General features: G+C 67.8%; 105 protein-coding genes, 1 tRNA gene and 1 riboswitch (1 of these 107 only partly in view). Of the genes, 36 read left to right on the top strand and 70 right to left on the bottom strand.

All coding sequences use genetic code 11. The features are described from left to right. Positions 1 to 89: 89 nt before the first annotated feature. A complete protein-coding gene (locus ACNQR1_RS15375; RefSeq protein WP_418047066.1) occupies positions 90 to 2012 on the top strand; it encodes an acyl-CoA dehydrogenase in 1923 nt (640 codons plus the stop codon). Positions 2013 to 2018: 6 nt separating this feature from the next. Here the strand turns inward: ACNQR1_RS15375 and ACNQR1_RS15370 are convergent, their stop codons facing one another. Beyond that, entirely contained in the window at positions 2019 to 2510 is a 492-nt protein-coding gene (locus ACNQR1_RS15370) for an LppP/LprE family lipoprotein (RefSeq protein WP_418047065.1), read from the bottom strand. A gap of 148 nt (positions 2511 to 2658) precedes the next feature. Here ACNQR1_RS15370 and ACNQR1_RS15365 point away from each other — a divergent pair, with 148 nt between their 5' ends. Continuing rightward, entirely contained in the window at positions 2659 to 2973 is a 315-nt protein-coding gene (locus ACNQR1_RS15365) for a hypothetical protein (RefSeq protein WP_418047064.1), read from the top strand. 21 nt (positions 2974 to 2994) lie between these two features. Here the strand turns inward: ACNQR1_RS15365 and ACNQR1_RS15360 are convergent. Next, positions 2995 to 3067: transfer RNA gene (locus ACNQR1_RS15360), tRNA-Asn, on the bottom strand. A 143-nt stretch (positions 3068 to 3210) separates the two neighbouring features. Between ACNQR1_RS15360 and ACNQR1_RS15355 the strand changes: the two genes are divergently transcribed. After that, positions 3211 to 3474: a hypothetical protein gene (locus tag ACNQR1_RS15355; RefSeq protein ID WP_418047063.1), complete on the top strand. Its 264-nt coding sequence runs from the start codon at positions 3211 to 3213 to the stop codon at positions 3472 to 3474. Positions 3475 to 3477: 3 nt separating this feature from the next. Here ACNQR1_RS15355 and ACNQR1_RS15350 read toward each other — a convergent pair whose 3' ends face one another. The 3 genes from ACNQR1_RS15350 to ACNQR1_RS15340 all read right to left on the bottom strand — a co-directional run bounded on the left by ACNQR1_RS15350 (position 3478) and on the right by ACNQR1_RS15340 (position 7014). After that, entirely contained in the window at positions 3478 to 3774 is a 297-nt protein-coding gene (locus ACNQR1_RS15350) for a hypothetical protein (RefSeq protein WP_418047062.1), read from the bottom strand. A 62-nt stretch (positions 3775 to 3836) separates the two neighbouring features. Further along, positions 3837 to 5735, bottom strand: coding sequence for a DNA primase (gene dnaG / locus ACNQR1_RS15345; protein ID WP_418047061.1), 1899 nt, complete (start codon positions 5733 to 5735; stop codon positions 3837 to 3839). Positions 5736 to 5739: 4 nt separating this feature from the next. Continuing rightward, entirely contained in the window at positions 5740 to 7014 is a 1275-nt protein-coding gene (locus ACNQR1_RS15340; RefSeq protein WP_418047060.1) for a deoxyguanosinetriphosphate triphosphohydrolase, read from the bottom strand. Positions 7015 to 7073: 59 nt separating this feature from the next. Here ACNQR1_RS15340 and ACNQR1_RS15335 point away from each other — a divergent pair, with 59 nt between their 5' ends. After that, on the top strand, positions 7074 to 9089 hold the full coding sequence (locus ACNQR1_RS15335) for a TPM domain-containing protein (RefSeq protein ID WP_418047059.1): 2016 nt from the start codon (positions 7074 to 7076) through the stop codon (positions 9087 to 9089). On the opposite strand, the gene ACNQR1_RS15330 is transcribed toward ACNQR1_RS15335, so the two are convergent. Continuing rightward, complete coding sequence (locus ACNQR1_RS15330) at positions 9086 to 9535, bottom strand: winged helix-turn-helix transcriptional regulator (protein WP_418047058.1); 450 nt, start codon at positions 9533 to 9535, stop codon at positions 9086 to 9088. The two genes, ACNQR1_RS15335 and ACNQR1_RS15330, sit on opposite strands and share 4 nt — an antisense overlap. A gap of 91 nt (positions 9536 to 9626) precedes the next feature. On the opposite strand from ACNQR1_RS15330, the gene ACNQR1_RS15325 reads away from it, so the two are divergent. The 3 genes from ACNQR1_RS15325 to ACNQR1_RS15315 are packed head-to-tail and all read left to right on the top strand — an operon-like array spanning position 9627 to position 11854. Next, complete coding sequence (locus tag ACNQR1_RS15325; protein ID WP_418047057.1) at positions 9627 to 10295, top strand: SDR family oxidoreductase; 669 nt, start codon at positions 9627 to 9629, stop codon at positions 10293 to 10295. Positions 10296 to 10307: 12 nt separating this feature from the next. Beyond that, positions 10308 to 11330, top strand: a complete 1023-nt coding sequence (locus ACNQR1_RS15320) for an alcohol dehydrogenase catalytic domain-containing protein (RefSeq protein WP_418047056.1) — start codon at positions 10308 to 10310, stop codon at positions 11328 to 11330. Then, positions 11327 to 11854, top strand: coding sequence for a hypothetical protein (locus ACNQR1_RS15315; RefSeq protein ID WP_418047055.1), 528 nt, complete (start codon positions 11327 to 11329; stop codon positions 11852 to 11854). The genes ACNQR1_RS15320 and ACNQR1_RS15315 overlap by 4 nt, the downstream gene beginning before the upstream one ends. Here ACNQR1_RS15315 and ACNQR1_RS15310 read toward each other — a convergent pair. Beyond that, entirely contained in the window at positions 11841 to 13226 is a 1386-nt protein-coding gene (locus ACNQR1_RS15310) for a glycine--tRNA ligase (RefSeq protein ID WP_418047054.1), read from the bottom strand. The genes ACNQR1_RS15315 and ACNQR1_RS15310 overlap by 14 nt on opposite strands. Before the next feature lie 172 nt (positions 13227 to 13398). Between ACNQR1_RS15310 and ACNQR1_RS15305 the strand changes: the two genes are divergently transcribed. Together ACNQR1_RS15305 and ACNQR1_RS15300 are read left to right on the top strand one after the other, a co-directional pair. Further along, the gene (locus ACNQR1_RS15305; RefSeq protein ID WP_105367160.1) at positions 13399 to 13692 is read left to right on the top strand and encodes an ArsR/SmtB family transcription factor; all 294 of its coding nucleotides are present in this window, start codon (positions 13399 to 13401) and stop codon (positions 13690 to 13692) included. Continuing rightward, positions 13689 to 14096, top strand: a complete 408-nt coding sequence (locus ACNQR1_RS15300; protein WP_418047053.1) for a Fur family transcriptional regulator — start codon at positions 13689 to 13691, stop codon at positions 14094 to 14096. Before ACNQR1_RS15305 ends, ACNQR1_RS15300 begins: the two co-directional genes overlap by 4 nt. Before the next feature lie 153 nt (positions 14097 to 14249). Here the strand turns inward: ACNQR1_RS15300 and ACNQR1_RS15295 are convergent, their stop codons facing one another. Genes ACNQR1_RS15295 through recO form a run of 4 tightly spaced genes read right to left on the bottom strand, consistent with a single transcriptional unit; the run spans position 14250 to position 16773 of the window. Continuing rightward, the gene (locus ACNQR1_RS15295) at positions 14250 to 14645 is read right to left on the bottom strand and encodes an NUDIX hydrolase (RefSeq protein ID WP_418047052.1); all 396 of its coding nucleotides are present in this window, start codon (positions 14643 to 14645) and stop codon (positions 14250 to 14252) included. Continuing rightward, positions 14642 to 15088 (bottom strand): hypothetical protein, encoded by a 447-nt coding sequence (locus ACNQR1_RS15290; RefSeq protein WP_211155006.1) that lies wholly within the window; start codon positions 15086 to 15088, stop codon positions 14642 to 14644. The genes ACNQR1_RS15295 and ACNQR1_RS15290 overlap by 4 nt, the downstream gene beginning before the upstream one ends. A 1-nt stretch (position 15089) precedes the next feature. Then, positions 15090 to 15983, bottom strand: coding sequence for a decaprenyl diphosphate synthase (locus tag ACNQR1_RS15285; RefSeq protein WP_418047051.1), 894 nt, complete (start codon positions 15981 to 15983; stop codon positions 15090 to 15092). Next, the gene (gene recO, locus ACNQR1_RS15280) at positions 15919 to 16773 is read right to left on the bottom strand and encodes a DNA repair protein RecO (protein ID WP_418047050.1); all 855 of its coding nucleotides are present in this window, start codon (positions 16771 to 16773) and stop codon (positions 15919 to 15921) included. Before recO ends, ACNQR1_RS15285 begins: the two co-directional genes overlap by 65 nt. A gap of 63 nt (positions 16774 to 16836) precedes the next feature. On the opposite strand from recO, the gene ACNQR1_RS15275 reads away from it, so the two are divergent. Both ACNQR1_RS15275 and ACNQR1_RS15270 read left to right on the top strand, forming a co-directional pair. Then, a complete protein-coding gene (locus tag ACNQR1_RS15275; RefSeq protein WP_418047049.1) occupies positions 16837 to 18348 on the top strand; it encodes an amidase in 1512 nt (503 codons plus the stop codon). Positions 18349 to 18415: 67 nt separating this feature from the next. Continuing rightward, complete coding sequence (locus tag ACNQR1_RS15270; protein WP_418047048.1) at positions 18416 to 18811, top strand: hypothetical protein; 396 nt, start codon at positions 18416 to 18418, stop codon at positions 18809 to 18811. A 20-nt stretch (positions 18812 to 18831) separates the two neighbouring features. Here the strand turns inward: ACNQR1_RS15270 and era are convergent, their stop codons facing one another. The 6 genes from era to ACNQR1_RS15240 all read right to left on the bottom strand — a co-directional run bounded on the left by era (position 18832) and on the right by ACNQR1_RS15240 (position 23942). Further along, a complete protein-coding gene (gene era, locus ACNQR1_RS15265) occupies positions 18832 to 19734 on the bottom strand; it encodes a GTPase Era (protein WP_418047047.1) in 903 nt (300 codons plus the stop codon). Beyond that, complete coding sequence (locus tag ACNQR1_RS15260; protein ID WP_418047046.1) at positions 19731 to 20048, bottom strand: cytidine deaminase; 318 nt, start codon at positions 20046 to 20048, stop codon at positions 19731 to 19733. Before ACNQR1_RS15260 ends, era begins: the two co-directional genes overlap by 4 nt. Beyond that, positions 20041 to 21342 (bottom strand): hemolysin family protein, encoded by a 1302-nt coding sequence (locus tag ACNQR1_RS15255; protein ID WP_418047045.1) that lies wholly within the window; start codon positions 21340 to 21342, stop codon positions 20041 to 20043. The genes ACNQR1_RS15260 and ACNQR1_RS15255 overlap by 8 nt, the downstream gene beginning before the upstream one ends. After that, the gene (gene ybeY, locus ACNQR1_RS15250; RefSeq protein WP_418047044.1) at positions 21339 to 21893 is read right to left on the bottom strand and encodes an rRNA maturation RNase YbeY; all 555 of its coding nucleotides are present in this window, start codon (positions 21891 to 21893) and stop codon (positions 21339 to 21341) included. The genes ACNQR1_RS15255 and ybeY overlap by 4 nt, the downstream gene beginning before the upstream one ends. Continuing rightward, a complete protein-coding gene (locus tag ACNQR1_RS15245) occupies positions 21890 to 22936 on the bottom strand; it encodes a PhoH family protein (RefSeq protein WP_418047043.1) in 1047 nt (348 codons plus the stop codon). The genes ybeY and ACNQR1_RS15245 overlap by 4 nt, the downstream gene beginning before the upstream one ends. Before the next feature lie 256 nt (positions 22937 to 23192). Further along, positions 23193 to 23942 (bottom strand): hypothetical protein, encoded by a 750-nt coding sequence (locus ACNQR1_RS15240; protein ID WP_418047042.1) that lies wholly within the window; start codon positions 23940 to 23942, stop codon positions 23193 to 23195. Positions 23943 to 24148: 206 nt separating this feature from the next. Between ACNQR1_RS15240 and ACNQR1_RS15235 the strand changes: the two genes are divergently transcribed. From ACNQR1_RS15235 to ACNQR1_RS15225, 3 genes are read left to right on the top strand one after another with little or no spacing between them, the layout of a single operon-like run. Further along, positions 24149 to 25651: an EspA/EspE family type VII secretion system effector gene (locus ACNQR1_RS15235; protein ID WP_418047041.1), complete on the top strand. Its 1503-nt coding sequence runs from the start codon at positions 24149 to 24151 to the stop codon at positions 25649 to 25651. 19 nt (positions 25652 to 25670) lie between these two features. Next, complete coding sequence (locus ACNQR1_RS15230; RefSeq protein WP_418047040.1) at positions 25671 to 25994, top strand: ESX-1 secretion-associated protein; 324 nt, start codon at positions 25671 to 25673, stop codon at positions 25992 to 25994. Then, positions 25994 to 26584, top strand: coding sequence for a hypothetical protein (locus ACNQR1_RS15225; RefSeq protein WP_418047039.1), 591 nt, complete (start codon positions 25994 to 25996; stop codon positions 26582 to 26584). The genes ACNQR1_RS15230 and ACNQR1_RS15225 overlap by 1 nt, the downstream gene beginning before the upstream one ends. A gap of 19 nt (positions 26585 to 26603) precedes the next feature. Here the strand turns inward: ACNQR1_RS15225 and ACNQR1_RS15220 are convergent, their stop codons facing one another. From ACNQR1_RS15220 to hrcA, 3 genes are read right to left on the bottom strand one after another with little or no spacing between them, the layout of a single operon-like run. Then, a complete protein-coding gene (locus tag ACNQR1_RS15220; RefSeq protein ID WP_418047038.1) occupies positions 26604 to 27353 on the bottom strand; it encodes a 16S rRNA (uracil(1498)-N(3))-methyltransferase in 750 nt (249 codons plus the stop codon). A gap of 4 nt (positions 27354 to 27357) precedes the next feature. Further along, positions 27358 to 28500 carry a molecular chaperone DnaJ gene (gene dnaJ, locus ACNQR1_RS15215; protein ID WP_418047037.1) on the bottom strand — a complete coding sequence of 381 codons (1143 nt, stop codon included), beginning with the start codon at positions 28498 to 28500 and terminating at the stop codon, positions 27358 to 27360. Between the two features lie 43 nt (positions 28501 to 28543). Continuing rightward, positions 28544 to 29575 (bottom strand): heat-inducible transcriptional repressor HrcA, encoded by a 1032-nt coding sequence (gene hrcA / locus ACNQR1_RS15210; protein WP_418047036.1) that lies wholly within the window; start codon positions 29573 to 29575, stop codon positions 28544 to 28546. Between the two features lie 205 nt (positions 29576 to 29780). Here hrcA and ACNQR1_RS15205 point away from each other — a divergent pair, with 205 nt between their 5' ends. Continuing rightward, complete coding sequence (locus tag ACNQR1_RS15205; protein ID WP_039322059.1) at positions 29781 to 30095, top strand: type II toxin-antitoxin system VapB family antitoxin; 315 nt, start codon at positions 29781 to 29783, stop codon at positions 30093 to 30095. A 21-nt stretch (positions 30096 to 30116) separates the two neighbouring features. Here ACNQR1_RS15205 and ACNQR1_RS15200 read toward each other — a convergent pair whose 3' ends face one another. From ACNQR1_RS15200 to ACNQR1_RS15160, 9 genes are read right to left on the bottom strand one after another with little or no spacing between them, the layout of a single operon-like run. After that, positions 30117 to 30329 (bottom strand): MbtH family protein, encoded by a 213-nt coding sequence (locus tag ACNQR1_RS15200; RefSeq protein ID WP_418047035.1) that lies wholly within the window; start codon positions 30327 to 30329, stop codon positions 30117 to 30119. After that, positions 30307 to 31623 (bottom strand): NADPH-dependent L-lysine N(6)-monooxygenase MbtG, encoded by a 1317-nt coding sequence (gene mbtG / locus ACNQR1_RS15195; protein WP_418047034.1) that lies wholly within the window; start codon positions 31621 to 31623, stop codon positions 30307 to 30309. The genes ACNQR1_RS15200 and mbtG overlap by 23 nt, the downstream gene beginning before the upstream one ends. Continuing rightward, entirely contained in the window at positions 31620 to 36050 is a 4431-nt protein-coding gene (locus ACNQR1_RS15190) for an amino acid adenylation domain-containing protein (protein WP_418047033.1), read from the bottom strand. The genes mbtG and ACNQR1_RS15190 overlap by 4 nt, the downstream gene beginning before the upstream one ends. After that, complete coding sequence (locus ACNQR1_RS15185; protein WP_418050376.1) at positions 36047 to 41497, bottom strand: amino acid adenylation domain-containing protein; 5451 nt, start codon at positions 41495 to 41497, stop codon at positions 36047 to 36049. The genes ACNQR1_RS15190 and ACNQR1_RS15185 overlap by 4 nt, the downstream gene beginning before the upstream one ends. Before the next feature lie 26 nt (positions 41498 to 41523). Beyond that, positions 41524 to 44532: a mycobactin polyketide synthase MbtD gene (gene mbtD, locus ACNQR1_RS15180; RefSeq protein ID WP_418047032.1), complete on the bottom strand. Its 3009-nt coding sequence runs from the start codon at positions 44530 to 44532 to the stop codon at positions 41524 to 41526. Further along, entirely contained in the window at positions 44529 to 45866 is a 1338-nt protein-coding gene (locus ACNQR1_RS15175; RefSeq protein WP_418047031.1) for a polyketide synthase, read from the bottom strand. Before ACNQR1_RS15175 ends, mbtD begins: the two co-directional genes overlap by 4 nt. Further along, a complete protein-coding gene (locus tag ACNQR1_RS15170; protein ID WP_418047030.1) occupies positions 45856 to 46602 on the bottom strand; it encodes a thioesterase II family protein in 747 nt (248 codons plus the stop codon). Before ACNQR1_RS15170 ends, ACNQR1_RS15175 begins: the two co-directional genes overlap by 11 nt. Continuing rightward, a complete protein-coding gene (locus ACNQR1_RS15165) occupies positions 46599 to 47366 on the bottom strand; it encodes an AMP-binding protein (protein WP_418047029.1) in 768 nt (255 codons plus the stop codon). The genes ACNQR1_RS15170 and ACNQR1_RS15165 overlap by 4 nt, the downstream gene beginning before the upstream one ends. A gap of 52 nt (positions 47367 to 47418) precedes the next feature. Further along, entirely contained in the window at positions 47419 to 50931 is a 3513-nt protein-coding gene (locus tag ACNQR1_RS15160) for an amino acid adenylation domain-containing protein (RefSeq protein WP_418047028.1), read from the bottom strand. A gap of 102 nt (positions 50932 to 51033) precedes the next feature. Between ACNQR1_RS15160 and ACNQR1_RS15155 the strand changes: the two genes are divergently transcribed. Then, positions 51034 to 52680: a (2,3-dihydroxybenzoyl)adenylate synthase gene (locus tag ACNQR1_RS15155; protein ID WP_418047027.1), complete on the top strand. Its 1647-nt coding sequence runs from the start codon at positions 51034 to 51036 to the stop codon at positions 52678 to 52680. On the opposite strand, the gene ACNQR1_RS15150 is transcribed toward ACNQR1_RS15155, so the two are convergent. The 3 genes from ACNQR1_RS15150 to hemW form a co-directional block, all read right to left on the bottom strand. Continuing rightward, positions 52670 to 57844: a beta-ketoacyl synthase N-terminal-like domain-containing protein gene (locus ACNQR1_RS15150; RefSeq protein ID WP_418047026.1), complete on the bottom strand. Its 5175-nt coding sequence runs from the start codon at positions 57842 to 57844 to the stop codon at positions 52670 to 52672. The genes ACNQR1_RS15155 and ACNQR1_RS15150 overlap by 11 nt on opposite strands. A gap of 233 nt (positions 57845 to 58077) precedes the next feature. Beyond that, the gene (locus ACNQR1_RS15145) at positions 58078 to 59460 is read right to left on the bottom strand and encodes a salicylate synthase (protein WP_418047025.1); all 1383 of its coding nucleotides are present in this window, start codon (positions 59458 to 59460) and stop codon (positions 58078 to 58080) included. 150 nt (positions 59461 to 59610) lie between these two features. Then, on the bottom strand, positions 59611 to 60783 hold the full coding sequence (hemW, locus tag ACNQR1_RS15140) for a radical SAM family heme chaperone HemW (protein WP_418047024.1): 1173 nt from the start codon (positions 60781 to 60783) through the stop codon (positions 59611 to 59613). A 93-nt stretch (positions 60784 to 60876) separates the two neighbouring features. Between hemW and ACNQR1_RS15135 the strand changes: the two genes are divergently transcribed. From ACNQR1_RS15135 to ACNQR1_RS15095, 9 genes are all read left to right on the top strand, one after another. Continuing rightward, entirely contained in the window at positions 60877 to 60981 is a 105-nt protein-coding gene (locus tag ACNQR1_RS15135) for an Ms4527A family Cys-rich leader peptide (protein WP_418047023.1), read from the top strand. A 124-nt stretch (positions 60982 to 61105) separates the two neighbouring features. Then, positions 61106 to 62782, top strand: coding sequence for a nitrite/sulfite reductase (locus ACNQR1_RS15130; RefSeq protein WP_418047022.1), 1677 nt, complete (start codon positions 61106 to 61108; stop codon positions 62780 to 62782). 8 nt (positions 62783 to 62790) lie between these two features. Next, positions 62791 to 63516 (top strand): phosphoadenylyl-sulfate reductase, encoded by a 726-nt coding sequence (locus ACNQR1_RS15125; protein WP_418047021.1) that lies wholly within the window; start codon positions 62791 to 62793, stop codon positions 63514 to 63516. Positions 63517 to 63523: 7 nt separating this feature from the next. Further along, entirely contained in the window at positions 63524 to 64243 is a 720-nt protein-coding gene (locus ACNQR1_RS15120; protein ID WP_418047020.1) for a sirohydrochlorin chelatase, read from the top strand. Between the two features lie 144 nt (positions 64244 to 64387). Continuing rightward, entirely contained in the window at positions 64388 to 65767 is a 1380-nt protein-coding gene (locus ACNQR1_RS15115) for an MBL fold metallo-hydrolase (protein ID WP_418047019.1), read from the top strand. 81 nt (positions 65768 to 65848) lie between these two features. After that, positions 65849 to 67060 carry an NAD(P)/FAD-dependent oxidoreductase gene (locus ACNQR1_RS15110; protein ID WP_418047018.1) on the top strand — a complete coding sequence of 404 codons (1212 nt, stop codon included), beginning with the start codon at positions 65849 to 65851 and terminating at the stop codon, positions 67058 to 67060. Then, a complete protein-coding gene (locus ACNQR1_RS15105; RefSeq protein WP_418047017.1) occupies positions 67060 to 67656 on the top strand; it encodes a rhodanese-like domain-containing protein in 597 nt (198 codons plus the stop codon). Before ACNQR1_RS15110 ends, ACNQR1_RS15105 begins: the two co-directional genes overlap by 1 nt. Further along, a complete protein-coding gene (locus tag ACNQR1_RS15100; RefSeq protein ID WP_418047016.1) occupies positions 67653 to 68513 on the top strand; it encodes a sulfite exporter TauE/SafE family protein in 861 nt (286 codons plus the stop codon). The genes ACNQR1_RS15105 and ACNQR1_RS15100 overlap by 4 nt, the downstream gene beginning before the upstream one ends. Before the next feature lie 63 nt (positions 68514 to 68576). Further along, positions 68577 to 68837 (top strand): metal-sensitive transcriptional regulator, encoded by a 261-nt coding sequence (locus ACNQR1_RS15095; protein ID WP_064930836.1) that lies wholly within the window; start codon positions 68577 to 68579, stop codon positions 68835 to 68837. Between the two features lie 18 nt (positions 68838 to 68855). Here ACNQR1_RS15095 and ACNQR1_RS15090 read toward each other — a convergent pair whose 3' ends face one another. The 6 genes from ACNQR1_RS15090 to ACNQR1_RS15065 form a co-directional block, all read right to left on the bottom strand. Next, on the bottom strand, positions 68856 to 69941 hold the full coding sequence (locus ACNQR1_RS15090; protein ID WP_418047015.1) for a sulfate/molybdate ABC transporter ATP-binding protein: 1086 nt from the start codon (positions 69939 to 69941) through the stop codon (positions 68856 to 68858). A gap of 22 nt (positions 69942 to 69963) precedes the next feature. Continuing rightward, positions 69964 to 70785, bottom strand: coding sequence for a sulfate ABC transporter permease subunit CysW (cysW, locus tag ACNQR1_RS15085; RefSeq protein ID WP_273735866.1), 822 nt, complete (start codon positions 70783 to 70785; stop codon positions 69964 to 69966). Continuing rightward, a complete protein-coding gene (gene cysT / locus ACNQR1_RS15080) occupies positions 70782 to 71660 on the bottom strand; it encodes a sulfate ABC transporter permease subunit CysT (RefSeq protein WP_418047014.1) in 879 nt (292 codons plus the stop codon). Before cysT ends, cysW begins: the two co-directional genes overlap by 4 nt. Further along, on the bottom strand, positions 71657 to 72700 hold the full coding sequence (locus ACNQR1_RS15075) for a sulfate ABC transporter substrate-binding protein (RefSeq protein WP_418047013.1): 1044 nt from the start codon (positions 72698 to 72700) through the stop codon (positions 71657 to 71659). Before ACNQR1_RS15075 ends, cysT begins: the two co-directional genes overlap by 4 nt. 135 nt (positions 72701 to 72835) lie before the next feature. Beyond that, complete coding sequence (locus ACNQR1_RS15070; RefSeq protein ID WP_350222992.1) at positions 72836 to 72928, bottom strand: Ms4533A family Cys-rich leader peptide; 93 nt, start codon at positions 72926 to 72928, stop codon at positions 72836 to 72838. A gap of 139 nt (positions 72929 to 73067) precedes the next feature. Continuing rightward, complete coding sequence (locus ACNQR1_RS15065) at positions 73068 to 73271, bottom strand: hypothetical protein (protein ID WP_090431635.1); 204 nt, start codon at positions 73269 to 73271, stop codon at positions 73068 to 73070. A gap of 115 nt (positions 73272 to 73386) precedes the next feature. Between ACNQR1_RS15065 and ACNQR1_RS15060 the strand changes: the two genes are divergently transcribed. Then, the gene (locus ACNQR1_RS15060) at positions 73387 to 75417 is read left to right on the top strand and encodes a glycoside hydrolase family 15 protein (RefSeq protein WP_044523013.1); all 2031 of its coding nucleotides are present in this window, start codon (positions 73387 to 73389) and stop codon (positions 75415 to 75417) included. 31 nt (positions 75418 to 75448) lie between these two features. Here the strand turns inward: ACNQR1_RS15060 and ACNQR1_RS15055 are convergent, their stop codons facing one another. Continuing rightward, positions 75449 to 76768 carry a thioester domain-containing protein gene (locus ACNQR1_RS15055; protein ID WP_418047012.1) on the bottom strand — a complete coding sequence of 440 codons (1320 nt, stop codon included), beginning with the start codon at positions 76766 to 76768 and terminating at the stop codon, positions 75449 to 75451. 305 nt (positions 76769 to 77073) lie between these two features. Here ACNQR1_RS15055 and ACNQR1_RS15050 point away from each other — a divergent pair, with 305 nt between their 5' ends. The 3 genes from ACNQR1_RS15050 (at position 77074) to ACNQR1_RS15040 (ending at position 80248) form a co-directional block, all read left to right on the top strand. After that, positions 77074 to 77997 carry a family 2A encapsulin nanocompartment shell protein gene (locus ACNQR1_RS15050; protein ID WP_418047011.1) on the top strand — a complete coding sequence of 308 codons (924 nt, stop codon included), beginning with the start codon at positions 77074 to 77076 and terminating at the stop codon, positions 77995 to 77997. After that, the gene (locus ACNQR1_RS15045) at positions 77984 to 79840 is read left to right on the top strand and encodes a family 2A encapsulin nanocompartment cargo protein cysteine desulfurase (RefSeq protein ID WP_418047010.1); all 1857 of its coding nucleotides are present in this window, start codon (positions 77984 to 77986) and stop codon (positions 79838 to 79840) included. Before ACNQR1_RS15050 ends, ACNQR1_RS15045 begins: the two co-directional genes overlap by 14 nt. Before the next feature lie 126 nt (positions 79841 to 79966). Beyond that, the gene (locus ACNQR1_RS15040; RefSeq protein WP_418047009.1) at positions 79967 to 80248 is read left to right on the top strand and encodes an ANTAR domain-containing protein; all 282 of its coding nucleotides are present in this window, start codon (positions 79967 to 79969) and stop codon (positions 80246 to 80248) included. On the opposite strand, the gene ACNQR1_RS15035 is transcribed toward ACNQR1_RS15040, so the two are convergent. Continuing rightward, the gene (locus ACNQR1_RS15035; RefSeq protein ID WP_418047008.1) at positions 80232 to 80789 is read right to left on the bottom strand and encodes a class I SAM-dependent methyltransferase; all 558 of its coding nucleotides are present in this window, start codon (positions 80787 to 80789) and stop codon (positions 80232 to 80234) included. The genes ACNQR1_RS15040 and ACNQR1_RS15035 overlap by 17 nt on opposite strands. Positions 80790 to 80843: 54 nt before the next feature. On the opposite strand from ACNQR1_RS15035, the gene ACNQR1_RS15030 reads away from it, so the two are divergent. Continuing rightward, a complete protein-coding gene (locus tag ACNQR1_RS15030; protein ID WP_418047007.1) occupies positions 80844 to 81758 on the top strand; it encodes a zinc-binding dehydrogenase in 915 nt (304 codons plus the stop codon). A 6-nt stretch (positions 81759 to 81764) separates the two neighbouring features. On the opposite strand, the gene ACNQR1_RS15025 is transcribed toward ACNQR1_RS15030, so the two are convergent. The 6 genes from ACNQR1_RS15025 to lepA all read right to left on the bottom strand — a co-directional run bounded on the left by ACNQR1_RS15025 (position 81765) and on the right by lepA (position 90274). Then, positions 81765 to 83000 (bottom strand): acyl-CoA dehydrogenase family protein, encoded by a 1236-nt coding sequence (locus tag ACNQR1_RS15025; RefSeq protein ID WP_418047006.1) that lies wholly within the window; start codon positions 82998 to 83000, stop codon positions 81765 to 81767. Beyond that, on the bottom strand, positions 83001 to 84002 hold the full coding sequence (locus ACNQR1_RS15020; RefSeq protein WP_418047005.1) for a GNAT family N-acetyltransferase: 1002 nt from the start codon (positions 84000 to 84002) through the stop codon (positions 83001 to 83003). Further along, entirely contained in the window at positions 83999 to 85486 is a 1488-nt protein-coding gene (locus tag ACNQR1_RS15015; RefSeq protein ID WP_418047004.1) for an APC family permease, read from the bottom strand. The genes ACNQR1_RS15020 and ACNQR1_RS15015 overlap by 4 nt, the downstream gene beginning before the upstream one ends. Before the next feature lie 125 nt (positions 85487 to 85611). Next, positions 85612 to 86994, bottom strand: coding sequence for an LLM class flavin-dependent oxidoreductase (locus ACNQR1_RS15010; protein ID WP_418047003.1), 1383 nt, complete (start codon positions 86992 to 86994; stop codon positions 85612 to 85614). Further along, on the bottom strand, positions 86991 to 88295 hold the full coding sequence (locus ACNQR1_RS15005) for an NtaA/DmoA family FMN-dependent monooxygenase (protein WP_418047002.1): 1305 nt from the start codon (positions 88293 to 88295) through the stop codon (positions 86991 to 86993). Before ACNQR1_RS15005 ends, ACNQR1_RS15010 begins: the two co-directional genes overlap by 4 nt. 89 nt (positions 88296 to 88384) lie before the next feature. Beyond that, complete coding sequence (gene lepA, locus ACNQR1_RS15000; protein ID WP_418047001.1) at positions 88385 to 90274, bottom strand: translation elongation factor 4; 1890 nt, start codon at positions 90272 to 90274, stop codon at positions 88385 to 88387. Between the two features lie 79 nt (positions 90275 to 90353). On the opposite strand from lepA, the gene ACNQR1_RS14995 reads away from it, so the two are divergent. After that, positions 90354 to 90989 carry a type II toxin-antitoxin system PemK/MazF family toxin gene (locus ACNQR1_RS14995; RefSeq protein ID WP_418047000.1) on the top strand — a complete coding sequence of 212 codons (636 nt, stop codon included), beginning with the start codon at positions 90354 to 90356 and terminating at the stop codon, positions 90987 to 90989. Here ACNQR1_RS14995 and ACNQR1_RS14990 read toward each other — a convergent pair. The 4 genes from ACNQR1_RS14990 to ACNQR1_RS14975 are packed head-to-tail and all read right to left on the bottom strand — an operon-like array spanning position 90971 to position 94825. Further along, positions 90971 to 91753, bottom strand: a complete 783-nt coding sequence (locus ACNQR1_RS14990; RefSeq protein WP_418046999.1) for an ABC transporter ATP-binding protein — start codon at positions 91751 to 91753, stop codon at positions 90971 to 90973. The two genes, ACNQR1_RS14995 and ACNQR1_RS14990, sit on opposite strands and share 19 nt — an antisense overlap. Further along, positions 91750 to 92769 (bottom strand): FecCD family ABC transporter permease, encoded by a 1020-nt coding sequence (locus ACNQR1_RS14985; protein WP_418050375.1) that lies wholly within the window; start codon positions 92767 to 92769, stop codon positions 91750 to 91752. The genes ACNQR1_RS14990 and ACNQR1_RS14985 overlap by 4 nt, the downstream gene beginning before the upstream one ends. A gap of 2 nt (positions 92770 to 92771) precedes the next feature. Further along, positions 92772 to 93791: an ABC transporter substrate-binding protein gene (locus ACNQR1_RS14980; protein WP_418046998.1), complete on the bottom strand. Its 1020-nt coding sequence runs from the start codon at positions 93789 to 93791 to the stop codon at positions 92772 to 92774. Next, positions 93788 to 94825: an ABC transporter substrate-binding protein gene (locus ACNQR1_RS14975; protein ID WP_418046997.1), complete on the bottom strand. Its 1038-nt coding sequence runs from the start codon at positions 94823 to 94825 to the stop codon at positions 93788 to 93790. Before ACNQR1_RS14975 ends, ACNQR1_RS14980 begins: the two co-directional genes overlap by 4 nt. Before the next feature lie 41 nt (positions 94826 to 94866). After that, a riboswitch (cobalamin riboswitch) is annotated at positions 94867 to 94999 on the bottom strand. On the opposite strand from ACNQR1_RS14975, the gene ACNQR1_RS14970 reads away from it, so the two are divergent. Continuing rightward, positions 94995 to 95171, top strand: a complete 177-nt coding sequence (locus ACNQR1_RS14970; RefSeq protein ID WP_418046996.1) for a hypothetical protein — start codon at positions 94995 to 94997, stop codon at positions 95169 to 95171. It overlaps the preceding riboswitch by 5 nt. Before the next feature lie 13 nt (positions 95172 to 95184). On the opposite strand, the gene ACNQR1_RS14965 is transcribed toward ACNQR1_RS14970, so the two are convergent. Beyond that, positions 95185 to 95793 carry a GNAT family N-acetyltransferase gene (locus tag ACNQR1_RS14965; RefSeq protein WP_418046995.1) on the bottom strand — a complete coding sequence of 203 codons (609 nt, stop codon included), beginning with the start codon at positions 95791 to 95793 and terminating at the stop codon, positions 95185 to 95187. A gap of 59 nt (positions 95794 to 95852) precedes the next feature. Beyond that, positions 95853 to 96284 carry a CBS domain-containing protein gene (locus ACNQR1_RS14960; protein WP_029109692.1) on the bottom strand — a complete coding sequence of 144 codons (432 nt, stop codon included), beginning with the start codon at positions 96282 to 96284 and terminating at the stop codon, positions 95853 to 95855. Positions 96285 to 96387: 103 nt separating this feature from the next. Between ACNQR1_RS14960 and ACNQR1_RS14955 the strand changes: the two genes are divergently transcribed. Next, on the top strand, positions 96388 to 97248 hold the full coding sequence (locus ACNQR1_RS14955; protein WP_418046994.1) for a ribonuclease Z: 861 nt from the start codon (positions 96388 to 96390) through the stop codon (positions 97246 to 97248). A 43-nt stretch (positions 97249 to 97291) separates the two neighbouring features. Here the strand turns inward: ACNQR1_RS14955 and ACNQR1_RS14950 are convergent, their stop codons facing one another. The 3 genes from ACNQR1_RS14950 to ACNQR1_RS14940 are packed head-to-tail and all read right to left on the bottom strand — an operon-like array spanning position 97292 to position 100622. Then, positions 97292 to 98131, bottom strand: coding sequence for a transglutaminase family protein (locus tag ACNQR1_RS14950; RefSeq protein ID WP_418046993.1), 840 nt, complete (start codon positions 98129 to 98131; stop codon positions 97292 to 97294). Continuing rightward, the gene (locus ACNQR1_RS14945) at positions 98132 to 99106 is read right to left on the bottom strand and encodes an alpha-E domain-containing protein (RefSeq protein ID WP_418046992.1); all 975 of its coding nucleotides are present in this window, start codon (positions 99104 to 99106) and stop codon (positions 98132 to 98134) included. A 13-nt stretch (positions 99107 to 99119) separates the two neighbouring features. Continuing rightward, complete coding sequence (locus tag ACNQR1_RS14940; protein WP_418050374.1) at positions 99120 to 100622, bottom strand: circularly permuted type 2 ATP-grasp protein; 1503 nt, start codon at positions 100620 to 100622, stop codon at positions 99120 to 99122. Positions 100623 to 101018: 396 nt separating this feature from the next. On the opposite strand from ACNQR1_RS14940, the gene rpsT reads away from it, so the two are divergent. Further along, positions 101019 to 101279, top strand: coding sequence for a 30S ribosomal protein S20 (gene rpsT, locus ACNQR1_RS14935; protein ID WP_044522939.1), 261 nt, complete (start codon positions 101019 to 101021; stop codon positions 101277 to 101279). A gap of 33 nt (positions 101280 to 101312) precedes the next feature. Here rpsT and holA read toward each other — a convergent pair whose 3' ends face one another. From holA to ACNQR1_RS14915, 4 genes are all read right to left on the bottom strand, one after another. After that, the gene (gene holA, locus ACNQR1_RS14930) at positions 101313 to 102263 is read right to left on the bottom strand and encodes a DNA polymerase III subunit delta (protein ID WP_418050373.1); all 951 of its coding nucleotides are present in this window, start codon (positions 102261 to 102263) and stop codon (positions 101313 to 101315) included. 25 nt (positions 102264 to 102288) lie between these two features. Next, the gene (locus ACNQR1_RS14925) at positions 102289 to 103875 is read right to left on the bottom strand and encodes a ComEC/Rec2 family competence protein (protein WP_418046991.1); all 1587 of its coding nucleotides are present in this window, start codon (positions 103873 to 103875) and stop codon (positions 102289 to 102291) included. Beyond that, complete coding sequence (locus tag ACNQR1_RS14920) at positions 103856 to 104695, bottom strand: helix-hairpin-helix domain-containing protein (RefSeq protein WP_418046990.1); 840 nt, start codon at positions 104693 to 104695, stop codon at positions 103856 to 103858. The genes ACNQR1_RS14925 and ACNQR1_RS14920 overlap by 20 nt, the downstream gene beginning before the upstream one ends. 87 nt (positions 104696 to 104782) lie before the next feature. Further along, entirely contained in the window at positions 104783 to 105577 is a 795-nt protein-coding gene (locus ACNQR1_RS14915; RefSeq protein WP_418046989.1) for an SPFH domain-containing protein, read from the bottom strand. Between the two features lie 171 nt (positions 105578 to 105748). Here ACNQR1_RS14915 and ACNQR1_RS14910 point away from each other — a divergent pair, with 171 nt between their 5' ends. Continuing rightward, positions 105749 to 106801, top strand: coding sequence for a dihydrodipicolinate reductase (locus tag ACNQR1_RS14910; RefSeq protein ID WP_418046988.1), 1053 nt, complete (start codon positions 105749 to 105751; stop codon positions 106799 to 106801). Here ACNQR1_RS14910 and ACNQR1_RS14905 read toward each other — a convergent pair. The 3 genes from ACNQR1_RS14905 to ACNQR1_RS14895 all read right to left on the bottom strand — a co-directional run bounded on the left by ACNQR1_RS14905 (position 106779) and on the right by ACNQR1_RS14895 (position 108292). Beyond that, on the bottom strand, positions 106779 to 107156 hold the full coding sequence (locus ACNQR1_RS14905; protein WP_418046987.1) for a transcriptional regulator: 378 nt from the start codon (positions 107154 to 107156) through the stop codon (positions 106779 to 106781). The genes ACNQR1_RS14910 and ACNQR1_RS14905 overlap by 23 nt on opposite strands. Next, a complete protein-coding gene (locus tag ACNQR1_RS14900) occupies positions 107153 to 107617 on the bottom strand; it encodes a hypothetical protein (RefSeq protein WP_418046986.1) in 465 nt (154 codons plus the stop codon). Before ACNQR1_RS14900 ends, ACNQR1_RS14905 begins: the two co-directional genes overlap by 4 nt. A gap of 87 nt (positions 107618 to 107704) precedes the next feature. Continuing rightward, positions 107705 to 108292 carry a TetR/AcrR family transcriptional regulator gene (locus ACNQR1_RS14895; protein ID WP_418046985.1) on the bottom strand — a complete coding sequence of 196 codons (588 nt, stop codon included), beginning with the start codon at positions 108290 to 108292 and terminating at the stop codon, positions 107705 to 107707. A gap of 197 nt (positions 108293 to 108489) precedes the next feature. Here ACNQR1_RS14895 and ACNQR1_RS14890 point away from each other — a divergent pair, with 197 nt between their 5' ends. Next, complete coding sequence (locus ACNQR1_RS14890) at positions 108490 to 109200, top strand: emopamil-binding protein (RefSeq protein WP_418046984.1); 711 nt, start codon at positions 108490 to 108492, stop codon at positions 109198 to 109200. A 107-nt stretch (positions 109201 to 109307) separates the two neighbouring features. Here the strand turns inward: ACNQR1_RS14890 and ACNQR1_RS14885 are convergent, their stop codons facing one another. From ACNQR1_RS14885 to ACNQR1_RS14850, 8 genes are all read right to left on the bottom strand, one after another. Next, positions 109308 to 110153: a DegV family protein gene (locus tag ACNQR1_RS14885; RefSeq protein ID WP_418046983.1), complete on the bottom strand. Its 846-nt coding sequence runs from the start codon at positions 110151 to 110153 to the stop codon at positions 109308 to 109310. 2 nt (positions 110154 to 110155) lie between these two features. Further along, positions 110156 to 110893 (bottom strand): diglucosylglycerate octanoyltransferase, encoded by a 738-nt coding sequence (gene octT, locus ACNQR1_RS14880; protein ID WP_418046982.1) that lies wholly within the window; start codon positions 110891 to 110893, stop codon positions 110156 to 110158. Then, entirely contained in the window at positions 110883 to 111560 is a 678-nt protein-coding gene (gpgP, locus tag ACNQR1_RS14875) for a glucosyl-3-phosphoglycerate phosphatase (protein ID WP_418046981.1), read from the bottom strand. Before gpgP ends, octT begins: the two co-directional genes overlap by 11 nt. A gap of 7 nt (positions 111561 to 111567) precedes the next feature. After that, positions 111568 to 111954 carry a ribosome silencing factor gene (gene rsfS, locus ACNQR1_RS14870; protein ID WP_418046980.1) on the bottom strand — a complete coding sequence of 129 codons (387 nt, stop codon included), beginning with the start codon at positions 111952 to 111954 and terminating at the stop codon, positions 111568 to 111570. Then, positions 111951 to 112598 carry a nicotinate-nucleotide adenylyltransferase gene (gene nadD, locus ACNQR1_RS14865; RefSeq protein WP_418046979.1) on the bottom strand — a complete coding sequence of 216 codons (648 nt, stop codon included), beginning with the start codon at positions 112596 to 112598 and terminating at the stop codon, positions 111951 to 111953. The genes rsfS and nadD overlap by 4 nt, the downstream gene beginning before the upstream one ends. A gap of 81 nt (positions 112599 to 112679) precedes the next feature. Further along, positions 112680 to 114134, bottom strand: coding sequence for a vWA domain-containing protein (locus tag ACNQR1_RS14860; protein WP_418046978.1), 1455 nt, complete (start codon positions 114132 to 114134; stop codon positions 112680 to 112682). Then, positions 114134 to 115021, bottom strand: a complete 888-nt coding sequence (locus ACNQR1_RS14855) for an AAA family ATPase (RefSeq protein WP_044522897.1) — start codon at positions 115019 to 115021, stop codon at positions 114134 to 114136. Before ACNQR1_RS14855 ends, ACNQR1_RS14860 begins: the two co-directional genes overlap by 1 nt. 30 nt (positions 115022 to 115051) lie before the next feature. Further along, positions 115052 to 115343 carry the final stretch of a glutamate-5-semialdehyde dehydrogenase gene (locus ACNQR1_RS14850; protein ID WP_418046977.1) on the bottom strand. Its footprint extends 974 nt past the window's final position, so the window shows 292 of its 1266 coding nt (coding positions 975-1266); the start codon falls outside the window, past its right edge; the stop codon is at positions 115052 to 115054.

Here is a 115343-nt window from a genome sequence, read left to right as displayed (position 1 = left end):
AAGATCACGATTGTCCAGGAAGGGTTGCCTTCCCCACCGATACCGGGGCAACCGTCGTAGAACCACCGCCACACGCGTTACCGTCGGATATGACCTCTACTGCCGAACATCTGCGAAATGCGCTGGACGGCCGCTGGCGCGACGTCAAGAACGCCATGCGGGCCAGGTTGTCGGACGAGATCTTCCGACCGCACTACACCCCCAATACGGTGATCGCCCGCGCCAAGGTGGGCGAGCAGCTCAAGATCATGGCCGCGGCCGGTGCTGCCGAGGACGGCTTCCGCAAGGAGCACGGCGGCAACGGCGACGTCGGCGCGGCCATCACCCAGATCGAGATGCTGGCCATGAGCGACCTGTCCCTGATGGTCAAGGCCGGGGTGCAGTGGGGCCTGTTCGGCGGCGCCATCGAGAACCTGGGCACCGAGCGCCACCACAAGGCCTATGTCCGGCCACTGATCGACCTGGACCTGTTGGGCTGTTTCGCGATGACCGAGACCGGTCACGGCAGCGACGTGCAGTCACTGGAAACCACCGCCACCTACGATCCGGCGACCCAGGAATTCGTCATCCACTCCCCCACCCCGACCGCGCGCAAGGACTACATCGGCGGTGCCGCCGAAACCGCCCGGGTGGCAGCCGTATTCGCACAATTGATCACCCCGGACGGAGAAGGCCACGGCGTGCACTGCTTCGTGGTGCCGATCCGGGACGACGAGGGCAACGATCGGCCCGGCGTGACGACGTCGGACTGTCATTACAAGGGTGGCCTGCCCGGCGTCGACAACGGGCGCATCGTGTTCGACCACGTGCGGATCCCGCGGGAGAACCTGCTCAACCGCTATGCCGACGTGGCCCCCGACGGCACCTACAGCTCACCGATCGAGAACGCCGGGCGCCGGTTCTTCACCATGCTGGGCACCCTGATCCGCGGCCGGGTCACCGTCGGCGGCAGCGCCGCGGCAGCAGCGCGGGTGGCACTGGACATCGCCACCCGGTATGCGTTGGAACGCACGCAGTTCGAGGCGCCGAAGAGCACCGAGGAAGTCCTCATCATGGATTACCTGGTGCACCAGCGCCGGCTGCTGCCGCTGATCGCCAAGTCCTACGCACTGCAGTTCGCCCAGAACGAGCTGGTGGCCAAATGCCATGAGTTGCAGACCTCTGACGATCCCGATGCTGAGGAACAGCGCGAACTGGAGGCCAGAGCGGCCGGCCTGAAGGCCGCCAACACCTGGCATGCCAGCCGCGCCATCCAGGAAGCGCGCGAAGCGTGCGGCGGCGCAGGCTATCTCGCCGAGAACCGGTTGATCGCGCTGCGCGCGGACACCGATGTGTTCACCACGTTCGAGGGCGACAACCACGTGCTCACCCAGCTGGTGGCCAAAGAACTGCTCACCGCCTACGCCGACGACATCAAGGGCATGAGCCCGGTCGAATGGGTTCGGTTCGCAGCCAACTACGCCGGTGAGCGGGTGCTGAAACGCACTGCCGCGGAGACCATCATCCAGACCGTCCTGGACACCCGCCAGGACAACGAGGAGGAAGGCAGCCTGTTCAACCGCGGCACCCAGGTCAAGATGTTCGAGGACCGCGAGGAGTACATGCTGGCCTCGGTGGCGCGGCGGCTGCAGGGCAAGTCCAAGGAGATGTCGGCGTTCGACGCCTTCAACGCCGTGCAGGACCACGTGCTGCATGCGGCGCGGGCACACATCGACCGGGTCATCCTGGAAGCGTTCGTCGCCGGCATCGACGCCTGCGAGGACGAAACCGCGCGCGAACTCCTCGGCGACGTCTGCGATCTGTACGCGCTGTCGGTGATCGAGGACGACAAGGCGTGGTTCATCGAGCACCGCTACCTGTCCACCGAGCGCGCCAAGGCCGTGACGCGCGGCATCAACGAACGTTGCCGTTCATTGCGCCCGCACGTCGAAACCCTCGTCGACGGGTTCGGCATCCCCGAGCAGTTGCGCTACGCGGCGATGCTCGACCCCGCCGAGCTGGTCAACGGCTGAGTCGCCTCAGGGCTTCGGAATCGGGTCGACGGCAACGAGTTTGCCGTCGTCCCCGATCCGGAACCGCACGGTGGCGATACCGGTCGGCGACTTGGGCGAATCATGGCCCTGCTGCCACTGGTAGTTCACCACCACACTGTCATCGGCGTTGGTGACCACATTGATGTAGGGGCGCGGCTCCGGGGTCGCCGGGCCGATGGGGGTCTGCCGGTCGAAGAACAGCAGCTGCCCGACGCTGTTGGGCTCGGGGTTGGTCTGGCCCACCTGCACCCAGTACAGGCGGCAGTTGGTGGTGTGCCCGGCGCCGATCTGGGTCCATTCCTTACCCGCGGCAGGTGCCGGCAGCTTCGCGATCTGATCCGCGATCGTGTCAGCGCTGGGACCGTCGGTCGGTGCGCAGGTATCGGGTTTCGGCGGTGGCGCGGACGACGGTTTCCAGCCGCAACCAACCGCGAGGAGACCGATGAGGGCGACGATGGCGATCAGCCGTGGATACACGCCTCGAGGGTAGCGAATAAGACCGGCTCAGCGAGTGGGCTGACGGCGGCGCGCCGATAGGTGACACTGTTTGCGATCTGACCCACGATCCGGCTCGCGACCCGTCAAAGGACCACCGCGTGCGACCACTGACCCCAAGGAGACACTGATGGCTTGGTTCCTCGCCATGGAAGGCCCCGCCAACAAGGCTGTGCTGTACCAACTGCAGGAATCGGTCAACGTCCAACAGATCGCCGAGGAGATGGCCAGCGCGGCCACCCTCGATCGCGCCGTACCCGTCCCCGCCGTGCTGGCCAACAACCGCCAACAGGTGACGGTGTACGTGCGGCCCGCGGCCTGGGGCGTGTGGACGTTCTACCAACTGTCCGAAGAGGAGCGGAAAGCTCTCGCCACTGCGTCCAATCCACTGATGGAGGCACTTACCCAGGCGGCCCGTCAGGCCCAGACCCGGCCCCAGTCGTAACACTGGGCTTTGGAGAACTTGCTCCCCCGGATGGACTCGAACCATCAACCGCCCGATTAACAGTCGGGAGCTCTGCCAATTGAGCTACAGGGGACTACCTTCCGCGGAAGCTCCGCGGCCGAGCGTTGACTCTAGCGCACGGACCGCCGCTGCCGCCAACTCGCTCCCAGACGGGCGCGCCGGGGCGCCGGTGAGGCAGGATGGAGCACACAAACGCTGCCGTGTGGGAGGAACACTGTGATCCGCTATGCCGCCGTGATCGCCGTCGGCTACGTGCTGGGTGCCAAGGCCGGGCGACGCCGCTACGAGCAGATCGCCAGTACCTACCGCGCGGTGGCCGCCAATCCGGCCACCAAGGCGGTGATCGACGCCGGACGACGCAAGATCGCCAAGCAGGTCTCACCTGACCCGCAGTTCCTCACACTGACACCCATAGACGCAGAAACGTCGGTGTTCTCCACAAAGGAGAGCACCGACGGTTCGGCGAAAACTCGCTGGTAGGGGCTAACCGATCCCCTGATTGATCGACGTACCCGGCAGCAGCGGCCCGGTGACGAATCCGCCGTTGCCGCCGGTGCCGACCCACGGCGTTCCGATGTTGGCGGGCATCCCGTTGGAGTAGGACAGGCACTTGCCGTCCTCCTTGTTCCCGAACCAGGCCAGGCAGGCCGGCTGTGCCGAGACCTCGGGGCCGGACGCGGACGTCGCGAGGAACGCCGGGACCGCCGCAGCAGCCCCCGTGGCCAGCGCGAATGCGCCGACTGCGACGTAGCGCCGTGTCTTCGTGCTGAACAGTGTCACCGGGTTTGCCTCTTTCGCGTGTAGGGGCCCGACTGCGCCTCACCCTATCGCGATGTGGCTGATCACGCAGTCAGGTCGTCGCCGCTGGCCTGTTCGAGCAGGCTGCGCCGGTAGGACTCCATGGCCACCAGGTCACCGAACAGGGCGTGATATTCGTCTCCCTGTTCCACCGGCGACATGCGTTGCAGCTTGGACTTCACCTCGGCGATCTGGCGGCCCACCCACACTTCCTGCAGCCGGGCCAGCACGCTGCTGATGTAGCGCGGCAGGTGCTCGTCGTCCTCGACGTTGATGGCCTCCACACCCAGTTCGTTGACCAGGCTGGCCGCCGCCGGGGACGTGGTCTGCTCGCGGACGGCCTCGATCCACTGGGCCCCGGATCTACCCGACGCCACGCCGCCCGCCGCCTCCATCGCCGAACGCACCGCCGCGTACCCGGGATGGGTGAAGCTCTCGACGGTCAGCGAGTCGAACACCGGCCCGGCGATCGCCGGATACTGCAGAGCGGCCTTGAGCGCCTCGCGCTGCGGCCACAGCGTCGGATCTGTCGGGTCGGGCCGCTGCACGGGGACAGCCGCAGGACGGGCCTGTTGGCGGGCGGGCTGACGCCGCGAGTCCTTGCGGCCGCCGCTGGCTTCCTCCCGCACCCGGCCGAGCACCTGTGCGACGTTGTCCCAGCCGACCCACCCCGCCAGCTGCCTGGCGTACTCGTCGCGCAGCGTCTGGTCCTTGATCCGCGCCGCCATCGGCACGCAGCGCCGCAGCGCCGCCACCCGGCCCTCGGCACTGTCGAGGTCGTGTTCGGTCAGTGCGCTGCGAATCACGAACTCGAACAACGGAGTTCGCCGTGCCACCAGGTCGCGCACCGCGCTGTCACCGGAACGCAGCCGAAGATCGCACGGGTCCATGCCGTCGGGGGCCACTGCCACGAAAGACTGCCCGGACAGGTTCTGCTCGCCCTCGAACGCTTTCACCGCGGCGGCCTGGCCGGCGGCGTCACCGTCGAACACGTAGATCAGCTCGCCGCGGAAGAAGTTGTCGTCCATCATCAGCCGGCGCAGCATCGACAGGTGCTGCTCGCCGAACGCGGTGCCGCACGACGCCACAGCGGTGGTCACCCCGGCCATGTGCATGGCCATCACATCGGTATAGCCCTCGACGACGACGGCCTGATGCCCCTTGGCGATGTCACGTTTGGCACGGTCCAGCCCGAACAGCACCTGAGACTTCTTATAGAGCACGGTCTCGGGGGTGTTGACGTACTTGGCCTGGTTCTGGTCGTCGTCGAACAACCGGCGTGCGCCGAAGCCGATGGTCTCACCCGAGGACACCCGGATCGGCCACAGCAGCCGACGATGGAACCGGTCCATGGGCCCGCGCTTACCCTCGCGGCTGAGCCCGGCCGCCTCCAGCTCCTTGAACTCGAAACCCAAGCGCCGCAGGTGCTTTGTCAACGTGTCCCAGCCCGAGGGTGCGAAGCCACAGCCGAACTGGGCGGCCGCGGCGGCGTCGAAGTTGCGCTCGGTCAGGTACTTGCGCGCCTCGGCCGCTTCGTCTGAGGTCAGCGCCTGGGCGTAGAACTCCTGGGCCGCGGCGTTGGCGGCCAGCAACCGGCTGCGGCTGCCCCGGTCGCGCTGGACGTTGGTGGTCGACGCCCCGGTGTAGGTGACGGTGTAGCCGACCTTGTCGGCCAGCAATTCGACCGCCTCGACGAAGCTGACGTGCTCGATCTTCTGGATGAAGGCGTACACGTCGCCGCCCTCGCCACAGCCGAAGCAATGGAAGTGACCATGGTTCGGTCGCACGTGGAACGACGGGGACTTCTCGTCGTGGAACGGGCACAGGCCCTTCATCGAGTCTGCCCCGGCCCGCCTCAGCTGGACGTAGTCGCCGACGACATCTTCGATCCGAACTTTTTCACGGATGGCCGCGATATCGCGATCTGAAATCCGGCCGGCCACCGGCTCATTCTAGAGGTCTGGGCGAGCGCGCCTCGTGCACTCTCTCCAACCGGCTCTCGGTGTAGGACGCGATCTGATCGACCACCACCCGCAGCCGGGCTCCGTCGTCGGCTGCGAGGTCGAACTCGGGCGCGAACTGCGGGTCCAGGCTGCCCGGAGCCTGCGCCCACAACGCGAGGGCGACCTCGTGGATGAGCGTGCGCTGGTCGGCCTGGATCTGCAGATGCCGGTGATCGGACATGATGAACTGCAGCGCCAGCATCTTGAGCAACACCACCTCGGCGCGCACCAGCGGCGGCACCGATAGCTCGGCGTCGAACCTCCTCAGCGGCTTGTCCCCGGCGACTGCCCGGGTCCGCGTGATCGCCGCGTTGGCAAAACGGCCCACGAGTTCACTGGTCAGGGTCTTCAGCGCGACCGAGGACGCCAAGGTTCCGTCGTACTTGCCGACCGCGGCCACCACCGGAACCTGCGACAGCCGCTCGGCGGCGGCCAACAGGTCGTCGTGACTGACAGTGGGAAAGGACCGGGCGCCCAGATCCGCCAGTGAGGCGGCGGCACCGGGATCGCCGAGCACCCGCAGGTCGATGCGTCCGGAGATGACTCCGTCCTCGACGTCGTGCACCGAATAGGCGACGTCGTCGGCCCAGTCCATCACCTGGGCCTCCAGGCACGGCCGTTCGGCGGGAGCGCCGGCACGCACCCAGGCGGCGGCATCCGCGTCGTCGTCGTAGAAGCCGTATTTCTTGCGGGTGCCGAAGCTGGGCCACGGATACTTGGCCACCGCGTCCAGGGCGGCCCGGGACAGGTTGAGTCCGGCCGAACGCCCTTCGGCATCAAGGACTTTGGGTTCCAGCCGGGTGAGGATCCGGAAATTCTGCGCATTGCCCTCGAACCCGCCGAACGGTTTGGCGATCTCGTCGAGAGCGCGCTCACCGTTGTGTCCGTAGGGCGGATGCCCGATGTCATGGGCCAGGCCGGCCAGGTCCACCAGGTCGGGATCGCAGCCGAGTCCGATCGCCATACCGCGGCCGATCTGGGCAACCTCGAGCGAATGGGTGAGGCGGGTGCGCGGGGTGTCGCCGTGCCGCGGGCCGACCACCTGCGTCTTGTCGGCCAGCCGCCGCAGCGCCGCGCTGTGCAGCACGCGGGCCCGGTCGCGGGCGAAGGCGGTTCTGTGCTCGGTGTCGGTTCCGGGCAGCGCAGCACCCTTGGGCGCCTCGACCACCAGACGTTGCCGGTCGAAGTCGCTGTAGCAGGCCTGCGTATCCGCGTTCACCGACGCACAGTCTGCCAGGAAGCGACGCTGAGACCCCGCAGCGCACTAGATTGACGGTCATGCGCATCGCCCGTCTGCTGTCCATGCTGCTCGCGATCCTGATGACCGGACTGCTGGTCGCCCCCGGCGCTGCCGCCGAACCGCCGTTGCGGTTGCCCACCCAGCTCACCGACAACGCCGGGGTGCTCTCGGCGGCCCAGCGCGGCAACGTGCAGCGCGCCATCGACAAGCTCTACGACGAACGTCACGTGAAGCTCTGGGTGATCTTCACCGAGGATTTCTCCGGTCAGAACCAGTCCGACTGGGCACGGAACACCATTCGGCTGAGCGATTTCGGTGACGACGACGCGCTGCTCGCGGTCGCCACGGTGGACCGGGCGTTCTCCTTCCAGGTCCCCTCCACCGTCACCGACTCGGCCCGCGCCGACGACATCCGGCGCGACAGCGTCACCCCTGCCCTGCGTCGTGACGACTGGGCCGGCGCGGCCATCGCGGCGGCCAACGGATTGAACTCTGAACCGGAATCTCCTGCGGCAACGAGTATTTCGTGGCCCGGCATGCTGATCGCCCTCGGCGTGGTACTGGTGCTGGCCGGCCTGTTGTGGTGGTGGTCGCGCCGGCGCCAGGCCAAGCGCCGCCACGCCGAGTTCGAGGCCGCCAAGCGGGTCGATCCGACCGACGCCGCCGCATTGGCCGCTGTGCCGCTGGAGGCGCTCGACGAGCTGTCCCGCTCGATCGTCGTCGACGTCGACAATGCCGTGCGCACCAGTGAGGCCGAGCTCGAACTGGCCGTCGAGGAGTTCGGGGCCAAACGCACCGAACCGTTCAGCGCGGCCCTGGCGAACGCGAAAACCGCCCTGGCCCAAGCCTTCAACGTGCGCCAGACCCTCGATGACGATGCACCCGAGACGCCACTGCAACAGCGCGAGATGCTGACCCGGGTGGTGGTGTCGGCGGCCAGGGCCGACCGTGAGCTCGATGCCCAGAGCCAGGCGTTCGAGCAACTGCGCGATCTGGTGATCAACGCCCCGACCCGGCTGGATGCCATGACCCAGCAGATGGTCGACCTGACCGCCCGCATCGACCCGTCCCGACAGGCCCTGGACAACCTGCGCACCCAGTTCGACGCGACCGCGCTGACTTCGGTGGCGACCAACGTGGACACGGCCAAAGAGCGGTTGGCGTTCGCCGATCGCAGCATCACCTCGGCCCGCGGCCTGGTGTCCCGGCCCGCGTCCGACCAGACCGCGCTGGTGGACGCGGTGCGCTCAGCCGAGTCGGCCCTCGATCAGACCCGCACCCTGCTCGACGCAGTGGACAGCGCGGCCTCCGATATCAACCGGGCACTGGCCGGTCTGCCCGCGGCCATCACCGACATCCAAGCCGGTATCGACCAGGCGAATTCACTGTTGGCGCAACCCGGCACGCCGCAGGCCGACAAGCTCGGAGCAGCCCGTGACGCCGCGATGAGGGCTGCCGACGATGCGACGGCCGACGGGAAGGCCGATCCGCTGGGCACATTCACCCGGCTGACCAAGGCCGACGCCGAACTCGACCAGCTGCTGGCCGGCGTGCACGAACAGCAGGAGGCCGCCGAGCGGCTCGCCCGGGCTCTGGAGCAGGCCCTGTTCACCGCCCAGTCACGGATCAAGGCCGTGTCGGACTTCATCGAAACCCGGCGCGGCAGCATCGGCCCGGAGGCCCGCACCCGGCTGGCCGAGGCGCAACGGCAGCTGCAGGCCGCCGAAGCCAAGCGCGCCGAGAATCCCACCGAGGCGGTGGCGCACGCCAACGGGGCGTCGACGCTAGCCGCGCAGGCGCAGGGCCTGGCCAACGATGACGTGCGAGCCGCACAGCGGTCCTACACCTCGCAGTACGGCGGTGGCGGCGGGTCCGATATCGGTGCGGTGCTCGGCGGCATCCTCATTGGAAACGTCCTGCGCGGCGGTGGCGGCTTCGGCGGCGGGTACGGGGGCAGCTGGGGCGGTGGCCGCAGCATGGGCCGCCCGACCTCCTACGGCGGCGCGTCGCATTCGTCGGGCCGCAGCTACGGCGGCGGTGGCGGTCGCTTCTAGCCGGTCCGGTCCTGAAGGCTGACCTGCCCGCGCGGCACCGCCGTGCCGTCCTTGCGCTGGAAACCGATTCGGACAGGTTCTCCGGTGTCGGTGTCGATGAACCGGTACTGACTGCTGTGCGGACGCGGCCGATGAACGTGACCCCATTGGCCGATTGCAGCGAGCACCGAGACCAGTTCATGGCCGGCGTCGGTGAGCACGTAGCGGCTGCGGGTGCGGTCGCCAGGCTCCTGGTAGTCGACGACCTGCATGATGCCGGCCTCGACCAGTTCGGACAACCGCGCGCTCAGCACGTCTGAGGCGATGCCCAGCCGCTGCCGGAACTCCGAGAATCGCGAGCGGCCGAGTAGTGCTTCGCGAATGATCAGGATCGCCCAACGCTGGCCGAGCACCGACATGGTGCGGGCGATCGGGCAGACGTCGTCGGACCACGGATCAGTGCGCATACAAGAATTCTATCTGGGTTGGGAATACCTACCCAGCTGTTCTACCTTGAAGGTGACGTTGGCGCAGTCAACGAGCTCGAAGGAGAATCCAATGTCCCGACAGATCCAAGGTGCAACGGCAGTGGTAACCGGTGGCCAGAAAGGGCTGGGCAAGGCGATCGTGGACGAACTCCTCGTTCGCGGTGCCGCCAAGGTCTATGCCACCAGCCGACGTCCCGAGCCCAGCACCGACCCCAGGGTGGTCGTCGTCGAAGCCGAGGTCACCGACGGTGATTCCGTCGCGCGGCTGGCCGCACTCGCCGGCGACGCCACCATCGTGGTCAACAATGCCGGCGTGACCGGCGGAAAGTCACTGCTGCACAGCGACCTCGACGAAATCCGCTCTGTACTGGAAACCAACCTGTTCGGCCCCTTGCATGTGACGAGAGCCTTCGCCCCCCAGCTGGCCGGCGGCACGCTCGTCAACATCGCTTCGGTGCTGTCCTGGCTGCCCGGCTACGGCGCCTACGGCGTCTCGAAAGCGGCGCTGTGGTCGGCGACCAACTCTCTGCGCGCGGAACTGAGTGGGCAGGACACCGATGTGATCGGCGTGTATCTCGGGTACACCGACACATCGATGATCGCCGATCTCGACGTCCCCAAGAACGACCCGGCCGACGTCGCTCGCCAGATCGTCGACGGGATCGTCTCCGGCGCACCGGAAGTCCTCGCCGACGAATTGACCCGGCAGGTGCACGCGCCCCTGTTCCAGGCCTCGTAGGCAGGCGCCGCCATGTCGACATATCGCGCCTATCAGGTGACGGGCCAACAACAGTTCGAACTCGTCGAACGCGAGGTGGTTCCTCCCGGATACGGCCAGGTCCGGATCCGGGTACACGCCTGCGGGGTGTGCCACAGTGATTTCCTCGCCGTCGAGGGCCAGCGACCCGATCCGCAACAGCCAGTGGTCCCCGGTCACGAGATCGTCGGGATCGTGGACGCGGTGGGCGACGGGGTCACCGCGTGGAGCGTCGGTGACCGGGTCGGTGTGGGATTCCTCGGCGGGCAGTGCAACGAATGCGAGTACTGCCGCCGAGGCGATTTCGTCAATTGCACCGATCAGCCGCTCCCCGGCACCAACGCGGACGGCGGCTATGCCGAGATGGTCTACGCCCGGTCCACCGGCCTGGTGCGGGTGCCCGACGAGCTCGATGCGATCACCGCCGCTCCCCTGTTGTGCGCGGGTGTCACGGTGTTCAACGCGCTTCGCACGACGTCGGCTCCGCATGGTGCGCTGATCGGTGTCCAGGGCCTGGGCGGGCTGGGACATCTGGGCGTGCAGTACGCCAAGAAACTCGGCTATCGAGTCGCCGCGATCGCCCGCGGTTCCGAGAAGGCCGACCTGGCAACGACTCTGGGGGCTGATCACTACATCGACAGCGCTGCTGAGGATCCCGGTGCGGCGCTGACCTCCCTGGGCGGTGCGGCGGCCATCGTTGCCACCGCGGCCAGCGGTGCCTCGATGAGTCCGCTCGTGGCCGGGTTGCGCCCCCGCGGTCAACTGGTCGTCGTCGGTGCCGCACCGGACCCCATCGAGGTCAACACCGCCGACCTGATCTTCGGAGGCCGCAGCATCGTCGGCAGCCTCACCGGGTCGGCCGTCGAGAACGAGGACAATCTGGCGTTCAGCCTCTCGGCCGGCATCGCCCCCATGATCGAGGTGATGCCTTTCGAGGACGCCCCGAAGGCCTACGCGCACATGATGTCCGGCCGGGCCCGCTTCCGCGTGGTTCTCGAGATCGCGACGCCGCGATGACGCGGCACAGCAGTGCCGTCGAGCACCTCAGCCGCCGGCTACTGGTGGCCCTGCCCGACAGCTATGAGCGGGCCCTGCAGCGTTACGAAACCCTGGTGCCCGCATACGATCCCGCGGCCTTCGCCGCGGCATCGAACTGGGACGAGGTACTGGCCATTGCCAAAGAGCAGGCTCCGCACGGGTTCCTGCGCTACTTTCAGATCGATGTCGCGCCGGCAATGGTGGGCTCCGGTACCACCTGGCAATCCACCGAGTACCTGATGGGCAACCACACCATCGCTGAACGCATGTACCGCCACGATCCGTCGGTCATGCTGCATGCGCCGTTGCGAACGCTGCTGTACGAAGGTCCCCACGGAACCGTGCTTGCAATCGATCAGCCCAGCCTGTTGTTCGCCAGCTATGGCAACGCGGCGATCACCGCGGTCGGCCACCACCTCGACGGGTTGTTGGCGAGGCTGATCGAACTGCTCGACGGCGACGTCCCGGCGCAGCTGCTCGACGAAAGGGTCAGGCGCCCTTGAGCCGCACCGCCAGGTAGTCCGACACCTTGTCCAGTGCGATGCGCTCCTGGGTCATGGCGTCACGCTCGCGGATGGTGACGGCGTTGTCCTCCAGGGTGTCGAAATCGACCGTCACGCAGTACGGCGTGCCGATCTCGTCCTGGCGGCGGTAGCGCCGGCCGATCGCGCCCGCGTCGTCGAACTCGACGTTCCAGTTCCTGCGCAGCTCGGCGGCCAGGTCGCGGGCCTTGGGTGACAGGTCGGCGTTACGCGACAACGGCAGCACCGCGGCCTTGACCGGGGCCAGACGCGGGTCGAGCTTGAGCACGGTGCGCTTGTCCACCCCGCCCTTGGCGTTGGGGGCCTCGTCCTCGGTGTAGGAGTCGACCAGGAATGCCATCAGCGAGCGGGTCAGGCCGGCTGCCGGCTCGATCACGTACGGCACGTAGCGGGTGTCGGTGCCCTGGTCGTAGAACGACAGGTCCACACCGGAATGCTTTGCGTGCGTGGACAAGTCGAAGTTGGTGCGGTTGGCGATGCCTTCCAGCTCACCCCACGGGTTGCCGCCGAAACCGAACTTGTACTCGATGTCGACGGTGCCGTCGGAGTAGTGCGACAGCTTCTCCTTGGGGTGGTCGTACAGGCGCAGATTGTCCCGGTTGATACCGAGGTCGACGTACCACTGCAGCCGGGTCTCGATCCAGTACTTGTGCCACTCGCCTGCGGTCGAGGGTTCGACGAAGAACTCCATCTCCATCTGCTCGAACTCGCGGGTGCGGAAGATGAAGTTGCCGGGCGTGATCTCGTTGCGGAAGCTCTTGCCGATCTGGCCGATGCCGAACGGCGGCTTCTTGCGCGCGGTGGTGACCACGTTCGCGAAGTTGACGAAGATGCCCTGGGCCGTCTCCGGACGCAGGTAGTGCAGACCCTCCTCGGACTCGATCGGGCCGAGGTAGGTCTTGAGCATCATGTTGAAGTCACGCGGCTCGGTCCACTGACCCTTGGTGCCGCAGTCGGGGCAGACAATCTCGTCCATCGGCACCGAGTCGGGGTCATCGAGACCCTTCTTGGCCGCGTACGCCTCCTGCATGTGGTCCTGCCGGTGGCGCTTGTGGCAGTTCAGGCACTCCACCAGCGGGTCGTTGAAGACGTCGACGTGGCCGGAGGCCACCCACACCTGGCGCGGCAGGATGATCGCGCTTTCCAGGCCGACGACATCGTCGCGCCCGGTGACCATGGACTTCCACCACTGGCGCTTGATGTTCTCCTTGAGCTCGACACCGAGCGGGCCGTAATCCCACGCGGACTTGGTGCCGCCGTAGATCTCACCGGACTGGAAGACCAAGCCACGGCGTTTAGCCAGGTTCGCAACGGTATCGATGATGGATGCCACGGTGCATCAGAGTAGCGACCAGCCCGCCGCCAGCGATAATCCGCCGGGGCCGCGGGTGCAGTTGACATGCGATAACGTGCATGTATTCTGACCCGTAATCGAAACGATTTCCAATACCACGGTGAATCAACACGACGACGCACGCGAGCACAGCGCTGGCCCGGCGTTGGAAATGCCGTCGCGCGAGGTGCTCGACTCCGCAGGCGAGTTGCTGCGTGCGCTGGCCGCTCCGCTGCGCATCGCCATCGTCCTGCAGCTGCAGCAGTCTCAACGCTGCGTCCACGAATTGGTCGACGCACTGGCCGTACCGCAGCCCCTGGTGAGCCAGCACCTGCGGATTCTCAAGCAGGCCGGGGTGGTGGCCAGCGAGCGCGCGGGACGTGAGGTGCTCTACCACCTCGTCGACCACCACCTGGCCCACATCGTCGCCGACGCTGTCGCCCACGCCAGCGAGGAACCGCGGTGACGGGCGCGGTCCGGTCCACCCGGCAGCGCGCGGCCATCGCCGACCTGCTCAACGAGACCGACGGATTCCGATCAGCCCAGGAGTTGCACGACGAGCTGCGCCGTCGCGGCCAGGCCATCGGCCTGACCACGGTGTACCGCACCCTGCAGACCATGGCGACCACCGGCAACGTCGACACGTTGCGCACAGATACCGGTGAGTCGGTCTACCGGCGCTGCTCGGAGGACCATCATCACCATCTGGTGTGTCGGGCCTGCGGGGCGACTGTCGAGATTTCCGGAGGCCAGGTCGAGACCTGGGCCGCCGACGTGGCCCGCGAACACGGTTTCTCCGACGTCAGCCACACCATCGAGATCTTCGGGACGTGTGGCGAGTGCGTCGGCGAGACCGCGGCCAGGTCGTGAGTGGCCGATCCTCGGTTCTGACGACTGCGCCATGTCGAAGGTCTCCCATGGGCCCGCAACACCATTCACATTGATTAGACATGCTCTAGGTGGAAGTTCGCAGCTACCTGGTGGCTGCAATCCTCGGCATAAGCGCATCGAAGTCCAGGGGCCCTAAGGATCGCGCACCAATGTGAGCACCGCGCGCTCGGTCAGCGGCGCCAACTCGATGTCGCCCGGCGTCTGCGGGTCGATCCACGTCATCTCGGCGATCTCGGCCTGCGGCCGCGGCTCGCCGTCCAGGCGGACAAGAAACAGGTCCGCGGCCACCTGATGACCTGGTTCGTTGGCGGCCGGCGCAGTGTGGTGGCCGAGTGCACGCGACTCGGACAATCCGACCCCGAGTTCCTCACGGATCTCCCGGGCCAGCGCGTCGATCGGCTGCTCCCCGGGCTCGATCTTTCCGCCCGGCTGCATGAATGCCGTCGTGCCGCGCTTGCGGACCACCAGCAACCGGTCGTGCTCATCGAGCACCACGGCCGCGACGATGCGGATGACCGGTGCGGTCACGACATCAGGTCCCGGCGCACATCGGCACCGGTGGCCAGAACCATCAGGATCAGCGTGCGCAGCGCGTCGTCGGTGAGCCCGGCCGCCGGGAAGTTGTAGCGCAGCATCACGTCGGCAACCTTCTTGGCCGGCCGCTTGCGGGCAGCGCCCTTCGGTGTCGCGCCGTTGGTCGGTGTCTCGACCAGTTTCTCCACCAACACGACCGTGCCCAGCATGGTCTTGCTGGCATGGTCGGATACCCGTTCGCGAATCTTGTTGTTCAGCGGCAGATCCCAGGCCAACGGCTGGGTCAGCGAGACCATCTCCAGGTCCTCGGCGATCGCCACCACCCGCACCGAGGCCACCGAACCGTCGACCGTCACCGTCAGCGCGCTGTCCTCTTCCTCGACGACGGACATCACCTCGCCGAGCGCCGAGGACAGCCGCTGCAGTAGGCCGGGCATCTCAGGCCCTGCCGAAGCGACGGTTGCGGTTCACATACTCCTCGCACGCGGCCCACAGATCGCGCCGATCGTAATCCGGCCACAGCTTGTCCTGGAACACGAATTCGGCGTAGGCCGACTGCCACAGCAGGAAGTTGCTGGCGCGCTGCTCCCCCGACGTCCGGATGAACAGGTCCACGTCCGGGATGTCAGGGCGGTGCAGATGCTTGGCGAAAGATGCCTCACTGATCCGGCTCGGGTTGATCTTCCCCTCGGCGGCTTCGGCGGCCAGTGCCTGTGCGGCCTCGACGAGTTCGGTGCGCCCGCCGTAGTTCACGCAGTAGTTGACGGTGATGACGTCGTTGCCGACCGTCATCTCCTCGGCGATGTCGAACTCCTTGATGACACTGCGCCACATCCTGGGCCGTGACCCGACCCAGCGCATGTTCACGCCCATGGCGTTCAGGTTCTCCCGGCGGCGGCGCACCACCTCGCGGTTGAAGCCCATCAGGAACCGAACCTCTTCGGTGCTGCGCTTCCAGTTCTCCGTGGAGAACGCGTAGACGCTGAGGTGTTTGATGCCCAGTTCGATGGCGCCGCAGGTGATGTCGATCAGCACCGCCTCGCCCATCTTGTGCCCTTCGGTGCGGCCCAGGCCGCGCTGGGTGGCCCACCGGCCATTGCCGTCCATCACCACGGCGACGTGATTGGGCACCTGGTCGGCAGGAATCCGTGGCGCGACGGCCTTGGAGGTGTGCTGAGGCGGGCGAGCGAAGCGGCCATTGGTGCCGGCCGGGATCTCCGGGAAGACGACGGGCCAGGTCGAGGTGTCCGGGAAGACCGGATAGTCCTCAGGCGCCGGGGGCAGCTGTGGGTAGGTCGACTTGCCCCGCTTCCCGTCCTTCGTCAATGCCATGGCCCATATCCTGCCCGACCAGCGTCGCGCGCTGCTCGGCGACTGTCCGATCGATGCGGTACACCCGCTCGACCAGAGGCAATGTCCGCAGCTGGCGCTCCAGGTGCCATTGCAGATGCGCCGCGATCAGGCCACTGGCCTGACTGCGATGCCCCGACGAGGAGGCCTCGGCATACTCCCAGTCGCCCTCGTGCAGCGCCGACATCAGCTCCAATACCTGCTGCGGCGGGGTGCTGGATCCACTGGGCCGACAGTGCACGCACACACTGCCTCCGGCGGCGACGTGGAATGCCCGGTGCGGCCCCGGCGCGGCGCAGCGCGCGCACTCGGTCAGCGCCGGCGCCCACCCCGCGATCGTCATCGCCCGCAGCAGGTAGGAGTCCAGGACCAGTTCGCGGGCCCGACGCCCGTCGGCGATGGCCCGCAGCGCGGCCACCGTGAGCCGGTGCAGGTCGGGCATCGGTGCCCGCTCCTCCCCGGCCAGCCGCTCGGCGGTCTCCAACATCGCGCACGCACTGGTGTAGCGGCCGTAGTCACTGACGATGTCGGCGGCGAACGCGTCGATGGCCTGCACCTGGGTGACGATGTCGAGGTTGCGTCCCGGATGCAGCTGCACGTCGATGTGGGCAAACGGCTCAAGCCGCGCACCGAACTTGCTGCGGGTACGCCGGACCCCCTTGGCCACCGCGCGCACCAAACCATGGTCGCGGGTGAGCAGGGTGACAATCCGGTCGGCCTCGCCGAGCTTGTGCTGGCGCAGTACCACCGCCCGGTCCCGGTACAGCCGCATCGTGACAGTGTCGCACCATGGCCGGACAGGTTCCGTTATGCACCGCCGATATTCTCGAAAGTGATGGCCAAATCCGCGACTTCCGACCCTGGTTCTGTCATACCGTCGACCCCCTTTCCGACCCTGACCAATCAGCTCTATCAACTTGCCAGCGGCGCAGTCACATCTGAAGAACTGGTACGTCAGTCCTTACACGCCATCACCGCGAGCCAGTCCACCCTCAACGCGTTCCGTGTCGTACTGACCGAGCAGGCGCTGGCCGACGCCGCCAAGGCCGACACGGCTCGCGCGGCCGGCAAACAACTCCCACTGCTGGGAATCCCGATCGCGGTCAAAGATGATGTCGACGTCGCCGGGGTGCCCACCCGGTTCGGCACCGACGGCTCCACCCGCGTCGCCGCAGACGACGCTGAAGTGGTGCGCCGACTGAAGGCCGCCGGCGCGGTGATCGTCGGCAAGACCAACACCTGCGAACTCGGCCAGTGGCCGTTCACCGGCGGTCCGGGCTTCGGGCACACCCGCAACCCCTGGTCGCGCAGGCACAGCCCGGGCGGGTCCTCGGGCGGCAGTGCTGCCGCCGTCGCCGCGGGCCTGGTGACCGCGGCCATCGGATCCGACGGTGCAGGCAGTGTCCGCATCCCCGCGGCGTGGACGCACCTGGTCGGTATCAAACCGCAGCGTGGACGCATCTCCACCTGGCCGCTGCCCGAGGCGTTCAACGGCATCACGGTCAACGGGGTGCTGGCCCGCACGGTCACCGATGCGGCACTGGTGCTCGACGCCGCGTCGGGTAACGCCGAGGGCGACCTCCACAAGCCGGCGCCGATCCAAGCCGCCGAGCATGTCGCCCGCGCCCCCGGACCATTGCGCGTGGCCATGTCGACGAAGTTCCCGTTCACCGGTTTCCCCGCCACGCTGCACCCTCAGATCCGCGATGCATTGCAGACCGTCGCCGATCAGCTCGGGCAGCTGGGCCACACCGTGGTGACCAAAGACCCCAACTACAGCCTGCGGATGTCATGGGATTTCCTGGCCCGCTCCACCGCGGGGCTACTCGACTGGACCGAGCGGCTCGGAGAGGTGTCCTACGACGAGCGCACCCTGGTCAACATGAGGATCGGTCGGCTGTTGTCACAGCACGTGCTGCGCAAGGCCCGGGCACACGAAGCCGCTGTGCAGCGGCGGATGTCCTGGATCTTCAACCTCGTCGACGTCATCATCGCGCCGACCACGGCCCAACCTCCCCCGCTCACACACGAATTCGACCGGCGGGGATGGTCTGCCACCGAACGCAGCTCCATCGCCGCCTGCCCGGTGACCTGGCCGTGGAACCTGCTGGGCTGGCCGTCGATCAATGTGCCCGCGGGCTTCACCTCCGACGGGCTGCCGATCGGCGTCCAGTTGATGGGACCGGCCGACAGTGAGCCGCTGCTGATTTCACTGGCCGCCGAGCTGGAGGCGATCACCGGTTGGGCGGCCAAACAACCCGAGATCTGGTGGAGTGCCCCGGCGCAGACGGATGCGTCCCAGGCCGCGGCAGCGATCAACTCCCTTGACGGGCAGCCGAACTGCTGATCGGACCCCCGTTGTCGGTCGTGTAGCGTTTGGTCGACGTTCAAATTTGGGCAAGGGGAGTGCCGCAGTGAGCTATCCGGATCCGTACCAGCCTCAGCAACCTCCGCCGGGGTCGTATCCACCGGCGCCGCCGGTTCAGCCCGGACCGTATGGCTATGGAAACCCACCGTACGTCCCACCCAACGGTGGCTACCCGCCCGCTCAGCCCTACCAGCAGTACGGTGCCCAGCCATACCAGCCGTATTACCCTCCGCCGGGCGTCCCGCAGCCCTCTGCCGAACGGGACAACGGCAACTCGGGGGTCTGGCGGGTTCTGGAGGGGGTCATGCTTCTCGCCGTGGGCCGCTCAGCACGTAGTTTCGGCGACACCCCGAGAGCCCGCGTCCTCGCCTTGTTGGCAATAGTGGGCGTCACACTCGCCATGGTCGTGATCGTGGCCATGGTCGTCGTGTTGATGAAGTAGACGCCGAGCCGTCAGGCTCGTCAGAAGCCCAGTCGGCCCAGCTGTTTGGGATCGCGCTGCCAGTTCTTGGCGATCTTGACCCGTAGGTCGAGATAAACCTTTGTGCCGAGCAGCTTTTCGATCTGAGTCCGCGCGGCGGTGCCGACTTCGCGCAAGCGGGCGCCGCCCTTGCCGATCACGATGCCCTTCTGGCTGTCACGCTCGACGTAGAGGATCGCGTGCACGTCGATCAGATCGTCACGCCCTTCACGTTCTTCAACCTCCTCGATGACCACCGCCAACGAGTGCGGAAGCTCGTCGCGCACGCCTTCCAGCGCTGCCTCGCGGATGAGCTCGGCCATCAGTACTTCCTCGGGCTCGTCGGTGAGTTCGCCGTCGGGGTAGTAAGCAGGCCCCGGCGGAAGTTTGGAGACGAGGACGTCGGTGAGCACATCGAGTTGTTCGTTGGCGGTAGCCGACACCGGCACGATGTCGGCGTCGGGCCCGAGGAGTTCGCTGACGGCCATCAGCTGTTCGGCTACCCGCTCTTTAGGCACCTTGTCGATCTTGGTGACGACGGCGATCAGCGTGGTCTTGGGCGCCACCGCGCGGATCTGCTGATATATCCAGCGATCACCGGGACCGATGCGCTCATCGGCGGGGATGCACAGACCGATGACGTCCACCTCGGAATAGGTGTCCTTGACCAGGTCGTTGAGCCGCTGCCCGAGCAGGGTGCGCGGCCGGTGCAGCCCTGGGGTGTCGACCAGGATGATCTGGAAGTCCTCGCGGTGCACGATGCCACGGATGGTGTGCCGGGTGGTCTGCGGCCGGTTCGAGGTGATTGCGACCTTCTGGCCCACCAGCGCGTTGGTCAGCGTCGACTTGCCGGTGTTGGGCCGGCCGACGAAACAGACGAAGCCCGAACGGAACTCCGGTGTCACAGCGGTTGTCCCGCCCGGTCGGTGACGATCACGGCGGCGTCGGCGGACAGTTCCCGCACCGCGGCGACGCCTGCGTCGTCAACGGCACCGCCGACCAGCACCGCGGCCTCGAGCCCCGTGGCACCGCTGGACACCGCGGCCGCCACCGCTGCTTGCAGCGCGGTCAGTTGCAGCGCGGCCAGGGTCACCGGGGCGCCGGCGTAGGTGCGGCCGTCCTGATCGCGCACCGCCGCACCCGTGGACGCCTCGGCGCGGCCCATCGCCCCGCGGGCCAGCACCACGAGCTTGTTGTCTTCCGCGTCGAGCTCAGTCATCGGTACCTCGGGTCTCCTGTTTCTCAGATTCAGTCGGGCTGACCAGGACCGTGCCGATCCGCACCCGTCCACGATGGTCGGAACCACCCTCAGCCCGCAGCCGCAGGCCGTCCCATGTCACTTCGGCGCCGGGAAGCGGCACCCGGCCCAATTCGAATGCCACCAGGCCGCCGACGGTGTCCACGTCGAGGTCCTCGTCCGCCTCCATTTCGTAGAGTTCGCAGAGGTCTTCGATCGGCAGCCGCGCCGACACCCGGTAGTGCCGGTCACCGAGGTCTTCGACCGGGGCCACCTCGTCGGTGTCGTACTCGTCGGCGATCTCGCCGACGATCTCCTCCAGCACGTCCTCGATGGTGACCAGGCCGGCGATCGCACCGTATTCGTCCACGAGCAGGGCCATGTGGTTGCGGTCGCGCTGCATCTCGTTGAGCAGTTCGTCGAGTGGTTTGGAGTCGGGGACGAACACCGCCGGGCGCATCACCTGCGCGACGTTGGTGTCACGGCCACCGTTGGTCGAGTAATAGGTCTGCTGGACAAGGTCTTTCAGGTAGACCACGCCGACGATGTCGTCGACGTTCTCGCCGATCACCGGGATGCGGGAGTGCCCGCTGCGCACCGCCAACGACGTCGCTTGACCTGCTGATTTATCACTCTCGATCCAGACCATCTCGGTGCGCGGAACCATGACCTCGCGAGCCGGGGTGTCGCCGAGCTCGAACACCGACTGGATCATCCGGCGTTCCTCGTCGGCCACCACGCCGCGCTGCTGAGCCAGGTCGACGACCTCACGCAGCTCGATCTCGGAGGCGAACGGTCCGTTGCGGAAGCCGCGGCCCGGGGTGAGCGCATTACCGATCAGCACCAGCAGTCGGCTGATCGGGGTGAGCAACACCGAGATCGCCTGCAGCGGCAGCGCCGAGATCAGCGCGATGGAGTAGGCGTTCTGCCTGCCGACCGTGCGGGGGCCGACACCGATGGCCACGAAGCTCGTCACCACCATGATCGCGGCCGAGGCCACCAGACCCCAGCTGACGCCGAGGTGCCCGTCGAGGAAGGACACGAGCAGGACGGTGGCGCTGATCTCGCAGGTGATCCGCAGCAGCACAACAAGATTGATGTAACGGGGCCGTTCGGCGACTACCCGGCTGAGCCGTGCGGCGCCGGGACGTTCCTCACGGACCAGCTCTTCGATCCGCGCGATCGAGACGGTGGACAGCGCGGCGTCGATGGCCGCGAAGAGACCACCGAACCCGACCAGCACCACGGCGCCGAGCAGTGGGAGTAGGCCTGTCACGGATTGTCGCCGTGGTTGAAATCATCGAAGTAACGGGACTTGTGCAGCAGGCGCTGGTCCTTCTGGCTCTGCCGGTCGGCGTGATAGGCCTCGACCTGATCAGCCACCCATTCCTCGAGCAGCTGACGCTGCAGCGCGAACATCTCTTTTTCCTCGTCCGGCTCGGCATGGTCGTAGCCGAGCAGATGCAGCACCCCGTGCACGGTCAGCAGAGCCAGCTCCTGACCGAGCGAGTGCCCGGCCTTGGCGGCCTGCTGCTCGGCGAACTCCGGGCACAAGACGATGTCGCCCAGCATGGACGGGCCCGGCTCGGGTGAGTCCGGCCGTCCCCCGGGCTCCAGCTCGTCCATCGGGAAGCTCATCACGTCGGTGGGCCCTGGCAGGTCCATCCAACGCATGTGCAGGTCGGCCATCGCCGCACTGTCCAGGAGCACCATCGAGAGCTCGGCCGCCGGGTGCACGTCCATCTTGGCGATGACGAAGCGCGCGACGCTGATCAGTTCGTCCTCGGAGACGTCGATACCGGACTCGTTGGACACCTCGATGCTCATCGGCGCGGCCGTCCGTTCGACGAACGGCGCTGGGCACGGTTGAGCAAGGCCGGCTCCTCGTGTCGGGCGTAGGCGTCGACGATCTCGGACACCAGGCGGTGGCGGACCACGTCGGCGCTGGTGAGTTCGGCGAAATGGATGTCGTCGATACCGTCGAGGATGTTCATTGCCGCGCGCAGGCCCGAGGTGTTGCCGCCGGGCAGGTCCACCTGCGTGATGTCGCCGGTGACAACGACTTTGGATCCGAACCCGAGACGGGTCAGGAACATCTTCATCTGTTCGGCGGTGGTGTTCTGCGCCTCGTCGAGGATGATGAACGCGTCGTTCAACGTCCTTCCCCGCATGTACGCCAGCGGTGCGACCTCGATCACCCCGGCGCTCATCAGCTTCGGAATGAGCTCGGGATCCATCATGTCGTGCAGTGCGTCGTACAGCGGCCGAAGGTACGGGTCGATCTTCTCGCTCAACGTGCCGGGCAGGAAACCAAGGCGCTCACCGGCTTCCACCGCGGGGCGGGTCAGGATGATCCGGCTGACCTGTTTGGTCTGCAGGGCGCTGACCGCCTTGGCCATCGCCAGGTACGTCTTGCCGGTACCTGCCGGGCCGATACCGAACACGATGGTGTGCGCATCGATGGCGTCGACGTAGCGCTTCTGGTTGAGCGTCTTGGGCCGGATGGTCTTGCCGCGGCGGCTCAGGATGTCGAGCGTCAGCACCTCGGCCGGCGACTCGTCTTCGGTGCCGGTGAGGATCGCGACGCTGTGCCGCACCGCCTCGGGTGTCACCGCCTGCCCGCTGGAGGCGACGGCGATCAGTTCGGCAACCACACGTTCGGCCAATGCCACGTCGGCAGGTTCGCCGGTGAAGGTGATCTCGTTGCCGCGGGCGTGGATGTCGGCGGTCAGAAGTCTCTCGAGTGCCCGCAGATTCTCATCAGCGGAGCCGAGCAGGCCCACGATGATGTCGGGCGGAACAGTGATGCTGCTGCGGACAGATTCCGATGTGGTGGCCGACGAGTCAGCGGTCGTGTCGCGGGGCGTCACGTGGAGTTTGTGCCTGCTTTCCGTGTTTTCAAGACGGCTGGCTGCCGTCGTACTGTTGCCAGTTTACCGCTGGTCAGCGACACGCCCCAATGGTTAACCGCGAGCTGGCCCGGGCCGGGCGAATCCGCCGGTGATGTCCCCTGCCGGACCCTGCGACGAGTGTGTCCCCTGTTGCGCTGTTTCAGCCGGGACAGCGCAGGAAGGTGCACTCTCGTCGCAGCGTGCGGAGACGACATCGGGACCGCACCGGCTCCGATCAGCCCGCGAACCCGGCCAACGCGGCCTGCACCGCATCGTCGTCCGGCCGGGCGTACATCTTCCGGGACCGGCGGTCGTAGCTGGCGAGGAAGGGGCAACTGTCGGCGGTACCGGTGACGGTTTCCCCGCTCTTGATCACCTTGCCGGTCTTGGCCTCGCGGAACGTGACCTCGTATTCGACGGAGTAATAGTCGACGGTGACGCGGTTCCCGTCATCGTCGTCGACGCAGGACGTGGCCTTCACCTCACTGCCCTTCTTTCGATCCAGGCAGGCAACGACGTTGATCTGGGTGTAGTCGTCGGACGTGGTCCATTTGTCGGAAGCGACCGGCAACCAGGTCTCGTCGACGATTCCCAGACCGGTGAAGAAGGCCGCGACGTTGTACGGCTTGCCGTAGTCCGCGGCATTGGTGATCCGATCGTTCTCGCACACGGTGGAGAAATCGGATGCCGACTGGGCAGTCCGGTCTTGGCCCTCTGCACCTACCTTGTAGATCTCGTACCCCATGAACCCGACGAACGCGATTCCCACGACGGCGATGACAGCGACGATCGCGATGGCGAGTCCCGATTTCTTCGGCCGGATCGGCGGTTGCGCCGGAGGCCATTGCGGCGGCCGGCCATAGGGAGGCGGCGGGGCGCCGGCCTGGCCCTGCCACGGTTGCCCCTGCGGTGGCGGCCAATGCGGCGGCTGCTGCCCGTAGGGAGGTTGACCGTACGGCGGCGGGCCTTGCGGCGGAAAACTCACCAATTGAGCGTAATGCCTGGCCAGGCCGCAGGTAGCGCTAAATCTCCCAGCGATCGGTCGGTGCACCGGTCAGCTGCGATATGACGGCAACAGGGCTGCAGCGCACCCAAATTGGCGATCGGGACCTCCTTTCACCGCTGTTAGGCTTCGACAGTCAAATCTCAGGGGGAATGGCCCTGACACCACGCTTCGGGGGATACGCTGGCATGTCGCGAGGGCACAGTCCGAGTAGTTCCAATCGCCATGGAAACCACCACAACGGATCCAATAACGGGAACCACTCAGGAGACTCGAACAACGGGTCTCACACCGGGTCTCGCAACGACGGGTCTCACACCGGATCCGACAGCGACGGCGGGCCGCTCGGCAAGCTCGGCGACATCAAGGATGCCGTCGAGGGGGTCGGCGACATCGTTGACGACGTGAAGTCGATCCTCGAAGGCGACCCGATGGGTGTTGTCGGCCTCGTCTCCGACGGTGCCCAGCTCGCCCAGATGTTCCTACCCGCGGCCTACGCCACCCCGATCATCGAGGGCGGAATGATCGCCCTGGATCTGATTTCGAAAACGCTGGGATTCGGCGACCCCAACGGCGGAGACGACTTCAACGAGGGCGCGACCGCCCTGCAGTCCACCGGCCGTGGCTTGGAGCAGGCGTACCCACAGTCGTGGGAGGGAACGAGCTCCGGCGCCTACAGCTCCCAGAACTCCAAGCAGATCGATCGCACCTCGGCCATGATCAGCGCCGACAATCAGGTCATCTCGATTCTGGGCACCGAAGCCGAGCAGGTTGCCACCACGCGAGACAACATGGACAACATCGCGACCTGCTTGGGTGCGGTTATCGCCCCGGCGATGGCGTTGAACGCCATTCCGGTCTACGGGCAGGCAGCTTCGCTGTCGTTGCAGGCCGCAGCCGTTGCCGTCGCGAGCGGGGCTGCCGGAGTCACCATGGGCGAGATGGTTTCCAACGCCATGGACAACGCCAATCAGCTGGAGCAAGCGATCTCGAAATACCAGCAGGTCAGCAGCGAGGCCAAGCCCAGTGGCGGCTCGATGACCGAGGCACCGGGCACTTCCAGCCCAGGCACTCCGACCACCTCCGGCAACGGCAGCGCACCGACAGGAGGCTCCCCCACCACCAGCGCACCGACCGGGAGCTCCCCGACCGGGGGCGGTGGCGCGTCCAGCGGTGGCGGTGGTTCCACCGGTGGCGGCTCGTCCAGCGGCGGCAGCGGAGCGTCGACCAATTCGGGTTCTGGCACGTCGAGCGGTGCCGGCGCGAGCTCTGTGCCCTCCACCAGCGGCGGTTCGTCGACCGGAAGCGGTGGCGCGTCGAGCGGTAGCGGTAGCGGTGCATCGGGTGGAGGATCCAGCCTGCTCGGATCGCTGGGCACGTTGATCGGCCAGGTCGCTCAGGTTGCCACTCAGGCCGCCAGCCAGGCCGTCAGCCAGGCCGAACAGGCCAAGGAGGACACTCCCGACGCGGCTGAGAAGACCGCTGCGGCGGAGGCCGAGGACGCGAAGGGCGAAAGCCCGGAAGAAGCCGGCACCGAACAGCAGGACGCGGCCGGCGCCGGAAGCGAAGCCACCGGTGAGCGGGCTCCCACCCACATCGCCGTTGGCCCCGACGCCGAAGGTCGTGACGGACACATAGGCGTCGGACCTGCCGCCCCGACCACAACCCCGCTCGCCACACGCGCAGTCTGACCACAAGAAGGAGCTCTCCATGTCAACTCCGTTGAAGGTGCAAACCTCCGAGGTTCGTGAGCTGGCCGCCAAGCAGACATCGGCGGCCGAAGGTTACGGAGCGACCGCCGGTACTACCGGCACCGCCAGCCTCTCGGTCCTGGTGACGCATGGCGTGGTGTGCTCGGGAACCGCGATGGCCGTGGCCAGTGCCAGTTCTGCCCGATCCTCCGCAGCCACGGCGATGCAGTCGGTTTCTGCCGAGCTTGCCGAGAACCTGGAGACCGCCGCAGCCAACTACGACAAGGTCGACGCCCAGGAGCAATGCAGCATCGGCGCCCAGATGCATCCCGGCGGCAGCTGATGCCGGGCGATTGGGAGGACGACGCCGAGCATTTCGACGACGGCATGGATGCGCTGGACTTCGACGGTCCAGCCCAGGGAGATGATGACTGGTCCGGTCTGGAGGCTCTCGATCATCATGCGGCGGACGCCGAGTCCGAAGCTGAACACTCCGGCTGGGACGCAACCCCTGATTCCCCGAGCGCCGAAACCGACATGGGTTCCTTCGATTTCGATGCGTTCGGCACGGAGACGCAGGATCCCGTCGACGCGGATTCCCGCGCGCTGTTCACGGTCGCGCACCCGTCACACATGCTCAGCGTGACGGCGTCCATCAGTGGAGGGATCTTCGCGGTCGAGTTGTCCCCGGAAGTAGGTCGTTTGACCGAGAATCAACTCGCCCAAACGATCAGAAAAACGGCAGAACTCGCCAGCCTGAAGGGCCGTTCGGTGCAGTTTGAACTGGTTTCCGAGTTGATGCGCCGCCAAGGTGTCGACGAGGCAACCGTCAGCCAATACCTGACCCACGACATCGGCCTTCCCACTCCCCAACGAGCTGCCGAAGCCGAGGCTCTCGCCGTCTCGCAGTACCTGCGCGAGACCCACCCTTGACCCGAATGGACTGAGGGCGCTAAATCTTCCAGCGTCCGGTCAGCGCACCGATCGCTCCCAGCGCCACCGCCGCGGCCGTCGACGTGCGCAACACCGTCGGGCCCAGCCGGACGGCCTTCGCGCCGGCGCCGGTCAACGCAGCGATCTCCTCGTCGGCGATACCGCCTTCCGGCCCGACGATGAGCATCAGTGAATCCACTTGGGCCAAAGGCAGTTCGGCAAACGGCTCGGTGGCCGACTCGTGCAATGCCAGCACCACCGCACCGCCGGCCACAGCGTCGGCAACGCGTTGGGTGAGCGCCGACGTCGAGAACATGCCCTCGACGGCCGGGACGTACGGACGGCGCGACTGGCGGGCCGCCGAGCGGGCCACCGCCTCCCAGCGTCGCAGGCCCTTCTCCACCTTCGGACCGTCCCAGCGGGCCACGCACCGAATCGCCTGCCAGGCAACGAACCCGTCCGCGCCGGCCTCGGTCGCCAGCTCGACAGCAAGCTCCGAGCGATCGGATTTGGGCAGCGCCTGCACCACGGTGACCGTCGGACGCGGGGCCACAATGGCCGTCCGCTCGGTCACCCGCGCCGACAACCGGCCCTTGGCGGTCTCTTCGACGACACAGTGCGCCAGCGTCCCCGCGCCGTCGCTGAGGTCGATCTGCTCGCCGACACGGATGCGCCGCACGTTGGATGCGTGGAAGCCCTCGTCGCCGTCGACGACGGCAAGCTCCCCCGCGCCCGGCAGCGCGTCGACGTAGAAAAGCGCTGCACTCACGGCATCAGCGGCCGGAGAACGTCTCGCGCAGCCGGCTGAACAGACCGCCGGAACTCGCCGAGGCCTGCGTCGAGCGCACCTCCGCGGCATCGCGGCTGCGGTTCTCCTTCAGCTTGCGCAGCAGGTCGGTATCGGTGTTGTCCAGCCGTGACGGCACCACCACGTCGATGTGGGCGTGCAGGTCACCGCGCACGCCGGACCGCAGATGCGGCATGCCATGGCCGCGCAATGTGGTCACCGAGCCAGGCTGGGTGCCCGCGGCGATGGTCAGTTCGGTGGGCCCGTCCAGAATCGCGTCGACGGTGACCGTGGTGCCCAGCGCAGCGTCGACCATCGGCACCGAGACGGTGCAGTGCAGGTCGTCACCGTCGCGGACGAAGATCTCGTGTTGCTTCTCGTGGACCTCGACGTAGAGGTCACCGGCAGGCCCGCCACCCGGGCCGACCTCGCCCTGCGCGGCCAGCCGCACCCGCATGCCGTCGCCGACCCCGGCCGGGATCTTGACGCTGATCTCACGACGGGCGCGCACCCGGCCGTCGCCACCGCAGCGGTGGCACGGATCCGGGATGACCTCGCCGATACCCCCACAGACCGGACACGGACGGGTGGTCATCACCTGGCCGAGCAGCGAGCGCTGCACGGTCTGGATCTCACCCCGGCCGTCGCAGGTGTCGCAGGCGACCGGCGTGGAGTTGCCGTTGGTGCCCTTGCCGTGGCACAGGTCGCACAACACCGCGGTGTCCACGGTGACCTGCTTGGTCACGCCCGTGGCGCACTCCGCCAGGTCGAGCCGCATCCGCAGGAGCGAATCGGCGCCGGGCCGCACCCGGCCGACCGGACCACGAGACGACGTACCGCCGCCGAAGAACGCCTCGAAGACGTCGCCCAAACCACCGAACCCGCCGAACCCGCCGGGCGCTGCGCCCGCCGATTCCATCGGGTCCCCGCCCAGGTCGACGATGCGGCGCTTCTCCGGATCCGAGAGCACCTCATAGGCGACCTGGATCTCGGTGAACCGGGCCTGCGCTTCCTCATCGGGGTTGACGTCGGGATGCAGCTCACGCGCCAGCCGTCGGTAGGCACGTTTGACCTCCGAATCGCTCGCGCCTTTGCTCACTCCGAGCAAGCCGTAATAATCGCGTGCCACGCTGACCTTGCCTGACCTTTCTGTGCCGGACGAACCGGCTGCTTTACCGGGTACCTAGTACTTCGCCGATGTACAGAGCAACCGCCGCGACATTGGCGATGGTTCCCGGATAGTCCATTCGAGTGGGACCCACCACACCCATTCCGCCGTACACCTTGCCCGAACTGCCGTACGTCGTACTCACCACCGACGTTCCCAGCATCTGTTCGGCCTCGGTCTCATGACCGATCCGTACGGTTACCTTGCCCGCTTCCTGCTGGGCCGCCAACAACCGCAGCACCACCACCTGCTCCTCCAGAGCCTCCAACACCGACCGCAGCGATCCGCCGAAATCAGCGGTGTTGCGGGTCAGGTTGGCGGTTCCGCCGAGCAGCAGTCGTTCCTCGGTGTGCTCAACGAGCGTCTCGACCAGGACAGTCGCCGACCGGCCGACAGCATCGGCCAGCGCGCCATGGCCGTTGAGGTGCGTGGCCAGATCGCTGACCGCGATCGACGCCGCGGTCAGCGGCTTACCCTCCAGCGCCTGCCCCAACATCTCGCGCAGTTTGGACAGCTCATGCTCGTCAATGGCATCGCCGAGCTCCACGATGCGCTGATCGACCCGGCCCGAATCGGTGATGACCACCAGCAGCAGTCGCGCCGGGGTCAGCGCCACCACCTCCAGGTGACGGACCGACGAGGTGGACAGGGTCGGATACTGCACGATCGCGACCTGCCGGGTCAGCTGCGCGAGCAGCCGTACCGCGCGCCGCAGCACGTCGTCCAGGTCGACCCCGGACTCCAGGAACGACAGGATGGCGCGACGTTCCGACGAGGACAACGGCTTGACGTTGTCGATCCGGTCGACGAACTCGCGGTAGCCCTTCTCTGTGGGTACGCGGCCCGAGCTGGTGTGCGGCTGGGCGATGTAGCCCTCAGCCTCCAGCACCGCCATGTCATTGCGGACCGTGGCGCTGGACACTCCCAGGTTGTGACGCTCCACCAGCGTCTTGGAGCCGATGGGCTCCTTGGTGGCCACGAAGTCGGCGACGATGGCGCGCAGCACCTCGAAACGACGTTCGTCGGCACTCCCCACCTGTTCACCTACCCTTCGCAGCAGCGATGACTTTATTTTGCTCGGTTCATTTTACTGATCATCAGCGGGTTTACCGATTCGCAGCGGGCGCTCGGGATCCATGGGCCGAGTGATACCGGCGCGGGCGACGACCCGCGAACGTACTAGCCTGGGCAACTATGCCGATGGCAACACCGCGCATCACTGCGACGGACGCGGGCCGTCGATGATTTTCAAAGGCGTCCAGGAGGGCAAACCCTACCCGGAGCACGGGCTGTCCTACCGGGACTGGTCCCGGATTCCGCCGCGCCAGCTGCGCCTCGACGAGCTCGTCACCACCACCACGGTGCTGGCCCTGGACCGGCTTTTGTCCGAAGATTCGACGTTCTACGGCGACCTGTTCCCGCACGCCGTGAAATGGCGCGGCGACATCTACCTGGAAGACGGCCTGCACCGGGCCGTGCGCGCGGCGCTGCGGAACCGCACCATCCTGCACGCCCGGGTGTTCGACATGGACGCCCTCGCGCCCAGCCCGGCGTAGCCGCCGCCGGACGACTGTCGCCTAGTTCGCCATGGCCTTACGCAGGCTGCCGGGCCGCAGATCCGTCCAGTTCGCCTCGACGTAGGTCAGGCACTCGGCGCGGCCGGCCTCACCGAACACGACCCGCCAGCCGGCGGGCACATCGGCGAACGCCGGCCACAGGCTGTGCTGCTCCTCATCGTTGACCAGTACAAGGAACGTGCCGTTCTCGTCATCGAACGGATTGGAACTCATCGAGTCTCCTCATCGAGGGGTGGGCCAGGTCTGCACCCAGCACCCGGTCGGACAACAGGCCAAGGCAGCTCAGGTTCGGGAAGCCCGGGCCCTGGGTGAGCCCGGCCAGCCCCGGAAGGAACAACTTGGGGAACACGTCGGTCAGGGCCAGGTCGTGACCGATGTGCTCTTGCAGGGTTTCTCCGGTCAGCGGACCGCCGAGGCCCAGCTCGAGCAGGTCCAGCGCGTCCTGGCTGAACAACGGGGCGAACCACAAGGCGTCGGCTCCGGACCCGTCGATCACCAGGTCGAAGCCGTGCACGGTCTCGACCGCCTCGCCCCCGGTGTTGGTGGACAGGGTCAACCGGATCCGCTCGTCACGGGCCACCGCGTGCGCGACCCGGCCACGAAGATGGCGGATGCGGTCGTCGGCCAGCAGCGCATCCTGCACGCGGGCCGAGAACACGCCACGATCGGTGCGGGCCAGCGCATCCCGGCGCTCGGTCAAGGTGAGTCCGGTCCACCCGGTCGGATCGGAGAACAAGGTGTTCTCGAAGAATCCCTCACCGCGGGTGAACAAGGTGACCGTCGGTGAGATCACGGTGATGGTCGAAACCCGGTGGCGGAACAGCTCGTTGAGCATCGAAGCCGCGGTCTCACCGCCGCCGATCACCGCCACCCGCTCGGCGTTGATCATCTCGTGCTTGCCGGCCTGATGCCAGAACTGCGCGATCGACATCACCCGCGGGTTGCCCGGCAGCACCGACCGTTCGGCCTGGCCCGGACCGGTGACCATCAGCCCGTCGGCAGTGACGGAGTCGTCGGCGGTGCGCAGGACCCACCGGTGCGCGTCGGTTGAATTGCCGGCGGCGTCGACCGAGATCTGTTCCACCTCACCGATGACGACCTTCATCCCGATGTCATCGGCCACCCAGCCCAGATACTGGCTCCAGCGCTTGTGGGTCGGCGCGGGCCTGCCGCGGTCCACCCATTCGGCGAATCCGCCCGTGGCGATCAGGTAGGCCTGCCAACTGTGCCGCGTCATGCGCTCGTCGAGTTCGGCGTTACGCCGCGGCACCAGGGCGGACCGGTACGGGAAGCCGACGTCCTTCTCGGGTCCGGTGCCGAGGCGATGGTTGCCGTCGGTCCAGCCGCCGATGGCCTGCCAATTGGCGGCCACCCCGGCACGCTCGACGACGACCACCTCGGGGGCAGGCACACCCATCGCCCGCAACTCGGCGGCCTTGGCGGCCACCGCGATGGCCTTGGGTCCAGCTCCGATGACGGCCAGGGTGGGGGCCGATGGGGCGCTCATTGGGTCACCTCTCGCAACACCTCTCGCAACGCGTCCTGCCACATCGCCTGCAGGGCGGCGATGTCGTCGGCGGACAGAATGTCAGGCAGGGTCCGCCACTGGGTGCCGAGCACGGCTGACCCGTCGCGGTCGATCACCGCGGCCATGATCGTCAGTTCATGGCGCACAGCGACATTCGGTTCGGGAATCGGGGTAACACCGGTCTGCAACGACCGGTCCTGCAGCAGGGCGTGATCGGAGGCATCCAGCTCGATCCGGCCCAGATAGTTGAGCAGCACCTGCGGGTCCCGATGAGCTCCCAGCCGTTCGGCGGTGTCCTCACGCAGGTAACGCAACAGTCCGTAATCGATGGCATCACCGGGGATTGCCGCCACCTGCGCTGCCACACCACGCGCGTCGTCGGTGTGCAGACGCAACGGGTAGATCATGCTGAGCAGCCCGGCGGTATCGCCGGTGTCCACGTCGTCCCGGTCCGATACCACCGCATCCGACCTGCCGTGGGTCTCCAGCGCCAGCAGCGGCGCCGGGACCGGCTGGCCACGGTGCCGACGCCAATCTTTCATGGAGCGGGCCGTCGCCGCGGCCAGCACCTCGGTCACCGGCACCGCACCGGTCAACAATCGGGCGGTCAGCTCGGGTTCCGTGAAAGCCATCGTGATGGTCACATCGGCCATTCGGTCGGTGGCGGGATCGACACGGCGGGTACCGATGTCGGGATCGTCGCCCTCGAACTGCTGCTCCCAGTAGCCGCACGTCCCGAGCTCGGCCGCCCGTTCGGTCAGCAGACGTGACCACTGCCGGAGCGGGGTGTGTTCACGGACCGGCATCGGAGTGCGTCCGGAAGCCAGTGCATGCCAGGCATTTTCGAGCTCGCCGACCAGGATTCGCCACGATGCCGGATCCAGCGCCAGCACGTGCGCGGTCAGGATCAGCACGCCGCCGTCCACCTCCGGGTGGTGCAGCCAGACCGCGTCGAGCATCGATCCGTTCTCCGGGTCCATGCGCTGCACCGAGAGCTCGGCCTGCTCGGCCACCGCGGCGTTGAGGTCACCCGACCCGGTCGCTTCCGAGAGCACCTCGCGCGGCGCGTGTGCGACCAGGGCCAGTGCCGCCCGGTCCAGCCGGGTGCGCAGCACCTCATGCCCGTCGATCACGTTGCGCAACAGCACGTCCAGCTGCGGGCGGGTGACGCCCGTCGGGAGCCGGAACACCTCGGTCTGCGCGAGCCGGCGGGGATCACCGTGCTGGTAGAGCCACCGCCCGTTGGGCAGGAGCGGGATCGGTCCCGACGCCGTCTCTTCGTCGGCAGCACCCTCGGAGCGCTCGACGGCGACCGCGTCGGAGTCGATCGCAGCCGCGAGTTCGCGGACGGTCGCGCATTCCAGCATCAACCGGGCCCGCAGTGCTACTCCGCGGCGCCGCACGGCCTGCACGACCGACAGCGCCACGATGCTGTCCAGCCCGAGGTCGAGGAAGTCGGCGGTCACGTCGACTCCCGAGCTTCCGGAAGTCCCCAGGACTTCGGCCAGCACCTCGGCGAGCACCCGCTCGGTGTCGGTGGCCGGATGCTCGGACCCTTCGCCCGAACCGCCGGTGCCCAGCGCCGCCAGCGCGGCATCGTCGACCTTGCCGTTGGTGGTCAGCGGGATCTCGTCGACGACGACGATGTGGTGCGGCACCAGATGCCTCGGCAGCGTGGTGGTCAGCATCCGGCGCAGCTCCGCGGCCGGGGTATTCGTGACCACGTAGGCGACGAGTCGCGGCCCGCTGCGGTGCTGCCGTACCGCCACATGGGCATGCCGCACGCCGGGATGTGCGTGCAGCGTCGCGGCCACCTCGCCGGGTTCCACCCGGAAGCCGCGGATCTTGACCTGGTCGTCGCTGCGGCCGAGGAACTCGACCGCGCCGGATCCCGGATTCCTGCGCACCACGTCACCGGTGCGGTACATGCGGGCGCCAGGGGTGAACGGATCGGCCACGAACCGGGCCGCCGTCTCCCCCGGTCTTCCCAGGTAGCCACGCGTCAATTGGCCACCGGCCAAATACAGTTCGCCGTACACACCGTCGGGAACCGGACGCAGCCAGCCGTCGAGCACATAGGCCGCGGTCGAATCCGTGGGATGACCGATGCACGGCTGCTCGTGTTCGGCGATCGTCGCGACGACGGCTTCCACAGTGGTCTCGGTCGGGCCGTAGCAGTTGTGCGCCGACATCCAGGTGCGCTCGCACTCGGCCTGGATCCCCTGCCAGGTGGCGGTGTCGATGGCCTCGCCACCGAGCGCGAGTACCGCCAACGGCACCCGGCTGAGCAGGCCCGCGGCGCGGAGCGAGGCGAACATCGACGGGGTGGTGTCGATCATGTCGATCGCGAACTGCCCGATGGTGTCCACCAGTGCCTCGGCGTCGCGCTGCACCTCGTCGGAGACGATGTGCACGGTGTGCCCGTCGAGCAGGGCAGCCAACGGCTGCCACGCCGCATCGAAGGTGAACGACCAGGCGTGCGCCACCCGCAGCGGGCGGCCGAGGCGCTCGGCCGCGGGCTGGAGCACGTGGTGGGCGTGATCGGCGGCATAGGCACGCAGCGCATGATGGGTTCCGATGACGCCCTTGGGTTTTCCGGTGGTGCCCGAGGTGAACACGATGTAGGCGCCCTGCCCGGGACGCACCTGCACCGGCCGGTAGTTGGCGTCCGGCTCGGAATCGACGGCGGCGAGCAGGATTTCGTCGACGACGAGGGAGTGCCGGCCCGCACCGATCTGGCGCTGGATCTCGGCCACCCGCTCCTCGGGCATGGCCGGATCGAGGGGCACGATCAGCCCGCCCGCCTTGAGCACCGCTAGCATCGCCACCACGTAGTCGGGCCCGCGGCGCAGCCGGATCGGGACCGGGGTCTCGTGGCTCACTCCGCGCCGGATCAGCTCGGCGGCGAGGCGGTCGGCGGCGTCATCGAGCTCGCGGTAGCTGAGTTCTCCCCCGTCCCAACTCAATGCCACCGAACCGAGCCGATCCCCGGCGGTCTCGCTGAACGCGGTGTGAAAGCCGGTGTGGAATCGGCCGTCACCGGCAGCGGCGGGTGCGCCGGCCGGCTGTGGATCGTCGTCGAGCGTGACGGCGACCTCGCGCAGCGGACGCTCCCAGCTGTCCAGCAGCCGTTGAACGACTGTCAGCACACGCAGTCCCAGGGCACGCGGATCGAGCGGCCCCAGTGCCCCGTCGAGGGTTTCGACGAGCACCGTGAGCCGGCCGTGGGTGGGATGCGCGGCGATGGTGACCGGGAAGTGCGACAGGCTCTCCAGAGCCGACGGCCGCAACACCGCCCCGCCGAGATCGAACTGGTCGCTGCCGACCAGCCCGCCGGGCGGGAAGTTCTCGTACACCAGCAAGGTGTCGTACAGCTCGCCGATGCCGCCGAGCGAACGCAACTCGGTGTGGCTGAGATAGCTGTGCTCACGCAGTTCGGCGGCTTCGCGCTGCAGCGCCAGGCACTGGCTGCCGACCGGCAGGCTGGGGTCGACCCGGACCCGCAGCGGCACGGTGTTGATGAACAGGCCGACCATCGACTCGACGCCGGCCAGCTCGTCCGGGCGTCCCGACACCGTGACGCCGTACACCACGTCGGCGCGGTCGGTGAAGACAGAAAGTATTGTCGCCCAGGCCATCTGGAACAAGGTGTTGACCGTGACGCCCCGGCTTCGGGCCGCCTCGAAGATCGCTGCGGACTGCTGTTCGTCGAGGTTCACCTCGGTGCGCGACGGCAGGCCGGGCTGGGTCTCCCGGCCGGCCAGCACCGGGGACAACAGGGTCGGGGCATCCATGCCGTACAGATGAGCCTGCCACCGCGCCCGGCTGGCCTGCTGATCACGCCCGGCCAGCCAGCCGATGTAATCGCGATACGGGCGCACGGCGGACGGCAGCGCGCTGAGCTCACCCTTGGCTCCGTAGAGCGCGAGAAGTTCACCCACGAAGACCGGCAGAGACCAGCCGTCGATCGCGATGTGATGGGCAACGATCACCAGACGCCAACGCAGGCCGGGCTTCTCGATGAGGAGGAAACGGATCAGCGGCCCGCGTCCGAGGTCGAACCGCCGGGCGCGTTCCTCGGCCTCCAGCGTGATCGCCTGTTCGTCATCGGCCTGCACCTGCCGCCAGGGCAACTCGATCGCGGACGGGACCACCGCCACCGGGCGGCTGAGGTTTCCCTGGAAGAAGCTGGCCCGCAGGTTCGGATGCCGAACCAGCATGGCCTCGGCGCAGGTCCTCAGCAGCTCCGGATCCAGTGAGCCGTCGACGTCGGCGGCCATCGCGATGACATACGGGTCGGCCCCGTCGTCCCCCTCGGTCAGGCCCGCCAGTGAGTACAGCCCCTGCTGCAGCGGGCTGAGCGCCAGGACATCCTCGACGCCCGGCGGCGTTCCGGTGGTCGTCATGTCGAGATCCCCTGGTCCTGTCCCCATCCCGCGGTCAGCGCGGCCAGTTCGTCGGGCGACAGGCCCGATGCGGACATCGGCTCATGGCGCACGTCGGCCGCTGCAGCGCCGTCGCCCGCCGCGTCGATCGCGGCAGCCAGGTCGGCCAACCCGGGATGTTCGAACACCATGCGTGCCGTCATCGCCATGCCGGCATCACGCGCCCGCGCCGCGAGCTGCACAGCCAGGATGCTGTCGCCGCCGAGGGTGAAGAAGTCGTCGTACCGCCCCACCTCGGTGGCACCGAGAAGATCGACCAGCATCGCTGCCAGCGTGTGCTCGGTCGGGGTGGCCGGCGGCTCGGACGGTGCGGCCGCGGTGACCCGCGGACGGGGCAGACCGGCTGGTTCGATGTCGTCGACCACGGTGAGCACGGCACCGGCGAACTCCTCGGGCAGCGCGGCCCGCGCGGTGTCCAGGAAGGTTTCGGTGTCGGCCACTCCCGGCTCGAGCACCACGTAGCCGGCCACTGTGACGGCGCCACGGCCGTCCCAACGCCGAGTCGCCGCGACCGCCACCCCGTCGAGCGCTTCCAGTGCGGCCTGCAGGCCGGGCTCACCGGTGGTGATCGGCTCAAGCCGGCCGTCGGTGGTCCAGCGGCCCCGGTCCCCCGTGCGGTACAGCTGTCCTTGCCCGAATGGATTGGGCGCGAACCGCTGTGCGGCAGGTCCCCGGGCGGCTCCGGCTGCACGGCCGACCGCACCCCCTGCGTAGTACACGTCACCGGTGACACCGATGGCCACCGGTTGACGCCATTCGTCGAGCAGGTAGACACGGTCTGCGCCCTCGGTCTGCGGCAGCCCGGCCGGCGGCGCGGCCTTACGACTCCAGTCTTCGACCAGCAGGTCGCGTTCGGCCGCATCCAGGACCGCGATGTCGCGCAGCGTCTGGTCGGCGTCGCCTGCGAAAGCCTCGACGATGCGGTGCAGCCAACCCACGAGGCGCTGCGCGGTGGCCGCCTCGTAGAGCTCGGTGCGGTAGATGACGGTGGCCCGATATCCGGCGCCGGCTTCGGCGAAGAAGTTGAGCGACAGGTCGGCGTGGGCCACGTCGAAAGTGGGTTCCAATGCGGTGAAACGGGTTTCACCACCGGCACCGGAGTCGATGACCTGCTCGGCCGGCAGGTCCTCGCGCACGTGCACCACCACACCGAACAGCGGGTTGCGCGCCAGCGAACGCACCGGGCTCACCGCGTCGACGACCCGGTCGAACGGCAGATCCTGATGCTTGTAGGCGGCCAGCGCCATGTCGCGGGAGCGGCGCAGCACCTCACGCAGGGTCGGATTGCCCGACAGGTCGTTGCGCAGCACCACGATGTTGATGAAGAACCCGATCAGCGCGTCGAGTTCGGGCGCGGTACGCCCGGCCACCGGAGTACCCAAGGCGATATCGGTGCCCTGCCCGGCCTTGTGCAGCGCGATCGCAACGGCCGCCTGCAACACCATGAACTCGGTGACTTCGAGTTCACGGCTGAGCTCGACGATCTTGCTCCGCAGCGCGGCGTCGATGGTGAAGTCGAGGGCCTTGCCCTCACCGGTCGGCACCGGCGGCCTCGGGAAGTCCGGCTGCAGGCCGTTCTCGACGTCCGGCTCCCCCGACAGCCCCGCCAATTGTTGTGTCCAGTAGGCGCGTTGCTCCTCGACACGCTCCTCGGCGCCCGAGAGCACCTCTACCTGCCAGGCTGCGAAGTCTGCGTACTGCACAGGCAGCGCTGCCCATTCGGGCGCGTGTCCGGCTCGGCGAGCGTGGTAGGCGGTCAGCAGGTCGGTGAACAGCACTGTGCCCGACCAGTGGTCGGCGGCGATGTGGTGCACGATGAGTGACAGCACATGCGAATCCGGCGTGGACAGCATCGCGGCGCGGACCGGCCACTCGTTCTCCAGGTCGAAGCAGTGCCGCCGTTCGGCGTCGAGTTCGCTCTGCACCCACTCCTCGCCCGTGCCGGCGGCGCGGCGCACCGCGACCGGAGCGGCGGGATGGACCACCTGGTAAGGCACACCGTCGATTTCGCGGTAGGTGGTGCGCAGGATCTCGTGGCGGGTGACCACATCGCTGACCGCGGTGGCCAGTGCCTCGACATCGCAGGGACCGGTCAGCCGTGCGGCGAAGGGCACGTTGTTGACCGGGTTGGGTCCGTCGATACGGAACTGGAACCACTGCCGGTGCTGGGCCGCCGACATCTGCGCCGGACCGTCATGGCTGGTGGCGACGATGGCCGGCAGCCCGGCGCCGAGGCCGGATGCGCGCAGTTCGTCGACCTTGGCCGCCAAGCCCGCCACCGTGGCGTTCTCGAAGACATCGGCCACCCCGAGTTCGACCCCGCAGCGGGACCGAACCGCGGCAACCAGTTTGGTCGCCAGCAGCGAGTGACCGCCCAGATCGAAGAACGAATCGTCGGCGCCGACGCCGTCGCGCTCGAGCAGCTCACCGAACAGCGCGACGATCTCGTGCTCGGTGTCGGTGTCCGGCGCACGGAATTCGGTGGCCGAGCGGATCTCCGGCTCGGGCAGGGCCCGTCGGTCGATCTTGCCGTGCGCGGTGATCGGGATCTCGGCGAGCTCGACGAACGCCGCCGGGATCATGTATTCGGGCAGCGCAGCGGTCACCCTGGCCCGGATACGGTCGATCTCCACGCTTTCCGCGCCGGCGGCCGGCGTGATGTAGGCGACCAGGCTCTTGCCCAGCGACGGGAGGTCGCTGACCACGACCACAGCCTGGCCCACCGACGGGTCGACGGAGATCGCGGCGGAGACTTCGCCCAGTTCGATTCGGAAGCCACGGATCTTGACCTGCTCGTCGGCGCGGCCGACGAACTCGATATCGCCGTCGGCGTTGCGCCGAGCCAGGTCACCCGACCGGTACATCCGTCCGCCGGGATTGAACGGGTCGGCGACGAACCTCTCCGCGGTGAGGCGTGGGCGGTCGTGGTAACCGTGCGCGACATGCGTTCCACCGATGTAGATCTCACCGATCACGCCGACCGGTACCGGCTGCAGAGCATCGTCGAGCAGGTGGATCGTGGTGTTGATCTTCGGCGTGCCTATCGGCACGATGCGCGCGCCCTGCTTGCCCTCCACCTTGTATCGGGTGCAGTTCAGCACCGTTTCGGTGGGCCCGTAGAAGTTGTGCAGGAGGGAATCGAACGTGGCGAGGAACTTGTCGGCGATCTCTCCGGGCAGTGCCTCGCCACCGATCGGGACGCGCTGCAGCGTGCGCCACTCGTTCACACCGGGCAACGACAGGAACAGTCCGAGCAGCGACGGGACGAAGTGCATCGAGGTGATGCCCTCGTCGCGCAGCAGATCGGTGAGATAGCCGATGTCCCCCAGCCCACCCGGCTTCGGGATCACCAGGCGCGCACCGGCGGCGAGCATGCCGAAGATCTCGCCGATCGACACGTCGAAGCTCTGCGAGGCCACCTGCAGCAGGCGTTCGTCCTCGGAGACCTGGTAGTCGCCGCCGAACCAGACGAAGTACTCCGCGATCGGCCGGTGCGCCACCGGCACACCCTTGGGCAGGCCGGTCGACCCCGATGTGTAGATCAGGTACGCGGTGTTGTCCGGACGGAGCGGCCGCACCCGCTCGGCGTCCGTCGGATCCGTGCTCGGGTAGTTCTCCAGGCCGTCGACCGGCTCGCGCAGAACGATTTTCGGGTCGGAGTCGGAGAGTATGTAGGTGAGTCTGTCCTCGGGGTAGGTCGGGTCGACCGGCAGGTACACCGCGCCGGCCTTCACGATGCCCAGTGCCGTGATGACCAGCTCGGGTGACTTCTCCAGCAGCACCGCCACCCGGTCCTCGGTACCGATGCCCTGTCCGATCAGCCAGTGCGCCAAGCGGTTCGCCGACTCGTTGAGCTCGCGATAGGTGTAGTGGCGACCTTCGTAGACCACCGCGACGGCGTCCGGGGTCCGGGCCGCCTGCTCGGTGACGAGCGCCCCCAGCGTGGTCGCCGGCGTCTCGAACTGCTCACCGGTGGATACCGCGCGCAACCACTCGGCGTCCTCGGCGGTGAACAGCTCCAGCCGCGACAGCGGACGGTCCGGCTCGGCGAGTGCACTGTCCAACAGGACGGCGAAGTGCCGCAGCATCTGCGCGGCGAGTTCGGCATCCATCACCTCGGTGAGATGCTCGGCCTCCACCACCGCACCGTCGCCGTCGAGTTCGACCATGAAACCCAGTGGCAACTGGGTGTGCTGCCCGCGCAGGTGGGCACGTTCGCTGGCGATCCCCTCGGGGGCGAAACCGCCGCCGTCGGGCTCGCGGAACCCGAAGCTCACCCGGGTCATCCGCTCGGCGCCGTGCCGACGGTCCGGGTTGAGCTCGGCCACTACCCGGTCGAGGTTGACCCGCTGATGCGCGAAGGCGCCGATGGCGGTGTCCCGGGTGGATTCGACCAGATCCCGGAACCCGGCCGAGCCCTGCGGCCGCAGCCGCATCGCCACCGTGTTGCCGTAATAGCCGATGGTTTCGTCGGTGTCGCGGTTGAGTACCGGGCTGGCGATCAGGAAATCGTCGGTGTGGGTGTAGCGATAGATGAGCGCGCCGAACGCGGCCAGTAGCACCATGTACGGTGTGGCCCCGCTGTCACGTGCCAGCGCCGACACGCGCGCGACGGTCTCGGCGGACAGCCGCACCGTGCTGCGCTGGGACCGAAAACCGTTCGGAACCACCGACCCTGCCGGGCCGGGCAACTCCAGCGGCTCCGGCGGGTTGGCCAGCACCTCGCGCCAGTACGCCAGGTCCTCACCGCCGTCTCCGGTGGCGGTGACCGTCACGCGCGGCGTCTCGGGAAGCTGTGCCCCCGAGTAGGCCTGGGTCAGGTCGGCGAAGAACACCCGCCACGATCCGTCGTCCCAGGCGATGTGGTGGGCGACGAGCAGCATCACGTGTTCGGCCGGGCCGGTCTTGATCAACGAGATCCGTAGCGGGGAGTCACTGCTCAGGTCGAAGGCCGCGCCGAACTCGCGCTGGGCCAGCACCTCCAGACGCAGCTTGCGGGCCCGCTCCGATTTGTCGGACAGATCGTGCACCGCCCAGCCCGGGGTCAGGTCGTCGTGCACCGTCGCGGTGGGTTCGCCGTTCTCGTCGGCGTGATAGGTGGTGCGCAGGATCGGGTGCCGCTGCGCCACGGCGTTCAGAGCATCGTGGAGCCGTTCGGGGTCGATCACCCCGCTGAGCCGGTAGGACAGGCTGATGTTGAGCAGCACGCCGCTCGGGTCGAATCCCTGCACGAACCACATCCGGCGTTGCCCGTCCGACAGCACGGTGGGATCGACCGGTGAGCCTTCGTCGCCCCCCGCCTGGCCGGAGTCCGACCCCGAGGCCAGGCCCCGTTCGGCAAGCCTGCGCCGCATCAGCTCCAGACGCGCCTCGGAGGTGCGGGGGGCTGCCGAGTCGGCACTAACCATGTCAGTCACGCGAAAATGCTTCCTTTTCAGGTCTTTTCCAAATGCTCGATCAATTCGGCGGCGGTTGCGCCACCGAGGATGGTGGCCAGCGGCACTGATCGGCCGGTGGCCTTCTTGAGCTTCTTGCGCAGATCGATGGCCAACAGTGAGTCGACGCCGAGATCCAGCAACGACGTATCGAAATCCAGTGCGGTGGTGTCGGTCAGCTTCAACACGGAACCCAGTGCGATCCGCATCGCGCCCGTTGCATCCGCCGCATCGCCGTCCACTGCCTCGGGGGTTTCGCCGACCGCTGCAACCGCAGGCTGGTCGGTCCCGCCGAGGAACGTCCGCAGCCGTTCGGCGTCGGCGGTGAACACCAGTGGATCGGACGGATGGTCCCGCAGCCCTGCCTCGACCGCGAGGTCGGGCGCCATGGCCCGCAGGCCGGACCGTTCGACCCGGGTGATCTCGGCCGGGTCGATGATGCCTTCGCCCGGCCACAGCCCCCAGCGCACCGCAGTGCAGTGCCTGCCGTCGGCCCGCAACTGCGCGCCGAGGGTGTCCAGCAGCCGGTTGGCCGCCGAGTAGGCGGCGTGGCCGTATCCGCCCCATAGACCGGATACCGAGGAGCACAACACCATCCGGGCATCCGGACGCAGCGGCCATGCCGCTGCCACGTTGGCCAGCCCGCACACCTTGGCCGCGAACGTATCCCGCACGGTCGCACCGGTGAGTTCCCCGCCCGGGGCGATCGTGGCGGACGCGGCGGCGTGGATCACCAGCGATGCCGGGCCGAGCTCCAGCTCGGCGACGGTCGCGGCGATCTGTGCCGGGTCGGTGAGATCGCATCGGGGTGCCAGGATCTCGGTCCCGCGAGCAGCCAGTGTGGACACCTGCTGCTCATCGAGTCCACTGCGGCTGAGCAGCACGATACGTCGGGCTCCCAGCTCGGCCAGGTGGCCGGCGAAGTGCAGGCCGACCGCGCCGGCCCCGCCGGTGATGACCACCTCGTCGAAGATCCCTGACTCGGCGGTCCAGGACCGGGCATCGGAGGTGTCGTCACGCGTGCCGCGCTGCCACACCGTGGGCCCGGACCCGTTGTCCCGCAACGCGATGTCGTCGGAGTCGGTCAGCATGGCGGTGACGGCCGCGGCTGCGGCGACCGGATCGAGAGGGGCGGGCGAGAGGTCCAGGTGCCGGAAGGACTGGTCCGGGTGCTCGTAGCCCACGCTGCGGTGCATCGCGGCGAGCGCCGCCGCCTCGGGCCGCGACGGCTCTTCGTCACCGACGCGCTCACCGCCGGCGGTGACCAGCCACACGTCGCGGGTCTCGGCGGCGATCGCGTCGGCGTAGCCGAGCAGGCCGTCATCGATGCGGCGGCTCAAGGTTTCTGCCGCAGTCACGGTGTCGGTCTCGTCGGACACCGGCGCCACGACGATCAGCAGATCGGCATCGGCGGGGGCGACAGCCTCCGCACCCGCGACTTCGTCGAGCGCGCGGCTCAATGCGGCCGCCGATCCCTGCCCGGCCGCGAGGTCGAGCACCGCAACGCGGCGTTGCCCGGCCGGCGATGTGAGCGCGGACGCCTTCTCCCAGTGCTCCACACTCACCGTGACACCGGCGACCGGCGGCAACGGTTGTGGTGTGGCCCAGAGATGTTCGGCCCGCATCGGAGCAAACGGGAAGTCGCGCAGCGATGTGGCGCCGTCGTTGGGAAGGTCATCCCAGCGGTAGCCGGTGTCGGCCATCGCCACCGAGACGATGTTGGCACTGAGCCGTTCGGTGATCGGTTCGTCGCGCCGGCCCGATCCCACCATCACCACAGGACCACCGGTGAGTTCGGTCGCGTCGTCGAGCAGGTCCCCCATCGCGAACAGCAGCGCGGGGTGCGCCGAGAGTTCCACGAAGATCCGGGCCCCGCGCCGGGCTGCCGTCTCGACAGCCCGGTCGAAGCGCACGGTGCTGCGCAGATTCGTGTACCAGTAGTCAGCGAAATCCGTACCGGCCTCGACCACGTCAGCGGTGGCCGAACCGATGAACTGCACCGGCGATTCGCTGAATTGTGCTGTAGGCAGCATCGATTCGAGCTCGGCGCGAGCCGAGTCGAGCGCGGTCGTGTGCGCCGGGAACCACATCTCGATTTCCTTGGCGAACGACCCGCGGCCGGCCACCGCCGCCACCGCCGCGGCCACGGCTTCGGCATCCCCTGACACCGCGACCGACGACCGTGAGTTCACCACCGACAGTTCGAGCCAGCCCGGGGTCTCGTCAACCACTTTCGACGCCTCGTCGGGTGTGATCCCGAGTACGGCGACCCGGTAGGGACCCGTCAACCGGTCGAGTACGGTCGCGCGGGCGACCACCACGGCCACCGCCTCCGGCAGGCTGATGCTGCCTGCCACGTAGGCGGCACCGATCTCACCCAGACTGTGGCCCACGGTGATATCGGGCAGCACACCGCAGGAGCGCCAGACCCGGGCCAGCGCCACACCGTGGACGAACTGGGCACCCTGAATCTGCACCTGGGAGAAGTCGTTGGTGACTGCACCCGAATCCGGTTCGGCCAGTAGGTAATCCAGCGGAGAGGCGGCGCCGGCCGCCTCGAACTCGGCCGCGCACTTGTCCACCTCGGACCGGTAGACCGGCAGCCGGCCATAGGCCTGCACACCCATCGAGGGCCACTGGCTGCCCTGCCCCGGGAACACGAACGCGATACGGGCACTCGAACCCGATGCCGCAGAACCGCCCTGTGCCCGGGTGACCAGCGGATGATCGGCGTCCTCGGTCAAGGCGCGCAGACCCGCGACGAGCTCGTCGCGATCGCCGGCCCGGACCACGGCGCGGTGCCGACGCAGTCGCCGCGTGGACAGCAGGGTGGCGGCGACGTCGCCGGCGCCCACCTCGGGACGCGAATCCAGATAGCACAGGATCGCAGCGGCATCGGCACCGATCAGATCCTCGGCGTGTGCACTGAGCAGGACCGGCGTGCGCCCATCGGGCAGGGCGTCGGCTTCCCGCGCAGGAACGATGATCCGCTCGCGCGCCTCGCTCATGCGGCCGCTCCCGCGGCGTCGGGAACCGAGATGATCGCGTGGGCATTGGTGCCGCTCATCCCGAAGGCCGATACCGCGCCGATGCGCTGCCCGTCGACCGCGGACCACCGGGTCAGCTTGGTGGCCAGGCGCAGACCCTGGGCGTCCCAGTCGATCTCCCGGCTGACCTCATCGACGTGCAGGGTGGCGGGGATGGACGCATGCTCGGCGGCCAGGATGACCTTGGCCAGGCCCAGCCCGCCCGCAGCGGCCTGCGAGTGACCGACGTTGGATTTCACCGATCCCAGCATGGCGCCCGCACCCGGCGGAGCGACCCCGTATGTCTTTGCCAGCGAACGCAATTCGGTCCGGTCACCGAGCCGGGTGCCGGTGCCGTGGCCCTCGATCATGCCGACGTCCTCGGGCCGCACGCCTGCCTGCGCGATCGCCTTGGCGAACAACCGCTGCTGGGCGCTGCCGCTGGGCGCGGTCAGACCGGTGGTGCGGCCGTCCTGGTTGACGGCGGTGGCGCGCACCTCGGCCAGGATGCTCCGACCGTTGCGCAGGGCCGCGGATCTGCGTTGCAACACGAACATCGCCGCCCCCTCGGCCCACACCGTCCCGCTGGCGTGTGCGCTGTAGGGCCGGCAGTGCCCGTCGTCGGACAATGCGTGCTGTTTGGAGAACTCGACGAAGTAGCCGGGTGTGCCCATCACACAGACACCGCCGGTCAGGGCCATGTCGCAATCCCCCGCCCGTACCGCGGCCACGGCGGTGTGGAATGCGGTCAATGCCGACGAACACGATGTGTCGATGGTCAGCGCCGGGCCGCACAGGTCCAGCGTGTAGGCGATCCGGCCCGAGATCACGCCCAGCGAGGTGCCGGTGATCAGGTGACCGCTGTGGTGGGAGAACTCCGACAGCGCCGGCCCGTACTCCAGGCCCGAGGCTCCGACGTAGCAGCCCACGTCGTGGCCGGCCAGGTCATCGGGATTGATGCCGCTGTTTTCCAGTGCGCGCCACGCGATCCGCAGGCCGATGCGTTGCTGCGGGTCCATCGCCACTGCCTCACGCGGTGAGATACCGAAGAATGCGGGATCGAATGTGGTTGCACTGGAGAGGAATCCGCCGAGGTCGTGAATGCGTTTGAACCCGTCACGACGCGAACCGTCGAACAGCTCGCGCACCGACCAGCCGCGGTCGGTCGGAAATCGGCCGAGCGCTTCGCGTTGCTCTGTCAGCAGCGCCCAATAGTCGTCGGCGGTCTCGATCCCGCCCGGAGCCTCCAGCGCCATCCCGACGATCACCACCGGGTCGGCGGCGTCGGACCCGGGAGGTTGGGTGCTAGAGCTCATTGACCAGCTCCGCCACATCCTCGAGCTGGGAGTTGAGGTAGAAATGCCCGCCGTCGAACATCGAGCATGTGAAGGCGCCGGCAGTGTGAGATTCCCAGCGCCGCAGCATGTCCTCGCTGATGCGATGGTCGCGGTCGCCACCCAGGGCGTAGATGTCGGCGGCGATCGTCACGTCGGCCTCACACGAGTACCGGTTGAATGCCGCGTAGTCGGCCCGCACCGCCATCAGCAGCAGTTCGACGAAATCCTCGTCGGCGAGCAGTGCCTCATCGGTACCGCCGAGATCGACCATCTCGGCGAGGATCTCGGACTCGGCCATCGGCAGCGCGGGCGCAGCGGCCACCGCCGACGGTGCCTCGCTGGCCGACACCCACAGGGCATCGATCACCACGCCGTTGCGTTCTGCGATTCGGGCGAATTCGAAGGCCACCACGGCGCCCATGCAATGTCCGAACAGCCGTATCGATCCCACACCGGCCCAGTCAGCCGCGTCGAACAGATCTTTGGCGAGTTCGCCGACCGTGGGTGCGGCCGGGTGCGACAACCGGTCGCCGCGTTGCGGGTACTGCATGACGTAGGCGTCGGAACCGGCCTCGGCCAGCGCCATCCCGAATCCGCGGTAGGCCAGTGCCGCTCCGCCGGCATGCGGGAATACCAGTGTGGCTGTTGTGCTTTCGGACCCTGAATAGCGCTTCACCCAGGGCTTGACGGTGATCTGGGTATCCGGCCCGGTCACGATGGCACAGCGGTGTCGAGAGCAGCCACCGCATCCCGATGCCGCACCGCGAGGGCGAACCCGTTCATCCCCCGCTCGAGATTGCGCCGTGGCGCATCATCGGCGACGACGACGGCTGCGCCGGCGGTCAGTGCCACCAGCATCATGAGGATCGGCGCCGCGGCACCCGCAGCAGAGAACGCGCCGATCCGGTCATCGCCGGTGACGCCGAGCCGGGCGCTGAGCTCCACCACGGCATCGTGCGCGGCGGCGTGAGTCACCACCGCATATCCGTTCTCGTCGAGCGACCCCAGGAAGGCGGGATCACGCGGCGCGGAGCGCACCGGGGAGACTCCGCAGGTGCGCTCTCCGATCCGTAGTGCCTCGGAGACGGTGAGCGCAGGCAGCCAGCTGGGCGGTCCGTCGCCGGTGAACAGCGCCATCCGCACACCCGTGTGGTCCAGGACCGGCTCGGCCGGGTCGAAGGTGTCGACCGGCACACAGACGGCGCCTGCCGCCAGGATTCCCAGCGTGGCGATCACCGTGTCCAGGCCGGTGGGGCCGACGACGGCAACGCGATCGCCGACGCGAACGCCTGCCACCGCAAGCGCACCGGACACCGACAGCGCCTGCTCGCGCAATTGCCCGTAGGTCCAGCGGGTTGTCGGCCCGAACACCGCGACCTCGTCCGGTGCCACCTGCGCGTGCGCGAAGAACCCCTGGTGCAGCGGTTCGGCCGCCACTGCGTGCATGGTCTGCGTAGTCGTGCGACTCACGGCGTCCACAGCGACCTCCTGACGATAAGCAAAGCCTGCCCTAACTGAAGTAACTCTAACCTTAGTTGCCGAACGCGGGTTCTGGGGATGTGCGTTCCAGCTCGGAGGCCACATCGGCGCTGTCCATGCCTGTGACCTCTAGATACAGCTCCGACACCAGCTGCAAACGGTCCGAGCCCGCTTCCCGGCCGGTCAGCAGCGCAGCCATCTGCCCGACCGTTCGGGCGGCGAAGACGTCGGCGACCATCACGGTCGAGGTGTCCAGCCAGTCCCTGATCCGCGCCACCAGCTGGGTGCCGAGCACAGAGTCCCCGCCCAGGGCGAAGAAGTCGTCGTCGACGCCGACACCGGACTGCCCGAGAACGTCGCCGACGATTGCGCACAGAGCCGTTTCCAACGGGTCGCTCGGCGCGCGGTACCCCCTGGCTTCGGGTGCGCCGACGGCCGAGAGCATCCGGACCACCGCGGTGCGGTCGGTCTTGCCCCTGGCGTAGGGAATCTCGTCGGCCACCAGAAGGACCTGCGGGATCATGTGCGCGGGCACCAGCTCGGCCAGCGCGCCGGCCACCGATTCCGGATCCAGGCCCGCGTTCCGGCCGGCCTGATCCGCCCGTACCACCGCGCCGAGCAGATCGTGGCCGCCGTCGACCGGCACCAGCACCGCAACGGCCGCATCCACACCGGGAACCCGGCACAAGGCGCCTTCGACCTCGCCCAGCTCGATACGGAAGCCGCTCACCTTGATCCGGTGATCGGCCCGGCCGACGAATTCCAACGTGCCATCGGGCCAGGACCGCACCAGGTCCCCCGTGCGGTACCAGCGGCGCCCGTCGTACTCGACGAACCGTTCAGCGGTCAGGTCCGGGCGCCCGCGGTAGCCGCGGGCGATCCCGCGACCGCCGACCCACAGCTCACCCGGCACCCAGTCGGCGCAGTCCTCGCCCCGTGCGTCGACCACGCGGCAGCAGTTGTTGGTCAACGGCACGCCGAACGGCACCGAGGTCCAGTGCGACGGCAGCGCGTCGTCGCCGAATCCGACTTCGAAGATGGTGTTGTGGGTCGCGGTCTCGGTGGCCCCGCCCAGCCCGGCGAAGCGCACCTGCGGCGACGCGGCTCGCAATGCGCGCACCATGTCGGGACGCACCCAGTCGCCTCCGGTGGGCACCACCCGCAGTGAAGGCAAGGATGCCCCGTCAGTCGCGGCCACCAGCATCTCCAGCCAGCCGGTCAGGAAGTGCAGGACGCTCACCCGATGCTCGGCGATCAGCTCGACCCACACATCGGGATCGCGGCGGTCTTTCTCGTCGACGACAACCATCGAGCCACCCGAACGCAGGGTGCCGTAGACGTCGATCACCGACAGGTCGCACTCCAGATGCGACAACGCCAGGCACCGGTCGGCCGGGCCGATCTCGAAATGATCGTTGATGAACTCGATGGTGTTCATCGCCGCGTCGTGGGTGATCTCGACGCCCTTGGGCTCACCGGTGGAGCCCGACGTGAACAACACGTACGCCAGGTCCGTCGGGGCGACGTCGACCGGCTCGAAATGCGCCGGATCACCGATGACCTCGGCGTCGGCGACGGTCAGGTGCGGCAGCTCGGGATGATCCGGCCCCGAACCACAGACCAGGGCGAAGTCCACCCCACCGGTGTGCAGGATCCGGGCGGCCCGATCGGCCGGCTGATCCACCCCGACCGGCAGATACGCCGCGCCGACCATCGAGATGGCCAGCAGCGCGATGACCTGCTCGACGCTCTTGGGGCCGAGCATGGCGACCACCTCGCCATGGCACACCCCACGGGACTGCAGGGCGGCCGCCACGGCCAGCACCTTGTCCCGCAGTTCGGCGTAGGTGAGGTTGCCGGCGCTGCTGAAGACCGCAGGCGCGTCGGGGGTGGCCACCGCGTTGCCCAGGAAACCGGTGTGCAGAGCATCGCCGCTGGGAACGGATGTCGACGCGTTCAGCTCGGCCCGGACCCGGCGCTGCTGCTCCGAGGGGGCAGGGGGGTCCTGGGCATCCCAGGCCGCATCGTCGGTGGCCAGGCGGCGCAGTTCGTCGAGGTGGTAGGCGAACATGGCCTCGGCCACCCCGGGGCGGAACGCCTCGACCCGGACGTCCCAGTTGATCATCAGGCCCTCGGCGATCGGTGTCGCCTGAGCGTCTATGAGCACCTGGGGCCCCTGGGAGATGGTCCACACGGGCGCCCCGAAGTGATCGGTGACGTCACCGGCGAACAGATCGCCCAGCCCGAGCGCGCTGGTGTAGACGATGGTGGCCAGCGTCTGGCTGCCGCGGTGCCTGCTCATGTCGCGCAGCACATCGAGCCCGGACACCGAGGAATGCGCGGCGGTCGCGTGCAGCGTCTCCTGCACCACCCGGGCCCGGGCCATGGCCGTATCGGCACCGGTCAGGTCGATGTCGAGCAACAGCGAGGACGTGAAGTCTCCGACCAGCTTGTCCACATCGGGGTGATACGGCTCCCTGCCGAACATCGGCAGGTTGAGCAGGAACCTGGACTGCGTGGACCAGCGCGCCAGCGCGTTCGCGTAGGACGCGCCGACCGCCATGGCCGGGGTGATGCCGCGCCGCTGGGCCGCCGCGAACAATGCGTCGCGGGTCGGCACGTCGAGGGTCTCCCACAGCCGGATGCTGCGGTGCGGGTTGCGCTGATCCGACAGCGGAACCAGGGGCAGCACAGGCGGATCCGGCAGATCGGGCACCCGGTCGGCCCACCACTGCAGGTCCTCCTGCGACGGTGGCGGCACCGAAGCCGTGAGCTGGGAACGGTATTCGCGGTAGGTGTAGCCGAGGTCGGGCAGGTCGGCGCCGCGGTAGAAGGCGGCCAGATCCGCCATGAAGTTGCGGTAGCTCACCGCATCCGCGCACTGCATGTCCATGTCCACATGGAGACGCGTGCTTCCGGACGGCAGCAGCGACAGGCTCAGCTGCAGTACCTCTTCGTGCAGCATCTGATGCGACTTGGACTCCCTGAGCAACTCCAACTGCGCTTGTGCCGCAGCATCATCCAGGTCGCGGAAGTCGTAGACGGTGACCGGCAGCGGCCGGTCACCGATCCGCTGCGTACCGTCGGGCAGGATCTCGACGCGCAGCATCGGATGGCGCGCAGCCAGCTTCGTCGCCGCGGCCTGTAACCGCTGCGGATCGACTCCGGCGCCGTCGAATTCGACGTACAGATGGGCGCCGACGCCACCGAGCTGCTGATCCTGGTTGCGACCCACCCAGAACGCATGCTGGATGGGTGCCAGCGGGAAGGGTTCGCTCGCATCGTCGGCGACGTGACCCTCGGTTTCGGGGACGGAGTCCTGAACCGGGGCGTCGGGAGCGTGCTCAGCGACCAGGTCGATCCAGGCGGCGACGGTGGGATTGGCTGCCAGAGCTGCGAATCCGACATTGATGCCCTGCTTCCGCCACCGGCCCGAGAGCGACATCATCCGGATCGAGTCGAGACCGGATGCGATCAGGTCGGCGTTGGGATCGACGTCGTCTGCGCTGACCCCCAGGAGTTCGGCGACCTCGTCGCGGACTGTCCGGGAACTCGTCGCCACCACGCTTCATCCTCCAAAACATTAGTAAAGGCTGCCCTAACTTTGTGGAGGTTACCCTATATTCGATCTGCTGACACACCCACCCGACGGGAGCCGAGACCACCGATGACCACCGGTTTTGACCGTGAACAGGACGAACTGGCAAACGGATTCACCCCATTCCCCGAGGACCGTGCCGAGGTATACCGCCAGGCCGGGTACTGGCAGGGCAAAGCGCTGGACAGCATCCTGCGCGAGGCCGCCGAACGCTGGCCGGACAAGCCGGCCGTCGTCGACGCCACCGGCAGCCACACGTTCGCCGAACTCGACGCACTCGCCGACCGCATCGGTGCCGCCCTGGCCGCTCGCGGGATCAACCTCGGCGACCGCTTCCTGGTGCAGCTGCCGAACACCCGCGAATTCGCGGTCGCCACCTTCGGCCTGCTTCGCGCCGGGGCGGTCCCCGTCCTGTGCCTGCCCGGCCACCGGTCTGCGGAGCTGGGCCATTTCGCCGAAGTCAGCGGCGCCGTCGGCCTGGTGATCCCCGACGCCATCGCCGGATTCGACTACCGCGAGCTGGCCACCCAGGTCGCGTCCGAACACCCGCGACTGAGTCACATTCTCGTCGACGGCGATCCGGGTTCCTTCCAACCCTGGTCTGCTCTCAAGGATTTCGACGGCATCCCGCCGAGCTTCACCGTCGACACCAGCGGTCCCGCCGTTCTGCTGGTGTCCGGCGGAACCACCGGGCTGCCCAAGCTCATCCCCCGTACCCATGACGACTACCGGTACAACGCCGCCGCGTGCGCCCAGGCGTGCGAAATGGTGCACGACGACGTATATCTCGCGGCACTGCCCGCCGGACACAACTTCCCGCTCGCCTGCCCGGGCCTGCTCGGCTCGATGACGGTCGGCGCGACCACCGTCTACACCGACGACCCCAGCCCCGAATCGGCCTTCGCCCTGATCAATGCCCACGGCGTCACCGTGACCGGTCTCGTCAACGCCCTGGCCAAACTGTGGGCCCAGGCCTGCGACTGGGAACCGGTGCTGCCGACCTCGCTGCGCGTGGTCCAGGTGGGCGGATCACGGATGTCCCCGGACGATGCCCGATTCGTGTATCAAGGCCTGAGCTCAGGCCTGCAGCAGATCTTCGGAATGGCCGAAGGGATGCTGAATTTCACCCGGCCGGGCGATCCGGTGGACGTGGTGGAGCACACCCAGGGCCGGCCGATGTCGCCGCACGACGAGATGCGCGTGGTGGACGAGGACGGCCACGAGGTCGCCCCCGGGCAGGAGGGTGAGCTCCTGGTGCGCGGCCCCTACACGCTCAACGGCTACTACCGCGCCGAGGAGGCAAATGCCCGGTCCTTCAGCCCCGACGGGTTCTACCGCACCGGCGACCGGGTCCGGATCTTCACCGACGGGCCGCGGGCCGGCTACGTCGAGGTGACCGGCCGCATCAAGGACGTCATCCACCGCGGTGGTGAGACGGTGTCGGCCACCGATCTTGAGGACCATCTGCTGACCCACCCGGCGGTGTTCGCGGCTGCGGCAGTGGCGCTTCCCGATGACTACCTCGGGGAGAAAATCTGCGCTGCAGTGGTTTTCAAAGGCGCACCGGTCAGCCTCGTCCAGCTCAACGAATTCCTCGACGAGCGCGGGGCATCGGCCCATGCCCGGCCCGACGTACTGGTCCCGATGTCGACCCTGCCCGCCACCGCGGTGGGCAAGGTCGACAAGAAGAAGCTGATCGCCGCGATCACCGGGTGAGCGAACGGCCTGCCTCGGGATCGAGCAGCTCGATGATCCTGGCCGTCACTGCCGCCGCGGTGGGATGCTCCCACAGCAGGGTCGGCGGCAGTGACAGCCCGGTCTGCTTCTCCAGCTGACGGCGGAGCCGGACCGTCATGATCGAGTCCACGCCCAACTCCACCAGCGGGAGGTCGACGTTCACGTCGGACTCCGCGAGCCCCAATTGGCTTGCCACCGCGCTCAACACATGGGCGGCAAGCTGATCGGGGTCGAACTCCCCCACGCTCGATGACGGATCCGACGCGTCGTCGGGTTCGTCCTCGGGTGCCACATCCGCCAGGATCGGCACCGCCGCTGCCGCCGGAAGGACCGGCAGCACCACGACGTTGGCCGCGTCCTCACGCATCGCAAGGTCGAGCGCGCCCATCGCGTCGTCGGCGCTGACCGTGCCCATACCGAGTGCATCGAGTTGCGCCGCAACGAACTCCGACGCCGAGCCCATCCCCAGCCCGCGCCACGCCGTCCAGGCGACCGCGGTCGTGCGGTCCCCGAGACTGCGCCGGTGCCGGGCCATCACGTCCAGGAACGAATTGGCGCAACCGTAGGCACCCTGGCCCGGGAATCCGGCCAGATAGCCGCATGAGGAGAACAGCACCATCCAGTCGAGCTGCTCGGGCGGGAACACCTCGTGCAGCACGAGCGTGCCGTGCACCTTCGGGTGCATGGCGGCGGCAAATTCGTCGGAAGTCGTGTTCATCAGCAGCGCACCGGCTTCCACACCCGCGGCGTGGATGACGCCGCGCACCGGCGGCAACGGGCGCAGCACATCCCGCAGGGCGTCGGCCGATCCGGGCGCGCCGACGTCGACGGCGGCGACGGTGACCGACACGCCACGCTCCTCCAGTGCGGTGACCGCGCGGATCGCCGCCGACTGCGTGTCCTCCACCCAGTCCGACCGGTCGGCCAGGCCCGAGCGCGACAAGAGCACCAGCCGGCGGGCACCGAGGTCGGCCAGGCGCTGGGCCATCCGCAGACCAAGCGCGCCGGTCCCGCCGGTGATCAGGTAGGTGCCGCCCGGCACGCACTGCATCGGAGCCGGCTGTGTCGGGGCGGTCGGGGTCGTGCCCGATGCCGTGAGCCGGGCGGCCAGTGCCACCCCGTCACGGACCACCAGCACACCGTGGCCGGCCAGTGATCCCAGAGCCGTCAGCGGCAGGCATCCATCGGCCACATCGATGACACCGCCCCACAACTGCGGATGCTCGGCCGCGGCGACCCGGCCCAGCCCCCACAGCGGCGCGTGGGTCACGTTGGCGCCCTCGTGGACACCGACCGTGAGCGCCCACACCCGCGCCGACAGACCCAGGCGCTGCTGCAGCGCCAGCGTCCTGGTCACCAGGTCGACGGCCGCTTCCGGCGAGTCGTCATCACGAGGTAGTACCAGAACCACCGCGGAATCCCCGAGTTTTGCTGGTAGTGAACCGAATTCGAGGTTCGATTCCAGTTCGTCGGGGTCTTCGACCGCCAGGTAGGGCACTGCGGCGGCGGTCAGATCGTCGACTGCGGTCTCCAGCCGGTCGACATCTCCGCCGACGAGCACCACCCCACTGGGGGACAGCTCGCCGCGGCCCGCCACCGGATGCCACGACACCCGGTGCACGATGCGGCGGATGTCGGTCGGCGACCATTCGCGTCCCGGATTCTCCAGCTCTTCGAAGGTCATGCCGCTGATCGACAGCAGCGCCGACCCGGATTCGTCGGTGATCACCACATCGGTCGTGGTCGTCCCTGGCCTGCGCCGGACCGACAGCACCGCGGTGGCCGGCGGCGCGCCGTATACCTGGACCCGTTCGATGCGGGCCGGCATCCGCAACCGCGGCGGTCCGTCGAATGTCGTGGAGGCCGCCGAGGTCGCGGCGTCGACCAGCGAGGCCCACGTGCTGGGCTGCCCGCCATCGGACTCGGAGCTGACGAGGGCCAGCAACTCACCTTCGCCGCGGCGCAAATCCTTGATGTCCCAATCGAATCCCATGGCCGCAACCCCGAGTTCGGCGAGGGTGTCGATCACGTGGCGCGGCGGCAACTGCTCGGTGCAGCGCGCGCGGGCTTTCTCCAGATCGACGGCCACGGTTCCCGCGTCATCCGCGGCGCCGCCGAGGGCCACCACCGCACTGCTGTGGGTCAGCCACCCGCCGTCCTGCTCTTCGGCGGCGTCGGCCAGCCGTGAGGCCAGGGTCAGCTCACGGTCGGCCAGCACCACCTGAAGATCGCGGGCGCGCGCGGGGGCCACGGGTGTGCGGAGCCGGATGTCCTTCAGTCCGGCACCACTGCCGGCCGCCGTCAGGAACGTGTTCAACAGCACTGCGGCCGGGATGATCTCGGTTCCCTGGACCGGATGGTCGCCGGGGTACGGCCGGGTGTCGAAATCCAGCCGGGTCTGCCACATGCGGGTCGCGACGGTTCCGGCCACGTCGGTGCGGCCGCCCAGCAGGGTGTGGCTGGTGGTGTCGTGCACCGCGCGCCCACCGGGCGATGCGGTGGGCACCCGCCAGAAGTGCCGGTGCTGCCATTGTGTGACCGGGAGATCGGCGGTCCACGGATCGGTCTCGGCGACACCGTGTTCGACGTCGGCGCCGTGGCAGTACAGCGAGGCGATCGCGGTCATGACGGCCGGCGACTCCGGCGTGTTACGGCGGAGCAGCGGTACCACCGCATGTTCGTCCATACCGAGGTGCAGGAGCGTCTCGACGATCGAATGGGACACGACCGGATGTGCGGACACTTCGAGGAACACCCGGTGGCCGTCTTCGGCTGCCGCCGTGACGGCCTCGGCGAACCGGACCTGCCCACGCAGGTTGTGGACCCAGTAGTCGGCGTCTCGCGGTGCGGCGGAACGGGGATCGGGCAAAGCCGTGGTGTACAGCGGGATCACCGCATCCCGGGCCGGGTCGAGCCCGGCGACGTTGGCGGCCAGGGCTCCGGTCAGGTCATCCATCGCGGGACTGTGGAATGCCACGTCGGTGTTCACCCGGCGCACCACGATGCCCTGCTCGCCCCAGGACTGGCAGACCTCTGCGACCGCGTCGGTGATGCCCGAGATCACACAGGATTCGGCCGACGCGCTGATGGCCGCCACCACATCGGTACGACCGGCCAGCCGTTGCGCCGCCTCGGCGAACGGCAAACGCACCAAAGCCATGGCACCGCAACCCATCACGGATCGGAAGCCGCGGGCACGGTAGCAGGCCACCGCCGCGCCCTGGCGCAACTCGAAGACACCGGAGACCACACAGGCCGCCACTTCACCGACCGAGTGCCCGATCACTGCGGCGGGGTGCACTCCCCGCTCCCGCAGCACCGCGGCGAGTCCGACCTGCATCGCGAAGGTCAGCGCCTGGATCCGATCGGTACCGCCCAGCTCACCCGTGCTCAGCGCCTCCCGAGCGGAGAACCCGAGCTCACGCCCGAAGACCTCGTCGACCTCGTCGATCACGCGAGCGAAAACCGGCTCGGCCGTGAGCAGTTCGCGGCCCATACCGGCCCAGTGCGAACCATGCCCGGAGAACACCCACACCGCGTCCCGGGCCTGACCGCCCGGCACCTCACCGGTGACCAGCCCGGCGCCGGAGTCACCGCGGGACAGGGCATCCAGTCCGGCGATCAGTTCATGGCGGTGCTCAGCCACGACTGCGGCCCGAACCGGTTCGTGCCCGCGTCGCGCCCACAGCGCGGCTGCCACGGGGGCCACCTCGTGGTGCCCGGCCCGCAGGTGGTCGGCCAGCGCTTCGGCCTGACGGGCCAGGCGCTGTTCGGACCGTGCGGAAAGCGGAACGATCAGTGGACCGGGCGCACTGTGCGGCGTCGTGTCCTGTTGTGCCGGAGCCTCTTCGAGCAGAATGTGTGCGATAGTCCCGCCGTAACCGTAGCTGCAGACCGCGGCCTGACGGGGCGCGTCGGTGCGTGGCCAAGGTTCGACCTCGGTCGGCACCCGAAGTCCGCTGTTGGCCCAGTCGACGGCACCGGTGAGTTGACGCAGGCCGGCGGTGGGCGGGATCGCCTCATGGTGCAGGGCCAGCACTGTCTTGATCAGCCCCATCACCCCGGCACCGCCCTCGAGGTGGCCGATATTGGGTTTGACCGACCCGATGCGGCACCGGTCCGCCTCGGCGCGTCCTGTTCCGTACACCTGGGCCAGGGCGCCGACCTCAGTGGGATCACCTGTGGGAGTTCCGGTTCCGTGCGCCTCGACATATCCGACGCCGGCCGGGTCGACACCTGACATCCGGCATGCGAGCCGGAACATGTCCGCCTGTGCCGCGCCGTTGGGAGACATGATGCCCACGGTGCGTCCGTCCTGGGCAGTGGCGCCACCGCGCACCACGGCCAGAATACGGTCACCGTCGCGCTCGGCGTCCGCGAGCCGCTTGAGCACCACCACGCCCGCACCCTCGCCACGCCCGTAACCATCCGCGGCGGCATCGAAGGTCTTGCACCGGCCGTCGGGCGCGGTGGCCCCGGCCTCGTCGAGCACCCGGGTCAGTCCGGGGCCGATCAGCGCACTCACCCCGCCGGCCAGGGCCAGTGAGGTCTCGCCGGCACGCAGCATCTGGCACGCCTGGTGCACCGCGACCAGCGAGGCCGCGCACGCGGCGTCCAGCGCCACACTCGGGCCGCGGAGATCGAGCAGATGCGAGACCCTGTTGGCGATACCGCACAGCGAGGTTCCGATCCCGGTCCACGCGTCGATGCCCGGCAGGTCTTCCATGATCAACTTGCCGTAGTCATCGGAATTGACGCCCATCAGCACTGCGGTGTCACTACCTGCCAGGGCCCTCGGCGACACTCCGGCGTGTTCGAGCGCCTCCCAGCTGACCTCCAGCGCCAGCCGCTGCTGGGGATCCATCACCTCGGCCTCGCGCGGTGAGACACCGAAGAACTCGGCGTCGAATCCGGCCAGATCGTCAAGGAAGGTGCCCAGCCGAGTGACCTCGCGCAGCACCGCCGCGTTCCGGGGATCGCGCCGCAGGTAGGGCTCCCACCGCTCCTCGGGCACCTCGGTGACGTTGCTGCGCCCTTCCAGCAGGAATTTCCAGAAGTCCGAAGGCGTGGCAACGCTGCCGGCGACGCGGCAGCCCAGGCCGATGACAGCGATGGGTTCCGGGGTCGAATTATCGGGTCCCATGTCAGCAGAACCCGGCCCGAAGGTAAGTCTGGATAGGCTTGCCTAAATACGCTGCCGACATGCGGACAATATTGGCACACGATCCGAAAGAGCAGTGGTTCTACCTCAGAACCAGCTGTGAATCTCCTGGGAGGCCATCCAGGCGGCGATGACGTGCATGTTTACCGGTCGAGGCGGCGGTTTTGACTGCCTGTTCGCCGTCGCGCGCAGCCACTGCCGGCGTGTTAGCTCACTCACATGTCCGTTCTCTCGACGAGGTAGGGCGACAAGGTGCTCAGCTTTTCGCAGGTCTCCTCGAATTCGCGGTCGGGTGTGGACTCGGCGATGATGCCGGCCCCGGCCCGCAGCCAGGTGTGCCCGTCGGCCTCGTAGGCCGCCCGCAGCGCGAGTGCGGCGTCGAGGGATCCGTCGGCCGAGAACATCGCCACCGCACCCGAATACAACCCACGGGGCAGCTCGTCGTGCCGCAGGATCGCGTCGACCCCTTCAGCCTTGGGAATCCCCGACGCCGTCACCGCCGGGAACAACGCTTCCAGCGCGTCCATGCGGTCCATCGACGGGTCGAGGCGAGCCCCCACCGTGGACCCGAGATGCTGCACGCTGCCGCGCTCACGAATGGTCATGAAGTCGGTGACGGTCGCCGTGCCGGGCTCGGCGACCTCGGAAATCTCCTTGAGCGAACTGCGCACGGATATCGCGTGTTCGACGATTTCCTTCGAGTTGGACTCAAGATCGTCGCGGGCCGCCTGATCGTTGGCCGCACCGCGGCCGAGTGCCCGGGTTCCGGCCAGTGGTTCGGTGACCACGAGCCCGTCCTGGTGCACGGCGGCGACGAGTTCGGGGCTGTAGCCGAGCGCACGAAGGGAACCGAGCCGCAACAGGAATGACCGGGCCGGATTGTTGTGCCTGCGGCCCAGCCGGTAGGTCGACGGGAAGTCGAGCCGGAACGGCACGTCGAAGCGCCGCGACAGGATGACCTTCTGGTACTGCCCTCTGCCGATCTCGTCGATCGCCGAGGCGACCCGGTCGCGGTAGCCACTAACGTCGTGCCGGATGTCCACGGCACGGGGGTCGGCGGTGGGCTGGATGCCCCCGGCAATCAGGTGCCGCACGACATCGTGGTGGCTCTCGAGGCCACCGAGCACGGTGACCCGTTCGGCGGTGACCTCGATCTGCGTCAGCGGACTGAAGACCCGCGCCAGCGGGGTCTTCGGCGCCAACCGGTTCTCGAGACCGAACTTGTAAGTACCGAATTCGAACGCCACCCAGCCGAATGCGGTGTCGGCGTGAGTTTCGGAGTCGGCAAGCATGAGATCCACCGCTTCGCCGAGCACGGCACCCGGCCTACCGGACCATGGGCGGCGGGCGGCCACGACACCGTCGCGGGTGAGCCGCAGTTCATCGCTGTCCAACTCGACACCGCACTGCGCTCCGGACGCCAGGATCCACCGGTTCCCCCGCTCGTACACCACGTAGTCGCTGCCGTCGCCGGACAGCGCGCGAGCGATCTCGGCGACCAAATCGGCTGGGCCGGTCATGTTGTCGCCCGCAGGCAGCTCGAACGAGGCGAGCGCGGCCGAAGCATTGCAGTCAGCTTGGTCGTTCCGTGTGAGCATTCGGCAAAGCTTAGCCTCGCCTTACCCATTGCGCAGACCTACGTCCCTGCTACGTATTTACTACGGGATCAATATCTTCCGCACAGAATCCACACATGCAGACACAGCAGTTTCACAGGCTTCCCACAGGGAGCCCGGCGGTTCCGCGCCCTACGCCAGCAGGTCCCGGACTACCCCGTCCGCGAGCAGCCGGCCACGGTCGGTCAACACCAGAGCATCCCGTTGCCGGAGGAGAAGTCCTTCGTCACAGAGAGTTTCGGCGCGGACGAGTTCTTCGGAATCGAGCAGCGCCACCGGCAGGCCCTCACGAACCCTGACCCTAAGCATCACTTCCTCGACATGGCGGTCGCGAGCATCGAGCTCCTCGAAATCTGCTATCGGCAAACGCTCTTCAGCCAAAGCTTGCGCATAAGCATTGGGATGCTTGACATTCCACCAGCGGGTAGCACCGAGGAAGCCGTGCGCGCCGGGGCCGGCGCCCCACCACTCTCCGCCGCCCCAGTAGCCGAGGTTGTGCCGGCACTCGGCGCCGTCGGCACTCCAGTTCGACACCTCATACCAATGCAGACCCGCCGCCGACAGCCGACTGTCGAGCAGTTCGTAGCGCTGGGCGAGCACGTCGTCGTCGGGCCGGGAGATCTCGCCGCGGCGCACCCGGCGGGCCAGGGCGGTGCCGTCCTCGACGATCAGCGAATACGCGGACACATGGTCGACGCCCGCGCCCACCGCGACGTCGATCGAGCGCCGCAGATCGTCGTCGGTCTCCCCCGGCGTGCCGTAGATGAGGTCGATGTTGACGTGTTCGAACCCCGCGGCCCTGGCCTCAAGGGCCGCTGCCGGCGCGCGGCCCGGGGAGTGCGTGCGGTCCAGCACGGCCAGCACCTGCGGCGCCGCGGACTGCATGCCCAGGGACACCCGCGTGTAACCGGCCTCACGCAGGGCCGCGAACATCTCCGGCGAGGTGGACTCCGGGTTGGCCTCGGTGGTCACCTCCGCCTCGACTGCCAGTTCGAAGTTGTCGCGGACGGCCCCCAGCACCGCGGTCAGGCCGGATCCGCCCAGTAACGAGGGCGTGCCGCCGCCGACGAACACCGTCTGTACCGGCACGGATCCGACCCGTTCGGCCGCCAGTCGCAGTTCGACGCGCAACGCGGCCAGCCAGCCGTCGGGGTTCGCACCACCCAATTCGGCCGGTGTGTAGGTGTTGAAGTCGCAGTAACCGCACCGCGTCGCGCAGAACGGGACGTGGATGTAGATGCCGAACGCGCGATCTGGCACGTGGGCCAACTGGGGTTGGCCGGCGAGGTCGGTGCGCGTGGTCATGGTTTGATTTTCCCAGACTGTCCAGCGCGGACTTTTGCTCACCGTGAGCGCAAATATGGCCCGGTTAGGGCAGGTGACGACAATCGTGGCACAATGGCGTGCGTGACTGCCGCCCACAACAGCACCACCCGCATTGCGCTGGTGGCTCGTCGGCATGTCGATTTCAAGCGCGTCTGTAGCTGTTGCTGTCTGCCCTAATCACGCGTTGATTTCGGAACCCGCCCGCCCCATACATTCAGCTGGCCGCCGGATCTGCGCCGCCGGTCAGCCCCACCGGTGATCAGCGCATTCCAACGGCCGGTTCCATACAAGGAGCCAAAGCATGACAGAGGTTCAAGCCAACCCGCGCCCGCCCAAGACTCGCGATGAGGGCCAATGGGCGCTGGGTAGCCGCGACCCGTTGAACCCCAATGAGGTGTTCAAACAGGAGGACGACGCCCTCAACGTGCGGGCCCGCATCCTGGACGTCTACTCCAAGCAGGGCTTCGACAGCATCGACAAGACCGACCTGCGCGGCCGGATGCGCTGGATGGGCCTGTACACCCAGCGTGAGCAAGGCTATGACGGCACGTTCACCGGTGACGACAACGCCGACCTGCTGGAAGCCCCGTATTTCATGATGCGGGTGCGCTCCGACGGCGGCGCGCTGACCGCGAAGTCGCTGCGCACCTTGGGCGAGATTTCTATCGAGTTCGCCCGCGACACGGCCGACATCACCGACCGAGAGAACATCCAGTACCACTGGATCCGGATCGAGGACGTGCCGGAGATCTGGCGCCGGCTCGAAGAGGTCGGTCTGCAGACCACCGAGGCCTGCGGCGACTGCCCCCGCGTTGTCCTGGGTTCGCCGCTTGCCGGTGAGTCCCTGAGCGAGGTGCTCGACCCGACGCCCGCGCTGGAGGAGATCGTCCGCCGCTATATCGGCAACCCGCTGCTGTCGAACCTGCCGCGCAAGTTCAAGACCGCGATCTCCGGACTGCAGGACGTGGCGCACGAGATCAACGACGTGGCGTTCATCGGCGTCGATCACCCCGAGCACGGCCCCGGCCTGGACGTCTGGGTGGGCGGTGGCCTGTCCACCAACCCGATGCTGGCGCAGCGCCTCGGCGTCTGGGTGCCGCTGGAGGAGGTGCCCGACGTCTGGGAGGGCGTGACCTCGATCTTCCGCGACTACGGCTACCGCCGGCTGCGCAACAAAGCTCGACTGAAGTTCCTGGTCAAGGACTGGGGCCCGCAGAAGTTCCGTGAGGTGCTGGAGACGGAGTACCTCAAGCGCAAGCTCATCGACGGGCCCGCGCCCGAGCAGGTGCCCCACAACATCGACCACGTCGGCGTGCAGAAGCTCAAGAACGGCCTCAACGCGGTGGGTGTCGCACCGATCGCGGGCCGCGTGTCGGGCACCATCCTGACCAAGATCGCCGATCTGGCCGAGGCCGCCGGCTCCGACCGGATCCGGCTGACCCCGTACCAGAAGCTGATCGTGCTCGACGTCCCCGACGACAAGCTGGCCGAACTGCGCGCCGGGTTGGATGACCTGGGTCTGTCCTCGACGCCTTCGCGCTGGCGGCAGAACGTGATGGCCTGCACCGGTATCGAGTACTGCAAGCTGTCCTTCGCCGAGACCCGGGTCCGGGCACAGAGCCTGGTGCCTGATCTGGAGGAGCGTCTTGCCGACCTGAACTCGACGCTGGACGTGCCGGTGACCGTCAATCTCAACGGCTGCCCCAACTCCTGCGCCCGCATCCAGATCGCCGATATCGGTTTCAAGGGCCAGATGATCGACGACGGCAACGGACCCGAGGAAGGCTTCCAGGTCCACCTCGGCGGCAGCCTCGGCCTCGACAGCGGTTTCGGCCGCAAGCTGCGCCAGCACAAGGTGCTGTCCAGCGAGCTCGGCGACTACGTCGAGCGGGTCGTTCGCAACTTCGTGAAACAACGTGAGGACGGCGAGCGTTTCGCCCAGTGGGCCATTCGGGCCGACGACGCGGACTTGAGGTGAGTGACGACGTGACGAACTTGACAGCGACCGAATTGCAGGAGCTCGCGGAACGCGGTGCGGCCGAGCTGGCCGATGCCGGCGCCGAGGAGCTGCTGCGCTGGACTGACAAGCACTTCGGCGACGCCGGCGGGCCGGCCCATCGACCCGGTTACGTCGTGGCCTCCAACATGCAGGATGCCGTCCTCGTCGAGATGGCGGCCAAGGTGCGCCCGGGCGTCGACGTCCTGTTCCTCGACACCGGCTACCACTTCGCCGAGACCATCGGCACCCGTGACGCCGTCGAGCAGGTCTATGGCGTCAACGTGGTGAACGTGCGCCCGGAGAACACGGTCGCCCAGCAGGACGAACTGCACGGCAAGGACCTGTTCGCCCGGGACGCCGCGGCCTGCTGCCGCATGCGCAAGGTCGAACCGCTGGGCAAGGCACTGGCGGGCTACACCGCCTGGGTGACCGGCATCCGCCGCGTGGAGGCCCCTACGCGCGCCAACGCCCCGCTGATCAGCTGGGACGCCGCCTTCGGCCTGGTGAAGATCAACCCGATCGCCGCCTGGTCGGACGAGGAGATGCAGGCCTACATCGAGGCCAACGACATCCTCGTCAATCCCCTTGTCTACGACGGCTATCCGTCCATCGGCTGCGCGCCGTGCACCAGCAAGCCGGCCGAGGGCGCCGATCCGCGCAGCGGCCGGTGGGCCGGTCAGGCCAAGACGGAGTGCGGGCTGCACGCCTCGTGAGGTACCTGTGACGCTCGTTCTCACCGCACACGGCAGCGCGGACCCGCGCTCGTCGGCGAACGCGCACGCCATCGGCGGGCATCTGCGCCGCCTGCTGCCCGACACCGAGGTGCGGGTCGCGTTCTGTGAACAGAACGCGCCCAACCTCACCGAGGTGCTGCCGGATGTCGAGCCGGGCGCCGTCGTGGTACCACTGCTGTTGGGCAGCGCCTATCACGCGCGGATCGACATTCCCGAACTGATCGCCAACGCCGGCGTCGGCGCCGAGGTGATCCAGGCAGATGTGCTCGGTGAGGACCCCCGCCTGCTGCAGGTGGTGCGGGAGCGGCTGACCGCGGTGGGCGTGTCCCGGTTCGACGCCGACCTCGGCGTGATCCTGACCGGGGTCGGTTCGTCTCATCCGATCGCCAATGCGCGGACCACCGCCCTGGCCCGCGCATTGGCCGATGGCACCCGCTGGGCCGGTACGCAGGTGGCGTTCGCCACAGGGCAGACTCCGTCCCTACCGGAGGCTGTCGATCGCTTGTACCAAGGCGGCGCCCGTCGCCTGGTGATCGCCCCCTGGTTCCTGGCACACGGTCGAATCACCGATCGGGTCGCCGAATTCGCCTGCGCCGCAGGCATTCCCATGGCCGAACCGCTTGGTCCGCACCGCCTGGTGGCAGCCACGGTGCTGGACCGATACGAAGAGGCGCTGGCCGCGCGCAGCGCCGGCTTCGCCGCCTGACGCCCCGCAGTTCTCACCGTAATCACGCCCCCGGTAACCCACCGGGGGCGTCTTCATCGGCTTGACTCCCATACCCCAAGGGGTATATTCGTAGGCATTGGTATACCCCCCCAGGTATACGGCCGCCCACCGAGGAGCTGAACAATGAAGTTCATCCAGTACTACCTGGACTGTCTGTCCCACGCGTCGTACCTGATCGGCGATGAGTCCACCGGCCGCGCCGTGGTCGTCGACCCGCAGCGCGACGTCTCCGAGTACGTCGCCGACGCCGAGAAGCTCGGCATGCAGATCACCCACGTGATCGAGACCCACTTCCACGCCGACTTCCTGTCCGGCCACCTCGAGCTGGCCGAGGCCACCGGTGCCACGATCGTGTACTCGTCCGTCGCCGAGCCGGAGTTCGATCACATGGGAGTCCAAGACGGCCAACGCATTTCACTGGGCGAGGTGGTGTTGGAGTTCCGCCATACCCCGGGCCACACCCCGGAGTCGATGAGCATCGTGGTCTACGAGCACGCCGATGACGCCGTGCCCTACGGCGTTCTGACCGGCGACACGCTGTTCATCGGTGATGTCGGCCGGCCGGACCTACTGGCCTCGATCGGCTTCACCCGAGACGAACTGGCCGACAAGCTCTACCACTCGCTGCAAGAAAAGCTGTTGCCGCTGCCCGATGACACCCGGGTCTTCCCGGCCCACGGCGCGGGTTCGGCCTGCGGCAAGAACCTGTCCACCGAATTGTCGTCCACCATGGGCGAACAGAAGCAGACCAACTACGCGCTACGCGCACCCGACAAGCAGTCGTTCATCGAACTGGTCACCGCCGGACAGCCGCCCGCCCCGGGCTACTTCGTGTACGACGCGATCCTCAACCGTAAGGACCGTCCGCTGCTGGACGAGGAGGCCATGCCGGAGGCGCTGGACTACCGCCAGGCCACCGACGCCGTGGCCGGCGGGGCCATGCTGATCGACGGCCGCAGCCCTGAGGAGTTCGCGCTGGGCCATCTGCGCGACGCGATCAACATCGGGCTGGCCGGGCGCTATGCCGAGTTCGCCGGCTCGGTGGTGAAACCCGACGCTGACATCGTGCTGGTCACCGACCCGGGCGAGGAACGTGAAGGCAAGAACCGGCTGGGGCGCATCGGATTCGACCGTGTGCTGGGCTACCTCGACGACCCGGAGCGGACGATGTTCGAGCACTCCGACGATGTGACCGTCGCCTCACGGTTGACCGCCACCGCTTTCGGGCAGCGCGCCGCCACGGTCCACGACCTGCAGATCGTCGACGTGCGCAATCCCGGCGAGACCGAGGCGGGCATGATCCCGGGCGCGGTCAACATCCCGGTGGGCCAGCTGCCGGACCGGACCGTCGAATTGGATCCCACCCGCCCGACCGTGGTCTACTGCGCCGGAGGCTACCGCTCTTCGGTGGCGGCCAGCCTGCTGCGCCGGCGTGGCTTCACCGATGTCAGCGACATCCTGGGTGGCTACGGCGCCTGGGCGGACAGCACCCAGACCGCCTGAGCCGCACAAACCGGTACTGCGGCCGAGCCGCACAAACCAGCACTGCGCAAATCGTCTGAGAGACAGGAAAACACAACAAGCATGTCCACCCCAGCCAAGCATGAGGTCCTGATCATCGGCGGCGGCACGGCCGGTATCACCGTGGCGGCCCGATTGCTGCGCAAGCGCTACACCGACGTGGCGATCATCGAACCGTCCGACAAGCACTACTACCAGCCGCTGTGGACGCTGGTGGGAGGCGGTCAGGCCACCGCGGCCGAAACCGAGCGTGCCGAGACGTCGGTGATGCCGCGTGGCGCCACCTGGATCAGGAGTGCGGTGACATCTGTCGACCCGGACGCCAACACGGTCACGTGCGCCGACGGTACGGCGTACTCCTACGACGTGCTGGTGGTCGCCCCGGGCATCCAGCTGGACTGGGACCGCACCGAGGGTCTGACCGACACCCTCGGCAAGGATGGCGTCTCGTCGAACTACCGCTTCGACCTCGCCCCGCGCACATGGGATTTCATCCGTGACACCCGATCCGGGGCGGCCGTGTTCACCATGCCGTCGGGCCCGATCAAATGCGCCGGGGCACCCCAGAAGATCGCCTACCTGGCCTGTGACCACTGGCGGCGCCAGGGTGTGCTCGACGACATCGACGTGCACCTGGTGGTCCCGACCCCGCGGATCTTCGGCATCCCCGCGATCGCCGACAACCTCGACAAGGTCATTGCCGACTACGGCATCACGCTGCACACCGGAAGTGAAGTGCGGTCCATCGATTCGGCGGCCCGCAAGGTGACGATGACCAACATCGCGGAAGGAATCGAAACCACACTTCCCTACGACGTACTGCACGCGGTCCCGCATCAGTCGGCGCCGGACTGGATCAAGGCCAGCCCGCTGTCCACGAGCCATGTCGGCGGGGACGCCAACGGCTATGTCGACATCGACAAGCACACCATGCAGCACGTGCGCTACCCGAACGTGTTCGCACTGGGCGATGCGGGGTCGTCGCCGAACTCGAAAACCGGTGCCGCCATTCGCAAGCAGGCTCCCGTCGTCGTCGAGAACATCGGCGCGGTACTGAACGGGCGGCCGCTGCCCGGGGCCTACGACGGCTATGCGTCCTGCCCGATCGTCACCTCGTCCCACGACATGCTGCTGGCCGAGTTCGACTACGACTTCGCGCTGAAACCCTCCTTCCCCCTGCTCGATCCGGTGAAGCCGCACCGGCCGTATTGGTACCTGAAGAAGTACGGGCTGCCCGCCCTGTACTGGAATCTGATGTTGAAAGGTCTGGCCTGATGTCCACCTCGTCGACCATCGACGCCGCCGAACTCAACGCCCTCAAGCAGGCCGGCACCGGCCCACGGCTCATCGATGTGCGCACGCCCGGCGAGTTCGAAACCGCCCACATCCCAGGTGCTTACAACGTGCCGCTGGATCTGCTGCAGGAGCACCGGGACGAGATCGCCCAGCATCTCGACGAGAACGTCGTGCTGATCTGCCGCTCCGGGCAGCGGGCCGGCACGGCCGGACAGACCTTGCGCGACGCCGGTCTGCCCAACGTCGCGATCCTCGAGGGCGGCATGACCGCCTGGCAGGACAAGGGATTCGGGGTGCGCCGCGGCGCGCAGCGCTGGGATCTGGAGCGTCAGGTCCGCCTGGTCGCCGGGTCGATCGTGCTGAGCAGTGTCCTGGGCAGCATCACCGCTCCCAAGCTGAAGTGGGTCGCCGCGGCGATCGGAGCCGGGCTGTCCACCGCGGCGCTGACGAACACGTGCGCGATGGGCATGATGCTGTCGAAGCTGCCCTACAACCGGGGTGCGTCCGGTGATGCCCAGAGCATCGTCGAGCAGCTGATCGGTTCCAAACAGACACCTTCCGGCGCGTTGGCATGATCGCCCTCGCTGTCGCGCTGGCCGTCCTGGTCGGGGTGTCGCTCGGACTCCTCGGCGGAGGCGGCTCGATCCTGACGGTTCCACTGTTGGCCTATGTGGCCGGCATGGAGGCCAAGCAGGCGATCGCCACCTCGCTGCTGGTCGTCGGGGTGACCAGCGCGGTCAGCGCCCTGTCTCATGCGCGGGCCGGCCGGGTGCAATGGCGCAGCGGCCTGATGTTCGGAGCGGCCGGCATGGTCGGCGCGTACCTGGGCGGACTGTTGAGCTACGTCGTGCCCGGATCGATACTGCTGACCGCATTCACCGTGGTGATGATCGCCACGGGGATCGCAATGATCAAGGGCCGCAAGGCGTGCGAACAGACGACACGGACGATGCCGGTCGCCAAGGTCCTGCTGATGGGTCTCGGGGTGGGGGTCGTGACCGGAGCCGTCGGAGCGGGCGGCGGATTCCTGGTGGTGCCCGCCCTGGCGCTGCTGGGCGGGCTGCCCATGCTGGTCGCGGTGGGTACCTCTCTGCTGGTGATCACGATGAACTCGGCCGCAGGTCTGGCCGGGCATCTGAGCACCGTGCCGATCGACTGGACGATCGCCGGCGCGATCACCGCCGCGGCGGTGCTGGGCAGCCTGTTGGGCACCCGTCTGACCGCGCACGTCGACCCCGATGCGGTGCGCCGGGCCTTCGGCTGGTTCGTGTTGCTCATGGCGTCGCTGATCCTCGGCCAGGAGGTCCACCCGGCCGTCGGGCTCACCGCCGCCGGTCTGACTGTGCTTGCCGGCCTGGGCAACCTCAGCTGCATCCGGCTCGGATGGTGTCCGCTGCGGTGGATTTTCGGTCCACCGGCTGCGACAACATGACGACAGACACATACCCCCACGGGTATCATGGATTCAACGAACCCAACATTTGAGGGGGACAACATGATCTGCGACGAGGAATCGATCGCCGCCATTCTCAACCGGCTCCGGCGCGCGCAAGGACAGCTCTCGGGCGTCATCTCCATGATCGAGCAGGGTCGCGACTGCAAGGACGTCGTCACCCAGCTCGCCGCGGTGTCCCGCGCGCTGGACCGCGCCGGGTTCAAGATCGTCGCCACCGGGCTGCGCGAGTGCATCACCGGCGAGAGCGACGAACCGATGGACGTCGCCGAGCTGGAACGGCTGTTCCTGACCCTGGCGTGACCGGCGGGCCTGACCGTCTCAGCTGACGGTCAGCGCCTCGTCCTCGTCGCTGCTGTTCTCGGGATTCTTCGAGGATTCCCCCTCGCCCGCCGGAACCTGCACTCCCCCGGCGATCTGCGGAACGCGCGTCGCCCGTACATAGACCGTGTCACCTTCGCGTAGCCCCAGCGCCTCGGCATCACCGCGGGTGATCTGCGCGGTGAACGGGACATGGGTAGCGGCACTGGTCAATTCGACCCTTACCTCGAAGCCCAGCATCACGATCCGGTCGATGGTGGCCCGCAGGACCCCGGTGGCCTCGGCGGTACCGTCACCGGCGGCGACGGCCAGCTCCGGGTTGCGGCCGACCCGAATGTCGTGCGGGCGCACCAGGATCCCGTTCAACTCCGAGACCGCACCGAGGAATGACATCACGAATGCGTTCGCCGGTTCGTCGTAGACCTCGGTCGGCGAGCCGACCTGCTCGATACGCCCCTTGTTGAGCACCGCGATCCGATCCGCCACGTCAAGCGCCTCGGCCTGGTCATGGGTCACCAGCACGGTGGTGACGTGCACCTCGTCATGCAGGCGGCGCAGCCAGGTGCGCAGGTCGTCCCGCACCTTGGCATCCAGCGCCCCGAACGGCTCGTCGAGCAGGAGCACCTGCGGGTCGACCGCCAGCGCCCTTGCCAATGCCATGCGCTGACGCTGGCCACCGGACAGCTGGTTGGGATAGCGGGTCTGAAAACCGGCCAGCCCCACCACTTCCAGCAGATTGTCGACCTTCTCCTTGACCTCGGCCTTGGGCCGCTTACGGATCTTGAGGCCGAATGCCACGTTGTCGCGGACGGTGAGGTGTTTGAACGCCGCATAATGCTGGAACACGAACCCGATACCGCGGCGCTGCGGCGGCACTCCGGTGACATCGCGCCCGTTGATGGTGATGGTCCCGGTGTCGGGCTGGTCCAGGCCGGCGATGGCGCGCAGCAAGGTGGACTTGCCCGAGCCGCTCGGGCCCAGCAGTGCGGTCAACGAACCTGACGGCACCTCGAAGTCGATGTTGTCGAGCGCCGCGAAATCGCCGTAATGCTTGTTGGCGCCCCGAACCACGATCGCGTCGGTCATAGCTCTTGTCTCCTTCTCGGGCCTACTGCGCGGCCTTGATTCGGCGTCGGTCGAGGACCACCTGGACTACCAGGACGATCACGGCGACAGCCATGAGCAATGTCGAGATGGCGTACGCCCCGTACACCGATTCGGCGGTACCGCGGTTGTAGCGGTCGGCCACCAGCAGGGTCAGCGTCTGGGAGGTGCCCGGCAGGTTCGAGGACACCATGATCACCGCACCGAACTCCCCCAGCGTGCGGGCGATGGTCAGCACGATGCCGTACGTCAGGCCCCACCGGATCGACGGCAGGGTGATCCGCCAGAACGTCTGCCACCAGGTCGACCCCAGCGTCGCGGCGGCTTCCTCCTGATCGGTGCCGATCTCGTGCAACACCGGCTCGACCTCACGGATCACGAACGGGACCGTGACGAAGATGCTGGCCAGCACGATGCCGGGGAAGCCGAAGATGATCTTGAATCCGAGGTTGTTCTCGACGAAGCCGAGCAGTCCTGCCGAACCCCACAGCAAAATGAGCGCGACACCCACAACCACCGGTGACACCGCGAACGGCAGATCGATGATCGCCTGCAGGGCGCTCTTGCCGCGGAACCGGTTGCGCGCCAGCACCAGGGCCGTGGGAACCCCGAACAACACGTTGAGCGGCACCACGATCGCCACCACCAGGAGCGACAGCTGCAGCGCCGAGATGGCCGCGGGCGTACCGACCGATGCGAAGAACGCTCCGACACCAGGGCTGAAGGTCCGCCACAGGATCAGCCCGACCGGCACCACCACCAGCACCGCCACATAGGCCAGTGCCAGAAAGCGCAGCAAGTAACGCACCGACGGTGAGAGCGTCATGCCGAAAGCTCCTCACGTTTGGCCGCACGCGAACCCACCGCCCGCAGCACGAACAGCACTACGAACGAGATCGCCAGCAGCACAATGGAGATCGCCGCGGCACCGGTCCGGTCGTCGTTCTCGATCAGGGTCCGGATCCACTGCGAAGACACTTCGGTCTCGCCGGGAACCGCACCACCGATCAGCACCACCGAGCCGAACTCACCGATGGCACGGGAGAACGCCAGCCCGGCACCGGACAGCAACGAGGGCAGCAGCGCCGGCAGGATGATCTTGGTCAGGATCGTGAAGGTGTTGGCGCCCAGCGATGCCGCGGCCTCCTCCACATCACGGTCCAGTTCCAGCAGCACCGGCTGCACCGAGCGCACCACGAACGGCAACGTGACGAACAGCAACGCAATACCGACACCCCACTTGGTGTGCTGCAGATGCAGGCCGACCGGACTGGCCGGGCCGTACAGCGCCAGCATCACCAGGCTCGCGACGATGGTCGGCAGGGCGAACGGCAGGTCGATCACCGAGTCGACCAGCCGCTTGCCGGGGAAGTCGTCACGGGTCAGCACCCAGGCCACGATGAGGCCGAAGACCAGGTTCACCACGGTCACGCCCGCCGAGATGGTCAGCGTGACCCGGAACGACTCCAGCGCCGCGTTGGAGGTGACGGCCAGCCAGAAGGCGTTCCACCCACCGCCGGCCGCCTGCCAGAGGATCGCCGCCAACGGCAGCAGCACGATGACGCTCAACCAGATCGACGCCGCCCCCACGCGCAGCGAGGTGCTGCCGTAGCGGCCGGGCCGCGCGCCGGGGGTGGAATCCCCCGGCGCGGGCGCAGCCGAATAAGGCTCGGCTGCATCGGTCTGCGTTACTGAAGTCATCCAGTCGCCTGCTTGTAGATCTTGGTGATCGAACCGTTCTCCTTGTCGAACAACGCCGGATCGACGTCCTTCCATCCGCCCAGGTCAGCGATGGTCCACAGCTTCTCGGGCGTCGGGAAGTCCTTGGCGAAGTCCGCCCCCACCGCCGGGTCGACCGGGCGGAAGCCGGCCTCGGCCCACAGCTTCTGCCCTTCGGCGGTGAACAGGAAGTTCTCCAGAGCCTTGGCCTTGTCGGCGTGGGCGCTGGTCTTGACGACGGCCACCGGGTTCTCGATCTTGAAGGTCTGCGGCGGGTTGACGTGCTCCACGTCCTTGCCCTGCCGCTCGACGTTGATCGCCTCGTTCTCGTAGCTGATCAGCACGTCGCCGGTGCCCTGCAGGAACACGTCGGTGGCCTCACGGCCCGAGCCCGGACGGGTCTTGACGTGCTCGGTCACCAGCTTGTTGACGAAGTCGAGACCGGCCGCAGAATCCTTGCCGCCGTTGCTCTTCGCCGCATAGGGGGCCAGCAGGTTCCACTTGGCCGAACCCGAACTCAACGGGCTCGGGGTGACCACCTCGAGGCCGGGCTGCAGCAGGTCATCCCAGTCTTTGATGCCCTTGGGGTTACCCTTGCGCACCACCAATGACACCACAGAACCGAACGGGACGCCCTTCGTATTGCCCGCGCTCCAGTCATCGGCCACCTTGTCGGCCTTGACCAACCGGGTCACGTCGGGTTCCACCGAGAAGTTCACGATGTCGGCCGGCTTTCCGTCGGCGACGGCGCGGGACTGGTCGCCAGAGGCGCCGTAGGACGTCCGCACCGCAACGCCCTTGCCCTCTTCGGTGGCGGCGAACGCCGGGATGATCTTGCTCCAGCCCGGCTCCGGCACGGCGTAGGCGACGAGTGTCAGCGTGGTGTCGGCTCCCGCGGCACCCTGGTCGCCGCCGGCGACATCGCTGGCGCCGCCACCGCAACCGACGGCGAGCACGCCGGTGGCGGCCAGGACGGTGGCGGTTCGCCAGAACTTGTTGACATTGGACTTGTAAGTGGGCACTGATGACCTTTCTTGCGGACAGCGGACACTACGAGGTCCGTCGGGCGGAAAGGCGAGGGGACGAGGGAGGCAAAAGGCGAGTATCCGGGCGATTACCTCTGGCGCCACCGAAACCAAACCGCGGACGGGTTGGAGTCAGCGACAACAGGCGACGTCAGCAACAGCGCATGAACCCACGGCAATGAGAGCCAAGACATGGCTCTCGGTCTTGCCGGACGCTGAATGCATGGCGCGAAGAATAACAGAATTCCGGCGTCGTGCCCGCCGAGCGATCAGTGACCCGGCTAGCGGGTCAGCAACCACATCACGATGACCAGGACGACCAGCAGAATCAAGATCAAAGTGACACGTGAGCGTGGCATACCGTTCACTCGGATTCCACCTCGTCTGCCGGGGCGTGGCGCAGGCGGTGCAAACCGGTGATTCCCCAGCCCAGCGCGCCGTCGAGCACCAGTGCACTGCCATAAGCCAGCGCCAGAACCACGGGCATCACGACAGCGGTCTGCACGACGAACGGCAACCCGGTCAGCCACAGTTCGACGCCGTCCCACCAGTTCAGGATTGCCGCCATGGGGCAAGCGTAGGCGATCGTCACGTCGGCCCGTGATTAGTCCCGTCCCGTCCGTAACATTCGACACGCGTGTCTTGGGTAGACGGCACCTGTATCCACGCACGATGATGTGCGGATGGTTCTGCAACACACCGAGCCCACGGATGTCGTCGCGGCACTCGACAAGACATCGGACACTCCCAAGGCGCCCGAGGCACCGTTGACGGTGACCGCGCCGGTGCCGTACTCGTCGGGCGGGGCACTGCGGAACCCGTTCCCGCCGATCGCCGACTACGGCTTCCTGTCCGACTGTGAGAACACCTGCCTGATCTCCTCGGCCGGTTCGGTGGAGTGGCTGTGTGTCCCCCGGCCCGACTCCCCCAGCGTGTTCGGCGCGATCCTGGACCGCAGCGCGGGCCATTTCCGGCTCGGCCCCTACGGGGTGACCGTTCCGGCGGCGCGGCGCTACCTGCCGGGCAGCCTCATCCTGGAGACCACCTGGCAGACCCACACGGGCTGGCTGATCGTGCGCGACGCGCTGGTGATGGGCCCGTGGCACGACATCGACACCCGTTCGCGCACCCACCGGCGCACCCCGATGGACTGGGATGCCGAGCACATCCTGCTGCGCACGGTGCGCTGCGTCAGCGGCACCGTCGAACTGGTGATGAACTGCGAGCCGGCGTTCGACTACCACCGGGTCAGCGCGTCATGGGAGTACTCCGGACCGGCCTACGGCGAGGCCATCGCCCGAGCGAGCCGCAACCCGGACTCGCACCCCACGCTGCGCCTCACCACCAATCTGCGGATCGGCATCGAGGGCCGTGAGGCCCGCGCCCGCACCCGGCTCACCGAGGGCGACAACGTGTTCGTCGCGCTCAGCTGGTCCAAGCACCCGGCCCCTCAGACGTACGAAGAGGCCGCCGAGAAGATGTGGAAGACCAGCGAGTCATGGCGGCAGTGGATCAACATCGGCGACTTCCCCGACCACCCGTGGCGGTCGTACCTGCAGCGCAGTGCGTTGACGCTCAAGGGCCTGACCTACTCGCCGACGGGCGCCCTGCTGGCCGCGCCCACCACGTCGCTGCCGGAAACCCCTCACGGCGAACGTAACTGGGACTACCGCTATTCATGGATCCGGGATTCCACCTTCGCGCTGTGGGGTTTGTACACCCTCGGCCTGGACCGGGAGGCCGACGATTTCTTCTCGTTCATCGCCGATGTCTCCGGCGCCAACAACGGCGAACGGCACCCGCTGCAGGTGATGTACGGAGTCGGCGGCGAGCGCAGCCTCGTGGAGGAGGAACTGCACCACCTCTCGGGTTACGACAACGCCCGGCCCGTGCGCATCGGCAACGGCGCCTACAACCAGATGCAGCACGACATCTGGGGCACCATGCTCGATTCGGTGTACCTGCACGCCAAGTCGCGCGAGCAGATTCCCGAGGCGCTGTGGCCGGTGCTGAAGAACCAGGTCGAGGAAGCCATCAAGCACTGGAAGGAGCCCGACCGGGGCATCTGGGAGGTGCGCGGCGAACCGCAGCACTTCACCTCAAGCAAGATCATGTGCTGGGTGGCGCTGGACCGCGGTTCGAAACTGGCCGAACTTCAGGGTGAGAAGAGCTACGCGCAGCAGTGGCGCGCGACGGCCGAGGAGATCAAGGCCGACATCCTGGCTCGCGGAGTCGATTCCCGCGGCGTGCTGACCCAGCGTTACGGCGACGACGCGCTGGACGCGTCGCTGCTGCTGGCGGTGTTGACGCGGTTCCTGCCATCGGATGACCCGAGGGTGCGGGCCACTGTCCTGGCGATCGCCGACGAGCTCACCGAGGACGGCCTGGTGCTGCGCTACCGGGTCGAAGAGACCGATGACGGCCTGTCCGGCGAAGAGGGCACCTTCACCATCTGCTCGTTCTGGCTGGTGTCGGCGCTCGTCGAGATCGGCGAGGTGAGCCGCGCCAAGCATCTGTTGGAGCGGTTGCTGTCGTTCGCCAGCCCGCTGCATCTGTACGCCGAGGAGATCGAGCCGCGCACGGGCCGCCACCTGGGCAACTTCCCGCAGGCGTTCACCCACCTCGCCCTGATCAACGCCGTGGTGCACGTCATCCGTGCCGAGGAGGAGTCCGACAGTTCCGGGGTCTTCCAGCCCGCCAACGCGCCGATGTAGGCCGCAGGCCTACGTTCTGACGATGTAGCCGCTAGGCGATGCGGGTCAGCGTGTCCGTCGAAGCGGCGTCGAACCGGAGGTCGAACTCGACCTCCAGCTGGCCCGGGGTCACCAGTACCACCGGGGTGAGTCCGCTCGTGCCATCCTGGGCGATTCCGGTGACCACGCGGCCGCCGAACCCGTCCGGGTTGGCGGGGACCCGCACGGTGAGCGTGAGCTGATCGACGCCCGGGGACGTCCGCAGAAAGAACTCGTCGCCGGGCTGCACCGGCCCGCTGAGTTCCCGGCCGGCGCGATCGACGACGGCCCCGTGCGACACCGCGAGCCCCGCGCTGTCGGTGGCCCGCAACCGGAATGGCCCGATCAACCCGTCCGCGACCACCGCGTCGTCGGCCGACAACGCGGGCCGCGTCGTGGCGCGCCGGGCCGCCCGGGCCCCGGCGGTCAGGTAGTTGTACAGGTGCACCACCCGGTCGGAGTTGGCATACGCACCAGATCCGTTGAGCCAGAACCGGATATCGGTGAACCGAACCAGCGCGTCACGGTCGGACAGGACGACCAGTCGGTAGTACCGGTAGCCCTGCAGTCCTCGGCCCGGCCGGGCCGACGACACGGTACTGCCGACCCCGAGCGTCCTGCGATGTGTGCCACGGCCCGCAGCGACATTGAGTCCCGAGGCCGCCACGTCCTCCCACCGCACGGCATCGTGCGACTTCTGCAGCAACAGCGACACCGCAGCGGTCGACTCCAATTCGACTGTGTAGCCGCCCAACTGGGGAGCCCTGTCGAAGTCGAACACGATGCTGTCGGCATCCGGGTAGGCCCTCGCCGGTTCGTTGCGCGGCCGGTTGTCCAGCGCCAGTCCGTTGGTGAACTGCCAGATGGCCGCCTGAGTGGCCGCAATCGCCTCGTGTTCGGCCAAGTTGGCCGGCCCCAGCGGTACCCCGGCGGCCCGCACTCGGCGGCTCAGTTCAGCTGTCCCGAGGGTGGGAAACGAGTTGCGGACGATCCAGTCCACCTCGGCCTCATAGGACCGGGCACGCAGGTTGCGCACCGCCGACCAGGTGGCGGCCTCATACCGCGACGGCCGGGTGGGCGCGATGCCCGCGAAGTCCAGCGAGTAGGCCTCGACGTTGGGATTCAGCCTGATCAGATCGGTGCGCGCCGAGGTGCCGTCGGTGAACACCACGGTGTCCACGGTGTGCGAATAGGTGCCACCGCGGTAGCGCGTCATCGGTGCCGGGTCAGTCCGGCGGGGGCGGATCCGGGTGCGCACGGAGACCGGGCCGGACGCCCCCTGGGAATCCACCGGGAGTTCGGCTCGGGAATCAGCAACAGACAGAACAGACATGACGGGTTGACTTTCTTGAAGGCCGGATACGCGCGCATCAACGCACCGCGAGAAGGCGGGCGGACGACGCAGAACGGGGCGTCAGAAAATCAACAACAACAACGCACGTCGAGGCAGCGCACGATGGCGACGCGCAGCGATTCGACGTGTTGCATGGGGCCCACCATACGGCAAGTGGACAGCAATGCCCAGTTCACACGGTGGTGACAAGTTTGAATCGTCGCCGCGCTAAACACTGTCGTGGACAGGATTCGGCCGTATCGTTGCCGCCCACACCCACATTGACCGGTTGGAGGTAGGACCCCTTGACGTCCGCGCAGAACGAATCACAGGCACTCGGCGATCTCGCCGCCCGCCAGCTGGCGAATGCCACCAAGACCGTTCCCCAGCTGTCCACCATCACGCCGCGGTACCTGCTGCACTTGCTGAGCTGGGTGCCGGTCGAGGCGGGTATCTACCGGGTGAACCGGGTGGTCAACCCCGATCAGGTGGCGATCCATTCGGAGGAGGGCGCGGGTACCGAAGAGCCGCTGCCCGAGACCTACGTGGACTACGAGACCAGTCCGCGCGAATACACGCTGCGCTCGATCTCGACACTGCTCGACGTGCACACCCGGGTATCGGACCTGTACTCCAGCCCGCACGATCAGGTCGCCCAGCAGCTGCGGCTGACCATCGAGACGATCAAGGAGCGCCAGGAGTTCGAGCTGGTCAACAACCCCGAGTACGGGTTGCTGTCGCAGGTAACCCCGGAGCAGACCATCCAGACCCTGCGCGGCACACCGACCCCCGATGACCTGGATTCGCTGATCACCAAGGTATGGAAGACCCCGGCATTCTTCCTGACCAATCCGCTCGGCGTGGCGGCGTTCGGCCGCGAGGCCACCCGCCGCGGTGTGCCGCCACCAGTCGTCAGCCTGTTCGGCGCCCAGTTCATCACCTGGCGCGGCATCCCGATCGTGCCCTCGGACAAGGTCCCCGTCACCGACGGCAAGACCAAGTTCATCCTGGTGCGCACCGGTGAGGAGCGCCAGGGCGTCGTCGGCCTGTTCCAGCCGGGGCTGGTCGGCGAGCAGGCTCCCGGACTGTCGGTGCGGTTCACCGGCATCAACCGGTCGGCGATCGCGTCCTATCTGGTGACCCTGTATTCGTCGCTGGCCGTGCTCACCGACGATGCACTGGCGGTCCTCGAGGACGTCGGAGTGGACCACTTCCATGAGTACAAGTGAGTTTCGCTCGCTAGACGCCGAAAGCGATCTTCCGGTCAGCGCGGCCGAACTGGCCGCCCTGGCCACCCAGCTGTACGCGACCAGCATCCGGCCCGGGCCCGACAGCCCGCCGTCGGCCACGCAGGTCGCCCCGCGCGGGGTGGCACCGGATGTCACCTCGGCGGCGTCGGCGGGCGCCACTGCGGCCGGCCTGGCACATCCGGTCACTCCGACCGAATTCGTGTCGGTGCCCGAGGTCTTCGTGCCGGCACCGAGCACACCTGAGCCGGAGGGCATTCCGGGCGTGGTCCCGGTTGCGCCCAGGTTCTCCCCGTCGCTTCGCTCGCCCCAGGAACGCGGCAGTGCGGCCAGTCCCATCGCGCCCATCGGTGGGCTGGAGGCGTTCGCCGTCCCCACGGGCCTGGTCCCGACGGTGCCCGGCGTGCTGGCAAGCGCTCCCCCGTCGGCACCGCCGGCACCCCGCGGCTCCGCTCCGACCTGGCCGGGCGCGGTCCCCGCGGTCCCGGATCTGGGCTGGTCGGGGTCGCCCGCACCATCCGAGGATGCGGGAAGCTACTACTTCCTGCAGACTCCGATCGAACCTATTGCAGCCGAGCCGGTTCCGGCGCTGCGCGACGACCACGAGATCTTCGACGTCAATGCGATCCGAGCAGATTTCCCGATCCTGCGCGAGACCGTCAACGGCAAGCCGCTGATTTGGTTCGACAATGCGGCCACCACCCAGAAGCCCCAGTCGGTCATCGACCGGCTGTCGTACTTCTACGCACATGAAAACTCCAACATCCACCGGGCCGCGCACGAACTGGCGGCCCGCGCGACCGATGCCTATGAGGACGCGCGGGAATCGGTGCGGCGCTTCATCGGCGCGGCGAAGGCCGAGGAGATCATCTTCGTCCGCGGCACCACCGAGGCGATCAATCTGGTGGCGTACGCGTGGGGCGGCAAGCATCTGGGCCCGGGCGACGAGATCGTCATCACCCACCTCGAGCACCACGCCAACATCGTTCCTTGGCAGCTCATCTCACAGCAGACCGGCGCGGTGCTGAAGGTGGCGCCGGTGGACGATGCGGGCAACCTGTTGCTCGGTGAGTTCGAGGATCTGCTCGGGCCCCGGACGAAACTCGTTGCCGCCACGCAGGTGTCCAACGCATTGGGCACGGTGACCCCGGTCAAGACCATCGTCGAACTCGGGCACCGCTACGGCGCCAGAGTGCTCATCGACGGGGCCCAGTCCATTCCGCACATCCCGATCAATGTGACCGAACTCGGAGCCGACTTCTTCGTGTTCTCCGGCCACAAGATCTACGGCCCCACCGGAATCGGTGCCCTGTACGGCCGAGAGGACGTGCTCGCCGAAACCCCGCCATGGCAGGGCGGCGGCAACATGATCGCCGATGTCACCCTGGACCGGTCGTTGTATCAGGGCCCTCCGAACAAGTACGAGGCCGGCACCGGCAACATCGCCGACGCGGTCGGACTCGGTGAGGCACTGCGGTACGTGGAGCGGGTCGGCATCGAACGCATCGCGGCCTACGAGCACGCCTTGCTGGAGTACGCCACCCCGCGACTGGCCGCCATCCCGGGCGTGCGACTGGTCGGCACCGCCGACGAGAAGGCCAGCGTGCTGTCCTTCGTGCTGGCCGGGCATGAACCGCTGGAGGTGGGCAAGGCACTCAACGCCGAGGGCATCGCGGTGCGGGCCGGGCATCATTGCGCCCAGCCGATTCTGCGCCGCCTGGGCTTGGAAGCCACGGTGCGGCCGTCGTTCGCGTTCTACAACACCTTCGAGGAGATCGACGTGTTCATCGACGCGGTGCGCCGGATCGCCGAGGGCTCATCCTAACTGCGCGCGCAGACGTGAAAGCGCCCTAAGCCAACTGGTTTAGGGCGCTTTCACATCTGTTCGCCAGGAGAAATCACGGTGCGCCGATCTCTGGATCCAGCGATGCCCGGCGAGCACCATCGGTACATGAGCTACAACCGCCTCCGTGCAGACGACACTTCACGCATCAAGATCGACGTGGCGATCGGTGTTCTGGTCGCCCTGCGCGGATGCGCGCCGGATCAGGCCTTCGCCGAGCTGGTGCGGGTGGTGCAGCGCACCGGTATCGGAATCGGCAGCATCGCAAGGGCTTTGGTCGACCTTGCCGGTGGGATCTCGGGGACATCGGCCGAATACGCCGAGGCGTTCAACGCCTGGGGCGAACTGCTCGCACAGGCCCGGAGGGTTCCGGTCAACGCCGCCCAGTAGCCGGGGCCCTGGCCACCAGCCAAGCCTGGCCGTCACCCTCGCCGGCGGCGAGCGTCTCCAGACCGGTGAAGGCCGCTTCGACTTCACCCGCGGTGGCGCGGAATCGGCCGGGGTCCGCGCCCACCTCGCTCAGCACACATATCGCCAGCAGGCCGCCCGGTCGCAGCCGGGCAGCCAGGGCCGGGTAGAGCCCGGGATCGCGGAAGCGATGGCACAGCACCACATCGACAGGTGATCCGTCCGGGAGACCCTCGTCGAGATCGGCGACGTCGAAACGGCAGCGCTCTGCCACCCCATGGCGGACAGCCGACTCCCTCGCCTGGGTGATCGCCACGGCGGATACGTCGAGACCCTGTACGCGTAGTCCGCGCCGGGCCAGCCACAGCGCGGCCCGACCTGTGCCGCAGGCGACGTCGAGGGCCGAACCGCTCATCGGAAACAAGCCGGCGTGGCCGGCGAACACCTGCGGCAGCGCCGGTCCCGCGTCCGGGTCCCGGTCGGTATAGGCCGCGTCCCAGCGGAGGCGGTCCTTCTCGCTCACCTGCGCCACCCTATGGGAGGGAATAGCGGAACACCCTTCGGGGTTAGCCCGTTCATGCGAGCCCTCGTCTACGACCCGCACGCTCCGGCCAATCTCCGGTTCGACCAGGTGGCCGAGCCCTTGGTCACTGAATCGCAGGCCCTCATCGATGTCCATGCGATCGCGCTGAACTTCGGGGAACTGCACTTCATCGACCAGATGCGCCGTCCCGGCGAAGTACCCGGCTGGGACAGTGCCGGCGTCGTCGCGCGGGCCGCAGCCGATGGCTCCGGACCGCCGGTCGGTGCCCGGGTGGTCGGGTTCAGCGGGGAGGCCGGCTGGGCCGAACGACGGGTGGTATCCACCGACAATCTGGCCGAGCTCCCCGAGTTCGTCGAATTCGACGAGGCCGCCGCGCTGCCGGTCGCCGGCGTGACCGCATTGCAGGCGTTGAGGGCGCTCGGTCCGGTCGTCGGCCGCCGGGTTCTGATCACCGGCGCGTCCGGCGGTGTCGGACGATTCGCCGTGCAGCTGGCCGCCCGGGCGGGCGCCCATGTGGTGGCCGCCGTCGGCAGCGCCCCGCGCGGTGAAGGCCTGGAGGAACTAGGTGCGGCCGAAGTGGTGGTGGGGCTCGACGCGGTGACCGAACCGGTGTTCGGCGTGCTCGACAACGTCGGTGGAAAACTCCTGTCCCAGGCCTTCAGCCTGGTGTCCGACGGTGGCTCGGTGCAGTCGATCGGGATGGCCTCCAACGAGCCCACCACGATCAACTTCGAGGAGGAGAGGCGCAGCGGCAACCGGAAGCGGTTGGAGCCGTTCACCGTCCGGGCACCGTTCCAGGATGATCTCCACTACCTGCTGACCTTGCTGGCCGACGGCGAACTCGATCCGCAGATCGGCTTGCGGGACTCGTGGGAGAACACCGCCGCTGCCGCACAGGCGTTGCTGGGCCGCAAGGTCGCGGGCAAGGCCGTGCTGCGGGTCGTCTGACCCGGCTCAGTTGCCCTGTCCGCCACGCCCTCGCGACACCAGGTCGGCCACCGGATCCTTGCCGTTGATGAACCAGTCGCCGAGGATGCGCGCCTTGTAGACCACTGGGTTGTGTGAGGCCAGCGTCCGGGCGTTGCGCCAATGCCGGTCCAGGCCAAGCTCTTCGGAGACCCCGGAGGCACCGAGGGCGTCGAACACCCGTGTGGTCGCCCGCAGCGCCGCGGCCACGATCACCAACTGGGCCTGGGTGACGGCCACCTCGGCGTCGACGAGCAACTGTCGAGCATTGCCGTCGCTGCCCGCCAGGCGCCCTGCCACGATCCGGTCCAGGCTGCGCGCGCTGTGCCCCAGTGCTGCCGTCGCACCGAACGCCTCCGCCGACACCTCACCGATCACCTGCAGCAGCTGCGGATCGGCGGCCGGAACCTCGGCCAGCCCCTGCGGGTAGTTGCGCTGCCTGGCCGACAACGCGGCGGAGCCGTCACGCTGTGCAGCCCTGATGATTCCGGTCAGCACCGCCAGCATGGCGATCTGATAGAAGTGCGCCTGGTAGGTGAACCGCTCGGTGGCCGGGAACACGTTGCCCCGCTCGGCCCGGGCCTTGTCGTAGCGGGCCGAGCCGCTGCCCGTCGTGCGCTGGCCGAATCCACGCCAGTCGTCGGTGAGGGTGACGCCGGGGTCGTCGGCCCGCACCAGCGCAGTCCACAACTCGCCGTCCGCACCGCGGCCGAGAACATCGAGCCAGTCGGCGTAAAGACTGCCGGTTGCGTAGAATTTCGCACCGGACACCAGCCAGTGCCCGTCGCCTTCGGTGACCGTCGTGGCCAGCTTCGCCAAGGTCAGATTGTTGGCCTCGGTCCAACCGCCCCCGACGAACTCGCCGGCCAGAAACCGCTTGATCCAGGCGGTGTTGTCCTCTGACACCGGGGCATTGAGCCGGTCCTCGACGAATGCCAAGTGGTTGCGCCAGATGTGCGCGACGTTCGCGTCGGCCTCCCCCAGGTCGGCCAGCAGCAGGAAGGTCTGCTCCAGCGACGCGCCGAAACCACCTTGTTCTGCCGAGATCCGCAGAGTCCCGAACCCGGCGTCGTTCAGCCAGCGCACCTGCTCGTGCGGAAACACCCGGTCGGCCTCGCGCTGCCGATTCCCCTCGGCGATCTGCTCGAAGATCGGCCCGAACACCGAGCGCAGCTCGGCGTCATACCCGGTGGGGCGCTTGAGATACGTGGTTTCCGTGGACATTCAAGAATCTCCTTCGGCGTCGATCCGGTACGCGTACTCGTCGCGGACCGTGCGGTAGCCCAGCCGGGCATACAGCAGATGGGCATTACTGGCGTTGGCGATGTCGGTGCCCAACGAGGCATGGGTGAAACCCCGCCGCAGCGCCGCCAGCCAGACCTTCCGCAGCAAGAGTTCCGCGGTACCGGACTTGCGGCGGTCCGCACGCACACCGATGTAGTCGGTATGCGCGCTGCGGATCTCGTCCGTACCGGTTCCCGAGGTATAGGTCGAACCGAGCACGTAACCGACCACCACCCCCTCGTCATCCACGGCGGCCAGACTGAAATCCGGGGTGAACGCCCGGCTGGCCAGATGGTGTTCCCAGCGCTGCGGGTTTTTCGACATGTTCCCGAAGTGCTCACGGAAGGTGTCGAACTGCACCTGCCGGACCTGCTCGGTGAGACCTTCCGCCACGACCTGCGGCCAGGACAGGATCGTGATCGAGTCGATCCGGGCGGCTGCCAGAACGACGGGATCCTCGTCGTGCAAGGTCTTTCGGGTGCTGGCGAATCGGCGTTCTTGCCGCGCTCCACGGGCGGTCAGCGCGTCGATCGCGACCGCCTGGTCGGCCCCGATGAACACCCGAAGGTAGGCGCCGGGCACCGCTACCCGGCCGAACTGCTCGACACTGTCGCCGACGATCGCCCGCACCGCATCGACCGGGGCTCGGGGACCGAACACGTAGTTCCCCAACACCTCCGGTTCGCCACCGTCCGGTCGGTGCAGGGCGGCGTATCCGGCCACCGCACCATCCTCATCGAGGAGAACGACCGCCGAGCCGGGATACACGCCACCGAGTTGTTCTGCGACATCGCGGGAATCGGCGGCGAACTTGCGACCGCCCAGTCCCGGTGTGGTGGCCAGGAAGTCCGCGATCAGCGGGTGGTGTCGTGAGGTTACCTCGGCGACCGTCCAGCCGGTCGCATCCGATGGCGCAGACACGGTGTCGTGGATCAGCGTCACGGCGTCACGCCCGCATCGATCCACCGCTGCTGTTCCTCGGGCGAGACGCTCTGGATGGTGCCGATCCGGGCCGCCACCTCGGGCCGGGTCCGTTTGAGGTACCAGTACCAGGACAGCCCAGCCAGCAGGATGGCGCCGAACACGAAAGGCAGGATGTTGAACGGGAACTCGGGCACCGGGTAGAAGTTGCTGACGATCACGTAGCCCAGGCCGACGGTGGCCGCGACCGCTACCGCGAGCCGCTTCGGCGTCAGCGCACCGATCTTGCGCAACCAGATCGGCGTGGCGATGACCACCAGCAGATAGCTCACCAGGAAGCCCCAATTGGCCACGTAACCGCCGTAGACATCGAACACCAGCCGGCCCGCAGAGCTGAACGTGGCCGTCGTCGAGAACGCCAGGGCCAGGATCCCGACGAACACCACACCGGCCCATGGCGTCTTGTAGGTCGGGTGCACCTTGGTGAACACCTGTGGCAGTGCGCCTTCGTGGGCGAACGTGAACAGCGACCGCGCCGCCGCGGTGGTGACCGCCGTGACGAACACGATGAACGCGATCGCGACGGCGCCACTGACGATCTGGTTGACCCACTCCACGCCGACACTGGTGGCCAGCTGCGGAAGCACCGCCTTGTCCCCGTCGATCTCACCGAAGTGCAGGATCTGCGGGTAGGTCGCGAAGATGTACAGTGCGCCAATCAGGATCACCACGCGCAGAAGGGATCTGGCGATGTTTCGGTGGGCGTCCTTGGCCTCGGCCCCGAGCGAGGCCACACTCTCGAACCCGGCGTAGGAGCCGACGGCGGTGACCGCCGCGATGAACGTCGCGCTGGAGCCGAGGTGCTGGGGGTTCCACTGCTCCCAGTCGATGCGGAATCCGTAGCCGATGTAGGAGGCCACGATGATCACCAAGATCGACGCGATGGCCAGCAATTCGAAGGCGAGTTCGTATTTGGCGGCCAGCGAAACCCCGCGGTACGGAAGGTAGACCGCGACGCCGACCACCACGACCACCAGGAGCAGCCGGAACCAGACCGCTTGCGATCCAAGGCCTATCGACTCCAAGAATGCATCGAGGTAGAGCACCCCGCCAAGGGTGCCGGTGGTGGCGAAACCGATGTATCCGAACAGCAGGCTGAACCCGGCGGCGAAGGCGAAACCCGGGCCCAGACCGTTACCCGTGTAGGTGCCCAGCGATCCGGAAGACACCGTGCGCTTGGCCTGGAAACTGATCGTGATGGCCACCAGCACCACGATGGACAGACCGATCACCGCCGCCCACGCCGCACCCTTGCCCGCCGCCACGAACAACGAGAACGGCACCACCGCCAGGGCCACGCTGGGTGCGGCGGCCGCCAGGCCCTGGGCGAACACGCCCCACGGGCCCAGGGCGCCCGATTCCAGCCCGGTCGACTCCGCCGAGATGAGCGTGCGGCCGGCGGCGCCTGCCGTCGGGTGTGCCTTCGGATCGTCTGTAGTAGTCACGGCAATGTCCCTTTCTGACCGCGACGCCTCCCGTCCGTGAGCCGGTACGGGTGGTTGACATGTCGGTATGTGTGTCACACTGCCGCAATCGGATTCGCGTCGTCAGCTATGGAATCGGCGGGATTCTATTGCGAATGAAGGGCATTCCTGCGGAATCCGGCGCCTGGATGTCCTTCGGGAAGAAACCCGTCGTCGCCGCCGAACAGTTTCTGCCGCAAGGTCGTCGGATCGCCGAGTTCGCGGGCACGACCGCGCCGGCGCAGCTCGGGGATGAGGTGGGTGGCAATGTCGACGAAGCTGCCGGGCGTGACGTGATAGGCGATGTTGAACCCGTCCACGCCGGTCCGGTCGGCATACGCGTCCAAGGCATCGGCGACGGTGGTGGCCGACCCGACGAACAACTCGCCCCCGAATCCGCCCAGTCCCCCAACGTAATCCCGCAGCGTCAAGCGCTCACGCGCACCCGAGTCGGTGACCGCGGCCAGGATGGACCGGCTGGCGTCGGTGTCGAACTGCCCGATCGGGCGATCGACGCCGTAGGTCGACCAGTCCACGCCGGACAGTGCCGACAACAGCACCAGCCCGCCTTCCAGATCGTGAAAGTCGGCAAGCTCGCGCGCCTTGGCCTGAGCCGCCGAATCGGTACTGTCCGTCACGATCTCGACCGAGGTGATGAACTTCAGCGATTGCGGGTCGCGGCCGTGCCCGGCCGCCCGGCGCCGGATGTCCTCGATGTGACTGCGCAGCACCTCGGGCCGCGGATCACTGACGAACACCAGTTCCGCATTGCGGGAGGCGAACTCCCGCCCGGCCGGCGAGGTGCCGGCTTGGAAGAGCACCGGCGTGCGTTGCGGCGAAGGCTCGACCAGGTGTGCCCCGGGCACGGTGAAATACCGCCCATGGTGGCCGATGTCGTGCACCTTCGCCGGGTCGGTGTACACCCCGCGCTTCGCGTCGCGCAGCACTGCCCCGGGCTCCCACGAACCTTCCCAGAGCTTGTAGGTCACTTCCACGAATTCCTGGGCCATCGCGTAGCGCTCGTCGTGCGGGATCTGCCGGTCACGGCCGATGATGTTGCGCGCCGCGCTGTCGAGCAGCGAGGTCACGATGTTCCAGCCGATCCGACCGCCGGTGAGATGATCCAGCGTGCTGAACTTGCGGGCCAGCAGATATGGGCTCTCGTAAGTCGTGGACACCGTGATGCCGAACCCCAGACGCCGGGTCGCCGCGGCCATCGCCGACACCGCCAGCAGCGGATCGGTCACCGGGGTCTGCACCGCCCGCGCCAGCGCGGCACTGGCGTCGCCGCCGAACACGTCGAGTTGCCCGACGGCATCGGCGATGAACAACACGTCGAATCCGCCGTCATCGAGCAGCTTCGCCAGGTCTACCCAGTACCGGACATCGGTGTAGTCGGCGGTGCGGTCCCGCGGGTGACGCCACAACCCGAAGTTGCCGTGCGACACCGTCGACATGGTGAACGCCGACAGCACATACGGTTCGGTCATGACCGCTGCCGCTGCGGCACGTCGAGCCCGAGATGGGATCGCAGGGTGGTCCCGGCGTATTCGTGGCGGAACAGCCCGCGCTTGCGCAACACCGGCACCACCTGCTCGACGAATAGCTCGTGCTGACCCGGTAACCCGGAATCCCGGAGCACGAACCCGTCGGCGGCACCGGTGGTGAACCACTGTCCGATCTCGTCGGCGATCTGCTCGGGAGTGCCCACCACCGCCGCACCCCACCCGTTGACGGTGCGGTACAGGAACTCTCGCACCGTCGGATTTCCGTCGGTGGCCAGCAGCCGGTAGCCGGCCAACGCGGTCTGGTGGGTCTCGGTATGCGCCGGGAACGCCGACTCCGGAACCGGGCCGTCGAGGTCCGCACCCGTGACGTCGACGTCGACCTCGAGCAGCCAACCGGCCTGGTACTGCGGGCTGAAGTACTCGTATTCCTGCTGCTGCGCGCGGCGGGCCTCGTCTTCGGTGGACCCGATGAGGTACCGCAGCGATGGAGTGATCAGCGGTGGCCTGGCCCGGCCGGCCCGCCGTGACTCCTGGTGGATCTGGGTGTAGAACTCCTGCGCACGCGCCCGGTTGCCGTGACTGGTGAAGATCACCTCGGCGTGGCGAGCCGCGAAACCTCGCCCGGTTTCCGATGATCCGGCCTGGAAGATCACCGGTTGCCCCTGCACCGACCGGGCCGCACCCAGCGGGCCCGCCACGTCGAAGTAGAGCCCGTGGTGATCGGCCAGCTGAATTCTGTTGGTGTCATTGAATATTCCTGCGGCACGGTCTTCGACGATTGTGTCCTCACCCCAGCCGTCCCACAGCTTGCGGACCACCGCAAGTGCCTCCTCGGCGATGCGGTAGCGCTCGTCATGTGCCACCACACCGCGGGCGCTGAAGTTGTCGGCGGCTGCCTGCGCGAAGCTGGTCACCAGGTTCCAGCCGGCGCGGCCACCGCTGAGGTGGTCCAACGAAAGCAGCTGGCGGGCAAGGTGGTACGGATGGGCCAAGGTGGCCGATCCGGTAACCACCAGCCCGATCCGCTCGGTGACCGAGGACAGCGCAGCCGTCGCGGTGAGCGGTTCGAAGTCCTCGGTGACCTTGTACGGCCAGGTCGCAGGAGGGCCGTAGTTCAGGCCGTCGGCGAAGAACAACGCGTCGAAGGTGCCTGCCTCGGCGGTCTGCGCATAGCCGATCAGCCGCCGTCGTACCCCTGCGGTGCTGTTGTCGATGTCGGGATGCCGCCACGGCCCGGTAGACCGGGTATTGCCGAAGGCCAGCAGATGCAGCTCTCTGGACACCCCGGCGACGCTACGACCGTGGGCCGCAGGAGCCGAGGGTTGCACTCAGCGCGAAGCAATCCCCCGGTGCGTTCCGCCGGCAGCGCGACCTACTTCTTGGGCTTGTCCGAGGCCGCGTCGGTGGACAGCGCCGCGACGAACGCCTCCTGAGGGACCTCCACGCGACCGATGGTCTTCATGCGCTTCTTGCCCTCTTTCTGCTTCTCCAGCAGCTTGCGCTTACGGGTGATGTCACCGCCGTAGCACTTGGACAGGACATCCTTGCGGATCGCACGGATGTTCTCGCGGGCAATGATTCTCGATCCGATCGCGGCCTGCACCGGCACCTCGAACTGCTGGCGAGGGATGAGCTCTTTGAGCTTGGTGGTCATCTTGTTGCCGTAGGCCGACGCCGAATCCTTGTGCACGATGGCGCTGAACGCGTCCACGGCCTCGCCCTGCAGCAGGATGTCGACCTTGACCAGATCGGCCATCTGCTCGCCGGCCTCTTCGTAGTCGAGGCTGGCGTAGCCGCGGGTGCGGGACTTCAGCGAGTCGAAGAAGTCGAAGATGATCTCGCCGAGCGGCATGGTGTAGCGCAGCTCGACGCGCTCGGGCGACAGGTAGTCCATGCCGCCGAGCTCACCGCGCCGCGACTGGCACAGCTCCATGATGGTGCCGATGAACTCACTGGGCGCGATCACGGTGGTCTTGACCACGGGCTCGTAAACGTCGCGGACCTTGCCCTCGGGCCAGTCCGACGGGTTGGTCACGACGATCTCGGATCCGTCGTCCTTGATCACCCGGTACACGACGTTCGGCGAGGTGGAGATGAGATCGAGGTTGAACTCGCGTTCCAACCGCTCGCGCGTGATCTCCATGTGCAGCAGCCCGAGGAACCCGCAGCGGAACCCGAACCCCAGCGCCACCGACGTCTCGGGCTCGTAGGTCAGGGCCGCGTCGTTGAGCTGCAGCTTGTCCAAGGCCTCACGCAGGTCGGGGTAGTCCGAGCCGTCGACCGGGTAGAGGCCCGAGTAGACCATCGGCTTCGGTTCGCGATAACCGGTCAGGGCCTCGGTCGCACCCTTGCGCGCCGTCGTGACAGTGTCGCCGACCTTGGACTGCCGGACATCCTTCACACCGGTGATGAGGTAACCCACCTCGCCGACACCCAGACCGTCACTGGCCTTGGGTTCGGGCGAGACGATGCCGACCTCGAGCAGTTCGTGGGTAGCGCCGGTGGACATCATCGCGATGCGTTCGCGCGGGGTGATCTTGCCGTCGACGACGCGGACATAGGTGACCACACCGCGGTAGATGTCATAGACCGAGTCGAAGATCATCGCCCGAGCGGGAGCGTCGGCGTCACCGGTGGGCGCCGGAACCTGCCGCACCACCTCGTCGAGCAGTTCGGCCACGCCCTCGCCCGTCTTACCGGACACCCGCAGCACGTCCGACGGCTCGCACCCGATGATGTGCGCAAGTTCCCCGGCGTAACGCTCCGGGTCCGCGGCAGGCAGGTCGATCTTGTTGAGTACCGGGATGATCGTGAGGTCCCGGTCGAGTGCCAGGTACAGGTTGGCCAGCGTCTGCGCCTCGATGCCCTGGGCCGCGTCGACCAACAACACCGCACCCTCGCACGCCTCCAGGGCGCGGGACACCTCGTAGGTGAAGTCGACGTGGCCCGGGGTGTCGATCAGGTGCAGGACATAGTTCTCTTCCGAGCCGTCATCACCGGTGACCTTCCAGGGCAACCGCACGTTCTGCGCCTTGATGGTGATGCCGCGCTCACGCTCGATGTCCATCCGGTCCAGGTATTGCGCACGCATCGACCGGTCGTCGACGACGCCGGTGAGCTGCAGCATCCGGTCCGCCAGCGTCGATTTGCCGTGATCGATGTGGGCGATGATGCAGAAGTTCCTGATCTGCGCCGGCGCAGTGAACGTCTTGTCGGCGAAGCTGCTGATGGGAATCTCCTGGTGAGCGTGGGTGTCCAGCACGTGCTGTGCTCCCTAAGGGTATCGAGCAACCACCGTCGCGACACAATCGCCAAGGGTTCACTCGCTTATGCTCGACACCATGGCGTCGCAGTGGAAGGCGTTCCAACAGGTTCTCAAGGGCGTAGTGGACGGCGCCGAGAACCTCGTGTTCAACGAGGCACCGAAGTTCGTGCGCCAGCTACAGACCACGGACAACGTCCCGCGGACAGTGCAGCAAGGCCTCCAACAGGGCCTTCAGCAGGGCCTCAAGCTGGGTCTGGGTGTGCTCGCCGGTGCGACCGCCCCGCCGCCGCAGGCGATCACCGCCGGACGCCCGGTATCGAGGAACAGCGTGCCCACCGCTCACCGGGCCCGCAAAGTCGTCTACGCCCCCGACCTGGACGGGCAGGCCGATCCCGGCGAGATCGTCTGGACCTGGGTGGTCTACGAGGACGATCCGACCCAGGGCAAGGACCGGCCGGTCCTGGTGGTGGGCCGCGATCAGCGCACCCTGCTCGGGTTGATGCTGTCCAGCCAGGACTACCACCGCGATGATCCGGACTGGATCGCCATCGGCACCGGCACCTGGGATTACGACGGCAGGCCCAGCTGGGTTCGGCTGGACCGGGTGCTCGACGTCCCCGAAGAGGGCATCCGGCGCGAGGGCGCGATCCTGGACCGCGGCCGGTTCGAAGCGGTCGCGGTACGGCTGCGCGCTCAGTACTCCTGGAGCTGACCCGACGACCGCGCCCCGCGGGCGAACCGGACGTACGGTCCCGCGTCATCGACCGTGACCCGGCACTGAACCCCGTACACGTGAGCCACCAGGTCTTCGGTCAGCACCTCGGCCGGGCTGCCGGTGGCCACCACGGTCCCCGCCGACAACATCACCACGTGATCGCAGAACATCGCCGCGAGATTGAGGTCGTGCAGGGCCACCACGCTGGTGACGTCGAGCGTGCGGATCAGCGCCAGGATCTCCAGTTGATGGCCGATGTCCAGATGGTTGGTCGGCTCGTCCAGCAGCAACTCGCTGGGTTCCTGGGCCAGGGCCCTGGCGATCTGTACCCGCTGGCGCTCCCCGCCCGAGAGGGTGTGCCACAGCCGGTCTGCCATTCCGGCCAGACCGGTGGCTGCCAGGGCCGCGGCGACCGCGGAGGTGTCGTCGCCGCTGCCGAACACCGACCCATGTGGGATCCGCCCCAGCCGAACCACGTCGCGCACCGCGATGTCGAGGTCGGTGTCCGCGTGCTGCCCGACCACTGCCACCCGCCGTGCCACCGCACGCCGCGACATCGTGTGCAGCTCTCGGCCGTCGAGTTGCACAGTCCCGGAATCCGGCCGGTCGATGCCGGCCAACAGCCGCAACAGCGAAGACTTGCCGGAGCCATTGGGGCCCAACAAACCGAGGGTGCTTCCCGGAGCCGGGTCCACCGTGACACCGTCGAGCACAGCCCGCCCCGCACGGGTCCAGCACACCTCGACCGCCCGCAGGGTCATCGATCAACCCTTCTGCGCCGCAGCAAGATCAACGCGAACGCGGGGACGCCGAGCAGGGCGGTGACCACCCCGGTGGGCAACTCCTGCGGCGCGAAGACCGTCCGGGCCAGGGTGTCCACCCAGACCATGAAGACCGCGCCGAGGATCGCCGCCGTCGGAAGCAGGCGCCGATGGCCGGGGCCGACGACGAACCGCGCTGCGTGCGGCAGCACGAGTCCGACGAACCCGATCGCGCCGGCCGCACTGACCAGCGCCGCGGTCACCAATGCGGTGATCACGAGCAGAGCCGTGCGTACCCGGGTCACCGAAACGCCCAGCGTCGCGGCCACATCCTGCCCGAACGAGAAGGCGTCGAGGGTGCGCGCCAAGCACAGACACACGACAAGCCCGACACCGACGACGACCGCACAGGCGAGCACGTCAGACCAGGACACCCCGGCCAGCGAACCGAGCAGCCAGAACAGCACTCCCCTGGTCTGCTCGGCGTCGGCCGAGGACAACACGATGAAGGACGTCAGCGCCGAGAACAGCTGTGTGCCTGCCACTCCGGCCAGCACCACCCGGTCGGTCCCGCCACCGGCCGCGTAGGCGAGGAACAACACCACGGCGAACGACAGCACCGCCCCGACGAAGGCTCCGCCGGACAGCGTCACCGTGCCCGCGCCGATGCCGATCACCGCGACGAGCACCGCACCCGTCGAGGCGCCGGAGGACACCCCCAGCACGAACGGGTCGGCCAGCGGATTGCGCAGCAGCGACTGCAGTATCGCCCCGCACAGTGCCAGCCCGGCGCCGCAGATCGCCGCAAGGACGACTCTCGGCAAGCGCAGCTGCCACACGATGCTCTCCTGCAGTCGCGTCACTCCCGACGGGCCGGCGCCCACACGGTCGCCGACGATGCGGTAGACGTCACCCACCGACAGGGCGGCCGGCCCGACGGTGATGGCCACCGCGGCCGAAACCACCAGCAGGGCGAGCCCGGCGATCCACAACACGCCGAGGCATCCGGGGCGCATCCTCACCGCGGTGAGCCGAACCCGAACTCGGCCAGGCCCTTCGCCACCTTCTCGGCGCCGTCCACGGTGCGGATCGACGGGTTGAGATCAGCCCCGTTCACCACGATGTAGCGCCGTTGCCGGACGGCGGTCAGCCCTCGGGTGAGCGGATTCGATTCGAGGAATTGGATTTTGGTGTCCAGCGCGTCACCGTCGATCGTGCGGCGACTCAGATCCGCCAGTACCAGCACGTCAGGGTCGCGCTCGGCGACACTCTCCCAACTCACCTGCGGCCATTCGTCGGTGGTGTCGGCGAACACGTTGTGCGCCCCGGCCGTCCCGGCGATCACCCCGGGCGCTCCGCAGCAGCCGGCGAAATAAGGGGCCCGGACATCGGAGAACCAGAACGCCATGTCGACGCCGGAGTTTGTGCCGGCTGCCTCGGCCATCCGCAGGCGCAGCGCGGCGATGAGCCGATCGCCGCGTTCAGCGACTCCGAAGATCGTTGCCAGATCCCGGATTTCGGTGAAGACCGCCTCCATGGTGAACGGCATGCTGCGCGCGCCGTCACCGTTGACCGAGGTCTTGCCTTCGCAGTCGCTCGGTGCCAGATAGGTCGGCACGCCCAGCTCGGCGAACTGGTCTCGGTCGGCCACACCGCCGGGACCCAGGGTGCCACCGAAAGACGCCGTCACGAAATCGGGTTCGGTGTCGAGCACCGTCTCCAGCGACGGTTTGTTCACGGCAAGTCGCGGCACCCGGGCGTTGTCGGCTGCCAGGTCGGGCCGAACCGGGTCTGTCCATGTCGCGGTGCCCACCATACGGTCCGCCAGGCCCAACGAGAGCAGGATCTCGGTCGAGCCCTGGTTCAACGAGACCGCCCGCCGCGGCGGTGCATCGATCACCACCTGCGTGCCGCAATTCTGCACCGTCAGTGGATATCCGGGCGCGGCATCGGGCGCCGGGGCCGCGCCGGGCTGGGCGCACCCGGCCAGCACAACCACACTCACCGGACCCGCGATCAGCCGGGCCGCCGTGTTCATTGGGCCAGGCCGAACGCCCTGAAACCGGCGGCCAGCTTCTCCAAGGCGTCGATTTCCCGGATTCCTGGGTCGAGTTCGGACCCGGTGAGTACGACATAGCGTTTGTCGCGCACCGCGGTCATGTTCTTGGTCACCGGATTTGATTCCAGGAACTTCACTTTCGCATCCAGGGAGTCACCGTCGATGCGTCTGCGGTTGAGGTCGGCCAGCACCAGCACGTCGGGGTCGCGATCGGCGAGCGACTCCCAGCTGACCTCCGGCCAGTCCTCGCGGGCATCGGCGAAGACATTGGTGACTCCGAGTTCGGTGGCGTACAGACCGGGCGCCGAGCAGCATCCGGCCACATACGGCGTCCGCAACCCCGAGAACCAGAATGCGACCGTGGTGTCCGTCGCTGTGATCGACGGCGGCCCGTCCAGCCGCCGGGTCAGTTGGGCAACCAGGTCCCGGCCGCGCTCCTGCACATCGAAGATCTGGGCCAGCTCGGTGATTTCCCGAAACAGCGTGTCCAGCGCCAGCGGTTCGGTCCGGCTGACGGTCTCACCGTCGACTTTCGCCCCGGTGCACACCGACGGCGACTGATAGGTCGGGATGCCCAGCTGGGCAAATCTGCTGCGCTCGGCGACCACCGCGGGCGTGAAGGTGTGCGCGCTGGCCGAGGTCACCAGGTCCGGCTCGACGGCGAGCACCGTCTCCAGTCCAGGGTCGTTGTCCGCCAGCCGGGCCACGGTGGCGTTGTCTGCCGCGAATTCGGGCAGCACCGGATCAAACCAGGTCGAGGTACCGACCATCCGATCGGCCAGCCCGAGCGCCAGAAGGATCTCGGTGGACGACTGGTACAACGACACCGCCCGCTGCGGCGGTCGGTCGAAAGTGACAGCCACACCGCAGTTCTCGATCGTGAGTGGGTAGCTGGTCGGGCCCGCGGTGTCCTCGGTGGCGAGATTACCGGCGCCGGATTCTCGGTGCCCACACCCAACCGTGAGTGACAACGTCACGGACAACAGGCACAACAGTGCGGGAAGTACACGCACGGCCAAACTTCCTTTGATACAGGGCTCGGTCGCGGAGCCGTCAACGGGTCATTCCCGGCCACAGGCGATCGGACTCGAGGCAGTGCCTCATACCGTTGCGCGTCAGTCCCGGCTTCTCACCGGATTCCCCTGTTGGTCGGCCCCCGCACTGTAACAGCCGGCATGCTGGGTGATTGCCGCACGCGACGAGCAAGCCGATGCATCAAATCGGCGTCAGCGGGCACTCCTGAACCATGACCGCGCTACCACGTCGGTCACCGCGATCATCGCGCTGGTGCTGCTGGTCGCAGTGTTCGCCGCGGTTGGCGTGCTGCTGATCCTGCAGATGTCCGGCGTATTCGAATGAAAGGCGGGATTGACTACCGCGGCGCCCGCCACATCGGCGTCATCGTGGGTCCACCGTCGGGCAGCACGATCTCCCCGGTGACCTCGAACCCGAATCGCATGTAATACGGAACGTTGTCGGGGTTGCTCGACTCCAGATAGGCCAGAGCATGTTCGGCATCCACCCGATCGAGGCGCGATCGCATCAGGGCGTGCCCGAAGCCCCCGCCACGCACCGCGGGGTCGCTGCCGATCACCGCCAGATACCAGTGCGGTTCCTCGGGGTGATGCTGCTTCATGAGCTCGACGACCTGCTGGCCCCGTCGCATGTCGCGGCCGAATGCCAGCACCATCGTGGGCAGCATGCGCAGCTCTTCACCCGGGGTCTGCTTCCAGCGGCCGGGACCATCCCACAACGCTGCCGCGCCGATCTCGCCGTCACGAACGGCCACCTCGGCACTGCCTCCGGCCAGAAAGTGATGGCGGGTGATCGCCGCGAACAGCCGCGGCAGCCCCTTGGCGCGACGGGTGTCGTCGGCCAGGAGCCATGACATCACCGGATCATTGTGAAAGGCCCGGCCCAGGACTGCGGCGAGCCGCTTCACGTCAGACTTGTTCGGGGGACGGACATCGACGGCGGCCACTCATCCACCATCGCACACGTCTCACACCGAGTTCGCGTGAGAAACGTCGTTCGGAGCGCTCATCGGCCCTGGGTGATGTAGGCCTGCAGCTGTTCCTGCTCGGCCTCCAGTTCTTCCATCCGGGTCTTGACGATGTCGCCGATGCTGACGATGCCGGCCAGCCGGCCACCGTCGAGCACCGGGATGTGGCGCACCCGGTTCTCGGTCATCAGCGCACTCAGATGGTCCACCGTGTCGCGCGGCGTACAGGTCGCCACCACCGTGGTCATGATCTCCGACACGGGCTGCGCCAACAGGCTGCTGCCCCGCTCGTGCAGCTTGCGCACCACATCACGCTCGGAGACGATGCCGGCCAGACCACCGGGACCCATCACCACCATGGCACCGATGTTCAGCTCGGTCAGCCCGGCCAGCAGCTCCGTCACCGTGGTCTCCGGGGAAATCGTCACCACCGCCGTGCCCTTGTTTTTCAGCACGTCCGCGATTCGCATCGGCAGCCTCCGATCGTGATCCACCTCACATAAGGCTAGGTCGGGGACGGCCAGTAAGAAAGAAGCCACGCCTGTTTGGCCTGGGACGAGTAGGAATGAGGCCATGATCGAGGTCACGCTGCTCGGCACCGGTAGCCCGATCCCTGATCCAGAGCGGGCGGGTCCGTCAACCCTGGTGCGCGCGGGCGGCCAGATGTTTCTGATCGACTGCGGTCGCGGGGTCCTGCAGCGTCTGGCCGCCGTCGGCTCGGGCGCCAACCAGCCCAGCGCGCTCCTGCTGACACATCTGCACAGCGATCACATCGCCGACCTGGGCGACGTCATCGTCACCCGCTGGGTCAGCACGTTCACCCCCGAGGCGCCTGCCCTGCCGATCATCGGTCCGCCGGGGACCGCGGAGGTGGTCGATGCGACGCTCCGGGCGTTCGGGCACGACATCGGCTACCGCATCGCCCACCACGCCGACCTCACCGGCCCACCGCGAGTAGAGGTCCATGAATACACCGACGGGGTGGTGTGGGACCACGGCGATGTGCACATCAGGGTCGCCCCGACCGATCACCGACCGGTGACACCGACCATCGCCTTCCGGATCGAACACGGCGGGGCCTCGGTGGTGGCGGCCGGCGACACTGTGCCGTGTCCCACCCTGGATGCCCTGGCCGCCGGTGCAGGAGCCCTGATACACACGGTTATTCGCAAAGATCTGATCGATCTGCTTCCGCAGCAACGAATTCGGGATATCTGCGACTATCACTCTTCGGTGCAGGAGGCCGCCGCCACCGCCACCCGCGCCGGCGTCGGGATCCTGATCCTCACGCACTACGTGCCCGGGATCGCCGCGGGCTCCGAGGACGACTGGCGAGCGCTGGCCGCATCGGTGTTCGACCGTCAGATCGAACTCGGCGACGACCTGCACCGCGTCCAGGTTCACCCGGGGGTGTGCACGAAACCGGCCACCTGATCGGCAGCACACGCCCACCCCGGCTACCGCGCGCTGTGAGCTGTCAGGCCAGTCGGGTGACCTCCACGACCACGTCGAGATCCGTCGACCCCTCGCCCGAATAGATCCCCTTGAGCGGGGCCACATCCGAGTAGTCCCGGCCCACGCCGACACTCACGTACTGCTCGTTGATCTCCGCGTCGTTGGTCGGGTCGTAGTGCCACCAGCCGCCGGTCCACGCCTGAATCCAGGCGTGGCTCTGCCCGTCGATCGTGTCCCCCACCACCGCCTCGTGCGACGGATGCAGGTAACCCGAGACGTACCGGGCCGGAATCCCCATGGACCGCAGCATGATCAGCGAAAGATGGGCGAAGTCCTGGCACACCCCTTTGCCCTCGCGCAGGGCATCCAGGCCGGAGGAGTGCACCCCGGTGGTCCCCGGCACGTAGTCGAGCTCGCTGCGTACCCACTGCGCCACCGCCCCGACGGCTTCGAACGGGTCGTGATCCTTGGCGATCCGTTGTCCCACCCGGGCGATGCGCTTGCTGTCCGGCGTGTAATGCGTCGGGCTGAGCACCTCGTCGAACCGGTCGATCACGGCCTCCGAGCGCAGATCATCCCAGCCGACCAACTCCTCGGGTTTCTCCGCGACCTCGGTCTCGACCACTGAGGACCCCGAGACCTCCAATTCGGTGTGCGGGGCGTGCAGATCGAATGCCGTCACCGCCGTACCCCAGTAGTCGACATACCGATAAGACCTGGTGGCGGGGATGGTCTCGACGCGGTTCAGGATCACGTTCTGGCGCGAATCCGAACGCGGTGTCAGGCGGGCCTCGTTGAAGGACGCGGTCACCGCCGACTTGTAGGCGTATCCCGTGGAATGCACCACCCGTAGCCGCCACATCTAAACTTCACCCTCCTCGATCACGACCGCATCCCCGTGCCCGGCATCCGTCCAGGCCACCCACGGCGCGGAGTGGAAGTACTGCAGCGCCAACGCTTCTCCGACATCGCGGCAGGTTTTCTGCAGCCCGGCCAGCCGGGCGTCCAGAGATTCGAGCAGCGCACCCGGCTGCAGGAACTCCAGCTCGCTGCGGGCCCGGCCCAGAAGGCGTTGCGCCTCGGCGGTGGCCCCCAGCCGGCTGTGCGGCCGGTTGAGCAACTCGTCGAGACTGTGCTCGGCCAACCGCAGCGAATAGAAGATCGACCGCGGGAAAAGCCGGTCCAGCAGCATGAACTCGACCACACGGCCGGCGTCCAGCGCGCCGCGGTAGGTACGCAGGTACGTGTCGTGGGCCCCGGCCGAGCGCAACAACGTGACCCACGCCGGCGACGACCCGCTGTCCCCGACCCGCGACAGCAGCAGCCGCACGGTCATGTCGACGCGTTCGATCGCACGGCCCAGCACCATGAAGCGGTAGCCGTCATCGCGGCTCAACGTCGAGTCGGCCAGCCCGGCGAACATCGCCGCACGGCCCTCGACGTACGACAGGAACTCATGCGGGCCCAGACGTTTGGCCGCGCGCTCCCGCTCGGCCAGCGCGTTGTAGGTGGTGTTGAGGCACTCCCAGATCTCGGTCGAGGTGACCTCCCTGGCACCGCGGGCATTCTCGCGCGCCGCCGAGATCGAGTCGACGATCGAATTGCCGCCGCTGTCGCGACTGAACGCCACGACGTCGGTCAACGACCACACGTCCAGTCGACGCGTGGGCGGCTCGATCCCGAGCACCCGCAGCAGTGTCCGCGAGGCGACATCCGGATCGACGCTGGAGTCCTCCAGCAGCTGATGCACCGTGACGTCGAGGATGCGTGCAGTGTCGTCGGCCCGTTCCACATAACGTCCGATCCAGTACAGCGACTCGGCATTGCGCGCGAGCATCTACTCCCACCCCCTACTGCTGTTGCTGCGACGACGAACCCTCAGGCGCGCCATTGCCTTTGGGCCCCTTGGCGGATTTGGGCAGCGACCGCACCACCTCGGCCGCGGCCAGCTCGCGGTCGGCCGCCGACGTCCGCGACGCCAGCACCCAGGTGTCCTTCGACCCGCCGCCCTGACTGGAGTTGACCACCAACGACCCTTCGGGCAGCGCGACCCGGGTCAGGCCGCCGGGCAGTACCCAGACGTCGTTGCCGTCGTTGACCGCGAACGGCCGCAGGTCCACGTGCCGGGGCGCCAGCTTGTTGTCGATCTGGGTGGGCACCGTGGACAGCTGCATCACCGGCTGGGCGATCCAACCGCGGGGGTCGGCGCGGATCTTCTTCGCGATCGCCGCGAGCTCTTTGTCCGAGGCATCCGGGCCGAACACGATGCCGTACCCGCCCGAGCCCTCGACCGGTTTGATGACGAGTTCGTCGATCCGGTCGAGCACCTCCTCGCGTTCGGTTTCCAGCCAACAGCGGTAGGTGTCGACGTTGGCCAGGATCGGCTTCTCCCCCAGGTAGTACTCGATGATGGTCGGCACGTAGGTGTAGACGAGCTTGTCGTCACCGACCCCGTTGCCCACCGCGCTGGAGATCACCACGTTGCCCGCGCGGGCGGCGTTGAGCAGGCCGGCCACCCCGAGCATCGAGTCGGGGCGAAACTGCATCGGGTCCAGGAAGGTGTCGTCGATGCGGCGATAGATCACGTCGACCTGGCGCTCGCCTTCGGTGGTGCGCATGTAGACGGCGTTGTCGCGGCAGAACAGGTCGCGGCCCTCGACCAGCTCGACGCCCATCTGACGGGCCAGCAGCGAGTGTTCGAAGTACGCCGAGTTGTAGACACCGGGCGTGAGCACCACGACGGTGGGATCGGCGACGTTGGTGGGTGCGGCGTTGCGCAGCGCCCGCAGCAGGTGCGACGAGTAGTCGCCGACGGCGCGCACCCGATGAGTGGCGAACAGGTTCGGGAAGACGCGCGCCATGGTGCGCCGGTTCTCCATCACGTAGGACACCCCCGACGGCGAGCGCAGGTTGTCCTCGAGCACCCGGAAGTCGCCCTTGTCGTCGCGGATCAGGTCGATGCCCGCGACGTGGATGCGCACCCCGTTGGGCGGGACGATGCCCGCGGCTTCGCGGTGGAAGTGCTCGCACGAGGTCACCAACCGGCGCGGGATGACGCCGTCGCGCAGGATCTCCTGCTCGCCGTAGATGTCGTCGAGGTACATCTCCAGCGCCTTGACCCGCTGGGTGATGCCACGTTCCAGCCGCGACCATTCGGCCGCCGAGATCACCCGCGGCACCAGGTCCAGCGGGAACGGCCGCTCCTGCCCGGACAGCGAGAACGTGATGCCCTGGTCGATGAATGCCCGGCCCAGCGCGTCCGAGCGTGAGCGCAGCTCCGACGCATCCGACGGAGCAAGCTCGGCAAAGATGCCCTTGTAGGGGCCACGGACGTTGCCGGCGGCGTCGAACATCTCGTCGAACGCCTCCGAGTACCGGCCCAGCTGGTTGTAGCCGTCGAAGATGCCCTGATGTTTGACGCGGCGTGCCGAAGCGGCACGTTGGCCGGCCGACCTCGACCCGTTCGAGTCGGCTCCTTGCGCACGGACAGTTCTCAGGCTCACCCTCATCATGCTGCCGCACCTGGCCGGGTTTCGCCGGGTCAATGACCCAGCCCGTTTCGGCAGGCCAAAGGGCGGTTGAGGTGGTATTAGGGTGGAAAAACCGGACGTCTGCACCCGACGTTTCCGCTGCACCGCTTTGGGAGTTCAGACCTCTCGCTGGTACCCTGAACAGTCGCTGCCCGCAGTGCGGGTGTGCGCACCCAGACTTCGGTAACCCCAGCTAGAGAACTACGAAGGAATTTTTACGTGGCCAACATCAAGTCGCAGGAAAAGCGCATCCTCACCAACGAGCGTCGTCGGCTGCGTAACCAGTCCGTGAAGTCGTCGCTGCGTACGGCTGTGCGCAGCTTCCGCGAGGCCGTCGAGGCGGGCGAGAAGGACAAGGCCGCCGAGTTGCTGGTGGCGACCAGCCGCAAGCTCGACAAGGCCGCCAGCAAGGGCGTCATCCACGCCAACCAGGCCGCCAACAAGAAGTCGGCTCTGGCCCTGGCGCTGAACAAGCTCTGATCCTCGGGTTCAACCCGCAGTAGTTTTCCCGGTTCACCGGGTGGCGAGTTCCGCCACCCGGCGTACCGCTGTTTCAAGGGCGTAGTCGGCATCCGCCGCTGCGCCCTTTACGTCTGCATTGAGCGTGGCGACCACCCGCATGGCCTCGGCCACCGAGTCACGCGACCATCGGCGCGCCTGCTTCTGCGCCTTCTGCACCCGCCACGGCGGCATCCCCAGTTCACCGGCCAGCCGGTAGGGATCCCCCGACAGCGGACCCACCCGCGCGATCGTGTGCACAGCCTCGGCCAGCGCGTCGGCCAACACCACCTGCGGCTCACCGGCCAGCATCGCCCACCGCAACGCCTCGGCAGCCCCGGCGACATCGCCGGTGACCGCCTTGTCGGCGATGTCGAAGCCCTTCACCTCGGCCTTACCGCTGTGATAGCGACGCACCGCGACCGCGTCGACCTCCCCGGCGGTGTCGGCCACCAGCTGTGAGCACACCGCGGCGAGCTCACGGATGTTCGATCCGACCGCATCGAGCACCGCGCTGACCGTGTCGTCGGACACCTTGACCCGCAGTGCGCGGAACTCGGCACGCACGAAATCCGCCCGCTCGGCGGGCTTGGTGATCTTGGCGCACGGATGCACTTGTGCGCCAAGCTTTTTCAGCTGATCAGCCAGCGCCTTGGCCCGGCCACCACCGGAGTGGATGACGACCAGCACGGTGCCCGGCGGCAGATCGGCTGCGACCGAGGCGATGAGCGCCACGGCATCCTTGCCCGCCTCGGCCGCGGCCTCCAGCACCACCATGCGTTCCTCGGCGAACAGTGACGGGCTCAGCAGTTCGGCGAGCTCGCTGGTGCTGACCTCGCCGGCCCGCATCCGGTCGACCGGGACGTCGTCAGACCCGGCCTGCTGGCGCAGCGCCCGCAGCACCGTCCCGACCGCTCGTTCGACGAGCAGTTCCTCATCGCCCAGAACCAGGTGCAGACCGTCGATCTGTTCACTCACACCGATGATCGTGTCACGCCGACCCGACAGCTCCGAGCACCTGGCCCGCCAGCGCCCAGGCCAGCAGGCCCAACGCCGACACGGCCAGCCCGCGACGTACCCAGCGCAGCCGCCACAGCACCGTCAACGCCACTCCGCCCGATGCCACCGACACCACACCGGCCCATCCAGAGGGGGACGGCAGCGCAGCCGCGGGCAGTGTCGACGCCCACCGTGCCACCGACAGCAGCCACCACAGCTCGGGCCCGGTGAAGCGGATCAGCAGCTGCGCGCCGGCGGGCCAGATGCCCGCACCCACCGCCGCCGCGGTGCCGAGGATCGTGATCGGCGGAATCACCCCCGCCACCGCGAGATTGGCGGCCACCGCCACCACGCTGACGGTTCCGGAGATCCCCGCCACGAGTGGCGCCGTGACCAACTGGGCCACCACCGCGACGCTGACGGCCGCCGCCAAGGGGCGCGGCCAGCCACGGGCTTCCAGTCGACCCGACCACACGGGAGCGAGGACGACGATGCCCGCCGTGGCGCACACCGACAACGCGAACCCGACATCGACAGCGAGTTCGGGGGCGGCGATCATCAACACGATCACGCTGGCGGCCAGTGCGGGCACCGCCTGCCGCCGCCGGTGGGTCAACACCGCCAGCAGCGTCACCGCGCCCATCACCGCAGCCCGCAGCACGCTGGCCGACGGCTGCACCACGATGACGAAACCGACCAGGCCGGCCCCGGCCAGAAGCACCGCCGCCCGCGGACCGATGAGCGCGGCGCTCAGCAACAGCGCGCCGCAGACGATGGTCACGTTGGCCCCCGACACCGCGGTCAGATGCGTGAGACCCGCTGTGCGGAACTGCCCGGTGGTCGTGGCGGTGAGGGCCGAGGTGTCCCCGAGCACCAGCGCGGGCAGCATGGCTGCCTGATCGGCGGGCAGCGCCGCACGCGCCGCCTCCGCGAAGCGCGAACGTATCTGCGCCGCAACACGTTGCACGGCCGAGGCCTCCCCCAGCGTCGGCGGGTCCGACGCCGCCAGCACGGCCACACTCAGGTCCTTGCGGTCCGGGCGTCGCACGGTGGCCCGGAACCGCACCGGAGTCCCGGGATCGGCCCGGCCGAAAGCTGCCGGCGCGAACACCAGCACCCGGCCCGACATCGGGACCTGATCGACCTCACGCAGCGCGGCGCGGAACATCAGCCGGCCGCCGTTGATCACCCGCGGTGTCTCCCCGGGCACCACCTCGACCGTCGTCGCCGCACCGTAGAGCCGGCCGATCGGGTGATGCTCGACCTGATGCACGCGTAGCCCGACGGCTACCGCGAAGCCGGCAGCCACGGCCGCGACGGCCAGCACCGCGGCTGCGATCGATTGGTTGTCGGTACCTTCCGAGTGCGCGCCACCCCATCGCCCGGCCAGCCAGGTCAACCCCACGGCACCCAGCCCCACCACCGCCGCGGCACCGGGATGCCAGACGATGCCGGCCGCCGACACCGACCACGCGGTCAGGGCGGCCGGGACGATCCGCAGATCGAGGGGCTGTCCCTCGGTCGCCACGTCGCCGCCCCGGCCGGCACCTCCCGCATCGTCACGCCCGAACCAGCTCACGCAGTTTCTCCAGCCGCGCCGGACCGATCCCGTCGACATCGCCGAGCTGATCGACGCTGTCGAACCGGCCGTGCGCACCACGCCAGGCGACGATCGCCTCGGCCGTCACCGGGCCCACGCCGGGCAGCGCGTCGAGTTCCTCGACGGTCGCGGAATTGAGGTCCACCGGTTCCTTCGGTGCGCCGGACGCAGACACCGGGGCGCCGGGTTGGCCCGAGGGCGCCGGAGTGTCGCCTGCGACCGAACTGCCCATGGTCGCCGGTTGGCCTGCCGGCGGGTCGATGCCGACCACGATCTGTTCACCGTCACCGACCTTGCGAGCCATGTTCAACCCGATCAGGTCGGCCCCGTCGAGCGGCCCGCCTGCGGCTTCCAGCGCATCGGCGATCCTGGCCCCGGGCTGCAGGGTCACCAGGCCCGGCTTGTGCACCAGGCCGACCACGCTGACGACCACCTGCCCTCCCGCGGCAGTGGCCGCCGGTGTCGGGCCTGCCGACGAAACCATCTGAACCGGTGGAAGATTCGCCGAGGCGACCGGTGGCGGCTGCTGGCGGATCAGGGCGAAGACGGTGACCAGGATCGCGAGCACCCCGACCCCGGCCAGCCCGAGAGCCCCGGCACGGCCGGGATCGGCACGCACGGCGGCCCACCAACCCGGGCCGTGCCCCGCTGCGGTATCGGGCAACCATCTCGACAGCGCGCTCTCGGACGCGGTGTCACGGTCTGGCCCGCCGTCGCCCTCGGCGTCGGGATCATCTGCGCCGCCCGGTCGGCCGCCGCCCAGGCGACGAAGCCGCTCTACCGACAAATCGGTTCCCATGTCCGCGACGGTAGGTGCGGATGGCGACCGTTCCGGGCTCCCCGGCCCTCGGCCCCGGCCGGCTGTGGATGAATCTCGCGCTGTGGATTACCTGCCCGCCGCACCGTTGGAGGACGGTGGGGGTGTGACCCGCTCCAGGAAACGCAGCAATTCCACCGGGAACGGCAGCACCACGGTCGAGTTCTTCTCCGCGGCCACTTCGACCACCGTTTCCAGCAGCCGCAGTTGCAGCGCGGCCGGCTCGGCAGCCATCACGTCGGCGGCCGCGGCCAGTTTCTCCGAGGCCTGCAGTTCACCGTCGGCGGTGATGACGCGGGCCCGCCGTTCCCTCTCGGCCTCGGCCTGACGAGCGATGGACCGTTTCATCGAATCCGGCAACACGACATCTTTGATCTCGACCCGGTCGATGTGAATCCCCCAGCCCACCGCAGGGTTGTCGATGAGCAGTTCCAGGCCCTGATTGAGCCGCTCCCGGTTGGACAGCAGGTCGTCCAGATTGCTCTTGCCGATGATCGACCGTAGCGAGGTCTGGGCGACCTGACCGATCGCCGACATGTAGTCCTGGACGTCGACCACAGCCCGTACGGGATCGATCACCTTGAAGTAGATGACGGCGTCGACGCGCACGGTGACGTTGTCGCGGGTGATGCCGTCCTGGGCGGGGATCGGCATGGTGATGATCTGCATGTTGACCTTCTGCAACCGGTCGGCGACCGGGATGAGCATCGTCAGGCCGGGCTGCCTGACCTTGTCGCGGACCCGGCCCAACCGGAACACGACGCCGCGTTCGTACTGTCTGACCACGCGGATGTTGCTCATTCCGAGCCAGAACAGGGCGACGGCGCCGGCCCCCACCGACGCGACCGCGTAGAGCATGTCCATGATCCGACCTCGATTCATGGCTTCGCCGGGGCGGAGCGTGCCCCATAACTCGATTGTGCGACGGCGGTGTGCCTCCCGCCAGGGCGGCGGCCGGACGGTGCGCCTACCGGTGGTGAACAGGTTCCCGATAGTGTCTAGAGTCCAGCGCAGGGCTCAGCGAGGGAGGCGATCATGACCGCAGCGGGTAGGCCGATTCGGGTCATCCAGTGGACCACCGGCAACATCGGACGACGCTCGCTGCACGCGATTATCGGTCGCGACGACATGGAGCTCGTGGGTGTGTTCGCCCACGGCGCCGACAAGGTCGGCCTCGACGCCGCCGAGTTGGCCGGGTGGCCCGAGCCCACGGGGGTGCTGGCCACCAACTCCATCGAGGAACTGATCGCGCTGAAACCCGACGCGTGCTGTTACAACCCGTTGTGGCCCAACATCGACGAACTCGTCGCACTGCTTGAGGCCGGGGTCAACGTGTGTTCCAGCGCGGCCTGGATCACCGGCGGCAAGCAGACCCCCGAAGACCTCGATCGCATCCGGAAGGCCTGCGAGACCGGCAATTCCACGATCTTCGGCAGTGGTGCCCACCCGGGCATGACGAACATGGTCGGCATGGTGCTGTCCGGGTCCTGCGAGCGCGTCGAGGAGATCCGCATCACCGAATCGGTGGACTGCTCGACCTACGAATCGGCGGGCACCCAGTCGGCGATGGGATTCGGTCAGGACCCCGACACCCCGGGCCTGGCCGAGAGCGTGCGCCGCGAGAGCGAGGTGTTCGCCGAATCCGCGGCGATGATGGCCGATGCCATCGGCGCCAAGCTGGACCGGATGACCTTCGACGTCACCTTCACCGCGGCCACCGACGATTCCGATCTGGGCTTCATGCAGATCCCCAAGGGCACCGTGGGCAGTGTGTACGGCTACCACCGCGGCTGGGTCGGCGACAAGAACGTGGTCAGCGTCGGTTTCAACTGGACCATGGGCGATCACGTCACCCCGCCGAAACCCCTTGAGCACGGCCACGTCATCCAGGTCTTCGGACTGCCCAACATGCGCACCGTGCTGCACTGCCTGCCGCCCAAGGACTGGACCGAACCCGGCTTCATGGGGCTCGGCATGATCTACACCGCGCTGCCGGTCACCAACGCGGTGCCCGCGGTGGTGGCCGCCCCACCCGGAATCGTGACGCTCAAGGATCTGCCGCCGATCACCGGCCGGTTCGCCGGCTGACGCCCGCTGCGACGTCGTCGTCGATGGCCGTTTCGTCGGCTCCGCCGCCGATGCTTGTTCCGTCGGCTCCGCCGACGATGGCCCTCAGGGCCGCGACGTGACCCTCGAACGCCACCCGGCCGGCGTCGGTGAGCCTGGCGTGCACCTTGTGCCGGCTGGCATCGAGGCGCCGCTCGGTGGCGACATACCCCGCGTTTTCCAGAATCGCCAGCTGCTTGGACAACGCTGAATCCGAAAGTCGCAGTGTCTCTTTGAGATAGGAGAACTCAGCCCAGTCCGCCGCGGCCAGCGTCGCCACCAGCGTCAAGCGTGTGCTGGGGTGGATCAGTTCGTCGAAGCACGGCCTCGCCGTCATGCATTGGCCCAACGGCACAGAGTTCGCAGAATCTCGGGGCCACCCAGTCCGACGATCGCGGCGACGAACACCGCGGCCGCGGTTCCGGCATGACGGGCACCGTCGGCGTCCAGCAGAAATCCTGCTGCAATCGTGACGGCGACCAGCGCGATCAGCATGCCGATCACCACCACCGGAACCCGGCGGCCGGCCGTATCGGCGCTGACCTGCAGGCGGCCGGTCCTGCGGCGGCCGTTCAGGCGGCGCGACGCGATCGTGGAATGAGCGATACCGAACCCGACGGTGGCGGCGATGGCGAGCCACTGCGGGCCGAAATCGCCAATGACCCCGAGGCAGACCCACGCCGCCGCCAGAAGCCACCAGTACCACCGCGGCAGCCCGACTTCATCCGCCACCCGCGCCGTGGCGTCGTCGACGGCATCCAATGCAGCGCGAGCATCGGCCGGAGTTGCGTCACCCATGGCCACTCCTCACTTTCCTGTATGGAAAGTAGGCTTCCAGTTTCCAGATGGGAAAGTCAAGGGTCGGATGTCATGGAAGCACCGGAGCTAACTCGTCACAGCCCGAGCCCTGTCCACAACGGCGTCCACGATCGCAGTCGCCGCATGCAAAGAGCTCTCGAGGCCGGCGTCGGTAGCAGCCAGGTCCAGCAACGCCGAGATCAGCCCGACCAGCGCACCCGCCGCCAGAGTCACCACCGGGTCGTCGGCCGGACGGCCGAGATCTGCGGCGAATTCCCTCGTCACGGCGAGCCGGGCCGCAGTCACCGCCGTCGTCTCCGACCCCCGCAGGATCGGGTTGGCTGCCAGCATCGCCGCATGCATGGACATGCTCTCGCCGTGCTCGGCCGCTTCCCGCTCGATCCAGGCGTGCAGAACCTCCAGAACCGACGTGCCCGGAGCCCGACCGCCACACGCTTCGTCCAACCGCTGTGCGGCGTCCGCGCCGTACGCCAATGCCAGGTCCAGTTTGGTCGGGAAATACAGCGTCAAGGTGCGCGTCGACACTTCGGCCTCATCCGCAATCTGCGCCAAAGTAGTTGCTTCATAACCATTTTCGGCGAACAAGCGCAAGGCCGCACGCTCGATGGCGGCACGGCGGCGGACCCGCGATCGCTCCCTGAGCCCTTCTGCCATGCGATCAGCATACCCAAAGTATGGCAGATACAACTTTTACTATTGACAGCAATATTACTACCTAAGGTACTTTTCGATCGTCGCGCACCACGCTCGAAAGGCCACCGATGACAACGACGACACCCACGACACATTCGACTCCGATCAGACCGCAATACTTCTGGCGCCCGTTTGCCCCGCACCGGGCCCGGATCTACGTGATTGGCACAGTGATCGAGACGCTGTTCCTGTTGATCCCCACCATCGGCGTTCAGGTCGGATGGTTACAGCCGACGCTGGCCCTCGACGTAGTCGCCAACATCATCCTCACGCTGCCGTTCGTTTTCCTACCGATGGTCGTGTTGTGGGACGCACCGGGTGAGCACCGCACCGCGATGGAAAAGGGAGCCGAACTGATCCTGGTGTGGCTGCCGTTCACCGCATTCAGCCAGATCACCTACGAACTGCCGTTTCTGATCGGCAACGTCCTGGGCACCTGGAAAGAGACCGACAATCCCGGCTGGCAATGGATCTGGTGGCAGTACGCCCAGGCCGACACCCGCTGGTGGGGCACAAATCCCTACATGTTCGCCCTGGAACTGGTCGCCGTCACCAGCGGCATCACCATCCTGGGATTGTGGCTGAAGCTCTTGCGACCCACCACCACCGACGAGGACCGTATTCGCGCCCTGTGGTGGTGCTTCCTGCACATCGCGATGATCTCGGCCTGCACGGTGGTGTACTTCGTCTCCGAGGTCAGGGCGGGTTTCGTCAACATCGGTCAAGGCTGGTTCTACGGAGTGGGTTTCAAGTTCCTGTTCATGAACCTGGCCTTCATGACCTACCCCGTCCCCACTCTCTACTTCATCCAACGCCAGATCGACTTTCTCACCCGCCGCTGCGGACCCCGGACGGAGATGCGTTCTTAGGTCCACAGCCGCAATCACTGCATTGCCGCGCCGTTTTCCACCTGGCGGTCGTGCGCGCCGCCGATAGACAACCCACAGGTAGAAACCGGCGTCGAGAATTTCGGGGACTACCCCTGAGCATCCTCGACGGTGATGCAGGCACCGACCGCGCCGCCACCGACGTGTACGGCGAGTACCGGACCCATGTCCGTCACCGACAGTGACCGCAGGTTCGGAAGGCGGTTGGTGAGCGCGGCCGCGATCTCCTCGGCGCCGTCCGCGTTGTCGACGTGGTGCACGACGACGCTGACGGCGCGATCGCCCGCCGCGTCGGCGATCTGATCGACAAGTGCCGCATGCGCTTTCGATATCGTCCGGATGCGCTGCGACAGCACCAGCCGGCCGTCCACATCCAGACGCAGCAGCGGTTTGAGTGACAGTGCCGTGCCCAGCCACGATGCCGCCGCACCGATCCGGCCGCTGCGCCGCAGGTTGTCCAGCCGGTGCACCACGATGAAGGCCTGCCCCCGCGGAATGGCGGCGCGCGCCGCCGCCTCGACTGCGTCGAGTGTCCCTCCGCCACGCGCTGATTCGGCTGCGGCCAGGGAGACGAAGCCCACCCCCATTGCCGCCGCCCGGGAATTCACCACCCGAACGGCCTGTCCGATTTCGCGGGCGACCGCTGCTGCGGTGCTGTAGGTGCTCGAAAGCGCCGCTGAAATATGCACTGCCACAACACCGTCGCCGCCGCTGTCGGCCAGCGCCTGCCGATAGGTCTCCGCGAGGTCGGCGGGCGAGGCCCCCGACGTCGTGACCCGCGGCCGGTCGTAGATCGCCGAAGGAATCGGGTCGACGCCATCGCGCCAGTCGCTGCCCTCGTCGAGGATGTGCAACGGCACCTGCCGGATTCCCCACTGCTCGCACAACTCGGGCCGCAACCGCGACGTCGAGTCGGTCACCACCATGACCGCCATCGTCAGTCTGTGGAATCCAGTTGTGGCACACCGGCTTCGGCAAGACCTTTGAGCATCAGCTCGGCCACGGCCCGGTGGGCCTCGAAATTCCAGTGGATGCCGTCGGGATTGCCGCGCCCGCCGAGGACCTCGTCGGCCACCGCGGCCTTGAGGTCCACCAGCGGCACCTCGTGCTCCTGCGCCCAGGCCGTGATCGCCCTGACCGTGGGCTCGCGGCCGTGATGGGCCTTGCCGTACGTGTCGGCGATGTGCACCGACGGCAGCGAGGCGACCACCGGAATACCCGGCCGGTTGAAATCGATGGCGTTGCGCGTCATCTCCAGGTACTCGACCGTGACGTGTGGGGGCAGTGCCGATCGTGAGATCGGTGACAACCGGGGCTGGATCCAGCCGTACCCGTCCCGCGCCCAGCGCCGCAGCCAGGCCGGGCGCACATACCGGATCAGCTCGCGCAGCGCTGTCGGCAGCGGCGACGGCAGCGAATCCATGCCGCTGGTGGCGAAGACCACCGCCCCGGCGCGCGGCAACGCCGCCCACGCCCGCGGGTCCTGGGTCGAGGCCCACCAGACGTCGCGGGTGGTCCAGCCGATCCGGCCGATGAGTTCCACGTCCCAGCCCAGCTGGTCGGCCACGATGTTGGGCCAGATCCGCGGATCGTCGGACGGCAGACCACCGGTCGGGCCGAAATAGGACAGGGAGTCGGCGAACACCAACAACACCGGCCTGCGATCAGAGGACATCGTTGGCCACCTGCGCCGAGGCGTTCCAGACGTCCAGCCGCCACCGGATCGCATCCATATCCGACTCGTCGGCGGTGTCTCCCGAGTGTCCAGACAGCTGAACCCAACTGGCGTTACCCATACCGCCGAGCACCGGCCAGTTGTCTACCGGCAGGCCGAGCAGCCCGGCGGTGAGCGCCGCGATCAGCCCGCCGTGCGCGACGAGCACAACTGGGCGGTCCGAGCCATCCAGACCCCACTCCCCTTGTCCGGCAAGAAGTTCAGTCACCACCGGAAGACTGCGGTCGGCCACGTCGACCCGGCTCTCACCGCCGTGCGGTGCCCACCGCGCGTCCTCGCGCCAGGCCGCGCGAGCGCCCGGGGCCATCGTGTCGACTTCCTGATGGGTCAAGCCCTGCCAGTCCCCCAGATGCGTCTCACGCAGTCGCTTGTCCACCTGTACAGCGATCCCGGCGCGATCGCCGAGGGTCACCGCGGTGTCGAGGGCACGCTTGAGGTCCGAGGACACGATCAACAGCGGCTGCCGCTTGGCGAGCACCTCGGCAGCCGCGGCGGCCTGATCGCGGCCGAGTTCGGACAGCTCGGTGTCGAGCTGACCCTGCATCCGGCTACCCGCGTTGTACTCGGTCTGGCCGTGGCGCAACAGCACCAGCCGACGGACCTTCATCGCGCCCTCATTCCGCCGACTCCGAGTCCGCCGGCCCGCCGAGCTCTACTGGAACCGTCGGGCAGTCGCGCCACAACCGTTCCAGCGCGTAGAACTCCCGCTCGTCCTGGTGCTGAATGTGCACCACGATGTCGATGTAATCGAGCAACGTCCAGCGCCCCTCGCGAGTGCCCTCGCGGCGCGCGGGCTTGTAGCCGGCCAGCCGCATCTTGTCCTCGACCTCGTCGACGATCGCATTGACCTGGCGCTCGTTGGAGGCCGACGCGATCACGAAGCAGTCGGTGATCACCAACTGCCCCGACACATCGATGACGACCACATCGTCTGCCAGCTTGGCCGAGGCAGCCTGGGCGGCCACCGTCGCCATCGCGACAGCCTCGTCGGTCGCGCTCATCGAACCGGCTCCATGATGTGTTCACCCTTCCCGTCTGCGGAGTACAACCCGCGTTTGGTCACGTACTGGACCACGCCGTCGGGCACCAGGTACCAGATCGGCCGGCCTTCGGAGGCCCTCTTGCGGCAGTCGCTGGAGGAGATCGCCAGCGCGGGCACCTCGACCAACGTCAATGCGTCCGGCGGCAGCTCGCGCAGTGCCGCCTCGATATGGTCACCGTCCAGCTCGTAGCCCGGCCGGCTGACGCCGACGAACCTCGCCATGGAGAACATGTCTTCCCAGTTCTGCCAGGACAGGATCGAAGCCAGGGCATCGGCTCCGGTGATGAAGAACAACTCGGTGTCGGCGTTGAGATCACGCAGGTCACGCAGGGTGTCCTTGGTGTAGGTCGCCCCGCCCCGGTCGATGTCGACCCGGCTGACCGAGAAACGCGGATTGGACGCGGTCGCGATCACCGTCATCAGATACCGGTCCTCTGCCGCGCTGACCTGGCGGTCGTGTTTCTGCCACGGCTGGCCGGTCGGGACGAAGACCACCTCGTCGAGATCGAACAGGTCGGCCACCTCGCTGGCAGCGACCAGGTGTCCGTTGTGGATGGGGTCAAACGTCCCACCCATCACACCCAGTCTGCGCCGTCTTGCCACAAAGAGGCAGCTTACGGGAGCGTTGACGGGCGCAGGCACCCGCGCGAACGCGGCGGCGCGGGGGCGACGCGATCCGCGGGCTCAGACCGGCAGCAACCCGTCGATCACCGCGGCCAGCTGCTTGGCCGAGCGGCACTCGTGCATCGGGACGGTTTCGAGGTATTTCGGCGCCGCGGAGTCCCCACTGCCCCACAGGTGCTTGGGCTCCGGGTTGAGCCAGTGCGCGTGGCGGCTGGCCGACACCATATGGGCGAGCAGCGCCGTCTCCGGGTTGCGGTAGTTGTTGCGACCGTCGCCCAGTATCAGCAGCGAACTGCGCGGAGACAGCACGTTGGGGTACTTGTCCAGGAACGACACGAAGGCGTGGCCGTAGTCGGAGTGCCCGTCACGGGTGTAGACACCCGCCTCACGGGTGATGCGCTGGACGGCGACCGCCAGGTCGGCCTCCGGCCCGAACATGTCGGTGACCTCGTCGGTGGTGTCGATGAAGGCGAAGACCCGAACCCGGGAGAACTGCTGGCGCAGCGCCGAGACCAGCATCAGGGTGAAGTGGCTGAATCCGGCGACCGACCCGGACACGTCGCAGAGCACCACGAGCTCGGGACGCGCCGGATGCGGCTTCTTGAGCACCACGTCGATCGGCACACCGCCGGTGGACATCGACTTGCGCAGCGTCTTGCGCAGGTCGATCTCCCCGGACCGGGACCGGCGGCGCCGGGCCGCCAGCCGCGTCGCCAACGTACGCGCCAGCGGCTGCACGGTCTTGCGCATCTGGCGCAGCTGCTCACCCGAGGCGCGCAGGAACTCGACGTTCTCGGCCAGCTGCGGCACCCCGTACATCTGCACGTGGTCCCGGCCCAACTGCTCGGCGGTGCGCCGCTTCGTCTCGGACTCGACCATCTTGCGCAGCTGGGAGATGCGCTGGGCGGCCAGGGCTTTGGCGATCTCCTCCTGGGTCGGCGTGGGCTCCTCGCCGTAGGGGGCGAGCAGTCCGGCGAGCAGCCGGCCCTCCAGATCGTCGAGGCTCATGGCCTTGAGCGCCTGATACGACGAGTAGGACGGGCCGCGGCTGGAGTTGTAGCGGCCGTAGGCCTCGACGATGCGGGCGATCATCGCCGCCATCCGGTCATCGAGGTTGGCCAGGTCCTCGTTGTCGGCCAGCATCTGCACCAACGCGTCGCGCATCGCCTCGATGTCCTCGGGCGGCAGCTGGGGCCGATCCTGCTCACCGGCCTCGCCCTCGTCGTCATCCGGGAGCACGGTGCGCGCGCCGAGCGCCGCCGGAAAGAACAGGTCGAACATCGCGTCGTAGGTCTCGCGGTGGTCGGGACGCCGCAGCACCGCGCAGGCGATGCCCTCGCGCAACGCCTCGCGATCTCCCAGTCCCAGCACGGTGATCACCCGGCCAGCGTCGACGGTTTCCGACGGGCCGACCGAGATTCCCTGCCCGCGAAGGGCTTCGACGAACTCGACAAGATGCCCGGGCAGGCCGTGCGGGGCCAGCGGCTGGGGCGGTCGAACCCGGCGGGGCACCATTAGTTCAGCCTGAGCTCGCCGGCGGCGCGCTGTTGGTCCGACTGGTGTTTGAGCACCACGCCGAGGGTGGCGGCGATCATCTCGTCGTCGATGGTGTCCAGCCCCAGCGCCAGGACGGTGCGGCCCCAGTCGATGGTCTCGGCGACCGACGGCAGCTTCTTGAGCTGCATACCGCGCATCACACCGATGATGCGCACCAGTTCGGTGGCGATGTGCTCGGGCAGTTCGGGCACCCGGGACAGCAGGATGCGGCGCTCCAGATCCGGGTCCGGGAAGTCGATGTGCAGGAACAGGCAGCGACGTTTGAGGGCCTCGGAGAGCTCACGGGTGGCATTCGAGGTGAGGACGACGAACGGCGGGCGCTCGGCGGTGATCGTGCCGAGTTCCGGGACGGTGACGGCGAAGTCGGAGAGCACCTCCAACAGCAGGCCCTCGATCTCGATGTCGGCCTTGTCCGTCTCGTCGACCAGCAGCACGGTCGGGTCGGTGCGCTTGATCGCGGTCAGCAGCGGACGGGTCAGCAGGAACTCTTCGCTGAAAACGTCCATCTTGGTCTGGTCCCAGTCACCGCCGTTCGCGTTCTGACCGGCCTGGATCCGCAGGATCTGCTTGGCGTGGTTCCACTCGTAGAGTGCGCGGGCCTCGTCGACGCCCTCGTAGCACTGCAACCGCACCAGCTCCGAGCCGGTGGTCGCGGCCACCGCGCGGGCCAGCTCGGTCTTGCCGACACCCGCGGGCCCCTCCACGAGCAATGGCTTACCGAGCCGGTCGGCGAGGAAAACCGCTGTCGCGGTGGCGGTATCGGGCAGATATCCGGTCTCCGCCAGGCGCCGCGCGACATCGTCGATGTCGGCGAACAACGGAGCGGGGCGAGCGGGAACGCTCATGTGGTCTCCTGGTCTCTGTCTGGTCGGCGGCTAGGCCGGGCGGGTCTGACCGTCTCCCCACACGATCCATTTGGTCGAGGTCAGTTCGGGCAGGCCCATGGGTCCGCGGGCATGCAGCTTCTGGGTGGAGATGCCGATCTCTGCGCCGAAACCGAACTGCTCTCCGTCGGTGAACGCGGTGGACGCGTTGACCATCACCGCGGCAGCATCCACCTGTTCGGTGAACCGCTGGGCCGCAGCAAGATTCGTTGTCACGATGGCCTCGGTGTGCCCCGTGCCGTACTCGTTGATGTGGGCGATCGCGGCGTCGAGACCGTCGACC

The sequence above is a fragment of the Mycobacterium sp. 48b genome, assembly GCF_048282725.1.
In the GTDB taxonomy this organism is placed as follows: domain Bacteria; phylum Actinomycetota; class Actinomycetes; order Mycobacteriales; family Mycobacteriaceae; genus Mycobacterium.
Note: the sequence above shows the minus strand (reverse complement) of the source record. Positions and strands in the feature narration are given on the sequence as shown.

Coding starts and splice junctions, on each gene's coding strand:
- ACNQR1_RS15375 (WP_418047066.1), top strand. CDS start 90: ATGACCTCTACTGCCGAACATCTGCGAAATGCGCTGGACGGCCGCTGG.
- ACNQR1_RS15365 (WP_418047064.1), top strand. CDS start 2,659: ATGGCTTGGTTCCTCGCCATGGAAGGCCCCGCCAACAAGGCTGTGCTG.
- ACNQR1_RS15335 (WP_418047059.1), top strand. CDS start 7,074: ATGCGCATCGCCCGTCTGCTGTCCATGCTGCTCGCGATCCTGATGACC.
- ACNQR1_RS15330 (WP_418047058.1), bottom strand. CDS start 9,535: ATGCGCACTGATCCGTGGTCCGACGACGTCTGCCCGATCGCCCGCACC.
- ACNQR1_RS15325 (WP_418047057.1), top strand. CDS start 9,627: ATGTCCCGACAGATCCAAGGTGCAACGGCAGTGGTAACCGGTGGCCAG.
- ACNQR1_RS15320 (WP_418047056.1), top strand. CDS start 10,308: ATGTCGACATATCGCGCCTATCAGGTGACGGGCCAACAACAGTTCGAA.
- ACNQR1_RS15315 (WP_418047055.1), top strand. CDS start 11,327: ATGACGCGGCACAGCAGTGCCGTCGAGCACCTCAGCCGCCGGCTACTG.
- ACNQR1_RS15305 (WP_105367160.1), top strand. CDS start 13,399: ATGCCGTCGCGCGAGGTGCTCGACTCCGCAGGCGAGTTGCTGCGTGCG.
- ACNQR1_RS15290 (WP_211155006.1), bottom strand. CDS start 15,088: ATGCCCGGCCTACTGCAGCGGCTGTCCTCGGCGCTCGGCGAGGTGATG.
- ACNQR1_RS15285 (WP_418047051.1), bottom strand. CDS start 15,983: ATGGCATTGACGAAGGACGGGAAGCGGGGCAAGTCGACCTACCCACAG.
- recO (WP_418047050.1), bottom strand. CDS start 16,773: ATGCGGCTGTACCGGGACCGGGCGGTGGTACTGCGCCAGCACAAGCTC.
- ACNQR1_RS15275 (WP_418047049.1), top strand. CDS start 16,837: ATGGCCAAATCCGCGACTTCCGACCCTGGTTCTGTCATACCGTCGACC.
- ACNQR1_RS15260 (WP_418047046.1), bottom strand. CDS start 20,048: ATGACTGAGCTCGACGCGGAAGACAACAAGCTCGTGGTGCTGGCCCGC.
- ybeY (WP_418047044.1), bottom strand. CDS start 21,893: ATGAGCATCGAGGTGTCCAACGAGTCCGGTATCGACGTCTCCGAGGAC.
- ACNQR1_RS15235 (WP_418047041.1), top strand. CDS start 24,149: ATGTCGCGAGGGCACAGTCCGAGTAGTTCCAATCGCCATGGAAACCAC.
- ACNQR1_RS15230 (WP_418047040.1), top strand. CDS start 25,671: ATGTCAACTCCGTTGAAGGTGCAAACCTCCGAGGTTCGTGAGCTGGCC.
- ACNQR1_RS15225 (WP_418047039.1), top strand. CDS start 25,994: ATGCCGGGCGATTGGGAGGACGACGCCGAGCATTTCGACGACGGCATG.
- ACNQR1_RS15205 (WP_039322059.1), top strand. CDS start 29,781: ATGATTTTCAAAGGCGTCCAGGAGGGCAAACCCTACCCGGAGCACGGG.
- ACNQR1_RS15200 (WP_418047035.1), bottom strand. CDS start 30,329: ATGAGTTCCAATCCGTTCGATGACGAGAACGGCACGTTCCTTGTACTG.
- mbtG (WP_418047034.1), bottom strand. CDS start 31,623: ATGAGCGCCCCATCGGCCCCCACCCTGGCCGTCATCGGAGCTGGACCC.
- ACNQR1_RS15190 (WP_418047033.1), bottom strand. CDS start 36,050: ATGACGACCACCGGAACGCCGCCGGGCGTCGAGGATGTCCTGGCGCTC.
- ACNQR1_RS15185 (WP_418050376.1), bottom strand. CDS start 41,497: ATGGTTAGTGCCGACTCGGCAGCCCCCCGCACCTCCGAGGCGCGTCTG.
- mbtD (WP_418047032.1), bottom strand. CDS start 44,532: ATGAGCGAGGCGCGCGAGCGGATCATCGTTCCTGCGCGGGAAGCCGAC.
- ACNQR1_RS15175 (WP_418047031.1), bottom strand. CDS start 45,866: ATGAGCTCTAGCACCCAACCTCCCGGGTCCGACGCCGCCGACCCGGTG.
- ACNQR1_RS15155 (WP_418047027.1), top strand. CDS start 51,034: ATGACCACCGGTTTTGACCGTGAACAGGACGAACTGGCAAACGGATTC.
- ACNQR1_RS15150 (WP_418047026.1), bottom strand. CDS start 57,844: ATGGGACCCGATAATTCGACCCCGGAACCCATCGCTGTCATCGGCCTG.
- ACNQR1_RS15145 (WP_418047025.1), bottom strand. CDS start 59,460: ATGCTCACACGGAACGACCAAGCTGACTGCAATGCTTCGGCCGCGCTC.
- hemW (WP_418047024.1), bottom strand. CDS start 60,783: ATGACCACGCGCACCGACCTCGCCGGCCAACCCCAGTTGGCCCACGTG.
- ACNQR1_RS15135 (WP_418047023.1), top strand. CDS start 60,877: ATGGCGTGCGTGACTGCCGCCCACAACAGCACCACCCGCATTGCGCTG.
- ACNQR1_RS15130 (WP_418047022.1), top strand. CDS start 61,106: ATGACAGAGGTTCAAGCCAACCCGCGCCCGCCCAAGACTCGCGATGAG.
- ACNQR1_RS15115 (WP_418047019.1), top strand. CDS start 64,388: ATGAAGTTCATCCAGTACTACCTGGACTGTCTGTCCCACGCGTCGTAC.
- ACNQR1_RS15110 (WP_418047018.1), top strand. CDS start 65,849: ATGTCCACCCCAGCCAAGCATGAGGTCCTGATCATCGGCGGCGGCACG.
- ACNQR1_RS15105 (WP_418047017.1), top strand. CDS start 67,060: ATGTCCACCTCGTCGACCATCGACGCCGCCGAACTCAACGCCCTCAAG.
- ACNQR1_RS15100 (WP_418047016.1), top strand. CDS start 67,653: ATGATCGCCCTCGCTGTCGCGCTGGCCGTCCTGGTCGGGGTGTCGCTC.
- ACNQR1_RS15095 (WP_064930836.1), top strand. CDS start 68,577: ATGATCTGCGACGAGGAATCGATCGCCGCCATTCTCAACCGGCTCCGG.
- ACNQR1_RS15090 (WP_418047015.1), bottom strand. CDS start 69,941: ATGACCGACGCGATCGTGGTTCGGGGCGCCAACAAGCATTACGGCGAT.
- cysW (WP_273735866.1), bottom strand. CDS start 70,785: ATGACGCTCTCACCGTCGGTGCGTTACTTGCTGCGCTTTCTGGCACTG.
- cysT (WP_418047014.1), bottom strand. CDS start 71,660: ATGACTTCAGTAACGCAGACCGATGCAGCCGAGCCTTATTCGGCTGCG.
- ACNQR1_RS15070 (WP_350222992.1), bottom strand. CDS start 72,928: ATGCATTCAGCGTCCGGCAAGACCGAGAGCCATGTCTTGGCTCTCATT.
- ACNQR1_RS15065 (WP_090431635.1), bottom strand. CDS start 73,271: ATGGCGGCAATCCTGAACTGGTGGGACGGCGTCGAACTGTGGCTGACC.
- ACNQR1_RS15060 (WP_044523013.1), top strand. CDS start 73,387: ATGGTTCTGCAACACACCGAGCCCACGGATGTCGTCGCGGCACTCGAC.
- ACNQR1_RS15055 (WP_418047012.1), bottom strand. CDS start 76,768: ATGTCTGTTCTGTCTGTTGCTGATTCCCGAGCCGAACTCCCGGTGGAT.
- ACNQR1_RS15045 (WP_418047010.1), top strand. CDS start 77,984: ATGAGTACAAGTGAGTTTCGCTCGCTAGACGCCGAAAGCGATCTTCCG.
- ACNQR1_RS15040 (WP_418047009.1), top strand. CDS start 79,967: ATGAGCTACAACCGCCTCCGTGCAGACGACACTTCACGCATCAAGATC.
- ACNQR1_RS15030 (WP_418047007.1), top strand. CDS start 80,844: ATGCGAGCCCTCGTCTACGACCCGCACGCTCCGGCCAATCTCCGGTTC.
- ACNQR1_RS15025 (WP_418047006.1), bottom strand. CDS start 83,000: ATGTCCACGGAAACCACGTATCTCAAGCGCCCCACCGGGTATGACGCC.
- ACNQR1_RS15010 (WP_418047003.1), bottom strand. CDS start 86,994: ATGACCGAACCGTATGTGCTGTCGGCGTTCACCATGTCGACGGTGTCG.
- ACNQR1_RS14995 (WP_418047000.1), top strand. CDS start 90,354: ATGGCGTCGCAGTGGAAGGCGTTCCAACAGGTTCTCAAGGGCGTAGTG.
- ACNQR1_RS14990 (WP_418046999.1), bottom strand. CDS start 91,753: ATGACCCTGCGGGCGGTCGAGGTGTGCTGGACCCGTGCGGGGCGGGCT.
- ACNQR1_RS14985 (WP_418050375.1), bottom strand. CDS start 92,769: ATGCGCCCCGGATGCCTCGGCGTGTTGTGGATCGCCGGGCTCGCCCTG.
- ACNQR1_RS14980 (WP_418046998.1), bottom strand. CDS start 93,791: ATGAACACGGCGGCCCGGCTGATCGCGGGTCCGGTGAGTGTGGTTGTG.
- ACNQR1_RS14960 (WP_029109692.1), bottom strand. CDS start 96,284: ATGCGAATCGCGGACGTGCTGAAAAACAAGGGCACGGCGGTGGTGACG.
- ACNQR1_RS14955 (WP_418046994.1), top strand. CDS start 96,388: ATGATCGAGGTCACGCTGCTCGGCACCGGTAGCCCGATCCCTGATCCA.
- ACNQR1_RS14950 (WP_418046993.1), bottom strand. CDS start 98,131: ATGTGGCGGCTACGGGTGGTGCATTCCACGGGATACGCCTACAAGTCG.
- ACNQR1_RS14945 (WP_418046992.1), bottom strand. CDS start 99,106: ATGCTCGCGCGCAATGCCGAGTCGCTGTACTGGATCGGACGTTATGTG.
- ACNQR1_RS14940 (WP_418050374.1), bottom strand. CDS start 100,622: ATGTTCGACGCCGCCGGCAACGTCCGTGGCCCCTACAAGGGCATCTTT.
- ACNQR1_RS14920 (WP_418046990.1), bottom strand. CDS start 104,695: ATGGGAACCGATTTGTCGGTAGAGCGGCTTCGTCGCCTGGGCGGCGGC.
- ACNQR1_RS14915 (WP_418046989.1), bottom strand. CDS start 105,577: ATGGACATGCTCTACGCGGTCGCGTCGGTGGGGGCCGGCGCCGTCGCC.
- ACNQR1_RS14910 (WP_418046988.1), top strand. CDS start 105,749: ATGACCGCAGCGGGTAGGCCGATTCGGGTCATCCAGTGGACCACCGGC.
- ACNQR1_RS14905 (WP_418046987.1), bottom strand. CDS start 107,156: ATGACGGCGAGGCCGTGCTTCGACGAACTGATCCACCCCAGCACACGC.
- ACNQR1_RS14900 (WP_418046986.1), bottom strand. CDS start 107,617: ATGGGTGACGCAACTCCGGCCGATGCTCGCGCTGCATTGGATGCCGTC.
- ACNQR1_RS14895 (WP_418046985.1), bottom strand. CDS start 108,292: ATGGCAGAAGGGCTCAGGGAGCGATCGCGGGTCCGCCGCCGTGCCGCC.
- ACNQR1_RS14885 (WP_418046983.1), bottom strand. CDS start 110,153: ATGGCGGTCATGGTGGTGACCGACTCGACGTCGCGGTTGCGGCCCGAG.
- octT (WP_418046982.1), bottom strand. CDS start 110,893: ATGTCCTCTGATCGCAGGCCGGTGTTGTTGGTGTTCGCCGACTCCCTG.
- gpgP (WP_418046981.1), bottom strand. CDS start 111,560: ATGAAGGTCCGTCGGCTGGTGCTGTTGCGCCACGGCCAGACCGAGTAC.
- rsfS (WP_418046980.1), bottom strand. CDS start 111,954: ATGAGCGCGACCGACGAGGCTGTCGCGATGGCGACGGTGGCCGCCCAG.
- ACNQR1_RS14860 (WP_418046978.1), bottom strand. CDS start 114,134: ATGGTGCCCCGCCGGGTTCGACCGCCCCAGCCGCTGGCCCCGCACGGC.
- ACNQR1_RS14855 (WP_044522897.1), bottom strand. CDS start 115,021: ATGAGCGTTCCCGCTCGCCCCGCTCCGTTGTTCGCCGACATCGACGAT.